Origin of the sequence: Enterobacter sp. BIDMC 26 (assembly GCF_000534435.1) — a bacterium.
Taxonomy (GTDB): Bacteria; Pseudomonadota; Gammaproteobacteria; order Enterobacterales; family Enterobacteriaceae; genus Enterobacter; species Enterobacter ludwigii.
Genome location: NZ_KI973182.1, coordinates 2,798,294 through 2,913,636 on the forward strand (window position 1 = coordinate 2,798,294; position 115,343 = coordinate 2,913,636).

Here is a 115,343-nt window from a genome sequence, read left to right on the forward strand (position 1 = left end):
AAACCGAGGTTTGTGCGAGCGTCTTCCGCCTTCGTTGCCCCGGTCCCGCCGTCAGCGATTGCAAGCGCACCGTTGCTCCCTTTCTGCGCCAGTTTACCGATGCCGGGGATGGTTACGGCGGTGCCGTTGATGGTCACGGTAATGCTCTGATTTGCTGATGTGGTAGCGAAGGTCTCCCACGCACCGATATTCTCGTCATACTCTTTGATGAGCTGAGACATCGCCTGTGCCAGGCCATCGACCGAGATATTGTCAGATACCAGAATGCCGTACTTCTGGCCGCTCAGCGCCGGGGAAGCAGCTGGCGTAACCGTCATCGATGTGGCGCTGTTCACGGATGAAATCTGGAACATCTGGACCGGGTTAGACATGACGATAATCGTCTGTCCAGCGCGAACCTGGCTGGCCGGTGCCGTCCAGTTTGTGCCAGTGCCGGTTGCGGTATTTCCGTTAATAGCGATAGTGCCAGTGTTATAAAGCATGAACTACCTCACGATAATAACGATCGTTTGAAACGATCAATCATGTAAAATTGATCGCTCATATCAATCTGACTATTTTTTAAACTCTAATAAAATGGATATTCCCGCATTTACAGGAATGTAGAAATGAAACGATTATTTGCTGCAGTATTTTTGCTGCTGGCTGGCTGTTCCAGTAAACACACAGACAACGCATTCAGAATGGATTATCCGGTTGACGCTGCCCGTTTATCATTGGGCGGTGATATTCACGTGAATATTGACTGCGCTACGCGAGAAATGACGGTTATTTCTGACAGCAGCAATGGAATATTTAGCCGCCATGTAAATAAGCGACTCAGTAATATTTGCTATAAAAAAACCGATAAACTGGATGTTGTTTATCGCTTCAACGCAGCAAAAGGCGTGAGACAAAACATGATTGCCACGCAGTATCCTCGCGTTCCCCCTGAGTCAAATACCGACAAACTGAGCAATGGGGATTCGTAATCCCCTACCCTGAAATGTCTGGCTCCAGCTGCGCTGGTTTTTTGAAATGAACCGCCCCTGCAGTTGTGAGCCAGTCCATTTGAGCACTATTCCTGAATACCCCGTAACGGTTCCATCATCGCTGAGATTCCCCGGGCAGTTATTTACCAGAATCCAGGGGTTAAAGCTCAGGCTCACCGAAAGCGTATTGTTCTGCAGGTCATAGTTCGCTGGCACATCAAAGAACCCAACAACACGGGGCATTTTCGATGCGGAAGCTGCGCTCCATATGAGATTCCCTCCGCTGTCAAACACGTCAAGATAACCGCTCTGCATTCCAATGTTACGTGCAGTCCGGATCATACTCCCCGCATTATCTTCAAGCAGGTCTGCGCCCGGCATACCGTACCTGTTTGCACTCAACTGCAGCCACCGCAATCTGCCGTCATTCCAGAATTGCTGCGGTGTAAAACCCAGAGTGCTGCCGTTACCAAACGGGCTATCAACCTGGTAATAACCCTTACTCTCAACAGCTCCGAGTGTCCTCTGGTCATAAAAAAGGGTGGACCTGTTTTGTGAGTCCACCAGCAGTTTTCCATCGCTGTTATAAACTTCGAATCCGCTCATTGAAAGTTATAAACCTCCACATTGAGTGTTATCGCAGGGCTTCCGGTTGTCGGCAAATAGTAAGCAGTAAAACCGCCGTTATAAGCGCGGCAGTGGTATTCATTGGCCGTGGCGCCAGTCGACACAATCGAAATAAATGAGCCGTCCTGTGTTATTCCGGCGAAAGAAACGTTTTTCGACGTCTCACCCGCGGCAAAAGTTACAGAGGTGCTTCCGATATACCGGATCGCATAATCGCTTAAATCAACCGCAACCCGCCCTGCACTATCCCAGCACTGTAAACCCTGTGGCATTACCATAACCCCATTCTGACGCGCAGCACGTTGTTGTTGTCGTAGATGCGAATGAGAGTGCTGGATATCAGCATCCTCCCTCCCCCGGCCACGCCGTTAATTTCGAACGTTCCTCCCTTATCAAGCTTCCACCCTGCAGAGCCAGCCACATAGTTATTCGACTGGATATAGTTGCCGATTTTGGCGTTCTCAATGGTGCCGTCCTGAATGAAGCTGGCGCGGATGAATGTCTGCCCGTTCTGGATCACGAATGGCAAAGCCACGCTGTTACCGGCTGCCGTGGTGACGGCGAAGCGATCAGCCAGGAAGATAACCTGCGACTGCATGCCGGATGGCGTATTCTCAACGCCGATCCCCATCCCCGCGGCGTAATACTGCCCGTTGCTGGAGGCGGCAACCTTGATGCTATACATCGCGCTGAGGTCGCCGTTTACGTTCGCTATCGCCTGAGCGTTAGTTGTGATGGCTGAGGTATGCCCGTTCACCGTCGCCGTTATGCCGTTTATCTGCGTGGCCGTGGCCTGCTGGTAATCAGAGAACGTCTGATTCAGGCTATTGATTGATGCCTTGTTGCCGTTGACGTCCGTCTGCAGGCTAAGCAGCGAGCGCGCCGTTGCCTCCCTGTCGTTGACAATCACCTCATCAATACGGTCCAGATTCGCGCTGTTGCCGGCGACCGATGCAGACAGGGTTTTACGCGCAGCCACCTGCGCCAGCCCGTTCTGGATAATGGCAATGGCTGAGTTCTTGACCCCGCCCGTCATGCCGTCCATAGACACACTGATGCTGTCGATTCGCTGGCCCAGCGCGGTATCAGCCGTCGCAACGGTCTGCTCAAGCTGACTGAGTGAAGACGAAACATTCCCGACCGTGCTGGAAAGCTCATTAACGCTGGTCTGAACCTTACCGACGTCCTGGGCATTTTTGGCGATGTCCTTCGCCTGCTGCTCCAGTTCGTCGTTGGCCTGTTTGATATCGTCAGCCATGCCAGCAATTTTTTCATTGCTGTCCACCGCGTTCTCGATCAGATCCTTGAACGTTTCCGACTCTTTCATATCCTCCAGAATGTCATTGGTTATTTCGCTGACATCTATCGAGGACGTGCCCATGACCCAGTCGGTCCAGTCCCCGGCGTTACCGATACGGTCAATCAGGCGCGCGCGGTACCACTGGCGAACGCCGGCCGGCATGGGGCCATGCTGATAATCTGCAGCCGGGTACGGCACCAGGACCAGCAGTTCAGGATTGGCGTAGTCGGCAGTTGTGGCGCGCTGAATCTCTGTATAGGCCGTGTCGCCAGAGCCATCCGGAAATTTCCAGGTCAGGTCGATATGCCAGACCACATCTTCGGTCGCCAGGAAGTTGAGCGGAGTACCCGGTTTTCCCGTTTTACCCGAAAGATAAGTTGTTTCACCGTATCCCCATGGTGACGACGTATCCTGCGCATTCAGCGCCCGGACGCGCACGTCATAGCTTCCCGAATAAATGCCCTGAACCGAGAAACCCTGCGCGCTGGTAACCGGAACGTTTATCCAGTCCCCGTTGTCCTTACGCCACTGGGCAACGTACCGGATTGCGCCCTCTACCTTATCCCATGACACGTCCAGGCTTGCTACCGTCAGGCCCTGTGAAACATGATCGCTCTCAGTCACCACGATATTCTTCGGCGCTGACAGGACGCTTATCGGCGTGACGGTGATCGGGGGCGACTCGACCCGAACGCCGTCGTCGATGTAACGGTATTTGTTTGGATCGTGCTGAACGGCCGTAATAGTGAAACCGCCTGTGCTGTCGTCGTTAGCCGCAATTGAAGTGACCCGGAAATACTGTATTGCGAGGTTATCACTGTCTATCGCCCAGACAGCACCCGCCACAGGTGCCTGACTAAATGCGGTGGCCACCGTCACCGTTTTTTTATCTGCGCTCACCGCGCTGATTGTGCGCGTCTGGGCTTTTCCGTCAGGCAGGTTAACCACCAGCCGGTCTTTCGCCGCGTAGTCTATTTCTCGATCCAGCGTAATCTGGCGGCCATTGACCGCCCTGATGCGTCCCCCGTTCTCCTTGCCGGAACGGAAAGGATCGGCGACACCGATAATTTCAGCAGGCAGCGGGATGTAGCCATCCAGCCCCACGCCAAATGATACGGTACCGTCTTTGGCATTGGAGAGTAGTACCCAGCGCCCGCGCCGGTGCGCTTCACTTTGCGAGGTGCAGCCGATTGCGGTCAGGGACGTCTGCCGGACGTCATAACGCTCTACAAGCGCCGAATCGTAGACCCCCTCAACGGTATCGCTGTAATGGTTCTGCGGATCGGACCAGGACACCAGGCAGGAGCTGTAGCGATTCTTGTATGAGCCGCCCGCATAAGTAAACAGCCCATCGATAACGTTTGAGGCGTTATAAACCCAGTCAACATCGTCCTGCGGGACGTCTGCCTGGACATAAATCTGATCGTTGCCCCAGAACGTTATGCCACGAAATACCGCGGCGAGATCGTTAAGTACCTGCCAGGCGTCCTCCTGGCTCTGAATGAAAACGTTGCAGGTGAAACGCGGTTCGGTGCCACCGGCACCGTCGGAAACCATTTCGTCGCAATACTGGGCTATTGAGTACAGCGCCCACTTATCCACCATGGACGCATCCACGCGCGTGCCCATGCCGTAAATTTCATCCAGAACCAGATCGTAAAATATCCAGGCGGGGTTATTGGACCAGGCCATTTTGAAACCGCCGGACCATGAGCCAGAATAGGTTCGGGTTATCGGATCATAGTTATCCGGAACCTTTATCAGCTTGCCCTTTATCTTACAGGTCACCTTCGGTGCGCTGCCGTTGAACTGGCTGCTGTCCACTTCGACATACAGTAGCGCCGTCAGAGGATAACGAAGCTTGCTGTCGATGACTTCCGCATACGAAAACACCTTGAAGGCGTTAACCAGTTTCGAATTTGATCCGCTGGCATCAGCCGTAATACGCCTGACCCTGACAGACCAGCCGGACGTGGATTTTGGCAGATCGATACGGTGGTCACGCTGATATTCCGTCGTGGTCTTTCCGTCAAACTTGCCGTTTACAACCGTTTTCCAGGCGCCGCCGTCCGTTGATAAATCGATCGCATACTCGGTAACCGTGCCCACCATATCGCCGTTATCTTTATAGAGATACTGGACCGGAAGGCTGAGCTTGATGCGGATGGCATCCAGGGAAAGGTTGGTAAACTGGCGTGTCCAGGGCGCGGTGGTGGTGACAGTTGTGCCCACCGCCAGCTCGTTATCGACCTGGGGCATCCCGGCAATATAGGTCTGGTCCTGTGTGCCCTTGCGGAACTCCCATTTCACGCCGCTGAAGTTGTATTCCCCACTGTCGTTTGCCAGCGGCGTATCGTTGAGAAAAATGTTCTGTGCGGTCAGGTCGCCCTGTATTTCCCCCTCAGAAACGGCAATGAGCATTTTTAATTTTGCGACCGACAGCAGATCGTCAGGCTGCTCAACCGGAGTATGCGCGCTACCCCCGCCCCCTTTGGCACCCTGCAGGATGGTTTCTTGTTCAAGAAGCTGCATTTTTTCACCCATAAAAAAAGGTGCCGAAGCACCTTTAAGTTAATGGCCGCTGGCCTACTGCTGATCGCTCGAGTACATACCGGCGCTGACTATCGCTCCCCCTGCCTCGATCAGACCGTAAGCCAGGGGGACAGGATGCCCCATAGCGACGGTATTGACCGGCGCCCCGAAGGCATAGTTAGGCGTGTTATCCGTGCTTGAGGATTTACCCGCGCCGAAAGATGGCTGGGGCGTGAGCATCTGGACAACGCCGCCCAGCATCATTGATACCCCGACCCCGGTCAAAATTGACGTGGCGCTGATGGCTGTTGCACTCATCGCCGCCCCCCAGGCTGCCATACTCGCACCGGCGGTAAAGAATGCAGCGACCAGCGCAACGGCACCGACAACTATCTGCAGGACGCCCGAGTTTTTGGCCCCCTCATAAACGGGCACGATCCGGTATACGCTTCCCCCGCGAGTCATATCGAACTCTTCCAGCCCGATATTGTTATCCCCGTTGAAAAAGGCGAAACGGATCCCCTTCATATGGGCTTCCGACATGTATTTTTTGAAGCCGGGAACCTGCGAACATACTGCCCTGAGCATTTCACGCAGATCGGCAACATCAAACTGAACGCGTGCCCCGAATTTTTTAGCCATCTTACCGTCGAGAATAAGCGTTTTAAGCATTCATGTTGTCCTTATGCCTGACCACCCGGACCGTTCTGTCGCGATAATATTTCCCATACGGCGTACGCGAAGAAAGGTGCCCGAACAAATGATGAAGAATGATGTTGTCACCCAGATATACAGCGGCGTGATTGGTCACCGATGCCTGCACACTCATCATGATGATGTCCCCGGGCTGCATAGCACCGGCGTCAATCTCAACGAACCCCTCACGCTCCCAGTTGTCATCGTAGAGCCGCTCTTTGCCGCTCTCCCACCATTCGTAAGGCACCGAATAGTTCCCGAGGCCAATACCATATTCACGCTGATAATATTCCCGGATCAGCGACCAGCAGTCCGCGTAACCCAGCAACCATTGCCGCCCGGCATAATCCCGGTCTTCACGCGGGGAAATCGTACAAAAATCACCGTCCGGCCAGGACATGATCCCCCACTCAATACCCGACCAGTCACACTGGATGCGGTCCAGCTCGGAGGGCACCAGCCGGACCACATCCGGATGGGAGTGAATGACCATAATGATTTCACCGAGCGCGCGGGCAGCAAGCTGGTCTTCCGGAGAGAGCGTGAATGTTTCCTCCGGTTTATCCGCGATGTTGCGACAGGGAATAAAGATTTGCTGCTGCCCTGACTGAACAATCAGGCCACAGGCTTCTTTGGGGTATTCACCAGCGACGTGCTGACGGATAGCATCCAGCAATTTTTCTCGCATTATCATTTCCCCTGCAGGTTGGCGGCCGGAAAGCCCCCGAATGGCAGCGGCGCGTCCGGACCGTGACGATCCTGACAGTCCTGACGGCGACCGCCACATACATCCTTCGACGGATCATCGGTAGGCGTGCCATCCTTGGTAAAATATTTCGTACCGTTGTAGTCGCATCCGGTTCCGCTTCGGTACCAGCCCCGCATACACCAGGTGCAGACAGGCGTAATCTGCCGGGTAGGCAGCTGAAGGCTCTGAATATCGAAGGGAGAGCACAGCTCAAAATCAACCTGTATCCTCGTCTCTGCGGTTTTGGCATTGACGAAAAAGAGTTGTACGCGCTCATCGGCCGGGCTGGCCCCCGGATTGCCGTCTTTCCAGTTGTCGGCATCGAGGTACTTAGAGAGCGTTGTGTGGATTTTTACTTTCGCCCGGACCATGTCGTCATACTCCAGGCATAGCGCCGTGACATAGTTCCCGACGTTCCCGACTGAGAGCGTGGGCGTCGGCTGGGACCCGGTACTTGATAACTCCATACCCTTCAGTTCATAAGGATGAGGATCGTACTGGTTGCCCTGCCAGATTATGGCGGGCAGGTTCTCAGCGGCGAAGGCTGCCCACCCCTCCTCCTGGATATTGTGCGCATGAAACCGCAGCACCTGATCCATACCGAATTCGGTGCCGTCGATCTCAATCAGCTGAATAACGCTGCCGGGCTCAAGCTGTTGTATATCTCCGGTAAAACTCATATTACCCCCATAAAAAAAGCCGCCCGGAGGCAGCTTTCAGTGTTTGTCGAGAAAATCAGGGCGCAAACGCCTGTTCAAAAGTGAAGGCCACCGTGGCTTTTTTCCCGGTAGGGAATGAAACGCTGAACGAATCGGCCTTCATTCTGAACAGCTTTTTTTCACCCCATGGCGTGGTCCACCAGAACGATTTAGTAACGTGAGACATCAGAAAAGCGCGCAGCGCAGCCGCCTCCTGTCTGGTGCCCGTCCAGTCCAGGTTCCACGTTTCCTGTTTGTCGTTGATCCCCATCCCCGCTATCTGTTTGTAGCCATCCCCGAACTGGGCCTGCAGCGTTCGGGTCGTTTCAGTGCCCTGCGCGGTTTTTCGCGTGCGCCAGGTAAACGTGTCTGTCACGGTGTCCTCCTCGAATAAAGCACGCCGCCTGCGGACATTTCTTTTTTCAGTCGCTCGGTGATTGTCTGTTGAACAATCGCCTGCAGCTGTTTCGCCGTCCCCGTGGCGTTCGCCTGATTTATGCTCCCGTCACTCCCCTGCTGGCTGATGTTCACAGGGGCATAAACACTGATCCCGCCCATGCCAGCCCCGGCTGCGCTCCCGCCGCCGACCAGACCACCCGAGGCATACCCGCGCATCAGGCGATAGAGATTCGCCACGCCGATGCGACTGGTTGACTCTTTGGTGAATACGAATTCCCCGCGGTGAACGATACCGGCTGGCTCGTACTTGCCGCCGTGCCCGGTAAAACCGCCCACGTCAAAACCCTGTGGCCGGTATGACGGGACCGCGAATGACTGCCCTGCAGAGGAGGCTTTCGCCCCGCCGCTCACCCAGCCCATTGCGCTCTGGATGGTGTAAGCCACCAGCAGCTGGTTGATAACGGACACAATCATTTTGAGGATCGAGCTGGTGAAGTCCCGGAAACTCGCCTTCCCGGTTGTTGTCAGGCTGGTAAGCTGGCCCGCCAGCCCGCTGAACGTTGCCTGCGAAATCTGCTGAACGGAGCTGAAAACGTTTGTCGCTGAATCCTGATATTCGGCCCAGCCCTGTTTCGCACCGGCCAGCCAGTTTGCGCGCAGGGCATCTTCAGCCTCGAACGTCGCCCTTTGCTCTTCCAGAACCTTTTGCTGCGCCTGAGGGTTATATGAATAGCTCTCGCTGAGACGTTGCAGGGTGGTTTGTCGCCCGGCCTCGCGGGTAGATAGCCCATCAGACTGAGCCTGTAAACCCGCCCTGGCGGCTTTTTGCTGCTGCTCAAACTTCACGGCCTGGTCGGTCAGCTGGTTGAGCTTTTGCTGCCTGGCAACCTTATCACCCAGGTCGGCCAGCTGCCGCTTGTACTCGAGCGTTTCTTCCTTGTGCGCAAGCAGGGATTTTTCCTGCGCCGTAAGCTGACGACGACCAGCCGCCTCCTGCAGAACGGCGAACTGATTTTCAGTCTGCCAGAGATCCTGCCGCTGTTTGCTTATGACGTCGTTTACGCTGGTATGCTGCTCGAGCGTTTTAAGCTGGGCCTGAAGGGTGAGAAGTTCAGCCTGCGCTTTTTCTTCAGCTTTGTCCCCGGCTGGCGTTGAATAGCTTTTGCCTTTCGGCGTTTTGGGATCCTTCCACTGCTTTTCAATCCCGGCGCGTGCTGCCGCTATGTCCTTTTCAGTCCACAACGTGGCGATGCCGTCTTTCGCATCCTGGCGGTTTTTAGCAATAAGCTGATTGAGTTTTTTCTCCGCAAGGGCACGTTTTTCTGCCGCCGTCGCCCCGGATTCAACCATCTGATTAAATTGCTGCTGGGTCCGGACGGCCTGTGTCTGCTGTTCCGTCCGCATTTTTTCCCTGGCAGCTGCCAGCCCTTCCTGGGCATATTGCTTATCGGCAAGATCGTAAGCCTGCTTCTTAAGCTCTACCTGCTGGCGCGCGTTTCTCAGCCTTTCCGCATCTGCCTTTTGCAGAACGTTGTTACCGGCATAGTCCGGATCAACCTTGAGATTGCCGGACAGTGCACGGTATTCTTTCTCAGCTGCCTGCCATTCAGCAAAAGAGTCCTGGCGCTTCATCGCGGTGTCAGGATTACGCCCTATGCCCAGCATCGCATCCCACGCGCCTGAGGCCGCATTCTTCACCCAGTTCCAGGCTTTTTCGAGGGAGCCAAGATTTTCCTCAACCGCCCCGGCCCGCTGAATGACCGCATCAGAATATGCGCGCATGGCAAGCTCTGATGCTTTCTGCGTATCTCCCATAGCCTGAGCAGAGGCAATCTGTTCATACTGCGTGGCCGTCAGAAAATGCAGCGAATCGTTGAGCGTTGTGACTGCATTAACCGGATCATCCTTCAGGCGTTTAAACTGGTTGATGGTTTCGTCGACGGCCTGCCCGGTGGCCTGCTGCAGCCTGGCAGCAACATTGCTCACCATGCTGACATCATTACCGCTAAACGCACCACTTCCGACAACCTGCGCCAGCACACCTGCAGCAGCATGCTGTGTAATGCCATTACCTGCCAGCGAGCGCGCCAGTGCCTGTAGCTGTCCGGACGTTTTCCCGGCGTAATTCCCGGTCAGGATCAGCTGCCTGTTAAATTCCTCGGACTCTTTGCTGCCGTCATACCAGGCTTTACCCAGCCCGTAAACCGCCGCGGCAATACCACCAACCATCCCGGCGATCCCAAGCCCGCGCAGCGACAGCAGCTGGTCTATCCATCCTGCCCGGTTCGCCAGCGTGATCCCGGAGCCGCGCAGCGCACCGAAGTTACCGCGCATGACCTCGCCAATAAGTATCCCCAGCTCCTGCCGGGCAGCAGCACTTTGCAGCCCCAGACCATGGGTGGCCACTTTGGCAGCTTCAAGCTTGCGGATATAGACCTCAGCCGCATCGCTTGCACCGACCTGCGCCGCCTTCATGCGCAGCAGCTCGGTACCGGAGAGTTTTTGCTCTGCGACCTGTTGCTTCAGCTGACTGAGGAATCGGGTACGTGCGGCGGCCGATTTTTCCTCCACGATCTGCAGCTCTTTTTGCCTGGCCGTGGTGCGGGAAATCAGGGCGAGATAATCCTGCTGGGTGATATTGCCCTGTGCCCTTGCCGCACGAAAGCGCGCCTGCACGTTCGCAAGCGACTGCGTTTCACCATTGAGCTGGCGAACGCCGTCAATCTGGCGGAAAAAGGATGCCGCCAGTTCATCCTGACGGCGGGCAAGCGCTGCGGCCTGTCCGTCATTTTCCCGCATACGCTGATTAAGCTCGGTCACGCGGCGGTGAGTTTCATCAACGGACTTTGAAACGTTCTGCCAGTCTTTGGTCAGCCCTTCCGTTGCGGCCGACTGGCGGGATTTCATATCTGCGGCAGCCGCCGCGCCAGCGTCGCCCACAGTTTTAAACGCAGCCGCCTGCCGCTCGGAAGCGCGCTGCATTCGCGTCTGGACTTTTTCAGAGTCCTCAGCCATCCCGGTGAGCTGGCCCTTTATGCGGGCAACCTGCTCACTAAACGTGGCGCTGTCGACGTCAAGGTTGATGACCAGATCGCTAATCTGCTGGGCCATATCGGATACCTCCTGTTATCCCCTCAGCTGCGGCCATCAGCGAATCATCATCCGGCTCTTCATCGCTGATGACGATACCGGAAGGAGAAAGCAGGCTGAAATGTGCGGGGGTAAGTTCCGGGTCGCGGAAGAAAAGAGTGGAGATGGAATAAAGCAGCTCTGAGAAATGCGCATCGAGCTGCGCGTCCTGAAAATAATGCTCCCGGTAGAACTGGTGCCAGTCGCCCAGCTCACTGGAAGTCATTCCAGCCAGCATGGCGCGCCAGTCGGGTCGCCCGAACTCGCGCGCCAGATTCAGGACAAACTTCAGCTCGCTGGCAAGGGCTTTTCCGCCGTAACGGGTTCTGCGCCTTCGGCCTCCGCTGAGGCATCCGGATCGGCAGAGTTGTCATCATCAACCGGAACGAGCATGCCGGAGAGCAGCTTTATTTCCATTTCTGCCTTACCGATCGCCTCCGGCGGCCAGCCGCTAAGCACCTGCTGATAAAGCGTCTCCACATCCGTGCCAGCCGGATCGTTATGCCACAAAGACATCGCGATCAAACGCGCACCGCAGCGAATATTTGAGCCAATCAGCCTGGCCGTCATTTCCTGATCGCTGATGCCGTCGCTGTCAGCACTGACGGCCCTTTCCTCTGCGGCCATAAACGTGAGGAACTCAATACGCTGAAGCGCCGACAGCTCGAAGATGGTCAGGGATTCTGTTTGCCAGGTGAACTTCTCTTTTTTCAGAAACATGCGTCCTTCCTTACGCTGCAGTTACGGTGACTTTGCAGACCGCAACGAAATTACCGTCGCTAGTCATTACAATAATGTCAGCGGTGCCTGCCGCCACGCCGGTGACGGTGATCGCGTTGCCGCTAACCGTGACCGTTGCTTTTGCCCCGTCGGAGGTTGCCACGCGGAACGAGGTATCAGAGGCGCTGGCAGGATTAACCGTCACATTGAGCGTTGTGGTTGCACCGACGGCCACGCTTGCCGTGGCTTTATCGAGCGTAACGCCGGTGACTGGGATATTCGGGCTCCCGCTTTCTTCAGCCAGCTCCGGCTTGCCGGTGTTGGTGATTTTCGCTGTGCGGGTAATAACCTCTTTTGCCGGAATGGCTTTACCCAGGCTGCTGCACCAGCCGCGGAAAACGTCGACGGTACCGTTGGGGTATTTGATTTTGTAATAGCGTACTGAGCCATCAATAAACCATGCGACCAGGTCTTTTTGCCCTTCTTCACCCGGCTTCCAGGCGAGGGTGAAAGAGGTGTCGCCAGCAGATTTTGCCCCCTGAGCGGTCGCGTTCCAGTCGGCGTCCTCGTCGTCGAGGTAGGTGTCGTCATACGATTCGGCGGTCATTTCGCCCGGCGTCAGCTCTTTAATTTTTGCCAGGCGGTTCCAGTCGATATCCGAGAGTGGGTTAGCGAAAGCGTTGCCCGTTCCGGTGTAAAGCCAGAGTGTTGTACCGGCACCTTTCACGGGGGCCAGTGGGTTTGGAGTAGGCATAAGTACCTCTTAAATTGAATAGGTGATTAAGTACGTGAAATCGACTGAACCCCAGGTGGCCATTTCATCATCCCGCTGATAGTCATAACCCTGCGGGGTGAACGTCTCAACCAGTTCGGTCAGAACTGGGATGAAGGCCATTGCCGGATACACTTTCTCTTCCATCCAGGAATCAAGCGCGCTGTCAGGGCTGGAGGCTTTAAGAAATACCTCGATGTGAACAACCGCCTGCCACGAATCTTCGTCAAGCGAATCGCCGGTGTACTCCGCGTCAGAAAGGTAAACAGCCACGGCAGGGAGATCCTGCTCTTCAAGAAAAACAGGGCGCCCATCAAACCAGGTGACCGTGTCGGTGATATCGGCTTTCAGTTTTGCCAGAATGGCTGCACGAATTGCGCTGTGTCTGTTCATCGCTTCAGGTGGATCCTCAGTTGGTTTTTCAGGGCTGCGGAAAGTTCTTTGGGCATATCGCTTTCAATAAGGCGCTTTGAAATAGCGGTGAATGCCACGGTGAGCGGTGTCTCAAGAGGAACTTTGACCACATCAATCGGATAACGGGCCTGACCTACGCGCCGCATGACCTGCCAGCGCCCGTTGGCAAGCTGTTGAATAAAAGCGTTACGAAAGGTATAGGGGCCGATTTTGAGGACGCTGCCCGCTCCGTTTCTGGCCCCTTTTTTACGCGAGAGCCGGACGCGCGCCGTGCCGAGCTTTATCGCAGGAAGATTACCGCGGTTGATTTTTATCGACGCGACCGGGCGATCGTGACGGGCCTTGCGCAGACGGGAACGCTGGCGGACCAGACGAACCGGAAGCCCCTTTTTCCGGTTATCATCAACTGTTGCTTCTTTCGCTACAGCTTTGCTCCCCTGGCTTATCGTTCTGCTGGCCACCCGGTTAAGTGCTTTTGCGGTTGCCTCAGGAACGATTAACCGGCTGAGGCTGTTCAGGTTCTGAATAGCCCTTTCCAGTCCTTTCACGGACATAGCGCCTCCTCATTCGAGATGGATGCGGGGTTTTCCGTTGAACATGTCATAGCGGGTAACGGTCAGGTTCTTACCGTCGTAGTCGACACTGTCGTTTCGGCGTGGCTGGTAAAGCTCAGAGAAAACCACCAGCGAAGTACCTGTTCCCGACAATGGCCCCATTTCCTCCAGCTGCTCGGCGGGAACAACGTCATAGCTGCTGCCATTGATGATCGCTGTCTTTCCCATCTTTTTTATGGTGGCCGCGTCCATGCGCGCCGCCATCCGGTCAAAGGGGTTAGGCATTGATCTTAACTTCAACGACGGTGGTGCTTGCCCCTGCCTCTTCCCAGGCGATACCTGCGGCAACGGCATCCGTTTCTTCGATCGTGACTTTGCCGTCCTTCAGATACACCTGCGCCCCGGCAGTAACTGCATCAGAGGGGACTTTTGGCAGGAGGAATACCCCTTCAGTAATGCAGTCCCCGGTATCGCCGACAGGAATATCAGTAATCGCCACAGCGATAAGTTTGCCAACCACAACCGGATCGCCGCTCTGAATGTCGGTTGTACCACTGTTTACCAGAGGGATCGTTTTCCCGTCCTGCGCATAGTTCTTAGCCATAAATTTCTCCATTCAGCCCCTTGCGGGGCTGGTTTCAGGTATAAAAAAAGCCCTTTCGGGCATCTGTTTGTCAGGGCTGTTTTTACTGACCAGTGGATTTGGTCATGCCGCGATAGTCCAGCGGTGCCACACCGGCATCGATACGTACCTTCGTGGCGATACCATCAGTGGTGAAGCCTTCCTGTTGATCGATGTAAGGGGTATCGACGCCGTTGAGATACGCAACCTCGATGGTGTCGGTGCCCTTCGCGGCAGCCAGATACCAGGCTTTCGCATCAGCCTCATCCAGACGTGGTTCTGCAATGACTTCTGCAAAGTTCTGGATAGGGTTAACGATCCCGGCATTGATATCTGCACCTTTAACACTGGCCGACTTGATAGTCTGATTCGCCAGGGTTTCCAGGCTGACGGGAACCAGCATGTAGGCCGGACGAATATTCAGGGTACGCTCCCCTTCTTTCTGCAGACGCATCAGCTTGCGCGATTCATCCAGGCTGGCCACGGAAATTGCGCCCGAACTCAGGTTCTTGTGATCGGCATGGAACAGCGCCTTGCCGTCGGAGAGTTTCGGGTTTTTGGTCAGGATGGCGTAGACCAGATCGCCAATCGTTGCTTTCGCCGCGCGCCCCATCTTCATCGGTACGTCAGTGAGCTGATTAAGATCGTCGTTGATGATCGCCTGGCGGGTTACAGAGAAGATTTCACCGTAAGTGGCAAGCGCGATGGTTTCGCCTTTGTCAGTGGTAGTGATGTACTTGTACTCCGCCCCTTCGCGAACCTGTCGCAGAGAAGGGAAACCACCCATACCGACACGATGCGCCGTTTTGAAGTCCGACAGCTGGCCTTTTTTGGTCCACTGCTCGAAGGTTTCCTGCGCCTCGTCCCAGCCCTGAATCAGCGCTTTGTTCGCAACATCGAGCAGAATGTTGCCAAAGTCAGAGGTGCTGTGGGTCAGCGCCAGGCCAACCATCTGCATCGGATTGTAGCTGGCCACACCGATGCCTTTTTCTGTCAGGGCCATACGCGCATACTCGCGCAGCGTCATACCGTTATAAACGTTATCCCGCTCCGGACCTTCGAACCCGGCACGCGCCATCAGTGCCTGGCGAATACCATCCGCGACGAAGTTACCGTTGCCCGCATGAATATGCGGCTGGGTGGTTTTATTGGATGGCGTGGCCGTTTTACCGAGTTCTGCCAGCAGCAAATCTTTCGCCTTTTCGACGGAACAATCAGGGTCGGCCACACACTGATTCTGCAGTTCCATATGTTTATTGCCGAACATGGCAAAAAGATCGCCGATAGCGTTAACGCGGGCTTTCTGCTCAGCCATTACCTGCGCGCGGATCGCATTTTCATCCGGTGCCGGGTCTGTTTTTGCCTGCGGTGCCGGAGACTGGGTAATAACCGGGTCACGCTGGGTAGTGTTGCGCGGCGGGGTGATCATGTTGCGAATGCTTTTTGGCATTTTTTCAAATTCCTCAATACGTTTTGAATGAATACAGGCCATAGCCTGAAGGGATGGTGTCACCTGGTCGGCAAAACCCAGTTCAAGGCACTCGCTGCCGTTCATCCAGGTTTCGTCCTCCAGCATTGCCGCAATTTCTTCTGTGGATTTTCCGGTTTTCTGCGCATAAGCCGGGATAAGCACGGATTCAACCTTGTCGAGCAGATCCGCATAGTCGCGCATATCGCTCGCGTCACCACCAGCAAACCCCCATGGCTTATGGATCATCATCATCGTGTTTTCAGGCATGATGACCGGATTGCCTACCATAGCGATCACCGACGCCATGGAAGCGGCCAGACCGTCGATATGAACGGTAATCGCCGCGCCGTGGTGCTTCAGCGCGTTATAGATAGCAATGCCGTCGAAGACATCACCACCGGGTGAGTTGATATAAAGGTTGATGTGGGTGACGTCCCCAAGTGCCCGGAGATCATTGACGAACTGTTTCGCCGTTACGCCCCAGTACCCGATTTCGTCATAAATAAAAATGTCGGCCTCGCTGTTATTGCTGGCCTGCATGCGGAACCACGAATTACTTTTTACGCTGGCTTTCGGACGGTGGCGCGCCCGGTTCTCTGGCTTCGGCACTGGTGCCTCCTTTATCATTGGCGGGGTCGGTGTCAAACACCAGGCCCTGTTCACGGTTCTCGTCAACCTCCGCTTTACGGCGTGACTTAACATCATCCGGGTTGCGACCGCTGGCACGTATCCAGTCGGATTCAGTAGCAGCACCGCCGCGGATCTGCGTTTTCCAGGCATTCGCTTCTTTAACGGGGTCAATCCACGGCATAACGGGCCCCGAATAAACCGCGTTATACAGCGAGTCCATATCGATGCCTCTCGGCAGCTTGATTTCTCCGGCAGCAATAGCCATCTTCAGCCAGGCCCGGTACATGGGCCGGGTCACTGAACCGATGAACCAGTCCTGAAGAATCAGATATCCGTCGGTTGACTCGACAAGCTCCTGCCGCTGGGCACTGTACGTGCCGTTGTAGTTTCTGGATGTGCTGGAAAAACTGAGGCGACTGCCGGCGGATACAGCACGCAGCTGTCCATTACGAAACGACTCGAGGTTAGGGTTCGGGCGATCGGATTTAATCATCCCGATTTCTTCCCCGGCCTGCAGCTCGTCATAGAGCATCCCGGGCTGAATCATCAGCTCGCGGTCATCGCTGCTGGAATCAGACTCGAAGCTCTGTCCGTCGCCTTTTTTGATATACATGCCGAGTGCAGCAGCAATTCTTGCTGCAGTCAGCTCAGAGTCCTCGTACTCTTTCAGCGCACTCAGCCGCATCAGGACACCTGACAAAAGAGACGTTCCACGGGTCTGGTGCAGGCGCCGGGTGAATTTGAGATGAAGCATGTTCTCTGCATCTATCTCTTTGGTATCGAACTGACGCCCGGACACCGGCAGGCTTTTATAGACCTGATATTTTTTAGGCCGCCCCCAGTTATCGACAAAAACACCCTGATTGAGCTGGGTGGCGGCATCGCTGTTCATTGGCACGAAGTCCGGCTCCAGCGCTTCCAGCCAGAACGGCACGCCAGCAACGGGCTGAAGACCATTTCCGGTACCGCGAACCAGCTGAGCAAATACCTCACCGTCCCGGAGCCACGTTCGCAGCATCAGCCGCTCAAGCATGGGGCGGGTAAACTGGGTTGTGACATCGGGTCTTACGGACCATTCGCCCCACTTTCTGCGGATATCAGTGGCCAGCTTTTTAGCGATCTTCCCGTTACTCAGCATCGGATGCGGTTCAACTATGATGCCCTTCGCACCCACCACCCTTTCTTCCAGCTTGTCGAAAACGCCGATCACCAGATCATGGTTGTTGTCCAACCAGCGCGCCTGCTGCCTCAGTGAAACCGCCCCCATCTGGCTGAGCTGATCGGCAGAGCGATTTTCTTTCTGGGCTTTGTGGGTACGCGTTTGCTTAACCGCCTCATACGCCTTAATTACCGCACGGGCACGCAGGCGTGAGGCTTTCCAGCCTGGCGAAAACACGCCAATCGCATCATCTAAAAAACTCATCCAAACCTCGCCAGCCTGTAGCCGGGTCGCCCGCGGCGTTTATTATTGAGCGTTGCCAGTCGGCGCTCCCATTCCTGACGGCCTTTTCTGATTTCCGACAGGTTTTCGAGCGTCATCTGCTGCCCGTTGAAAGTGATTGATTTACCCTCCAGAACAGACAGCTCGGCTGCGGCGTAGCGGTCGATCATGTTTTGAATATCTGCTGGATTCACACCCAACCTCCTGACGAAGACCACGGATTAGCCTGCTCGGTTACGGGCTTCTCGCGTTTTGGTTTTGATTTTGATTTCGGCGCAGGCGACGGGGATGGCATTTCGCCAGTTTCCGTCTGCGTGACCTCGATCCACGTTTCCCGCCGTGCCCACTCAGGAGCTGACGGCCATTTGATTTTTTCGTAACCACTAAGGATGGCGAGCGCGTCGGCATAAACGAGCAGGTCGAATGCTTCGTTTGCGCCCCGCCCGGGCTTACTCCACTTCCCTTCATTCGAGCGTTCCTCATACGTCAGTTCGTCATAGAACCAGCTGCCCAGCCAGGCGGGAAAATGCACATAGCCAGGGCCAGGTGAATCCCGCCACAGCGCATTATTCACCCGGTCTTTGAGGGCATCGGTCTGGAGAAGATAAAGAGGCACATCCCCCGTTGCCTGTGCGCGACGCGTTGATCTGCCTGTATTATCAGGAAATGTTCGCTGGATAAGTTTGCTACGCCTGACGCTGTCACCCTTGAAGAGATAGATACGCTTACCCAGCCCCTCGCGGCGACATCTTCGCCAGAACTTGTAGGCATTATCCGTCACGCCGTCCTCGCCCCCGGAGTCCACAGCCATCGACATAAGCCGCATGCCCTTTGACGGGTCAGACGCGAGCGGCCACGTTTTATCAAAGACGTCGGTGAGTAAAAGATCCCAGTCCTCCGGATAGCTCGCCGGGTCCACCTGAATGCTCTCCCCGTTGCCGTCGCAGCGCAGCGAATGCCGGATGTTGTAACGGTCAACTATCCAGCGCTCACCCATACTTCCATAACCCGTAATCTGCACAACAAAGCGCCTGTTGCGCCCGGCCTGTACGTCAACGGTCGCGGTGAGAAACTGCACGCCATCCGGTACCGAACGTTTAGGGACATCTTCGGCACGCTGCTCGAGCAATTCACTTTTGCGCTGCTCCATGCTGGCCCGCGGCAAATAGGGCCTGCCGAAATCGGTGTTGATAACCGTCTTCAGGGTTTCTTCACTGCGGGTGGATTCATATTCCTGCTCGGCGGTCAGGAATTTATAGATAAGCTGCGACCAGGTCTGGTAAGCCGCTGCCGGACCTTCCATCCAGAAGGAGGCAATACGGGAACGTCGGCCATCACCGCTTACCTGGCCTTTACTGTCGATACTCTGCCCGTCGCGGAGCCACACACATTTCATGTTAAGCGCACGCTTCATATCCGGTGTGATCCTGCCCTTACAGGCCGGGCACTGTAGAATCGCCGCTTCGCTGGCAAGCACAGGATCGTTGCTGTCGCGATACCCGGTCATATTGTCCATTTCCGGCTGGAAATATTCGCCGCAATGCGGGCACGGCCAGTAAAGACGGCGACGGTCGCCACGGTTATAGAGCGATAATATTCCGGTAGTTGGAGGTGCTTCATGGGGCGTGGAACGCCGCCATTTTGTGTCTCTGATATCCCTCCCGGGCGAGCTCTCAACCAGCGTCATCCCGGAGGACATGAATGTCGTGGTACGCTTCGATGCCAGTGAAAAAGCGTCGCCTTCTCCGTCGATATCTTCCGGAAAGCGGTCGTAATCCGTCAGCGCCACACTTTTATAGTCAGAGGACGACATGATGTTGACGGATGGCCAGCCCAGTTTCAGATAGTTACCGGCGCGGAAAGTACGATCGTAAACGTTATTATCGTTACGCCTTGGGCTCAGCCGGGTTTTCACTTCAGGGCTACAGCGAAAAGTTCGGTCCAGACGTTTTTTTGAATGCTCGCGCGCCTTTTCCTCTGATACCTGAATCACAAGCATATCTGCCGGATCGCAGACGATGTTATAGACAATCCAGCCGTCAATAAGTCCGATTGTTTTACCCGTTCGCGCCGGGCCAACAAACACCACTGCGTCATATTCACGCGATGCCAGGCAGTTCATTGGCTCAATAACATAGGGGGCCAGATCCGGATCCCATGGTACGGAGTTTCCCGCCCCCATAGGCACGCGCATATAATTACTGACCGCATCGGCCACCGGCATACGACGCGGGGCACGTAAAATACCGGAAACATCGCGGCGGATGCCCCTGGCGGATGCCCGCTTTGCCATCAGTCCTCCTCTGGCTCTTCCTCCTCTGTTTCAGCGTCCTGCACCCTCTCGGCCATCTGGTCACGCAGATCATCGATAACGCTTTGAACGCGCGAAACCGCAGCAGGCGTTAAAGCACAGTCGCGCTCGAGCACATCCGGGAGGGTTTCAAGTACCATGACGACGGCTTTCGCCATCAATGAGAATTCTCGCGCCACTTCATCAGCAGGTATTAACTGCCCCGTATCCTGTTCGAACTTCAGCCTCTCGTTCTCTGCTTTCCAGTGGGACAGCCTGTCAGAGGGGGGCATATCATCGATATTGGCCGAAACGGTAGGGATCATCAGTTCTGTCAGAATGTCAGTCACCAGATAAAGCTTTAATTTGCTGTTGCTGCCAGGCGCGGGTTCGACATTTTTCAGCCTCGCGGCAACCGTCTGACGGTGTACGCCGGTTATCCCTGCAAGCTGGTTGATATTGAGTTTTAAAGTGGCAATTTCCTGGTCCATGATGGTGAACACTTTTTGAACGATTCGACATCTTACGAAAATGGCCTCTAATTAAATCAAAGACCTGCGCACATGATGATGATGACCCTGGATCCGAAAAACTAGCCGTTTCCCGCGAGCGCGCCGCCCCGTGGCAGGTCAGCCCGCCGGGAGGACCCATCGAATCAAAATAAGATAGATACGTCTGTATCAACCAATGTCATTTTTCAAGTTAAGTAAACTCCATATAAGTCCTTTAATTTTCAATTCTTTGATCGCGCATCCATAAGATGTGAATTTATTCATTTACATGCTTTGGGTTCCGCATAACTATGGGATCGCCTCATCACTTATTAAGGAGATTTCAATGAGCTACACACAAGCTGAAAAGTTACAAATCCTTTTACTCTGTGATATCCATGAAGCACTTGGAATTAAAAACAGCTTTGATGCCGACTTGATCAGGGAGGCGGTATCAACTGATAACACATGGGCCTTAGAATGGAATGCTCCGTCATTGGCTACAGACGAAGACACCCCAGAAGACGTAAAATTTGTATGTGATGTCTTAGATATGTACGACTTCTTGGCATTTACGTACGAACAGTTAGATGATGCACAGAAGCGGCAATTACATGAAGAAGTCAGACATTTCGATGGCATTAATAGTGTGACCTTCCCAGGTTTTGATGGTAACAACGAGGGCAGATTAATGAGTATTGCTTATATGTTGAAGAAGATGGAGCGCTTCAATAAGCAAGATATAACCAAGAATGCTCACATGCCAACAATTGCTATTTATCGCAGAATGCTTGATGTTTTCCTTCCAGCACGTGCCGAAATGATGCCTGGTGTCGGTGTAAGTTATGAAGCTTTAAAAAATACTTTATTAGCGAGAGTTCATCCAGACTATCGATAATCCTTTAAGCTGTGTTTCATATGGCGCCTGCCTGACATCTGTTTTCCGTATGGGGATGTCTTCCATGACATCCCCTGTTTAGGGGAACATCATTAACGCTCTTGTTCTATCCGCCGTATACCCGCAAAATTATTGTTCCCTTTCTCAATTACGGCCAGCAGCGGCTTAATCCATAAAACAGCCTGACAGTAAGTTATTGCGCTGGCGGCAACGGTACGATCATCGGCTTCGTCAGGTCTGTCGGAATCGGTGTGCATGGCGCTGGCACGTAAACGGTACGCGTATTCGAGCAACCCACCAGCAATGTCAGCAGGAACAGGTAGATCACAGGTTTTTTCACGGCGGAGAATCTCCCGGTATTCGATTAGGGTTTCTTCGGTGCTGGTGTCAATCAGGGAGTTAAGCCTATTAGCATGTTCTGCAACCTGATTGAACCGATTAAAGTTGAAAGCCTGAGTGGCGATCACCTGCCCTTGCAAAGCGTTGTCACTTCGCAGAACATCGTTATCACTCTGTAGGCTTGATGCATCTGCGCAACTCTTAACAAGCGCTATTGACAGACCAGCTATAACGCCCATAGCGATAAGACCAAGATTAAATTTCACTGGTCCAGCCCCCAGCACGCCAGCGCGCTTTCCTGGTCCCGTCGCTCAACCTGGCCATAGCAGCCATACTTCTGGCCTTTGGTTAGACGACAATCACGGCCACCGTCTTTAATCCACCAGCGGATTGCCTCGCATGCACCGATGCGGTCACCTGCGTTGACGCGCTTATAGAAGGTCGATGGGAAGCATTTACCGGGGCCGATGTTATACGGGCAGAAGGATGCAATACCCACCTTCTGTGGCTCTGTCAGAGGCACTTTGATATTGCGATCAACCCAGGCTAATGCCTTATCGCGTTCAATAGCGTTAACCTTCCGGCATTGTTCCTCAGTGGCCGTCATGCCTTTAACAACACGCCTGCCATCGATAACGGTCACGCCGTGACATAATGACCAGACCCCACCTGGATCAACAACGGCCACCAGCGCATTGCCTTCTTTCTCGCTGATGAATTGGTCGAAAATGAGTGGAGCAGATGCCCCTGACGCGATTAGCGCCAGCACTGCTGCGCTGAGCTTTGCTTTGTTCGACATCATTCACCCCGCGCAGCTTTGCGGCGATCCGCTTTGATTTGGAAGTACAGACTCGTTAACCACGTCAGCAAACCAAACATGAGGCTACCGAGCACACCAATGGCCGCCCATTGAGATGGGGAGACTTTATCGAGAAGCTGAAGCAACCAGTATCCGGTCCCCCCTCCCGATGCGCCGTATGCAATACCCGTCGTGATTTTTTCCATTCGATACATGCTCTCACCTCGCTACGTTGCGGGTGTCCAGTTGAGGTAATAAAAAGGGCCGCGATAGCGACCCAAGCTTTTATTCCCCTGCCAGTTGCCTTACCTCACTTACCGTCTGGTTGAAACGTTCCTCTTCCAGTTCTACGCCGATAGCCTGGCGGCCCAGCTCAATGGCTGCTTTAACAGTTGATCCCGAGCCCATAAAGAAATCAGCTACCACATCGCCGGACCTGCTGCTGGCGTTGATGATTTGCCGCAACATATCAGCGGGCTTTTCGCACGGGTGTTTGCCTGGATAGAACTGGACGGGTTTATGTGTCCAGACGTCGGTATAGGGCACGGCTACTGTCACAGAGAAATGCCGCCGAAGAGATTTGTACTCTTCCAGCAGATCAAGGTATTTCCGGTTCAACGAATGCCATGTGGCCACCAGCTGGTGATGCGGTGCTTTGAGTTCAGAGGCGCGGTGCTTCTCAATGGCGATCTGAGTGAACAATTTCTGCAGCTTTTCGTAATCCTGCTCGTTCGGTAGTTGCCACTGACTGGCACCGAACCAGTGAGACACCATATTTTTCTTTCCGGTCGCGTCAGCTATTTGCCTGGACGTGACCCCCAGTTCGGCTCGTGCATCCCGAAAGTAGGTGATTAACGGAGCCATGACGTGCTGTTTGACCTCGTTGCTTTTCTCAGCAAATCCGTCGCTTTTCGGCTTATATGGCCCCTGATAATGCTCAGCGAAAAGGATGCGTTCCGTCGCGGGGAAGTAAGAGCGCAGGCTTTCTTTATTACACCCGTTCCAGCGCCCTGATGGCTTCGCCCAGATAATGTGGTTCATGACGTTGAAGCGTTCACGCATCATGATCTCAATATCGGATGCAAGTCGGTGGCCTGAAAACAAATACAGGCTGCCGGCAGGCTTAAGCACTCTCCAGAACTGGGCAAGACACATATCAAGCCAGCGAAGATAGTCGGCGTCACCGTTCCACTGATTATCCCAGCCGTTCGGCTTCACCTTAAAATAAGGCGGATCCGTAACAATAAGGTCGATGGTGTTATCTGGGAGGGTTGCGAGGTATTGCAGGCAGTCAGCGTTGATAAGCTCAACACTGTTTATATTTACAGTATTTTTCATAGATCCGTAAGCGTAACTCTGATAGGCTCACTATGCTTTTGCGCTAAAGCAGTGGGCCTTGGTTAGCTTGTGACCTGAAAGCATGAGCTAATGGCTGGTTGGGTGCGACAACACCCACCAGCCGCCCATTTCCACAAATAAATGCTCCCTCTCTGGAAGCGCTCAATTTCTAATTAGAACTTGCCGTATTTATAAAAATAAAGACCTGGCATAAAGAAAACATGCATCTAGACGATATATAAAGAGTATTCATAAGAAAATGGAGGTACTAGTTGTGTCATTTCAGAGTATCGCGCAAGTGCGCCAAGCTATAAGAAACATTGTCTGTTACATCGACCCGAATGAATCCAAGACTCATACACATAATATTGATTCATTTATTATTTATGATGCTTCTGGCGATGTGCTATACCGCTATATGAAAAATATGAAGTGCTTTTACGAAAATAGCCCAGCTTTTAAAGCCAAGAGAACACCAAGAGATGTCGCAGAGCTAACAATCTTCGATGCAGGAGCTCAACTCCAATGGAGTAGTGTCTTCCCTTAAGATTCCTTTAAAAACATCTAATAAAAAACCCGCTCATCGGCGGGTTATATACTTTTGGCAACATATCAAATTAGCTTCAAATATGGCTCATTTTGTTGCATTTTGCAAGCCCAATTGAGGGAGTTAGTGAAAGTTACCTCACATTTCCGCCACTTTCAGCTCTTGGTAATCTTCGAACCGTGTCAAAATTTCGCTTAGTGCCTGGCTGTCCATTTCAGCAAACGACGCTTTGAAAGCCGCCCAGTGGCCTGAATACACTCTAAGCCAGGTGGAACGCTCAACGCTGACCATGCGCGCCAGAGCTGCTCCAGCATACTCCTGATAGGTATCGTTATTACGCGAGGCAGCAACTTCTTGCGCCGCCAGCCAGACAAGCCCTATCAGTTTTTTAGTGACACGGCCCTGTATTTTTTTGCCGCTATGCTGACGCTGAAACTGCTCCCACACGTACTGGCACATTAACGTCTGGTACCGGAAGGTCAGGTCATACCCATAGCAGTACCTCACCCATGCCTGCAAATGCTCCCCCAGACCATTGACCGATCGACGCCATGCTGAACAAGCGAACTCCGTATCCTTAATAGGCGGTAAAGGTCGGCGACGGCTCCTTGTCTCAAGAACATAAAGCGGAGTGGCCAGAGTTTTTACAACCTTCGCTCCACAACCTTCACCACCCTCCATGACGATTTCAGGATGGTGCCGAGGGTATTTATTCTTATCTGCTGGTGGATGCTCACTGAACGCCTGCAGCTGTCCTTTTGTCGATCCTGATAAATCCGCCAGCGCGCGGCGCAGTTCAATCCGCGTATATTCCAGTTCTTGTAAATTCATTATGCTCAGCGCTCCATACAATTACGCTTTTGTTATTACGCCGATCGCCAGCGCTCGATTCATAAACCGGAATAGCAGCTCCAGCTGGGTACCGTGTTTTTTCTCGAACGCTGCAACATCAGCATGTAATTTGTCGTGACACTCTCTGCACAGAGGGATCACGAACAAATCGTGGGCTTTAGTGGCGGTACCGCTCATGCCGTTACCAATGACATGGTGTGGATCATCAGCTGGCCGCCGGCAACCTTCACAGGGCTGGGTTTTAACCCACCGGGTATAGTCCTCATTCACCCACCTGCGGTGTTTTGGGCGCAACATGAATGATTCAGGGGATTCAGGATCCGCATGCAGAGCCAGAACCTTTGGCTGTTCATTGGCCACTTCCTGATTTGCTCCATGCTTTAATTTCGCAGCCGTGACCGCAGGGGTGACCTTCTTCTGCAAAATGCTTTTTGCCGGGGGCATCGGCACAATGTCACTTTCTCGATATACGGATAAAAACGGCTCATCCGGTAATCGAAGCGCAAGCTGGGCCATCCTTTCCGTGATTGCATCAGCAATGCCTGAGTAAATGGCCCACCAGCACAATTCACCGAGTGATAGTTCACGCTCGTTGTTGTAGCCAAGCGAAGACAGGATGGAACTGATCAGCCAATTAATGAGATTACGCCGGGCCAGTTCTGCCAGCGCCGCGGTGGTTTGCTCGCGCAGCTGGTTATCGCAATGCCAACAGAGCAACATTGAGCCGGGGGGATGTCGCATCGATACCAGCTCATGATGGTGATAATCAGTGTGCGGGTACTGGCATTCCTTCACGTTACGCTCTAACCAGGATTCCAACGCGGTCAAACCGCCTGCTGCACGGATTACTCTCTCGTCGGTGAAGAATTCCTCGAGGGACTTATCTTCTGCCAGCGGCTGCCTGGCATCAGGGACGAGGCCCGACAGAAGCCCAGCCATGCTTTTTGGCTGAGGCTCCACCAGCACACGCCCCTGTTGAAACAGAGACATCAGTTCGCTGCCCGGCTTTAACACCACCAGCCCAAGGCGCGGAACAGTCTCGGCTGTAAACAGTCCTCTCACGCGGCATGCCCCTTAGCGATGTGTGCCGTCCACAGGCCGCCGATCCACTCTATGCCTTTGGGTGTAAAACGTGCCTGGCTAAAGGCGTAGTTTGTTTCGCTCGTGGTGCCAGTTTTCACTTCAAACCGCCCGGCAGCAATGTGCTGGTGCCGCGGTGTCAGCACTCCACTGAGCCGGTACAAAATGCCGCTCTCAATGAGGAACAAGCGGAAATCGGTCTCTTTGGCCTGCAACAGCTTTGCCACCTGGCGGAAAGACATTGAGCCTTTGGCAGTACAATACCGATCGACAAACTCAACTTTCGGCGCGGCAACGGCTAACTGCTGGGCAAGTTGTTCTTTCTGCTCGGCCAGATCCGCGGCGAGACGTAATGCCTCCGGCAATGTTTGCGGGACACTTACGGCCTGACTGTTCTCCAGCTCTTGCCAGCGATCGACAACAGCGGCGGTAAATTCTGGCGACAGCCTGGCGACGATCACCAGAGAATCACGTTTGTTGAACCAATACTCCTCGTAGGTTTGCCCGTTTTGCGGGTGTGTGTAGGGGGTGTGCGCCAACGGCGCGGTTAAAATACCAGCAGATGCAAGGCGCTCAGCTGAGCGCTTCACATCACCATGTTTACTCTGCACCAGCCTGGCAATTTCACGGCTGGACATTGTCACAACACCCTTTGCGGTTAACTGATTCATGCTTTTGCTCCATATCAGGCGGCTGCACCCGCCTTTTGATTTGCACATAATTCAGGAAGATTTGCCTTTACCAGCCCCACCAGAAAGTTATCAACGATAAATTCACGCATTTACGGTCCCCTGCATGCTGTTGAAGAGACCACCAGCGGTCGTGATAATTTCACTCGTCGGCATACGTTCGAGCCACAGCTGGTTGATATTGGCTTTCAGCTTGTTCTGTTGTGAAACAGGTAGAGCGTCAGCCCCTTCAATCTGGTTAAACACCAGCCCAACCTCAAGAGGCCAAACGCGCGATTCGTTTAACGCCTTGTCATTTGATTCCTGCGTCTCACGGACATGGGCGCGGATCCCCCGTATATTTGACCATTTGGCTTTATCCAGGCTTTCCATGATCGCGATGAATTCACTGTGGTTAATGCCGTATTCTTTCGCAGACTCAACGGCAACTGTGCGTAACCGCTCTGACATGTCTTGTTTCACGTCATCGTTATCAAAGGGCAATGTTTCCAGCCATGCATTAACACCCACCAGGATGCTCTCGCTGATCAGCTTTTTCGCTCTGTCGATCGCCAGCGGTGAAACATTGGTAAATTCAGGGTTTTCCAGAGAGTCGGCAGCCCAGGTATGACCAAACTTTGACTCGCTGAAGGTGTACTCATCTTTCTCGCCGAACGCCGCAACAACACAGGCCCAAGCCTCTACACCACTGGTTTCCAGAATGGCTTTTTGGGTTAATGGCAGTTCTGCCTCTGATTTCTCCGGCGCTACCTCAGCGTCCAGCTCCGGCGCCGCATCAGTTTGCGTTCTTCCCACTGCAAACTGGGCCAGCGACATCGAAGCACGGCCTTTGGCCTCCAGGTCGGTGCGGTTGATGTAACTGAAACGCTCTCCCCGCCATGTTTTGTCGAAGACCACGATAGCGCCAGCAAAAAACGCGCTGGTGGGCTGCTGCTTTTCGTCTTTCGGCACGAACCATGTAGGAAGATCGAAACCAATTCGGCCACGGATGAATGTGACGTGATCTGCCTCTTCCGGCCACCACGTCTCACTCGTCGCTGACTTTATGAGAAAAACGTACCGACCACCCTTTTCTCGCATTGCCATAGCGTGGTTGATGATGTGGGTCATTCCGGTAACCGCTTGCTTGTCGTGGTACTGAGAGCGGCTATAAGGCGGGTTGCCAAACCCGGCACCACCGAGTTCTGCCAGACGCTCTGACCAATCCTGTGTCAGGGCATTATCTTCAGCCGTGTACCATGCTGGGCACTTTGCGTTGCTGTCGTCGGCAAAAAGGTCCAACACCAGAGGGCCGAACATCGCATTGATACCCCAAAACAACAGATCCGGAGTGCGCCATTGATCGCCCACCTCTTTCAATTCGTGGGCTGGTCTTGAACGCAGTTCAGCCAGCGCGCGGCAGTATTTATTTTCATTCATCCTCTGAACCCCTCTGGAATCTTGGTATCAACCGGACCGAACTTCATCGGATCGTGTTTCTTTTCACTCCAGCTTTCACGCGGTGGACGCCCCTTCTTGTCCCAACGGATCCCGCTTTGCAGATAACCCTCAAACTTTTTCGGGCCAAATAGCGTTTCAGGGCGCATGTACTGGTACTGCACGTCATTGCCATTCCAGTGCTCATGCTTAAGGTCAATCACCAGCTGTAAGTCGCCAACGGTGTAACCTTCACGCAAACGAGCACGGATATTTTCCAGAGAAGTTTTTGATTTTTGGTATCGTGAGCCGCTAACCAGGTTCAGATGATTTAGAACCAGGATGGCGTTATCGGTGATCGTCACTTCAGGGTCTGGTTGCGGTGCAACCGGACAAGAAGGTTTTTTAACTGATGGATCAGTAGTTGTATTTACTGACGGATCCCCCCCAGATTCTGACGGGTGAAAACCGCCTTTTTTATCGTTTTTTGATGCCTCAGATTTTGACGCGTCGGTTTTTGAGGCATCAGATTTTGATGCGTCAGAATCTGACAGGTGAGAAAAGGCAGCAGCCTGTAATTTCGCAACATTGAGCTGGTAAACGTTCGATGCATTGCGGTTGCCTTTACGGCGCTGCTGGCGGGTTAACCACCCGTCTTTTTCCAGTTGTGATATGGCTGTGCGAACCGTGCTCTCACCGGCACCAATCTGGCGCGCGATGGTAGCGATGGAAGGCCAGCTAACCCCTTCATCACTGCTGAAGTCTGCCAGACGCGCCATGATGGCAACGCTTGACAGCTTCATGCCAGAAGCGGCACAAGCGTCCCAAACGTAACCCGTTAATTTAGTGCTCATGGTCGTCCTTTAACTCTGTAAACTTGCGCTTGAATTGTTCGAGCGGGCTGAAACATTCGTGGTTATAACCATCCCGCAGGTAGATAACTCGTTGAGTCTCTGGCTCCCACCGGATAACCCGAACGGGGATCCCTCTGTGGTCTTTGAACCTTCGGTTAACTTCGCGCATAAGCGTTTCGCCTTCCTGTAGTAAACCCCCACAATTGCGACCGCCCGACTGTGGTTACATGGCACCCAGCGGTTTGCTATTCTGCGTTCATACCGAAACAACGGAGCGCCCGGTACCGGGATCATCCTTAGTTGCGGCAAACGGTTAAAAGCCGTTAAACTGGTCATGCGGATTACTTCTCCATACAAGATTTGTCTGCCACGACGCCCGGAGCTGCACACTCGCGGGCGTCACCTTTTTCCGGCGCACAAAACACACGGAAAAGCAGCGTCAAATGTTCCTGCCACTTAGCCATCACCTGATAGCTGTTTTCTTCAATCTGGGCGCGTTCTTGAGCATCAATAACGCCGTCAGCGGTAGCTTTGCGAACGTATTGCGAATGCCTGCCGATCCACTCCACTGACTCCATAAGACGCTGGTTGATGTCACCGTTCTCTATTTCTTCAACGTCAGCCAATGGCACGAAAACACCGTTCGAGTGACGTGCAATAGCGTTCGCTATGTGGTTTGAACCACCAGCACGTTGAAGCACCATCGCCCAACCCAGCGGGAAGATCTGATCGCCATCGGTACGCAGCCGGTTAAACAGCGCATTCTCGGTCACACCCAACCATTCAGCTGCTTCGGAATACCCGCCAGGCAGTTCGGTTATCGTTTTTTTGATTGCGGCCACCAGCCAGGCTGGCTGCTTATCTACTTTCCATTCAGGTTCTATACCCACGGCTAGGTCCTCCCTTCTGTGGTTATTTCTGATCGTTAGACGATGTATTCTTGGCATAACGTTCTGGGTTGAATTCCAGTTCACCAGCAGTTCGATACGCAGCTTCAGCAGCTCGTCCTTTTGGGATTAAGCGTCCGGGGCGGTTACGCCACTGGTAAACAGCCTCACTGGTGATGCCAAAAAATTCGGCAACTTTCTCAGTGCTGCCGAAATGTTGTTCAATCTCGTCGGTTGTCATGAAGCCCCCTTAGCTAAGTTTGATTAGATATTAATAACCAATCTAACTTTGGTCAATAAAAACTAAGATTACTTAGTCTTTTTTAAATTTGGTGCTTTCATGGAAACAGTTGGTCAGCGCATTAAAGCCCTACGCAGGGTTACAAAAACCTCTCAAAAAGAACTGGGTAAGTTCTGCGGGGTTAGTGACGTAGCTGTGGGTTATTGGGAAAAGGATGTGAATATCCCAAACGGGGAATCGCTGGTTAAGCTGGCTAAATTCTTTAATACATCAATAGATTACATTCTTTACGGCACTGAATTTGAAGGTGCCCTCATAACTAAAATGAGGCGTGTGCCCGTGATTTCCTGGGTTCAAGCTGGGCAGTTTACGGAATGTAAAGCTGCTGATTTATTCAGTGATGTCGATAAATGGGTTGAAACATCACTTCGCATTGGGGATAGCGCGTTCGCTTTAGAGGTCAAAGGGGATTCAATGACCAATCCAAATGGCCTCCCAACAATCCCTGAAGGGGCAACCGTTATTGTTGATCCAGATGCCGAACCCCTTCATGGCAAGATTGTGGTTGCGCGTATTGATGGCACTAACGAAGCGACTGTTAAAAAACTTGTCATTGATGGCCCACAAAAATTTTTAGTGCCACTAAATCCTCGCTACCCCAACATCCCGATCAATGGTAACTGCCTCATTATTGGCGTTGTTAAAGGCGTTCAGTACGAACTCTAATCCCTTCCCGCTCTTCCTTTAAGCATCAAGCTAAGTTTAGTTTGATGTTTTCACTTGACCAATAAACTAAGTTAAGTTAGATTTTTTTCTGTCAACACCAAACCACCGCGCCTGATGTGGTTAAAAGCAGGCCAAAGCAATAAGACGTGATCCCTGCTCTGGCTGCTCACTTTCCCCTTGAGGGTGACAGCCAGCTTTTTAAGGACATAACAGGCGAGAGCATTGCTGATTATCGGACTGCGTGAGACGCGACTCGGTAAAGCAGATAACCAGTGCTCTCACCGTTGTGGTAATGCGGCTCTGCGCACGTGACGAGGCCAACAAGTTTTTATTTCAACTTTTGAAATGAATACGTTTCTTGAGGTGTAGCGTCGCCGGTTCTGGCCGGTCCGGCAGGTGGAGGCACCACCGCCACAACAAAATCATTGCTGTGTGTAGTCTTTGCCCATCACATCGGTGGGCACCTTTTTTACACAACAGACAAGGGCATCGCCGGGTGACGGGCTCATAACCCAATCCACCCGGGCGCGAGGGAAGTGGCCTGTCTACCCATAACAATCGCGCGGGTGCCCTTGTCTGTTGTGTATGGAGAAGTTCACTGGCGGTGGCAGCCGCCTCACTGAGGGTTAAACCATGAGTAATGACCGCATGACCGTAGTGCCCGATTTCCTGGGCGAACTGGATGCCGGCGTGTTCATGAACAAGATCGCGGCAGCTTTAAACACTACCGCGCTTGGCGTTCTGAACAACGGTACCAAAGGCAAAGTAGTCCTCACCTTTGATATTGAGCGTATGGGTAACTCCGTCGAAGAGAAGCGCGTCAAGATCAAGCACAAGCTGAACTACGTCACCCCAACCCCGCGCGGTAAAGCCTCCGAAGAAGACACCACCGAAACACCAATGTGGGTTAACAAAGGCGGCAAGCTGACCATCCTGCAGGAAGATCAGGGGCAGCTGTTCGGAATCAACGGCGGCGTTGACGGAAAGCTTAAAGCGGCACAGTGATCCGCAGCAGACAAATCACTGACATCCCTTTGACAACATATTAAGGAAATTTTATGTCCCAGATTTTAGACGGCAATGCACTGCAGCAGGTGAAAGACCTGGTTCTTTCCGGTTACCACCTGGAAGCAGCAAAAGTTACAGCATGCCCGACTGCCCTGCTTCCTGAAGGGGTTCACGTAGAAAGCCTTGAGCGTTTCGAGCTGGAGCGTTTTCGCTTCCGTGGCGTCATGACCACAACCAGTATTCCTGATTTTGTGCGTTACGCCGCGGGCTACGCCAACGAAGCCGAACCAGCGCGCTGCTTTATCGATGCTGACAACATGACCGCACGCTCTGTCTTCAACATCGGTTCGCTGGCTAACCCTGGCCATGCTGATAACGTCGCCTCAATCACCCTCAAAAAGACAGCACCATTCAGAGCCCTGCTCCAGGTGAACGGTGATCGTCTGGGCCAGAAAGAAATTGCTGAATGGTTGGAGGACTGGGCCGACTTCCTGACCGCATTTGATGCCGACGGGAATGTGTTGTCCATCGCGCAGGCAGCTGGTGCTGTTCGCCGCGTCAACATTAAACAAGTCTCAGAATCAGCTCATGAAGACGAAGATTTTGGCGGCAAAAAGTCCCTGATGCAGAGCGTTGAAGCCAGCAGTAAAGACGTCATGCCAGTGGCCTTTGAGTTCAAATGCGTGCCATATGAAGGCCTGGGCGAACGCCGCTTTAACCTGCGTAACAGCCTGCTTAAAAGCGGGGAACCGATGTTTGTACTCCGCATCGTTCAACTGGAAGCCCAGGAAGAAGCTATCGCCAACGAGTTCCGTGACCTGCTGATCGAGAAGTTCACCGACAAGCCGGTTGAAACCTTTATCGGTAACTTTAAAGCGTAATTTCTCTGCATTAAATCCCCGGCGCCGCGGGGATTTATTGAAGCGTAATTCCCTTTATTAATCGCCAATGGCGAGGGATTCGTACAACCAAAAACTGGCGCAGGTGCAGCTGCCAAATATGGAGAAGAAAATACGATGAGTTATATCCAGACACTTTCAGGTAAGAAATTCGATTACCTCAATTCAACCACTGACGACGTAGAGATCGAGGATATTGCGACAGCACTTTCCCACATCTGCCGCTTCAGTGGTCATCTGCCGGAATTTTACAGCGTGGCCCAGCACTCGGTACTGTGCAGCCAAATTGTGCCGTCAGAGTTTGCATTTGAAGCCCTGATGCATGACGCAGCTGAAGCCTATTGCCAGGACATCCCTGCCCCCCTGAAAGCATTGCTTCCAGATTACCGTCGCATTGAAGAGCGGGTAGAACAGGTGATCCGGGCCAAATTCAGCATCACCCCTGATATGTCAGCGGTAGTGAAATACGCCGATCTGGTGATGCTTGCCACGGAACGCCGCGATCTGGATATCGACGACGGCTCACTCTGGCCTTGCCTCGAAGGTATTCCAGCCAGCGACATTATCCAGATCGTTCCTCTTCGCCCAGGCCAGGCATATGGCCTGTTCATTAACCGTTTCAATGAGCTTACGGAATCACGCGCATGCCTCGCATGAAGATAAAAGAACTGGTAGCCGCAGCCCATGCTGCGGCGGGGAAACTGCCACCAGCAGATGCTGCCCTGATGCGTGAGGTGGCTACTCGCCTGGACGTAACATTTGCCGCCTTGACGGAATCGGTGGACCAGCGAATGAGCCTTGACGCCGAAATTAACCATCTTCGTCAGGAGTCCGTCCAATGACCACCAACAAATATGCGACTCTGCGCGACACAATCGCCAGAGCCAAACGCCACGACTGTCAGAAAGTCGTGATGCGTGTGACGTTAGCTGAAGAACTTCTCGGTCAGTTGTCAAAAGCAGAGGAGCGGATCGCGGAGCTGGAAGCAGTATTGGCATGTGATAGGTGCGGGACAATTTGTACTCGTCCTGACGGGGCTCATTATTGCCACGTCAGCGACAACGCCGACTCGCGCTACAGTAACCTCCCAGTGCATCAAAAGCCCAGAATCAACAATGGAGAAAGCAATTGAACGACTTAATGATTGACCTCGAATCAATGGGGAAAAAGCCTAACGCGCCGATCGTCTCAATTGGTGCTGTCTTTTTTAACCCTCAAACAGGTGAGTTTGGTCAAGAGTTCTATACAGCCGTCTCGCTTGAAAGCGCAATGGATCAAGGCGCGGTACCAGACGGAGATACTATTCTTTGGTGGCTCAAACAAAGCCCGGAAGCTCGCTCAGCTATTTGTGTTGATGATGCGCTGCCTATCACTGATGCACTGTCGGAACTGAGCCATTTCATTCACCGGCACGCAGATAATCCAAAATACATGAAGGTCTGGGGTAACGGTGCCACCTTTGACAATGTGATTCTGCGTGGAGCTTACGAACGCGCCGACCGCATTTGCCCTTGGGCCTTTTGGAACGATCACGATGTTCGCACTATTGTTACGCTCGGTCGCAGTGTCGGTTTCGATCCGAAGCGTGACATGCCTTTTATTGGCGATGTGCACAATGCCCTAGCTGATGCGCGACACCAGGCAAAATATGTGTCAGCAATTTGGCAGAAACTGATCCCTACCACCAGCGACAAATTTTAATTACTCGGGTGCAGCCGGGTTAATGGAGAAGTATATGCTGAGCCTCGATTGTGTTCCCATCTCAACTTATTGCAAAGAGACTGGCGAAACCCCTGATGCAATCAATAAGCGTGTACAGCGCGGTGTTTGGCGTGAAGGGGTGCAGGTGCTTAAAGTTGAAGGCGTTAAGGAGAGATGGATAGATCTTAGTGAGGTTGCAAAATGGGCACGAAAGAATCGCCTAAACTCCCACGCGGCGTAACCATCAGGAAACATCGTAATGGTGAAACCATCAATATTACCTTCACTTATAAAGGGGTTAAATGCCGTGAACCGCTTTCTAATTTGGAAGTAACCCCCAAAAATATCAAATACGCCGAGCGCACACTCGGCGAAATCTACAACAAGATCGAAAGGGGGACGTTTGTCTATGCGGAATACTTCCCCCGTTCAACCCGCTTGAAAATTTTCGGCAACGCTGCCGCAGGCAAAACGGTGAAGATGTACCTGGACGAGTATCTGGTGATTTGCGAAACGAGAAAGCTATCACCTTCGACAATTGGCGGGTATAAGAAATGCCGTAGCGCTTTGTCTGCACTTCATATGTTTCCAGCAAGTGAGTTAACCCCAGCAGCATTGAAGACATGGATCCAGAACCAGAAAACAACATTGAAGACCATCCGAAACCAACTTTCTTTCCTGCGTTCTGCATTGGACGAGGCAGTGACGGATGGTGTACTTCCGATTAACCCTGTGTCGCTGGTAACAGCCTCACGGTACCAAAGAGATAAATCAAATGCAGAAAGTAGTTATGTGGTAGATCCGTTATCACCAGTCGAAATTGATGCCTTGCTCGCTGCTACTGGGGACAAGCAATGGGAAAATCTTTTCCGATTCGCCATACAAACAGGCCTGCGTAGTTCTGAATTATGTGCTCTTCGCTGGAGTGATATCGACTTCGTTGGAAAGACCGCTCATGTTAAAAGTGCCAGTGTTGTTGGTGTGATCAAAGGGACCAAGACAAAAGCAGGTACAAGAAAAGTTGAACTGACAGATCAAGCAATGTTTGCTCTGATAAATCAAAAACCGTTCACCTTCATGAAAGACGCTACTGTCTTTGAAGACCCTAAGACGAACAAACCGTGGGCCAGTGCTGACGCGATTAGAAAAAAAGCTTGGGTGCCGACACTGCGTAAAGCAGGTATTAGGTACCGTAATCCATATCAAACAAGGCATACATTCGCAACTCGTCACATTAGCCAAGGAATAAACTTATTTTGGTTAGCGGGACAGATGGGGCACAAAGGACCAGAAATGCTTTTCCGCCACTATGGTTCATACTTGTCTGCTTATGATGGTCATACCGCTGTTGATTCAAATACGGCTTAGTGATATGGAAAGCGTGACTATCTCTGACTCTACTGGGGTTTTCACGCTTTTCTCAGTAGAAATTTAGCAACTTGAAATCACATAAAAAACATAAGGATACAAGGTATTGACTGTTAAGATGCAAATCCACTAACCTTACCTATGACTCTAGCATAGCTATGTATCTTAGGGAAAAATAATAATGATTCAGAAAAGAAATAAGAAACATATCCGCAATTTAATATTTAAAGCAAAAAAAACAATCAAGAACGCCTCTATCAGTTCCAATTGGAAAGCCGTTGAACTGAACAGAGAAAAGTTAAAGCTTATTAAATCAGGATTTAAAAAAAACATAATCAACAAGAGAAAGAGCAATAAACGTGTTCTTTTTACCGCGCCCCGCAATATAAATTATTATAAACGTTCTGATTACGAACTAACTAATAAATTCCTGAACGAAATCCGAGATTGTCTTTTATCAGACAGAAAAATCTTTATAGATTTTTCAGAGACTAAATTTATTAGTGCTGCTGCAATGCTATCATTCTTAGCTGAGATAGATGTATTGATTACAAAAAGTAAATTTGGTGCTAACGCAGTCAATTTTTCGCATCCTAAAGATGAAAAAATAGAAAGTATTTTAAGTCAAGTCGGGTTTTATGACATAGTACGAAAAACAAAACGTACCACGAAAGATTTTGATGACGTAAGCTTCTGGAAATATACATCAGGAATATGTTCAGAACCGATGCTCGCTAAAGAAATGATGATTGACATAAAAAAAGAAATTGAAAAATCCGCGTCTAGAAAATTATATCGTGGCTTTACTGAAGCAATGTCAAACTCTGTCGAGCATGCTTACATTGATGATACAGATCATGATGAAGAAGAAGGAACAGCTAAATGGTGGACGTTTGCAGGAATAAACAATAAAGAAATTGTCATTGTTATATGTGATAAAGGGGTAGGAATACCCAAAACTCTACCTAAGACTCAAGGATACAAAACATTAAAAGACTTAATCAGTTCACTTGGATTCTCTTTAACGAATGTAAGAGATTCGGCATTAATAAAAGCATCAACAATGTTACAAGAAACCAGGACGCTTCAAAAAAACAGAGGGAAAGGACTGAACGATATAAAATCTGTAATTGATTCTATTGGTTCAGGTTATATGGGTATTTTTTCTAATAAAGGAAGATACGTATATAATGGTAAAACAGGTAAAATTAAAGAAGTTTTGAGTGACCATAAAACCTCAGTTAATGGTACTATAATTGAATGGACCTTCCCATGTGAGATGGAGACTACTTCAGATGAACACAATCCGAGTTGCTGACAGATACCCATGCCCAGGCCCACGGTTCAAAAGGCTAGGGCCTGCTTCTGGCGAAGAGTTTCGCGAATGGGTAGTGAAGGAGCTTGAAAAATCGCCTAATTTGACCATCAATTTGGATGGCACGGAAGGTTATGGTTCCTCCTTCCTAGAAGAGTGTTTTGGCGGATTAATCCGAAAAGGTTATGATCCTAAAATTGTAAGGGCTATATCTTTTATTTCAAATGAAGAGCCTGAACTTATTGATGAAATTAATGAATATATAGAGGATGCAGTAGCCGAACAGGGAGGGTCTGATGATTAAACCATCTGTAAATAATTTAACATGCAGTTGGACAGATGATCCTTTTTGCAAAATAGGGACGCTCTTTCACGATGAAAACCAATATGTTACTTGGGTACTTGTATTAATTGGATGGGTAATTGCATTTGCAATAGCCCGTTACCAGATTTTCCAAGATAAAAATAAAACGAAAGATATTAATCATAATGAGTGGATCGGTGAGTTTCGCGAAAAATTAGAATCACTAGAGGATTTTGGTCTATATTTTTGGGCTGAAAAGAACACTAACAATGAGGCTCTAGCTTTCGCAAAAATGGTCAGGGAAATTAAAAGCCTAACTACTTTAGCAAAGGAAATAAAAAGCTGTGGGAGTATTCCATATCAGCCCAAATTGTTTAAGGATTTAAGGCAGGCTCTTACTGATGATAGCAATGTAAAAAACAGGCCATTGCCGCCAAACGACTTTCAGATTAGGAGAATACGTGAAACGTGTTCTTCCCTTCGGCAAGTTTACTCAAGAAAAAATTAATATGTACTCTGCATTATATCTGATTAGAATACGTATGGCGTACGCACGATTCATCATGTAAATAAAAACCATATATATCAACAATATATAACATTTCAGATGCGGGTTCAACTCCCGCCAGCTCCACCAAAATTCTCCATCGGTGATTACCAGAGTCATCCGATGAAGTCCTGAGAGCCCGCACGGCGCAAGCCCTGCGGGCTTTTTTGTGCGTTGAATTTGTCCCGCGAAGTCCGAAGAGAACTAATTAAATCCGAACTTAGTAGCAACAACAAGACGCGAATTCAGCTTCCATTTTGGGAGTTGAATTCACGTCCGATATAACTTGCTGTAATTCATATAGCCAAATGGCACGGCTATTTTTTAGCGTCACCTGACGACTTTGGAGCGTTAGACGAAGTACCCGTACTCTGTGCTGGGGTTGGCTGCATCTTGGGTATTGTTGCACCATGTTTTTCAGTGTTTGCTGACTGTGTTTTCACCATCTTAGGCATGATAGCGCCATCTCCAACAACCATGCGAATCGGATTACTCATTTTCTGGCTCATACATTTCCTTCTAACACATTGATATTACGAAGAAGTAGAATTCTTTTGAGAGCTATTACCGTTTTGAGGGACATTTTGACCAGTTGATGAAGAAGCCTGTTGCCCAGTAGAAGGGATAGCTTGCATAGCAGGAACATTAGCCCCATTGCCAACAAACACACGCTGCATTGTTGGGACGTTGTGTCCTTCCATGCTAATTCCAAGATTCAAACTAGTGTTGTCTTTATCACTCATAACTTAATTCCAGAGGTTTAGTGTTAATTATCACGGCTTCGTCGTCGTGGGGGCTGCTGGGGAGTTTGGTAAAACTACAGGATTAACCGGAGAGGGAGTGGGTGCTGGAACTTTTGGCATAGCAGGAATTGAAGCCCCCTTATCAATAGGAAGTTGTTGCATTCTCGGTACTACCTGCCCTTCATTAAGGTTGCTTACAACGCATTTTTTGGAATTATCAGTGTCCACTTGCGACCTCTTAGAAAAATTACTTAAACCGAATACAATCACCGAAATGATAGCCAATATGAAGAAACTACCTGAAAGCCAGTTCAACAGCGAAGTGAAATTCCCCCATCTGTTTTTTTCACTGAACGCATTTTGATCTCCATCAATATAATATCGTTCAGCTATAGACAACTGTTTGGTTAATGCCTTGTTACTAATGAGAAAACTAGCAATGGTTGATAGGATAGCAAGCCCAAAAAAAGTCCACGACAGATAAAGGGAAGCCACAAGTGTAGGCCCTTCCTTACTGACAATATCTTTTAGTAAGGTCAGCGATATAGCTAGCCCAGCTGAAGACAAAGTGAGAATATTTTTGTCATAATTGTCGGTATTTGATAGCTCACGCTTATCAATCTCCGCTTTGTAAACCGCGAAAATCGCAGTTGCTTGCTTTATTTCCTCGTCAGTCCTACTCAACTCATTCTCCCTAAGAAAGCCACATTCTGGAATAATGTGTGTATAAACGCTACATATATTGTCTCATAAAAACAAAGTGAAACAGAGCTTCAAGAGTCCATCACCAGTGATGTATTACTCAGTTCCTTTCACCTTAAACAACAGTAAGTTGCTTGCAATATAAATGATTAACTAACAGCGTTGGTATCATCTGTTAAAAGTGACTAGCCTCACATTTTGTAAAAGAAGAGGAGAGATACAACTGCAGCATCTTGAATGAAAAAGAAACCATACTCATATAAAGAGTACTGTTTTTAAACTATGAGGTTTTCATGCCTACCTGCCAAGCACCACACCGCTACGACACAATGTTTGCCGCCCTTCCAGAGGATCAGAGCTATCCATTCCGTCATAAATGTGCCGGATGTGCATACGAACTTGGATTTCAGGCAGGGGTATCAAACCAAGAGCCTAGCGCTGCTACGGCTATTGACTCCATCTTAAAAAGCCAAGCGGCTGAAGTTCGCCATAGAAGCCCAAGAGTAGCCTATTACCAAGGTTACACCGATGGTCTGAACGAGTATTACCTGCAAAACCCTCGTGGATAACCATCCACACTCTGTAACTTTCATTAATTTAGCAAGGAATCCTACATGATCACTTATGCTTCTGATTTTAATGAAATACCTAGTGCTTTAGCCAACAACCAAGAACTCCAAAGAAAAATGTTATCTCTTATTGCCAGTAAAAAGATTGCGGGCAAAGCGACCGAAGGAGCAGGCAGGGTAGAAGAGTTCAGAGCAATTTTATCTCAGCTCACAAATGGTGAATTGCGCTTAGACGAAGCAATTAGAGCCGTTGAAACTCGTATTCCACGTTATACATCAATCCATTCCGGGGATAACAGAGTCTTTGCTAGTGGCTGGGCAGAACGTTTAACCAGAACACAGTTTAGTCGGTTCTACAACCAAGCAGTATTAGAAATCGAGATAGCAAAGGGACACAACGAATGCTTTGTTCCCCCATCGTCGCAGGAGCAAGCATCATCACAGTGCTCACAAGTTCTTGCAGGACGTTCTCATGACGTCAGTCATCTACTCAAATTATTAGTTACCTCTTATGAGGATGGCAACTGGGACAAAACGCCTAAAATTCCTGATCATCCCCATTGCACCCACGTGATTAAGCCGATGTCTTGATTTTTGTATTGGGCATGTGACATAGTGGTGTGACATTGATTCCCGCTACATTGATCAAAGAATCAGACAGTTAGTATTTGGTGTCGCTTTCAGCCAGCTCCACCAAAATTCTCCATCGGTGATTACCAGAGTCATCCGATGAAGTCCTAAGAGCCCGCACGGCGCAAGCCCTGCGGGCTTTTTTGTATGCATGATCTGTCCTGCGGCGTCTGAATGTCCTGTCCCAGAATTAGCTACATCCTTCAAATAGCGAGTTTTATGTTCATTCTATTTAACCAGATATTTTTAACGGGCCAGTATATTTAAAGAATTCAATAACTGAGTATCTAATGTTTCTCTTACTGGAGTAGGAAGCCCATTTGCAACTCTATAATCTTTGATAGCAGCTCGTGTCGCTGGTCCCATACTTCCATCAATATTACCGTTATAAAAACCTTTATCCAGTAATGCAAACTGCACTCGCATGATTAAACGTTTACGCTTTTCAGTATCAGAAGTCAGCCCACTAGTTGCACGGGTAGTTCCATTCGTTCCAGCAGAGTTTGTAGTCGTAGAGGCATCCATGTCATTAGAGCGAAGCGAACGAACAGATGACGATGAGGAACTTGTCCCTGAACTTGAAGAGCCAGATGAGCTTGGTGAACTGTATGTTTTAGGATAATAAGGAGTGCTGCCACCATAGTACCCGCCACCTGATGAGGATCTGTGAGAACTATGACTCCGATGGGAGCTATGGCTGCGATGCCCTGCAATGTAGAATGGGACTTCCGTGTTAAGTGGTGCTATCACTAAATCATGCTCATTAAGAGTCATACCGGGCAAATCACTTGCTCCAGTAGAGGAATCACTTGCCCATACAGAATTATTGAGTGCCAAAAATCCCGGAAGCAGGGAAGCGAAATTAATTTTTTTCATAAAATTGGTCTCGGAGGTTGATGAAAACGGCCTTTTGACGAACTGAAATAACCAGCACAGGAAGACTTCTGAGTACATTCATCACATTCTTTGGGATAGTAATTTTTCCAGTCAGAAATTGACTGGGTAGCAAACCCTCTGGCTTTTTCAGGAAGATGGCACAATGGGTAATTGAAGATTGTTAGAGGGATGCCTGACCTTTGCGCAGTGTCTATGACAGAGAGGATTTTCTCACGATAGTTATCATGCTCGATAAAGATTGATGACCAGTTTTTTCGTGCCCACCCGATAGATTCCAACCCCATAAGGGAAATCTGATTGATGTTGGAGAACACACGGCCGACGAACTCTACGATGTCATCCAGTTCTGTATAGTTAGCCAGTGTCGGAATAACTCTAAGTTCGATATTAATCCCTGAGTTTCCTGCATTGATTAACCCCTTGACTGTTTCATTAAATGCGCCATCACTCCCTACCAGATGATCATGCACAAGTGGTCTTGATGAGTAGAGCGGGATACCAAAGGTGATTTTGATCTTTTTGCTTCGCTTTGCCATTTCCTGAGTAAAGTTGGTATCAGCAAATTTGCGTCCGTTTGTTAAAACATGCAAAGCAGTATCTGGTGAATTCTCGATGATAAAATCAATGAAGTGAAGGAAATCATCTCCATACAGCAAAGGTTCACCACCGCTGACCCCAACAACTCCATTCAAACCAAATGAAGCTATAGCAAGAGCTGATTGGGTAAGAAGCCAATCATCATTTGATTTTTTTGGTGGCTGCGAACAAAACAGACACAAGTTATTGCAACGTTCCGTTACTAAGACAGTATTATGATTGGCTCTTCGGGACAGAATAACGCGTATCATATTGCCATTGTTGATTATCCCAATATCTCCATCTTCAATTGACTCAAATAATTCAGTGCTAATAACAGAGTAATCAAAGCATGGTAGAATGACATCATTATTGCTTTCAGCAACTACCAGCAAATTGGGCAAAAAGAATAAAGGGTTCACTGGTTTTTGTTTGCATAACCGATAGAACCCCGCGGGCACAGTCTCTTTTGAAGCAAAATGAAAGATATCGTTCCTGATAACCTCAGACATATGCCCATCCTTTTAGCATCTCAGCCTTCGGACCACCTTCTGAGATGCAGTTCATCAGATACCTGAACATCCCCTTGTGATACTGACAAAACGTTGAACGACTCCTATCACCGACAGGCTCACCCTGTACACTTATGTTCTGGCATGGATCTGCACCGCAAAATGGTTGATATGCACATGTATCACAACCTGGTAGAGCAAAATTGAACGATGAACTTAATACTGCGTTATAGTAAGGACTCTTAGAAAATTGTAGCGTCTTAACCTCACCCGCACTGAACTCCGTTTCAGGATTCACCTTCTGCAACATACGGCTCTCATCGCTACCATATACTCGACCGTCATAATTGAAAAGAATACTGTTAAGCACAACCCCACTTGGCGACTTTAAATCTGCGTAACCACTAAAGCCGGGATTGAAGATCCTTTTCAGATGAATGGAGGCCGAATGTTCCACAACCCTTATCCCTTCATTATTGATCTTAAGGATTTCATCTATCAACGAGGCATAGAAACTGAAGTATTCATCCATAGAAAAGGTGAACGATGCTTTTTGTGCAAACCCATAGGGACTAACAGGTCGGATAAACATGTCCTTGAGGCCAAGAGACAAGTGAGCATGGACAATCGATTCAGGATGCCTGATAAGATCTTTAGTAACTGTGGTAACCGTTGCAACTCGCCCAGCGCCTAAAGACCGTTTAATAGCCTCTACTCCTGACACTGTTCTACTGTACGCAAGCCCATGACCAAGAATTCGATTACTGTTGTGAACAACTTCCTCACCATCAAGCGAAGTAGAGAACGTTATGTTCCTATCTCTCGACCATTCAAGCATATCCTCATTCAAGACAGACAGGCTTGATGCTATCACCATCTCAAAATCGATACCTCCCAGCGTTTCAGCACATTGCTCATAGATAGACTGAATTAAATCGAACCGCAAGAGTGGCTCTCCACCCTGTATCTCTATCTTGTATGGTGGTGTCGATAGTTTTTTGATAGTAGAAATGATATCAGGGATGAGATCGGGATCTAGATCATAACCAGAGGCATTCACTGAAGCTCTACTGACCTGACAATACTTGCAGGTATGGTCGCAACGTAGTGTGGGCACAATCATGAAAATTGGCCTGATAGCCAGTTCATTCATCAATCGTTTTGCAAAAGCAGAACTTAAAGCATAGGGCGTTATAGCCGATGAGCTTTCGTTGGTTATGAATAGCTTGCTTTCGAGTGCGTTTGATTGTTCCGCATTGATTTGCTCATCAGAAAGATCAAGCAACTCTTGCTCATCAATGAAATGATGAAAACCAGCGAGGTTGCTTATAAACACCTGTCCATTAGGCAATCTGTCAAAATTGAATGGCATCAATTCCATTACGAAAGCCTTTCATCGACACTGCGAAGCACTTTATGGACAATAGAATCTCTCAACGCCCCTGTTTTATGCTGTAGTTTTTCTCGCAAAGCGTAATCATTCAGCAGCCTCTCGAATTCATAGAGGCATTCGGGACTATCGTTTTCAAAAGAGATTTTCCAGGAGGATATATCTTCACAAAACTTCCACTGAGTAAGCGAAGTCATCCAGTACAGGGTATTGCGTATAACCCATTCAGAATAAACATCTTTTTTTAATATCCTTTCGCACATTGCCATTGCCTCACAAAACTAATAATCACAATCAGCAACCACTGTAAAGCGGATTTTTCCTATAGAAATGAGGATACACCATTTAATTAATATGTTACAGGATGTTTGCATCTGAATGGCGACTCTGACAAATGATGTTGCTTATCCTATGATAATCAATAATGTTTTCTGATTATCATATGCCGCTTGAACCGGTTAAATTTTAAGCGCCCAATATACCATCAAAACGTATGGGCTTAAAAGATCTGCTGGTGGTTCATGATATGAAATCTATTACTTCAATAATTCTTAATGAGAAAGAATTTCCTCATGACGTGATGAAGCTGCACTAGCGCACGTCGATACTAACTAAGCCAGGAGAGCTTACAATCACTCTCAATACCTTGAGCATCTATACGTCGTACCCACTGTTGCAATTTCTGTTTACGAAATTTATACCGCTGAGAATAAGGTCTCAGAATCGGGGCGGCAAATAGCGATAAACGCCGCAGGCTGCGTAATGGCGGGATTGATGTGTGGGCCAGATGCACCTGTTTGTGTACTTATTGGTGGTTTTGTCAGCGGTGCTCTTGCAGTATGGGAAATGGGGAGTGTGTGGAATTGATTATGCAACAGGTTAATTCAATATCTCTGGTAAAGGGTCAGGAAGCGACAGATTTATCCCAGGCGCAGCCTAACGTAGTGATCAATGGCAATAGCACAGACATTATTGTACCAGGGCAAATACTGGAAGCAGCTGTTCAGGTTAATGATCATCGCTATATCTTTTTTTAACGGATGACATTATTTTCGAGGAGTCACTGACAATTGCTGTTATCGATGTTAAGGATGGCGTTAAAGAAATCGTCCGTTTGGGTAACGAGTATTCGATGGGGAGTTTTGAAGTATTATCCGTTACAGTAGATAGTATCAATTTCAGATTCATTGGTAATTTTCTCTGGACAGTCAACACCGTCGACTCCCCGCGCTTAAGGCTTCCTTTTGGTTCAGACCCCAAGGTGTAAAACGAGAGGCTGGCCTGAAAAAATACATGGCGATTTCAGCCACTCCTGCGCCAGAGAAAGTTCGTTGATGCGACTTTCTGCCAAGCGCAACGTCAGTACGTTAACATTGTAAAGGCAACGATAAGACCTCTTATTATGTAGCTCGTAAGGCTACATTCTGCACGCGTCCATTCACACACTTTATTTATCCAGGCATAAGTCTGGAAAAACTCAGTAAATCAACATCCTTAACAGAATCTACAGTTCCGGAATTACACCACCCGCGTATACTGCATTCACGCCACCGAAAAACACCTCAACGCAAAAGGATTCGCACCCATGACAGCGTCCTCAAACCGCATCGCAAGCCAGGCTATCGTGGCTCTCACGTTATTGCTCAGCGGTTGCGTTTACCATGATTATCCCTCCCCTCGTATTGAGGGCACATTGAATAACGCAGGGAAACCGCTGCCCCGGGTAACCGTTTCGTTAGTGGAATTCGACCGACACATTGCCACGACACAAACGGATAATAACGGGTATTTTTCTTTCGTACCGCAGGGAGACTGGCATGTTTTTATACCCGTCGGACCGCAAGATCGCCTGAGTAGCTGGACACTGACAACAATCGACCCTCAGGGACAAAAACGCGATATTTACACATCCCAACGCTTTGGCGGGCCTTTTTCAGGCTATTCCAGGAGCGACAGCGTGAAACTGTTCTGCGAACTCTCCCCAACAAGCGGCGAGAGTCAAAATATATTTTGCGAAGCTCAGTGAGTTAATTAACTTTACTCATGGCCAAAAGCCACCAGTAATATGTATATACATGCCCCAGGTACACGGCATTGAACCTGAAAATAATTAATTCCTCTGCGTAACTAAATACGCTTCACGGTATAACGCCAAAATAACATTACAGTTTTTTCCTAAAGCCACGCCGCTTCGTCTGTGCCATGCTGAATCACGCTCATAACCGATAACGTTAAATGAGGATATTATGAAAAAAACAATTATCGCATTATCTGCCGTTCTGCTGGCTTCCCCAGTATTTGCTGCGACCACACATGCAACTGACGATACCGTCGCTGCGGCGAAGGCAAACGCCAACGACGCGAAGCAAAAACTGCACGAAGAGCAGAATAAAGGCGAAGAGCTGAAGCTGAAACAGAAGCATGCTGCAGAGGGTAAAACCGAAAACTTAAGCAGCAAGGTCAGCGAAGATTCCCAGAAAGCCTGGCATAAAACCAAAGAAGGCACCGAGAAAGGGTGGGATGCCACCAAAGAAGGTGCTGAGAAAGGCTGGAATAAAACCAAAGAAGGTGCCAGCGAGCTGGAAAAGAAAGTCACTGAGTAATCCCTTCGAAAGGCCGCAGACGCGGCCTTTTTTATTCCCTCCTGCCCTGCTCCCTGCAGACTAAACTTGTCTCAGGGGGACTCCATCATGAACAGCGAACACACCGCACCTGAAACCCAGGGCGTTACCGTTGAATTACTCTCCGTCATCGATCTGGGGCCGGAAATAGCGGGCATGGCCGGTCGCCAGCTTCGCATGCGCAGGGTCACTCTCGCTCCCGGCGCGGTCTTTGGTCCGGTGCATAATCATATCGACAGACCGGGCACCGTGTTTATCCTTGAAGGTACCATCACCGATCATCGTCACGGTATTGCGACTGATTACGGTCCCGGTGTCGGCTGGCCGGAAGATCACAACACGGTCCACTGGCTGGAAAACCGGGGTCCGGTAACCGCCGTCGAGATCTCGGTGGATATTATTAAGACGTCCTGACGCCTAAAAGCCGAATAGATCCCCGGGGTTGCGCGTTAACGCCTTGCCACCCCTAAAGAGATCCTGAGATGCTGCGACGCCTGGTTATTCTGTTCGTGTTGCTCTGTCCGCTGGCGCAGGCCGCCCCGCAGAGCTATACCATTGATACTGAAAACACCGCCATACGGTTATCCTGGCACGCCTTCGGGGGGATCCTCTCCTGGGCCAGATTCAGTGGCGTCACGGGTTCCGTAACGCTTAACCCGGATAAGGATATCGATGACCATATTCATGTCACCCTTCCCGTGGCTACCCTGGTTGCCTCAAACAGCCTGCTCACCTGGCAACTGAAAAGCGACATGTTTTTTGAAGCTGAACGTTATCCTGTTATCGAATTTATCAGCTCACGCGTGGTCGCTCAGGGTTCAGGAACGTTCAGGGTGTTCGGAACATTGACCGTACGCGACATTGCCCGCCCGGTCATTCTGGACGCCGTCGTGAAAGATCCGCACGCGCCGGTCCTCATGCTGGATGCGACAACGACCATTTCGCGCGCGGCTTTCGGCATGGATAAATTTGCGCTGGTCGTTGATGACAGGATTGCCATCACCATTGCGATTCAGGCTAACGGCATCCCGTCATCCTGAAATCAGGCTTTGCAGCTGCTCTGCACTGCCCCGCAACTGTGGGAGCGGGTTGCGGCCGATCAACACAAACTGATATCCCGCTTTCTGCCACCACACCAGGTTCATGTCGTGCCGCTGTTCCTGTTGAGCGGCTGTCGTTGTCTGCTCTGTCGGGGAGATACACAGCGCCATTGGGCCATAGTCGGCATTTATCCAGGCTATTTGCGCGATAGAGGTGGTTTCATAGCGCAGCATGCGGACCATTTTAAGCTCTGCTCCATGGAGGATAAGCTGTGACGCCTGAAGTTGCAGGCCGATATCCTGCGCTGCCCGTTCCAGCCCACGCTGCAGAACATGCGGCGCGTTGTCCATATCCAGCAATGTCTCGACGCTGTAAAGCGACATGTATTGCGCTTCGAGGTCACGAATATGGGCGTTTTCATCAGAAGGTGCGAAAGCGGGTCGCAACCCATATCCCACGCCGGAACCGACCACCAGGAAACTGACCGACGCGGCAATGAGTGCGCGCCGGCTTACGCCAGCCGGGGTAGCGGGCTTCGGATCGGGCAGTTCCGCCAGCCGGGCCTGCATTTTCTCCAGAGGAGCATCATCCAGCATAGCGGCAAACGCGCCGGGGTAATCCGCATTACTTTTCATTAACTCGGCGGTCCGCCCGGAGAGGCGCTCGTCACGTCTCAACTGTTCTTCAAATTTTTGCGCGTCGGCATGACACATCTCGCCATCTATCCATGCCACGATAGCCTCATCGTTATAGGGCGCTGTAAAACGGTGCGCGTTCAAGAGCGTTTCTCCTTAACCGGGGGCAAGGCATCGGCAGACGCTGCCAGCGTTGCCCGTGCCGTCGCCAGTCGGCTCATTACGGTACCGATCGGCACCGCCAGGGTGTTCGCGGCTTCCTGATAGGTAAAGCCTTCGACATACACCAAAAAAACCGTGTTGCGCTGGGCTTCCGGGAGCGCGTTGACGCGCTGCATCACCTTCAGGTAATGCAGGTGCGTCTCATCCTGTTCACGGGTATCCGGTGCCAGAAGCTCGTCGCTGGCGACAAACCCCTGCCCCTGACGAACATGGCGTGCCCGAAGCTCAGAGATCCAGATGGAGTGCAATATCGCGAACAGCCACCTGTCGATACGCGTACCGGGCATGTACTGACTGCTTTTTTCAAGCGCGCGGACGCAGGTGGACTGAACCAGCTCTTCGGCGACATCCCTGTTTCGCGACAACACCAGCCCATAACGCCAGAGACGTGAGAGGTGTGCGGCTAACTGTTGGCGAACCTCACGGGTAGCGATGTGTTTTCCCTCCACGAGAAAATCAGGATTCCGGATGTCCGTTAATGGCAGCCTGCAGGTCACGGTACTCTTCACAGGACTGGCCGCAAATACCGGCAATCACTTTCAGTTGCTCTTTGGCCAGATCCGGACGTCCCTTGACCATCCACGCCTCGCCCAGGTATTCACGGGCTTTGGCATAATCCGGGGCGATAGCCAGCGCACGCTGGTAGTAACCGATACCTTCATCCGTACGACCCAGTTTGCGGGTGGCATACCCGCGATAGTTCCATGCTTCAGCCGTGTTGTTATTTTTTAACGAATCAAGAAGGTTCAGCGCCGCCTGGTACTCGCCTTTTTTAGCAAGGTGATAGGCATAGTTGGTTTTGTCCTGATCGCTAAGGCTGCTGCTCTTATCGGGCACACATTTCTGAGTTGCACTGTCATACACCTGTCCGGACGGACAGTCGGGAGTTTTACTCTCGGTACTATTATCGCCCATCGCCAGCGCGAGAGGAGACAACAGGGAAAAAATCAGCACCGGGATCAAACGCACAGAGGTCGTGTTCATAAAAGGCTCCAGGGTGAATGGGAATGACGTCAGTAAACGCGTGAGCGGTGCATTTTATTCATTCCCGGGCCCCTCTTTTTTTTCTCAGAATCATGTTGACGTCGTATCCCCATTAAATGTTGAGCGGGATATTTTATCTTTACTCCCTGTTAGTTATTATTTTTCTCTCAGTAGCAGAATCCCGGCACCGCACAAGAATATATTTTTAATTAATTACCAACATAATATATGTTATATCAAAAACGTTACCCTAACTTAAACGCACATTAAGCCGGCATAAACAATAGCGTTTAACGCCATCCTATAAAAAGTCCCCTGCTAAATATTTATTCATGGCAAATGATAAAACACCGCAATTTACAAACAAATAAAAATACAATAAATACAACAAGTTATCTTTTTTAAATTATAATAGCCAGCTATGAATTAATGCCCCCTTCAACGCTTCACACAGTGTTTACAGATGCTTAATTTGCACATTCAGACTTTTCTGGCTATATCATTTTTATATCGTCAAAACCAATACCTCTATTAATTACAGGGTTTTATACAACACAAAAATACAAATAAACGACATTCTCTCTCATGAGTAATTAGATTCGCTATGATGTTGCCACTCTGGATTATGGCGGGCATCGTTCGCTCTAAAAAAAATAACGGTGAGTGCTGCGTAAATAACAGCAACTCCGCCGGGGGCGTGCTTTACCTTCCGCAGAGATGGCGCATCTTGCACGCCGTTCACGACAACTCTGCTGGAGTAATACCTAAATGAGCCAAATCTCTGTTATATCGAAACTCACTGGCGTGGAAACTACCACGGAAGGCACACAGGTTACGCTGAGCCATTCCTCTATCGTTGAGCTTCATGTAGAGCGAGCCGATGTCTCCCACTTCGCCCGCAGTGGTAACGATCTGGTGGTCACGCTGCACTCTGGCGAGGTCATTACCCTGAAGAATTTCTACGTCACCGACGCGGAGGGGGTGAGTCAGCTCGTCCTGGAAGAGAGTGACGGTGCGCTGTGGTGGATTGAAGATCCTACCGGGGCTGCTACCTACGAATCTATCGCCTCCACGGACGTATTACTGGCGGCCTCAGGCGGTGATACCGGTGGCGCAGCCATCTGGCCATGGGTACTCGGTGGTCTTGCTGTCGCAGGCGGGATCGCTGTCGCGGCAAGCAGCGGCGGCGGAGGGGGTGGCGACGATGATGATGACAATACGAACCCCGGCACGCCGGGCAATCCTTCCGATCCGGATACCACACCGCCAAATGCGCCTTCCAGTCTTCAGTTTTCTTCGGATGGTAAAACTGTCACAGGTACTGCCGAACCCGGCAGTACGATTACGCTGAAAGACATGAACGGGAATGTGATCGGTACAGGTCAAACCGGTAGCGACGGCACATTTACCGTATCTCTCGGGACGCCACTGACCAATGGTGAGCAAATTACCGCCACAGCTACGGATGCTGCCGGGAATACCAGCCAGGGCACGAATGTAATCGCACCGGACACCACCGCGCCTGATGCAGCGGCCATCACCAGCATAACAGATGATATTGACCCGCAGACGGGGGCAATCAGTAACGGCGGTAGCACCAACGATCAGCGTCCACAGCTTACCGGCACTGCCGAAGCGGGCTCCACCGTGACGATTTATGACGGTGGTATCGCGATTGGGAGTGCGGTCGTGGCCAGCAATGGCACCTGGACCTTCACACCGTCAGTAAACCTCAGTGAAAGCACCCACCAGATTACCGTGCAGGCAACCGACGCCGCCGGTAACTCCGGTCCAGTCTCACCGGTATTCACCCTCACGGTCGACATTACCCCGCCGGATGCACCAAGTACGATTGTGCTAACCGACGACACGGGCCAAATTAGAGGAACCATTACCTCGGGCGTGCCCACCGATGCTTCCCTGCCGGTCCTGGCAGGGACTGGCGAGCCTGGTGGAACTATCACCATCTACGACAATGGCGTGGCGATTGGGACCACGACGGTGCAGCCCAACGGCACCTGGAGTGTCACACCAGACAATCCGCTCCCGGAAGGGACACACTCGATAACCGTCAGTGAAACCGATGCTGCAGGAAACCAGAGCACAACATCGCAACCTATCACCTTCACTGTGGACACTACGCCGCCGCTTACTCCTGAAAACGTGGTTGTCTCGGCTGATGGCACCACCATCAGCGGCAACGCAGAGCCCGGGAGCACAGTAACCATCCGTGAAGGTGGCGTCTTCATTGGTGATACTGTGGCTGATGGCCAGGGCAATTTTACCCTGCCGCTGAACCCGCCGAAGATCAATGGCGAAAACCTAACCGCAGAAGCCACCGACACGGCAGGCAACACGGGTCCGACAGCACCCGTTGTTGCACCGGATATTACCCCACCGCAGGCCCCGGTCATTGTTTCAGTGGTTGATGACGTCCTTGCCACCACCGGACCAGTCGAGCAGAGTGGACTGACTAACGACCGGTCCCCAACGTTAAACGGAACGGGCGAACCCGGCTCGACCATCACCATTTCCAGCGACAGCGATATTATCGGGACGGTGGTCGTTCCGTCTTCCGGCCAGTGGAGTTTTACACCGCCTTCTCCGCTGTTAGATGGAACCCATGTGCTAACGGCAATTGCGGCGGACGCCGCGGGTAATCAGAGCGGGCCATCAAACACCTGGACAATCAACGTTGACGGCACGGCACCAACAGCTCCGGTGATATTACAAGTCGAGGACGATGTTTCCGGAAGCACTGGTACGATCGGTAACAATGAGACCACTAATGACGCATCCCCGACGCTCAGCGGGACTGCCGAAGCAAATGCGACGATCACCCTCCGCATGGACGGCGTTGATATTGGTACCACCGTTGCCGATAGCGGCGGTGCGTGGATCTTTACCCCTTCCACACCGCTTAGCGAGGGGCAGCATGCCCTGACCGCAGTCGCAACCGACGTGGCAGGCAACATCAGTGGGATTTCCAACACCTGGGGCATTACGATTGACAGCGTGGCACCTGCCGCCCCGCTCATTACCCAGGTGGTGGATGATGTCCCGGAGGGCCTCGGTACACTCTCCCCTAACGGCAGCACTAACGACACTACCCCGACACTCAACGGTACGGCTGAGCCGGGCTCGACGGTCACCATCCGCCTGGATGGCGCCGATCTTGTCACGATCCCGGTCGACGGCAGCGGCACGTGGTCCTATACCCCCACCGTGCCGCTTGGCGAGGGTCCTCATACCTTTACCGTCGTCGCGACCGACGCGGCGGGTAACACCAGCCTGCCGTCAAACGACTTCACCTTTATCGTCGATACCACCGCGCCAGTGGCTTCAACTATCGCCACCGTCACCGATGACGTTGGCGGCGTTCAGGGACCGCTCAGTAGCGGTGATACCACGGATGACACCCAGCCGCTGCTGCAGGGCTCCGCGCCTGCAGACACGATTATCACCGTCTATGACGGTACGACCCTGCTCGGCACCGCCACCCTCGACGGCAGCGGCGGCTGGCAATTTACGCCAACGACCCCGCTCACCGACGGCACGCATTCGCTGACGGTTCACGCCACGGATGCCGCCGGAAATACCACCATCTCCAGCCCGTTTGAATTAACGATAGATACCATTGCGCCAGCCACACCGGATATTCCGGACATCACCGTGAATCCTGACGGCGGTGCAACGCAAACGCCATTGAATCCGGGTGAAACCACGCGTGACACCACGCCAACCCTGAGCGGTACCGGCACGGTCGGCGATACCGTGACGATCTACAACGGCGGTGTCAAAATAGGTGACGCCGTAGTGGACGGCTCCGGCAACTGGTCCTGGACACCGACAACCCCACTGCCCAACGGTACCTATGACATCACCCTGACCGTCACCAACGTGGACGGCACGGGCAACGAAAGCGCCCCGTCCCAGCCGGTGACCATCACCATTGACACCGCCCCGCCAGCTACGCCAGCAGCACCGGTGATTACGGACAGCGTCAGCCAAATAACCGGACCGGTTGCCGACGGGGAAACCACGAACGATCCGCGTCCGGTCCTGAGTGGCACCGGCACAGCGAACGATGTGGTTATTATTTATGACAGCATTAATGGTCAGCCTGCTACCGAAGTGGGTCGCGTCACCGTAGACAGCAACGGCAACTGGAGCTGGCGCCCTGACGCCAGCATTGATGAGGGAAGCCACGAATTTACCGCCACCGCCACCGACGAAGCCGGTAACGTTTCGGCGGCGTCACCGGGGATCACTATTACCGTTGATACCGTGGCACCTGATACGCCTGTCATTAGCGCCGTTGGCGGTAAGCCAGACGGTGGTGTTACCACGGATACTACCCCCGGTGTGGGCGGTACCGGCCCTGCGGGCGAAACGGTCATCGTTTATAACAATGGCGTTGAACTAGGACGCGTCGAAATCGGCAGCAATGGCGAGTGGTCTCTCGATCTTCCGACCCAGACTGATGGCCCACTCAACATCACCGTTGCGGCAGTCGATGCTGCGGGTAACGTCAGCGGCCTCAGCCCGGTCTTCACCGTCACCGTTGATACCACTGCGCCAGAAATCCCGCTGATTAATACGGTGTCTGACAGCCAGCTCACAAGCAATGTGCTTTATACCCGTGATGGCACGCCGACCCTCACGGGCACCGGCGAACCGGGTACCACCGTTATCGTCTCCGTAGACGGTACAGCATCCACGGTGCCGGTAACGGTACAGCCGGACGGCAACTGGAGCTGGACCGCCGACAGCACGCTGGCGGAAGGCCCGCATACCTTTACCGTCTCCGCGGTCGATCCGGCTGGCAATACGTCCGGTAGCTCTGCACCGCTTAGCGTTAACGTCGATACTCTGGATCCGGCCGCTCCCGCGGTTACTGGCATAGCCGCTCAAGGTACTCCATTGACCGGCACCGCCGAAGCGGGGGCTACCATCACTGTAACCGATAACAATGGTAATGTTCTCGGGACAGGCGTAGCCACCGGTGGCGCCTTCTCCATCGCGCTCAGCCCAGCCCAAACGGATGGCGCTGTGCTGACGGTGACCGCGACCGATGCCGCGGGCAACCTCAGTCCTGAGGCATCCTACACCGTCACCGGTACGCTGCCGAATCTTCCGGATGTGCCCATCATTACGGCGATTAACGACGATGAAACGCCTGTCACCGGCGACGTGAAAGACAAAACCACCAACGACATTACCCCGACACTCGTGGGTACGGCCGAAGCGGGCAGCATTATCACCATCTACCAGGACGGCATCGCGGTTCCGCTGATCAACGTGATTGCTGATGCGGACGGTAACTGGAGCTATACCCCACTGATTGCGCTGGGTGAAGGGCTGCACACCTTTGAAGTGACCGCGACAGTCGGGCTCTCGACCAGCGGCCGCTCGCCGGTTGCAACCGTCACCGTTGACCTCACTGCACCGGACACGCCGACCATTGGCTCAGTGATTGATGATGTCGGCCCTGGCACTGGTCAACTCACCAACGGGCAGACCACCAACGACAACCAGCCTACCCTTACCGGCTCCGGCACGGTGGGCGATACCATCTCCGTTTACAGCAACGGAACCCTGCTGGGTACCGCACTGGTCGGCAATACGGGGACCTGGGTCTTCACACCGCCCGCGCTGGCGGAGGGCAATAACGTTCTGACCATCCGCGAGACCGACCCCGCGGGCAATGAAAGTGGTCTGTCGACAGGCTTCACCATCGTCGTTGATACGGTTTCCACCACGCCAGCGATCACCAACGTAACGGATAATGTGGGCAATGCTGCCACCACGATTGTGAGCGGCGATCCGACTAATGACGCGACGCCAACCCTTTCGGGGACGGCGGAAGCGAACAGCGTGGTGAAAATTTTCGACGGCGGTACCCAGATTGCCGTGGTCACGGCTGACGGCACCGGTGCCTGGACGTTCACCCCTGACACCGCGCTCGGCGAAGGGCCTCACGCCTTCACCGTTACCGCCACCGACCCACAGGGCAACGTCAGCCAGGTGTCTAACGGCTGGAACGTCGTGGTTGACCTGACGGCGCCAACGGTTCCAACGCTGGATACGGTTAACGACAATGCCCCTGGCGGCGTGACCGGCAATTTCACCAGCGGGCAAGTCACCAACGACACCACCCCGACGATCGGCGGCACCGGACAACCGGGCAGTACAATCCATATCATGAATAACGGTACGCAAATTGGCCTTGCGACCGTCGACGGAAGTGGTAACTGGACCTTTACCCCGAGCACGCCGCTGGGCGACGGCAACTATCTCCTTCGCGCCTACGCTACCGATGCGACAGGCAATGCGTCAGCAAACTCGTCGGTCTTTGCCTTTACCGTGGATGCAGCAGGCCCTGCTGCGCCACTGGTCAGCAGTGTGATTGACGACGTCGGCCCGGTCACCGGTACGCTCACCACCGGCAACAGCACCAACGACGCGCGTCCGGCCTTCAACGGTACGGGCGAAGTGGGTGCCACAGTGCATATCATTGTGGATGGCAACGAGATTGGCACCGCGGTGGTTAATGCCCAGGGGAACTGGACCTACACGCCTGACATCGCCCTGAGTGACGGGCCTCATGCCATCACCTTCAATGCCACCGATGCGGCTGGCAACACCGGCAGCACGACGGCACCGTTTAACCTGACAGTGGATACGGCACCACCGGCGGCACCGGCCATCACGACCGCGGGAGACAACGCAGGCAGCGTACAGACGCCGCTGACTTCCGGGCAAAGTACCGACGACACCACGCCAACGTTGACGGGCACCGCGGCAGCCAACGCCACGGTGACCATCTATGAGAACGGACAGCCGGTCGGCACCGCGCTGGCGGACGGCACCGGAGCATGGAGCTTTACGCCGTCATCAGCGCTGAACAATGGCAGTCATACCTGGACCGCGACCGCGACCGACGCGGCGGGGAACGTCAGCCCGGCGTCGCCTGGCTTTACGCTGATTGTTGATACCAGTGCACCTAATGCGCCGGTTATCAGCCAGGCCGTTGACGATGCGGGCAGCATCACCGGCCCGCTCAGTTCAGGACAGACGACCGACGACACCGTGCCACGGCTTGTCGGGACCAGTGAGCCGTTTGCGACTGTGAATATCTACGAAGGCACAACGCTTGTCGGAACGGGCACCGCGGATGCCAGTGGCAACTGGAGTATCTTGCTCACGACCACCTTAGCCACGGGCGCGCACAGCTTCACGGCGCAGGCCACGGATGCAGCGGGTAATACCAGCGTTTCGTCAGCGGCCTTTAGCCTGACTATCGACACGACGCCGCCAGCCCTGCCGGTACTGAGCAGCATTGTGGATGATGTGGGCAATGCGGCTACGCCGATTGCCAATGGCGGATTGACTAACGACGCGCAGCCTACCCTCACGGGTACGGCGGAAGCGGGTGCCACGGTGAAAATTTTCGATAACGGCGTCCAGATTGGTAGCGCGATCGCGACCGGCGGGGCATGGAGCTTTACCCCTTCTCCGGCGCTGAGCAACGGGTCGCACAGCCTGACGTTTACCGCCACCGATGCGGTGGGCAATACCAGCGCATCCACCACCCCCTATGTGATCAACGTGGATGCCATAGCGCCAATCGCCCCGGTTATCGGCTCGGTTGTCGATGATGTCGGTAGCGTCACTGGGCCAGTTATCGGCACCACCCCGACCAACGACACACGTCCAACGCTGAACGGAACCGCCGAAGCCAATGCGACAGTGCGTATCTATGACGGGGTAACGCTTGTCGGCACGTTAACCGCCGATGCCAGCGGCAACTGGACCCTGCCACAAACCAGCACCATACTGACGGAAGGCACGCATAACTTCACCGCTACGGCCACCGATGCGGCGGGCAACATCAGCGCGGCTTCAACCGTGACGACGATTATTGTTGATACTGCCGCCCCCACGGCACCAACCGGTACCTTTAACGCTGACGGTAGCGTATTGACTGGTAACGCGGAAGCAGGCAGCACCGTTGCTATTCGCCTTGCAGATGGCTCCACGGTGACCGCCACGGCGGACAGCAACGGCACGTACAGTTACACCTTTACGAACAAACAGACCGAAGGCCAGACGCTGCAGATCACCGCCACTGACGTCGCGGGCAATACCTCACAGCCTGGCTCCGTACTTGCGCCGGTCGTTCCGCTCTCCGCCAGCAATAACGTCGAAGAGCTGAACCTCAGCACCACGGCCACCGTCACCAACAGCCAGTACAGTGATTACGGTTTCCTGCTGGTGGGTGCCGTAGGCAACGTTCTCACGTTGTTGGGTAATGATACTGCCCAGGTGAACTTCACGGTGGGCAGCGGTGGCAGCGCGGATATTGTGGTGAACGCCAACGCCACGGGCGCGGTACTCTCTCTGCTCAACACCCTTGAACTTGTGGTTCAACATAACGTCAACGGTGTCTGGACCACCGTGGTGGATACCGGACAACCGCAGTTTGCCGATCTGCTGACCCTCGGGGCCACCGGCGTATCGCTGAACCTGACCGGGTTGGCTGATGGCGATTACCGGGTGCTGAGCTACAACACCAACCTGCTGGCGACCGGCTCCTACACCAGCCTCGATGTGGCGGTGAAAGAAACCAGCGCCGGTACCGTGACGGGCGACACCAGCCTGAACGGTAACGTAATTCTCGACGCCGACCCGACCGCGGGCAGCGACAACGCCCCGGCAGGCACCACGGTCTCTGCTGTCACCAACGCGCTGGGTGTCACTACCAGCGTGAACGCCGACGGCACGGTTGTTCAGGGCCAGTACGGTACGCTGACCATTAACCGCGATGGCAGCTACACCTACAACCTGACCGACACCAGCGCAGCGGTCATAGGTCGCACAGAGAGTTTCACCTACACCATCACCCATAACGGCGTCAGCGCGTCGGCGAACCTTGTGCTGTCGCTGGGTGAAGGCACTCTCGTCAACGGTATTGTGGCGGTAGATGACACGGCCTCGCTGACCTTTGACACGACCGTGAGTGAAATTAATAACGGCACCTCGTCGCAAGGCGGCTTTACCCTGGTGGGTATTAATCTCGGCAACACGCTGGGGCTGAACCTGCTGGACGACATGACCAACCCCATTATCTATAACGTGGAGGAAGGCACTACCCGCACCATGACCATACAGGCTTCCGTGGGCGGAGTGGCGCTGGCGTCGGTATTCGACCTGTATGTCTACAAGTTCAATAACGCGACGCAGACCTTCGAGCAGATGCGCGTCGAACCGGGCTGGCTGCGTGCGCCGTTGCTGGGCGGTACCTCGTCTCAGCTGACGCTGAACCTGCCTGCCGGGGAGTACCTCTTCCTGCTGAATACGGCTGCAGGGATCACCGCCCTGACCGCCTACACGCTGAACGTGCTGGAAGATCATGTCTACAGCGTATCGAGCATTGGCGAGACCACCACCGGAGATGTGCTGGACAACGATGTCGCAACCGGCGCGGTGGTATCAGAAGTAAACGGCGTGGCGGTGAACAGCAGCGGCCTGACCGACATTCAGGGGGAATACGGCACGCTGAGCATCAATGCGTCCGGACAGTACACCTACACCCTAAAAACCGGTGTGGGTGCGGACCATATCAGCACGCCGGATACGTTTGTCTATACCATCACCGCGCCAGACGGGACAAAGGATACGGCATCGCTCAACATCACCCCAACCGCGCAAGCGATGGATGCGGTCAACGATGTCAGTACCGTGATGGACGTCACCTCGGTGCATCACACGACAACCTACTCGGATACCACCGTCGGGACGGCCAGTTGGACAACCGCGCTGCTGTCATCAACCCAGGGCAGCGGGAGCGGAACCTTCGTGGTGGATCCGAACACCGCGCTGCATAACGCGTCGCTGCACTTTAACGTGGCATCGCTGCTGGCTCTGGGCGGCCTGACGGTGAACTGGTCAATTAGTGATGGCACAGGCGTTATCCGTAGTGGTTCCTTCAGTGGTGGCTCTTTGCTGGGCGGTAATATCGACGTTCCGCTGACCGGGCTGGATCTGAATGCCGGAACTTATACGCTGAGCTATACCGGCAGCGTACCGGGGCTGAGTGTGGGGAATATTACGATCACCCCAAGCGTGAACGGCACCACCTACTCGCTGAGTGATTTCGACGTCACCGGCAGCCACAGCGTGAACGGCAATATCTTTGACGGCACCGACTCTGGCGGCGTGTTGGATCAGTTGCACTCGGTGGATACCCGCCTCAGCGTGACCGGCTACGACGGCGTGACCACCACGCTGGATCCGTACACCGGCAGCGCAACGGTCAACGTCGTCGGCCATTACGGCACGCTGGCAATTGCTGCGGACGGCCACTACACCTACACCCTCAACACCGGGGTGTCGCTCTCAACCATCACCTCGAAGGAGACCTTCAACTACACCCTGACCGATGCCGACGGGAAAACAGACAGTGCCACGCTGACCATCAATATGGCGCCGCAGTTCATCAGCTCGGAACATAACGACGTCATTACCGGCACCGCCTACGGCGACACCCTGATTTACCAGGTGCTGAACGCCACCGCAGGCAACGCCACCGCGGGCAACGTCAGCAGCACTGCCGGCGATCACTGGACCAACTTCTCGCTCACGCAGGGGGACAAAATCGATATCGGCGATCTGCTGGTGGGCTGGAACGGGAGCAGCTCAACGCTCGGTAATTATCTGCATGTTACTAATAGTAATGGCAATACCGTGATCTCCATCGACCGTGATGGTTCAGGGAGCACCTACACTAATACGACGCTCGTGACGCTGGATAACGTCCAGACCACCTACGACGAGTTAGTGAACCAGCAACACATCGTTACCTGATAGCACCTGCACAAATGACCCGGGCGCACAGCGCCCGGGCATAAACAATAAAGCAGTACATTTTTATTAGGGATAAGACATGGGAATGAAGATGCCTTACTGGTGGCTCTCGTGCTGCCTGATATCTGTGCCCGCCCTCTCCGCGACGCCGGCGGCGATGATCAATACCGGACAACTCCGTGAAACGCAGGAACTCCCCTCTCTGAATGGCCGCGTGGCACCTGTCGTCGGCAAGGCTGCCCCCGGCACGCTGCAGCTTGGCGAAGCCGTCAACCGCGCCGTCACCTGGCACCCGGCCATCAGTGAAGCCGTGGGGAAACTCTACCAACAAAGCGAAGAGGTGGACGTCGCCAAATCGAAATACTATCCGCAAATTAATGCCGGCATGGATAACGGTTATACCCACGACGGCGACGATAATGGCTTTACTCCGTCGCTGGTGCTCTCCCTCTCACAAATGCTGTACGACTTTGGCAAGGTGGCAAGCCAGGTGCGTGCGGAAAATGCCGGCGTCGCCCAGCAGCAGGCCAACGTGCTGGTCAGCATCGACACCATCGCTCACGATACCGCCATCGCGATGGTGCAGGTGCAAACCTGGCAGCAAATGGTCGACACCGCCAAAGAGCAGCTTGAGGCGCTCTCTTCGATTGGTACCCTCACCCGCCAGCGTAATGACGAAGGGGCCACCTCACTCTCTGACGTAGTGCAGACCGATGCACGTATCGAAGGCGCGCGCGCCCAGCTGATGCAGTACCAGGCCAGCCTCGACAGCGCCCGTGCCACGTTGATGAGCTTCCTTGGCTGGAACACCCTCAACACGATCAGCAACGATTTTCCACAAAAGCTGGCCCGCAGCTGCGACATTGCCGAGCCGGACGATCGTCTGGTCCCGGCAGTATTAGCCGCCTGGGCGCAGGCTAACGTCGCCCAGGCCAATCTCGACTACGCCGACGCCCAGATGACACCGACCGTCTCGCTGGAGCCGGAGGTGCGCCACTACCTGAACGAACGCTATGCGGGTAACGAAACGCGGGATCGCACCCAATACTCTGCATGGGTGAAAGTGCAGATGCCGCTCTATCAGGGCGGCGGCCTCACCGCCCGGCGTAACGCCGCAGGCCACGCGGTAGAAGCCGCACAGTCCACCATTCAGCGTACCCGCCTCGAGGTACGCCAGAAACTGCTGGAGTCGCGCAGCCAGGTATTAAGCCTGCTGAGCACGCTGCAGATTCAGGGCCGTCAGGAGGCGCTCAGCGCCCGCACCCGTGAACTCTATCAGCAGCAATATCTCGATCTGGGTTCGCGCCCGCTGCTCGATGTGCTTAACGCCGAGCAGGAGGTCTATCAGGCGCGTTTTACCCAGCAGCAGACCCTCGGACAGTTGCACCAGCTGCAGCTCAACTGCCTCTATAACACCGGGCAATTGCGTCACGCGTTCGATCTTGATAACCGCACCATCCAGACCGTGGAGATCCAGCCATGAAGCAACGCGATATCCCGCAAGGTGAGACCATGACGGATGAGGCCCTGGCGCAGTGGGCGCAGGCCTTTGGTTTTGTCGCCACGCGCTACCGCGTCGCCTGCTCCCCCGGTGCGCTGCTCGCGGGCGCGCCGTGGCTAAAAGGCAAACCGATGGTGCCTGCACTGACTCAGCTGGCCCGTGAAGCAGGGCTGTCGTTTCAGCTGCTGACGGCGGATCAGCAGGCGATCAACAGCTGGCGTCTGCCGGTCGTGGCGGCAATGAACGACGGCAGGATCGGCGTGATCGAACATTTCGATGGCGACGATACGCTGGAGGTCAGCTTTTTCGACGATCAGACCTACACCAACCGGCTTTCGATGACCGCCATGCTGCCCGCCATCCGCCACGTCATTGCCCTGCGCCCACTGGCCGCGCTGAAAGACAGCCGCGTGGATGCCTATATTTCGAAATACCGTCCGGACTGGCTTTACCGGCTGGTAATGCGCGACTTGCGCCCCTACAGCTGGGTGATGCTCGCCGCGCTGTTCATTAACGTCCTGTCCCTGTCGGGGATTGTCTTTTCCATGCAGGTGTATGACCGGGTGATCCCCGCGCAGTCCTACCCGACGCTGTATGTCCTGACTATCGGCGTGCTGATCGCCACCCTGTTTGGCTTTGTGCTGCGCGTGGCACGCGGGCACATTATGGATCTGCTGGGCAAACGCTCCGATCTGCGCGTATCGGATCGGGTCTTCGGTCACGCCCTGCGGCTGCGCAACAGCGCCATCCCTCGCTCGACCGGCAGCTTTATCTCCCAGCTACGCGAGCTGGAGCAGATCCGCGAGATGGTCACCTCCTCCACCATCTCCACAATTGTCGATCTGCCCTTCTTTTTCCTGTTCGTGGTGGTGCTGGCAATCATCGCTCCCCAACTGGCGTGGATCGCACCGGTCGCCGCGGTGATCATGGTCCTGCCCGGTCTGCTGCTGCAGAAAAAGCTGGCAGAGCTCGCGAAGCAGTCGGCGCACGAATCCACCCTGCGCAACGCCGTGCTGGTGGAGAGCGTGCAGGGGCTGGAGGACATAAAGCTGATGCAGGCGGAAAACCGCTTTTTGCAGCAGTGGAACAGCTACATCCAGATCACCGCTGAATCTGGCCTGCGCACCCGTGAACTGACCCAGAATCTGATCAGCTGGGGAATGACGATTCAGAGCCTGGTCTATGCCGGGGTGATCGTGGTCGGTGCGCCGATGGTGATCGACGGCACGCTGACGACCGGTTCGGTGGTCGCCGCCTCGATGCTGGCCTCGCGCATGATCGCTCCGATGGCTACCCTGTGCGGCGTGCTGGCGCGCTGGCAGCAGGTCAAAGCGGCGAAAGAGGGACTGGACAGCATTATGCAGCTCCCCACAGAAAACCAGCGTGAGGAGACGCCGATCCGCCAGGATGTACTGCGCGGTCACTATCTTTTCGAGCAGGCGCAGTTCCGCTATCACCCGGAAGATCCGCGCATGGCCCTGCGCATTAACCGTCTGGAGATTAAGCCAGGCGAAAAAGTGGCGATCCTCGGGCGTAACGGCGCCGGAAAATCGACCCTGCTGCAGGCGATGGCGGGCGGAATGGATCTCGCCGGCGGTGAATTGCGGCTCGATAACTTCAGCCTCCCGCACCTCGATGTCGCCGATGTCCGGCGTAACGTCGGCTTTATGACCCAGAACGCCCGGCTCTTTTACGGCACCCTGCGCGAAAACATCACCCTCGGCATGCCGCGCGCCACCGATGAGGAGATTTTAGAGGTGCTGGAGTTAACCGGCGCTGCGGGCTTTGTGCAGAAACTGCCGAAGGGTCTGGACTACCCGATTATGGAGAACGGCGTGGGGTTATCCGGCGGCCAGCGGCAATCCATTCTGCTGGCGCGCATGCTGCTTCGCGACCCCAATATTGTGCTGATGGATGAACCGACTGCGTCGCTCGATGAGCATACCGAGCGGGAATTTATCCAGCGTCTGAGCGCCTGGCTTGGCAACCGCACCCTGATTGTCGCCACGCATCGCGTGCCGGTGCTGGAACTGGTGGAGCGCGTCGTGGTGCTCAAAGAGGGAATGCTGGTGATGGACGCGCCGAAAGCACAGGCACTGAACAACAGCCGCATGCAACAACAGCAGCAGCAGGCAGCAACCGGACGGGAGTGGAAAAATGAAAATCAGTCAGCGTGACGTCGCCGCAATGGACGACCTGGACAATGCGCTCGACTCCGAAAGCGGCTACACCGGTGCTCGGCGGATTGTTATCTTCTCTTTACTGATGTTCGTGGTACTCGGCGTCTGGGCGTGGTTTGGCGTGCTGGATGAAGTCTCAACCGGCACGGGCAAAGTGATCCCCAGTTCGCGCGAGCAGGTTTTACAGTCGCTCGACGGGGGGATCCTCACCGAGCTGAACGTCCATGAGGGTGACCAGGTGCAGGCCGGACAAGTGCTGGCGCGGCTCGATCCCACGCGTTCAGAATCTAACGTTGGTGAAAGCGCGGCGCGCTACCGTGCCTCGCTGGCCTCCAGCGTGCGACTGTACGCCGAGGTAAACGATCTGCCGCTGAAATTTCCCCCTTCGCTGGCGAAGTGGACCGATCTGACCGCCGCCGAAACCCGGCTCTATAACTCACGCCGTGCGCAGCTGGAAGATACCCAGCGGGAGCTGCGTGCGGCATTGGATCTTGCGAATAAGGAGCTGGCGATCACTCAGCGTCTGGTGAAAACCGGCGCCGCCAGCCACGTGGAGGTACTGCGCCTGCAGCGGCAGAAAAGCGATCTGGAGCTGAAACTCACCGACGTGCGATCCCAGTATTATGTGCAGGCCCGCGAGGCGTTATCCAAGGCCAACGCTGAAGTGGATATGGTCTCGGCGATCCTCAAAGGCCGCGAGGATTCAGTGACCCGCTTAACGGTGAAATCTCCGGTGCGCGGGATCGTGAAAAACATCAAAGTCACCACCATCGGTGGCGTCATCCCGCCTAACGGCGAGCTGATGGAGATTGTGCCGGTGGACGATCACCTGCTGATCGAAACCCGCCTCTCCCCGCGCGATATCGCCTTTATCCACCCGAATCAGGAAGCGCTGGTAAAAATCACCGCCTACGATTACGCCATTTATGGCGGGCTGCACGGTGTGGTTGAAACCATTTCGCCGGACACCATTCAGGACGAAGCCAAGCCGGAGGTGTTCTATTACCGGGTATTTATCCGCACCAGCCAGGATTACCTGGTGAATAAAGCAGGCCGGCACTTCTCAATCGTGCCGGGGATGATTGCGACGGTGGACATTAAAACCGGTGAGAAAACGGTACTGGATTACATGATCAAGCCGTTCAACCGGGCGAAAGAGGCGCTGCGAGAGCGCTAATCACTGGCGGTTTGTTTCTCCGGCCCTCTGCCTGTGGAAGAGGGCCGGAGTCATGGCATCCATAGCCCGCAACAATACCGCTTAAGCCAGCGGCGAAAGTCTGACCTCGTTTACCTTTTCCCTTTCCGCCTTCTGTTAAAATAGCCCAAACTCATTTTTCAGGAAGAAACCATGCGTCAACGAACTATTGTCTGCCCCATCATTCAGAACGACGGGGCGTATCTGCTGTGCAAAATGGCCGATGACCGCGGCGTATTTCCCGGCCAGTGGGCATTATCGGGCGGCGGGATGGAGGCGGGAGAAACCATGGAGCAGGCGCTGCGTCGTGAAATTCGCGAAGAGCTGGGCGACGCGCTGGAGATCACGGAGGTCAAACCCTGGGCGTTTCGCGATGACATTCGGGTGAAAACCTATGCCGATGGCACCACGGAGGAGATTTATATGATTTACCTGATTTTCGACTGCATCAGCGCAAATCGGCAGGTAACGTTTAACGACGAGTTTCAGGAAGTTGCCTGGGTCCGCCCGGAAGCACTTAAAGCACTGGATCTGAACGAAGCCACGCGCATTACCTTCGCACAGAAGGGGCTTCTTTAAGCGCCCACTGCCCGGGCGTTTTGCCGGTAAAGGCCCTGAAAACCTCAATAAACGCGCTGATACTGTTGTAGCCGCACGACAGCGCGATCCAGCCAACCGGTTTACCTGCTGCCAGCCACTCCATTGCCCGCATTACGCGGGCAAGTTGCCGCCAGTTAACAACGTTCATTCCCGTTTCCGCGCTAAACCGACGGTGGAATGTCCGCACGCTCATTCCCGCAAGGGAGGCATAGTGCTCAACCGTCTGGTTGTCGTCCACACGTAGCATCAGATGGCTGGCTACCTTCTTTAATCGGGGATCGGCTGGCATGGGCAGCAGATAGCGCACCAGACGGCCCCGCGCCAGTTCATCCAGCAGCAGGGTGAGCTTTCGCGGATCGTACCCGCTTCCTTCAGCGTTTAAACGTGAAAACAGCGCGCTGGTGAGCTCGTCGGGTTCGAAAAGCGTCGTTTCACCGGGCAGTGCTTCACACCCTGCGGGATCCAGATAGATCGCATGACCGTCAATCGCACTTCCGGAAAAGGCAGCATGCTCCTGACCGGGCGGGATCCAGCCGATATGTTGCGCCGGTACAACCGAACGCCCAGACGCTGTTTCGACAACCAGCAGACCCGTCGTAATCCGCCAGAGCTGACCGGCCTGATGGCTGTGCCACGGCGTATGGTATCCACCTGAATGCAAAAGTGTCTCGAAGCTGACCATGTTATTTGGCCGAAAATCGTTATTCATTGGCTTATTACAGAAACTACGTCTCTGTCTGTCAAGGATAATGGCGGCTCAACGCAACGAGGAGTCACCATGAACATCATCACCCGCCTGATTACCCAGTCTGACAATGCTATTTTGCGTGAGGAAATGTCCCGTTTACTGACCGGCCTGTTTAAAGGCGAGATTGATCCGAAAGACGTTTTTTCGCCAGAGTATCAGCAGATCACGGACGGTCACTCTCTTGATTATTCTGGCTTTATTCAGCACCTGGAGCACGTGCGTTCGCAGATCCGCGATATCGCCTTCCGCGTGGAACAGATAGGGTGTCATGACACACTGCTGGCTGACCGGCATATCGTGACCGTCACGTATCCCGAAGGCCATCAGGCTGAAATAGAGGTTTATATGTTTGCCACGCTATGCGCAGGAAAAATCTGCCGGATCCACGAAGTCACGCGAGTAGCTAACGGTGAAGCTTCTGCTCGCGCGCTGGCCCATGCAACGGGCTAACGTTACTCAGCCGGTTGCGGTGCGCCGCTGAGATACACACTCACATAGCGCGTAAACTTCCCGATAAACACCCCGGCAAATACTCCGCCGGAGACTATCGCCAGCGCGCTCATGGCGGGCTGTTGCAACGTCTGGGGAGAGAGGGCGTTCATCACCCCCAGCACGTATTTTACCCCAAATGCCAGCATCATAAACGGCAGTGCCGTGTAGTCCGGCTGGCGATAAAGGGTGCGCGGCGCGTCGGTGCGGGTGATGACCGTCTGCTTAATCAGCACATACCCCAGCGCCGCGCCCGCCACAATCCCCGCAACCCAAAGGGCCACCGTCGCGAGAGTAAGATCGCGATAGACCACCAGATCGTAGATATCCCAGATAAGAAAGATGGCAGGAATGATGGCCAGCCTTTCCAGCGTCACGGTGGCAGGCTTACGGGCATTGAGGCCGCGTGAGATAAGAAAGATAAACAGAACCCACACCCAGACGGGGGTGTGCGTGAGGATACCGATCAGAAATTCAAACATGGGATTCACCATGAACGCTTGCGGCGCTGGCCGCACTGCACAAGTAATGCGCATAACAGCACAGGTGCCATTATGCGCAGGTCTGTTACAGCGATTTTTTCAGGCGACGAACCGCCTCTTTCAGCTCTTCATCGGTTGGCGTGACAAACGACATGCGCAGCGTCGTATGGTCTGGCTCATTGCAAAAGAAGAACTCACCCGGCACAAAAACCACGCCGTTGCTTAACGTTTTTTCCAGCCAGCGCGTGGTGTTGATGCCATTGTTCATTTTGGCCCACAGGAACATTCCGCCCTTCGGCTTATGGAACGACATGACATCACCCAGTTCCGCCTCCAGTTCATTTGCAAAGGTCTGGTATTTCTGGCGGTATGCTTCACGGATCATTTTAATCTGATCGGCCAGACGACCGGTTTTCAGGTACTCATAGGTCATCAGCTGTGACAGCGTGCTGGTGTGCAGATCGGTGGTTTGCTTGAGATTAACCACCGCGCGTTTCAGCCACTCCGGTACCAGCACCCAGCCCACACGAGTGCCCGGGGCGAGGATTTTGGAGAAGGTCGAGGTATAGACGACGTTCTCTTCATTGCCGATATCTTTGGCATGGGCAATTAACGGGCGGAACACTTCATCGGTATAATTAATTTCACTGTACGGATCGTCTTCGATAATAACGAAGTCATAGCGCTTCGATAATTCCACCAGCTGTTTACGACGCACCTCAGAAAGCGTTACCCCACCCGGGTTACCAAATGTCGGAACAATATAAACCGCCTTGATGGTTTTATTCGCCACCAGTGCTTCAAGTTCATCCACTTTCATTCCGTCGCCATCGGTGCCCACGGATTCAAATTTGGCCTGTGCCAGACCAAATACCTGCAGTGCCGCGAGATACGTTGGACGTTCGACGACGACGGTATCGCCCGGGTTAATTAACGCCCGCGCCAGCACGTCGAGAGATTGTTGCGAACCGGACGTAATGACCACGTCATCGGCCTTGCAGGAGATCCCGCGGCCTTCACAGATGAGCTTAATTTCTTCACGCAGCCCCGGGATGCCTTCGGTCAGACCGTACTGAAAAGCTTCACCAAAATGCTGTGATAATACGGCATCAGCGGCAATTTTCAGGCCTTCATGATCGAACAGTGCAGGGTTAGGAATACCGCCACCCAGCGAAATCACCCCGGCCATTTTGCTATGTTTTAATAATTCACGGATGGCAGATGATTGCAGGCCCTGTGCGCTGCTGGCGAGTTTATTCACAGACATTCTTTGCTTACCTTCTTTTTTATAATGTGCCTAATCTTAGTAGCATAAGTCTGCGGCTTTGATAATTACTTTTCTTCAACTGCATGGCCGAAATATTCCGCGCCCTGCAGAATATGCGCGACAAATTGCGTGAGCTTGGGTAGCGGACGTAAATCCTGGCGCCACAGCAAATGTACCGGTCGTGGCGCAGGCGTGTAGTTCTCCAGCACCTGCACCAGCCTGCCGCTCGCCAGCTCTTCCGCCACCAGCACTTCGGGTTGCAGTAATAATCCCGCCCCCGCTCTCGCCGCCATCCGTAGCCCATAGCCATCGTTGCAGCGCAGAATGGCATCGCGCTTCCAGCGCATCTCGCCTTCAACCCCCGGCAGCCGCCATTCGTTACGCGCGGTCCACACCGTGTGTGACAGGCAGAGATGATCCGCCAGATCGGCAGGCGTTCGCGGCGTGCCGTAACGCGCCAGATACGCCGGGGCCGCGCAGATCACCATTCGGTACGGGCAGAGGTATTTCGCCACCAGATCGTCGTTATGAATGTCACCGATGCGAATGGCCAGATCGACCCCTTCATCCACCAGATCCACCATCCGGTTGGTCAGATCCAGCTCCACGCGCACGTCCGGGTAGCGCTGCAAAAAGGTCGCCGTGAGGGGGGCTATCACACAACCGCCAAACGAGGTGGGCGCCGTGACCCGCAAGGTCCCGGCTGGGGCGGCACGCAGTCGCTCAACCGCGCTTTCGGCGATAGAGACCTGCTCCAGCACCCGCTTCGCCTCGTCGAAATAGACCCGCCCGGCGTCCGTCAGGCTTTGACGCCGCGTATTTCGCTCCAGCAGCCGGGTGCCGAGCTGAGACTCCAGCAACGCAATGTACTTCCCCACCATCACCGCCGACATCTCCAGCCGGCCTGCCGCGCCGGTAAAACTGCCGCTCTCAACGACAGCAATGAAGGTCTCCATGCTGCGAAGCTTATCCATATTCAAAACCCCTGGTTAGCAATCCTCTAACTTTAGCCCAGTTTATCTGAGTTTTGATTTATTAAAGAATGAAGGCTCACAACCTAAGGAGTCAGCTATGAAAATCGTGATTATTGGTGCCAGCGGTACGGTCGGTCGTGCGGTAACAGAAGAGCTGAGCCGTCGCCACGACGTGATCCGCGTGGGTCGCACGCAGGGCGACTACCAGGTGGATATCACCTCTCAGGCAAGCGTCCAGGCATTGTTTGAAAACATCGGTGCGGTGGATGCGATTGTCTCTGCCAGTGGCGGCCTGCACTTCGGCCCGCTCGCGACCATGAAAGACAGCGATTTCAACCAGGGCTTGCAGGATAAGCTGCTGGGACAGGTTCGTCTGGCGTTGACCGGCCAGCATTATCTCAACGAAGGCGGCTCCATCACCCTGATAAGCGGGATCGTGGCGCATGAGCCTATCGCTCAGGGGGTGAATGCCACCACGGTGAACGCCGCCCTGGAAGGGTTTGTCCGCGCCGCGGCCTGTGAACTGCCGCGCGGGATCCGCATCAACCTGATTAGCCCGACGGTGCTTACCGAATCAGCGGAAGCGTACGAAGGCTTCTTCCCGGGCTTTGAAAGTGTTCCCGCCGCAACGGTGGCGCAGGCCTATCGTCGCAGCGTGGAAGGAGTGCAGAATGGACGGGTGTATAAAGTGGGTTACTGAGCCTTAGCGGCAGAAATCAGGACCAGCATCGGACGTTCCGCCTCTTCGGCCAGCGCGGGCCAGGCATCAATTTGTGCCTGCGTTGGTCCCCATTCGTTCACTTCCGTTATTGTCAGCCCCGCCTTAATAAGCGCATTGAGCGTGGTACCGAGCGTACGGTGGTATTTGATCACCCCGTCTGCCAGCCAGTTGCTGACGCGCTCGCCCTCATCCTGATAGCGATTAACGCCCCAGAAACGCTCGCCGTTGTCGTCGGTCAGCCAGCCCTGACGTGTGGCGCAGGTATAAATCGGATGTTCCATTGAAAAGACGAAGCTGCCGCCGGGTTTAAGCGCCCGCCGGATTTTCTCAAACAGGGAATCCAGCGCCGGCAGGTAGTGCAGCGCCAGTGAACTGTAGATCAAATCAACGCTGTTCTCAGGTAACGCCAGAGATGCCAGATCGCTGCGCTGATAGTGAATTTGCGTGTCATCCGTCAGTTCAGCCGCCCGGGCGAGCATCTTTTCGGAGAGATCAACGCCGGTCACTTCTGCCGCCCCCAGCGCGCGTGCAGCGCGACAGAACCAGCCGTAACCGCAGCCAAGATCGATAACTGACTTGCCGGATAACGGTGGCAGCATGCTTTTCAGCGCAGGCCATTCCGGTGCGCCGTCCAGACCCTGCACCGAACGCGGTAGCCGGGCATAGCCTTCAAAAAACGCCGGGTTGTCGTAGATGTTTTGTGCCATGACGGACTCCTTTATCGCAACAGAGGCGAGGGTAAAACACCCCTCGCCCGTTGACAACATACCCGTCTGAAAATCAGAGCCTGCGCCGGATCTTCTCCACCATGGCGGCAGTTGAAATCCCGTAACGCGCGTGAAGGGTCGGTAGCGCACCCGCATCAAGGAAAGCATCCGGCAACGCAACGGTGTCAAAGTCGACGTTAACGCGATGGCGCATCAACAGCGACGCCACGGCTTCACAAAGCCCGCCAACGCTACTGTGGTTTTCAGCCACAATAACCAGACGTCCAGGTTTCGCGGCTTGCGCCAGAATGGTTGCTTCATCCAGGGGCTTAATCGTGGGCGAGTGAAGTACCGCCACGCTGACATTATCCTTGCGCAACTGCTTTGCCGCCTCCAGTGCGCGCATGGTCATCAGCCCTGAGGCGATAATCAGCACATCACTGCCTTCTTCCAGCAGCGCGGCTTTGCCTATTTCAAACCGGTAATTGTACTGATCCAGCACCACCGGAACCTTACCGCGTAACAAACGCATATAAACCGGCCCTTCGTGGCTGGCAATGGCAGGCACCGCCTGTTCGGTGTCAATCGCATCGCAAGGATCGATAATGGTCATGCCCGGAATGCCGCGCATGATCGCAATATCTTCCGTTGCCTGATGGCTTGGCCCGTAGCCGGTGGTCAACCCCGGCAGCGCGGCGCAAATCTTGACGTTGAGGTGTTCCTCAGCAATGACCTGATGAATAAAATCGTAGGCACGGCGGGTGGCGAACACGGCATAGGTGGTGGCAAAGGGAATAAAGCCCTCTTTGGCCATCCCACCTGCCGCCCCCATTAACAGCTGTTCCGCCATTCCCATCTGGAAGAAACGTTCAGGGTATGCCTGGGCAAAGATATGCAGGTCGGTATATTTCGACAAATCTGCCGTCATGCCGACAATGTTCTGACGCTGAGCCGCCAGTTTCACCAGCGCGTGGCCAAACGGCGCGGCCCGGGTTTCCTGCCCTTCCTCTGCAATCGAGGCAATCATGGCGGAGGTGGTTAAACGCGGTTTATTTTCGACGGGCTGGCTCATTACAGGACTCCTTCTGGTTTATTTGCATCGAGCACGGCGAGCGCCTGTTGCCACTCATCGGCATCCACGCGAATAAAATGGTTCTTGTCACGCTGCTCGAGGAAAGGCACGCCCTTGCCCATCAGCGTGTCGCATAAGATGACGCGCGGCTGTTGTTCGGGATAGCGTCTGGCATTATCAAACGCCGACACCAGCGCGGGGATATCGTTACCGTTAACGCGTTGTACATACCAGCCAAAGGAGGTCCACTTATCTTCCAGCGGCTCAAAACCGAGGATGTTATGTGAATTACCGTCCGCCTGTTGCCGGTTAATGTCCACCAGCACAATCAGGTTCGAGAGCCCATGATGCGCGGCTGACATGGCGGCTTCCCAGGTTGAACCTTCGTCCAGCTCACCGTCAGACATGGAGTTAATTACCCACGCCGTGCTCTGTTTGTGCTTCAGCCCCAGCGCCATTCCCACACCAATGCTGAGTCCCTGCCCCAGAGAACCGCCGGAGATCTCCATGCCGGGTGTATACGTTGCCATGCCGGACATCGGCAGGCGGCTGTCATCCGAGCCGTAGGTTTCAAGTTCCTCTTCAGGAACGATCCCCGCCTCGATCAGCGCCGCATAATACGCAATGGCGTAATGTCCGTGGGAGAGCAGGAAGCGGTCGCGGCCTTCCCACTCCGGCTCCTGAGCCCTGAAGGTCATACCGTGCGCAAACGCAGTTGCCAGCACGTCGGCATAGCCCAGCGCCTGACCGATATAGCCCTGACCTTGTACTTCGCCCATTCGCAGCGCGTAGCGGCGAATGCGCCACGCGGCCGCGGCAACCTGTTGAACTGTCGTATTCGTCATTCTCGTCTCCCCTTAATGGATCAGCATGCCGCCGTTCACGTCGAGCGTGATACCGGTGGAATAAGAAGAGAGATCGCTGCCCAGGAACAGCGCGGCACGGGCAACATCCTGTGCATCACCAAGACGGTTGAGCGGAATACCCGCCAGAATGGTGGTTTTCATCTCATCGCTCAGCTTGCCAGCGGTGATGTCCGTCTGGATAAGCCCCGGGGTGATGCAGTTCACGCGCACGTTATCCGGCCCAAGCTCACGGGCCATGGCTTTGGCCAGCCCCAGCACGCCAGCTTTTGCAGCGCTGTAGTGCGGGCCGCCAAAAATACCGCCGCCGCGCTGTGCCGAAACTGAAGAGATACAGACAATGCTGCCGGACTTCTGCGCGCGCAGAGTGGGAATCACCGCCTGGGACATCAGCAGCGTACCGCGCAGGCTGACATCCAGTACGGCATCGTAATTGTCGCGCTTAATATCCATCAGTTTGAGCGGCTGGGTTATCCCGGCGTTATTCACCAGAATGTCGATGCGCCCATATTGACCCAGAACCTGCTCAATGGCTGCGTTCACCTGCAACTCGTTGCTGACGTTTGCCGCAAGCCCCAGATGCCCTTCACCCAGACATGCAGCCGCACGCTGGCTGGCCTCGGTATCTAAATCAATAATGACCACTTTCGCGCCCTGCTCGGCATATAATTTTGCCGTGGCGAAACCCAAACCGCGCACAGAAGCCGCGCCGGTAATCACGGCGACTTTATCTTTCAGAAGCATATATTTACTCCAGTATTGTAAGAGAGGTTTTATTTATTACTTCGGTTCTTCCAGCAAGATAATCATGACTAATCCAATTGCTGCGCAAATACCGAAATAAATAAAGACAGAATTAAAGCTTCCAGTTTTATCCAGCAGATAACCTGCCAGCATCGGCGAAACAAATCCGCCGAGATTACCGCCGCTATTAATAATTGATGCGGCGATGGGATACGTTTTGCTGTCCGCGACGGCCATTCCATAAGCGGTGAAGGCGGGCCAGCCTATATTCAGACAGAGACCAACAAAAAAGAGGCCGACACAAACCGCAACGGTGCTTTGCGGGATATTCAGCATGATGACCATCATCAGTACGGTGCTGATGGCTGTAAACATCATGGTCGGTTTACGCCTGCGCCCGAGCCATTTATCGGAGACATAGCCGCCAAAAATCGCGCCGATAAAACCGCCGATACACGGCATACTCGCGACGAGGCCCATGCTCATGAACGTAAAGCCTTTTTCTTTCACCAGATAAAGCGGTATCCAGGTCAACAGGCCATACAGCACGCTGACCATCATGAAGTAGGCCACACAGTCACCGAGAATATTTTTCGATGTGAACAGACCTTTTACCGTGCTGATGGGCGACAGATCCCGTACGCGAATCAGACGGTCAAGGCGGGAGAAGCCGGGGGAAATCACGATATTTTCCCGTCTGGCATCCGGTGTCGCCTGACCTGCGGTAATGGTCTCCAGTTCGGCCTTTGACACGAAAGGGCTCTCGGAAGGCCGGGTACGTACCAGTAAATACCACAGGACAGCAATGACCAGCCCCGGAATAGCAAAAGAGAAAAAGACCCAGCGCCAGCCCCAGGTCATGGCAATCCACACTGCCAGCGGCGGCACCAGGATGGGGGCAAACATGGTGGCAGCAATATAGACGCCGGTCGCTGTGGCCTTCTCTTTTGGTGGAAACCAGTTATTGATCGTTGATGCCAACCCCACCGGGCATGGCCCCTCGGTTAACCCCAGCCCCAGGCGGATAAACTTCAGGCCCAGCACTGAGGTCGCAGTCCCCATCAACCAGGTAAACGCCGAGAAGCCAAATATCGACAGCGCCACCATCCCGCGAATGCCCTTTTTGGCGATAAAAAAGCCCGCCGGTATTTGGCTCAGGGCGTATCCCAAAAAGAACATACTGGCGATCGCACCGGCTTCGAAATTATTGATATGAAACTCGTCGATGATAAAAGGAAGTACAGCACCAATATTTGTTCGGTCGGCATAGTTAATGGCATACACAATAAAAATTAATGCCAGCACAACGAAACGGTAATTGGTTTTCTTTGTCGCTATGTAGGGGGCAACTTGTTCTATACGAGACATGTTTTACCTCATTATTCGAACAACGTGAGTCGTTTTATTTATGCGTTCAACGTCAATATATCGGCTATCGAACGAAACACCACTCAATAAAACTCATTTATTGCTGAGATAAATTTGATACGCGATGCAGGTCATAAAAATAAAATGTAACTCTCATCAATATTCATCGATAAAACACTGTGAACAGGATCATGTTTAATCCATTCAGCCGGGTAAAAATTGCTGACGCGATGCCGCAATGTTATGTTTTTTAAAATTGTCTCGTTTAAAAGGAGTGGGCCATGCCCGCGCAGGATCGCCAGACCCTCCCCATACCCTCGCTGCGAAATATTCAGTCCTTTATCGCCGTGGCCAACTCTCTCAGTATCCATCTGGCAGCCGAACAGCTTAACGTCACCGCGTCAGCCGTCAGTCATCAGATCGCCTCGCTGGAATCCTGGATGGGGAAGAAGTTATTTATCCGCAGCGGCAAAGGCGTGACCCTGACACCGACGGGGGAAAAATATCTGCGCGACGTCTCCGCAGCGATGAGCGCCATCGGCCGTGCAACCGAACAGGTGATGAAAGAGGCTGATAATCCGGTATTGCGCGTTCACTCTTCACCAACGTTTGGCCTGACGTGGTTGTTGCGCCGGCTCGGCAAATTTCGCAGTGAATACCCGGATATTACGGTCAATCTTTCCTGCTCCTATGAGAACCTGCAGTTTGCACGCGATAACATCGATATTGATATTCGCCACGGCATCCCGGACTGGGACGCTTACAGGGTCATGACCATTAAAAACGATGCGCTGGTGGTGCTGGCGTCACCGGCATATCTGCGTGCACATCCCGTCAACACGCCGCAGGACCTGCTTTCACAGGCGCTTATCTCGTCGACCAGCACTCTCGTCAACTGGGAAAAATGGTTTGCCTGGCACAATATCGACCGCCCCTGGCTCAACTTCAGCCTGAGTTTTGATCGTTCTTACATGAGCTTTGAAGCCGCGCGCATGGGGCTGGGATTTATTCTGGAAAGCAAGATGATGGCCACCGATCACCTGAACGATGGCTCCCTGGTGCAGGTGCTACCAGATGAAACGGGGATCGCCATTAATGCGCATCATCTGGTGATGCCGCACATGAACGAGCGCACCTGGAAGATCCAGCAGTTTGTTGAGTGGATTGATCGCGAGCTGCGTCTGTCGGGGTATCACCTGTAGCAATACCCCGACGTGGCGTCAGGAGACGGTGCCCCACACAAGATTGCCCTTATGGAAGGTCGCGGTGCGCGGTGAAATCCGCGCCACGGCCTCGGCGGAACAGGAAGCGTCCACCAGCACAAAGCTGGCATCGTCCTGCGCTTTTGGCCACACGCGCTCGCCTTTGTCGTTCAACGGCAGCACATCACCGGTGGCGATACCCAGCGCACGGGAGAGCGTCTGTTCATTCGGGCGAATATAGAGCTGGGCGTAAAGATTGGCTTTTTCCAGCATATCGCCCAGCCCATACGGCGACCAGTGGTCAATGACGCTGTCGGTGCCGGTCATGACGAACACCCCCTTGTCACGGAGTTGCTTCAGCGGCATATGCAGGGTGCCAATCGGCACCGTAGAGGCAATGGTCACCTGCTGCGCCGCCATGCGGGTGGCGATTTCATCGACCTGCTGCTCGTTGAGCGTGGCCAACGCGAAGGCGTGGCTGATGGTCAGTTTCCCCTTCAGCGCGGGCGTTTTCTCCACGGTCTCTACCATGTAGTTCACCGCCGCGACGCCTGCCGGGCTGGTTTCATGCAGGTGGATGTCCACCCCTTTGTCATAATCCAGCGCAATCTGGAACATCGTGTCGAGGGATTTTTCCATCGCACCGTCCACGTTAGTCGGATCCAGACCGCCCACGTAGTGTGCGCCAGCCTGCATGGCCTCGCGCATCAGCGTTTCGGAGTGCGACAACAGCAAGCCGTGCTGCGGGAAGGCGACAATTTCACAGTCAAACCCCGGCTTGCGGCGCGCTAAGACGGCCTGGAGATTTTCCAGATTCTTCAGGCCGGATGTCGGCTCAATATTGCAGTGGCTGCGGGCGAGGGTGGAGCCTTTCGACTGGATCAGATCGATAAGCTTTTCCGCACGCTCCTGCGTGTAGGGCTGTAACTCTGGCAGCAATTTTTGTTCAAGACGGATCATGTCCTGAATGGTCGTGCCCGCCGGGCGGTTAAGGGAATGCCAGGGACCGCCGTAAAAGGTTTTATCCAGGTGGATATGCATGTCGCGCATCGCCGGCAGCATCAGCTTACTGCCTGCATCATAGTGTGGCAGTGTGGCATCGCCATGGCTTTTGTTATCACGCAGGGCGACAATTTTGCCGTCATTAATTTCGAGTGTTTTCAGTTCGGTGCGGGTGCTTGTCGCCACGCCGCCGTCAACGTTGAACCCGGCCTCCAGCAGCACGTTATCCAGGTAGTAGTGTCTGGCGGTAATGTTCATCGGTTTGCCTGTCTCACAACGTGGTTTCGCGGTCTCTGCAGCATACGCGACGGAGCCGGTGGTGCCAAACAGGGCGCAGGCGGTAACCATTTTGCCGCTCTGGCTAATAAACTCGCGTCGGCTTTTATTCTCACTCATCTTCTCTTCCTTTTACTTACGCATTCACAATGTGGGTACCGGTCTCACCGCGCAGCGCCGCAGGCAGGCAGTCCGGCGAGGTGATGACCACGCGCTTGCCGCCGTCGTTCAGAAACGCCAGCGAGGCGACGATCTTCGGCAGCATGCTGCCCGCCGGGAAGTGCCCCTCCGCCACGTAGCGTTTCATCTGCGCCACATTCACCGTATCCAGCGCCTGCTGGTCCGGCTTACCAAAGTTGATGCACACTTTCTCCACCCCGGTGGTGATCACCAGCACGTCGGCATGGATCTCGCGGGCCAGCAGCGCGGTCGAGAGATCTTTATCAATCACCGCATCGACGCTCTGGTAATCTCCCTGCACTGTGCGCACCACCGGAATACCACCACCGCCCGCCCCGATCACCACAAAGCCTTTTTGCGTCAGGGTCTTGATAGCCTCCGCTTCAACGATACGCAGCGGCTGCGGCGAGGCCACCACCCGGCGATAACCGCGCCCGGCGTCTTCAACAAAATGCCAGTCAGGATGGGCGTGCTGGAGCGCATCACGCTGCGTCTCACTGAAAAAAGCGCCGATAGGTTTGGTGGGATGGGCGAAACCCGGATCGTGTTTATCCACTTCCACCTGCGTGACGACCGTGACCGCTTTTTGCTCGCCGTGGGCGGCCATGCGGTTATTGAGCGCCTGCTGGATCAGATAGCCGATACCGCCCTGGGTATCCGCCACGCAGTTTGCCAGCGGCGTGAGGGGTAGCCCTTCCCGCTCGTGAGCAATTTCAGCGCGGCGCAGATCCAGCCCCACCTGGGGGCCGTTGCCGTGAGTGAGTACGATGTCATAGTCAGACGCCAGCATCTCCAGCACTGACTCTGCAACCAATTTCACGGCCTGTGACTGGTGTTCAATGGACTGACTGGCGTTATCTTTGATAATGCTGTTGCCGCCAATGGCGACGACCATGAGCTCTTTCATAGTGTTTCCTTTGAAATGGTGCGGGGTGAGGACATCAGCCATTATCAGGACTCCGAAACCGGCGCTGCCGCGCTCACCGCGTCGCGGCTATCAAGAAAATGTTTCACCACAAACATGCCCCCCATCATCAGGTAGGCCGTGACAAACATCAGCGAACTGCCTTCGGCAAAGCCAACCGCTGGCGCGTGGATCACGCCGAACAGCGCCAGCAACGCCCCAACGGCGGCGGCCACGGCTCCGCGCAGCGGTTTGTTGATGATGGCGAAGATAGCGATGCAGCCCCACAGCATGCTGGCGAGCGGTGCGCCGTTACCCAGATGCACCAGTCCCTGGTAGTAGATACCTTTGCTGTGCAGCACGTCGGTGCCAATTTTCGCCGCACTGGTCCCCGCCGCGCCCATCACGCTGTTCATCATGGTCAGCGCCCAGTTGGCGATCCACGGGAACAGGCAGATGAAGATCACGGGAACCTCCACTTTGGGCGTTTCCCTTACTACCTGGTTGGCGGTCACCACCCCGATAAACACCAGAATCGGCACGATGGCGGTCATCGGTATGATGGCGAGCATAAACGCCCCCAGCCCGAACAGCGGCACGATAAACATGGTCACACCGGAGGCCAGCGTGTAGCCAATGCTGGCCCCCATCGCTTTCCAGCCCGCGTGGCCGACGTAAACCGTCACCGGGAACGGGTTACCCATCAGACACCCGAGCATGGAGGCCAGCCCGTTTGCCAGCATCACCTTGCGGGTCGGGTACTCATCCCCCGCCGCGTGGGCGCTTTCGATGTTTTCCAGGTCAAAAATGTAGTTCGCCAGACCCAGCGGGACGGCAGAGGCCAGGTACGGTAATGCGTGTGGCAGTCCCTGCATAAAGCTGTCGACATGCACTTCCGGCGGGTTAAAGCCAAACGACGACATTGAGGCTTTGATGGCCTCCGGGCTTTGCAGACCGGAGATCCACGCCAGCGCGGTACCGGCAATCAGCAAGAGCAGGCCGGTCGGGATTTTGGCGAAGATCGGCTTTTTACCAAACCAGTTAATAAAGATCAGCAGCAGCACGATGAACGACACGGTAGGTGCCTCAAACGCCTGCAGCATCGGGTTCATCGCCAGCAGCAGCAGGCCCAGCCCGGACAGGCAAGACAGCAGGACGGTACGCGGGATCATCTTGCGGATGGTTTCCCCCAGGAACGAACCGCCCGCCAGAATCATCGCCTCCACGAAGCACCACACCAGACCAATCTGGATAGCGAAATCCGCATCACCGGTTTGCTGGTAGACCGGCATCAGCACCAGAAAGGTCACGGTGAAAATTGACGGCGCGCTTGGGCCAGACGGCAGCGCGGTGACATCCGTACGCCCGGTCTGGCGCGCCATCTGCAGGCCAAACCACGCGTAGCAGACACTCGCGACCAGCACCGCCAGCCCGAAGGCTGGCGCAATGCGTCCATAAACAATCTCCTTCGGGATGCCGACGACAAAAATGAGCAGCCCCATCATGGTCAGCAAATTGGTTAGGTTGTTGGTCATCAACCCGAAATACGCCGCCCAGTCACCTCTTTTCCACTCCAGTTTCATGTTTTTCATGGATGCATGCCTTATAAAAAGTAGCGATCGCGGAAGGTCAACAGCGCCTTTTCAAAACAGCTAAACGGTGGGTGAACGATGCCCGCCCCAATCATGCCAATACCTGCGTCTTTGTGGGCAATGGCGGTGTTAATGACCGGCAGAATGCCGCTGCCCGCGACTTTTGTGATGTCGATGGCGGTTGGAATGCCCATAAACGAGAGCAGCGGAATGGTGACGTTCGGGTTTTCACCGAGGGTGATCTCGCGCATCTGACGGGAGAAATCGATGGCTTCATCCACCGTGCCACCCACCAGTGCCACGATCGCCGGGGCTGTGGCCATCGCAAAACCACCGATACCGTAGGTTTCGGTAATGGCGCTGTCGCCAATATCCAGCCCGGAGTCTTCCGGCCTGTAGCCCGCGAACATGGGCCCTATCACCTGCTGCGCCGGGCCGGTGAACCACTGCCCCGGCAGCCCGGAGATGCGCAGGCCGAACTCGTAGCCGTTACGCGCCATGGTGGTGACCACGGTGCTGTACTCAATACCGTGTGCGGCATCCATGGCGGCTTTACACATCGCCATCCACGTCGGGCCGGAGAAGTAATCGCTGCTGGCGACGAACTCAAACACCTCACGCTGCTGTGCCACCGGATACCCGGCCTGAATCAGCCCGGGCGTCAACGCCTGGATTAGCAGCGTGGTGCCGGCGTTGTTGCGGTTATGACACTCGTCGCCCATGTGCAGCGCCTGGGCCAGCATCAGGCGCAGGTCGATTTCACCAATGATTTTCATGGCATCGCGCAGCATCGGGCCGAGCACGTCACGCATCCAGTTCAGGCGGTCAATAACGCTCTGGTCGTTGGCGCCCATGCGCAGGATCTTCGCCATCTGCTCGCTAAGGTTAGTGAACGCACGGTTGCCGTAGGTTTTGTTCTCAACGATGTGCATAAACATCGATGCCGAAGTGACGCCCGCCATTGAGCCTACGCAGTCGTGCTCGTGGCAGGGCGAGAAGGTGATCGCCCCTGACGCCGCCACGCGCTCCGCGTCGTCGATATCGCGTGCCAGCCCTTCAAACACCAGCGCCCCGGTCACGGCCCCTTTCATTGCACCACACATGTTTTCCCAGCTGACGGGCGGACCGGCGTGCAGAATGGTGGTGCGGGTCATGCCCGGCACAACGTTGATCGCCTGGTCGTAGCCCACCAGCACCGGATGGGACTGGATAATGCGCTCAAGGGCAATCTTATTGGCGGCGGCGATTTTGTCAGCCAGTGGCGCAAGGGCCAGCTGATCCAGCGCCTCTACTACCTGCAAGTTCCCCTGCCCCGGCGGCGTCCAGTCGAGCTGGGTCACGGGGATATGCTGCTTTTTGAGATCCGCACTGAACAGCGCGATACCGACGTTAATCACGTTCAACGGCTGGTTAAATAAGGTCGCCATCAGGCAGTCTCCCCTTTAAAGACAAATTCACGTGCCAGTAATCCGGTGTTGGTGCTGCTGCTCGCCCAGATCACCCCTGCCTCGGTCAGAAGCTGACACTGCTGTGCCAAAGACGGTGAGTCCTGGTCGGTTCCGAGCACATAGCCGAGAATTTCCAGCGGACGGTTATCGGCTTTCGCCGTCGCCTGCGCCTCTTTTATGGCATCAAGCATCACGCCGACCGGATCCTCGTGCGCGCCAAAGCCCAGTACAAAGTCCATCACGATCACGCCCACCTCGGGGTCACGCGCCTCCTGCAACAGGCGGCTGATGCGGTTGGTCGGGTCGATCATCGGGTGCGGTTTGCCGTGGGTGAAATCGTCATCGCCAAAATCAAGGAAGGTGTGGGCTTTACTGACGTTGATATCGTCCAGCCGTTTTGCCGGATCGGGTTGAATGTTGCTGTAGACGTCGTCGAACTTTTCCAGCGCGGCGAACATGGCCTCATCGCACAGGGTGCCGCCGCAGAACAGGCCGCGGATGTATTTCTGCTGGGGTGTCAGCCGGGCACGCACCTCTTCGATCAGTGGCCAGTTCAGCGGATGCAGGTCGAGAGACTCTTTTTTCACCCCCGTTAACAGCACGGCCTTCAGCGCCGCCTCTTTGGTGCTACGGGCGAACTGCAGGTTGCCTTCATCAGCCGGCGGCTGATGACGACCGAGGAAACAGACCACCACCGGTTTGCGGCAGGTGCGGGCGCGGGCCAGCACTTTTTCTGCCACCGACGGCGCAGGCGGTTTAGAGATGAGGGTAATCACCTGGGTGGCGTCGTCAGCGTCCAGCATCGCGATGGCATCCAGCATCATCAGGCCACCTATCTTTTCGCTCAGATCGCGCCCGCCGGTGCCAATCAGCTGCGACACGCCGCCGCCGAATTCATGGATCCGCACGCTCAGCTCCTGGCTGCCGGTCCCGGACGCCCCGATAATACCGATCGGTCCGCGGCGCACCGCATTGGCGAAGCACAGCCCGGTACCGTTGATAATGGCCGTGCCGCAGTCCGGCCCCATCATCAGCAGCCCTTTCTGGTGTGCCAGCTGCTTCAGCGCCAGCTCGTCATCAAGGCTGACGTTGTCGGAGAAGAGCATGACGTTGAGATCGTTTTCCAGCGCCTGACGTGCTTCGCGGGCGGCAAACGTGCCGTTTACCGAAATCACCGCCAGATTGCTCTCAGGACGATGGGTTTTCGCACTGGCAAGGGTGGCATAACGCGCTTCATGGCTCCCGCCGCTCTCCTTGCGGGTGAAAAGCGCTTCGATGGCTGCCAGCGTTTCGTCATTCGCCGCCTCGCCTTTAATCACGATCATTAAGTCGCCGTTTTTGGCATCCGCTAATTCCGGCGTTAATAGCCCGAGATTTTTTAATACGCCTTTGTTCATTTCTGTCGCCATAGCCACAAAAGCCTGCTCAACGCCCGGCAATTTATTGGCCTTGGTGGAAACCGACATCAATGACACCGAGTCAAAATAAGTATTCTTTTTTATGACGATTTTGGTGGGCATTATTTTCTCCTGAATGAGGATAAAAGGGGGCCGCCGTCGTGCAATAGGCACGTCGGTAAAATACGGTCTGATGAGCGACCAGCCGGAAAAGGCTGGCCGAAGGAATTACGCGCCTGCGGCCAGCAGCAGGTCTGCTATCTGGTGGTAGCCTTTTTCCCGCGCCAGTTCGAGCGGGGTTTTGCCGTATTTATCGGTCATGTGCGGATTTGCGCCGTTATCCAGTAACAACTTTACAATTTCCTGCTGTTTCGCGCCGCCATCGTTGAGGACAATCGCTTCCAGCAGCGGCGTCCAGCCCACGAAGTTGGTGTGGTTGACGTTAATATCGGTTTTCTCCAGCAGCTCGCGCACAATCTCAACGTGCCCTTTCTCGCTGGCAGGCGTAATGCCGACGCCACCGAAGCGGGTCAGGCGATCAAGATCCGGGTTGGCGGGTAAGACTATCCGCAGCAGGGTTAAATCATTTGTCAGGCAGCTAATCAGGAAGGGGTTAAAACAGGTCTGATCCTGTTGATCAATATCTGCTCCGGCGGCAATTAAAAATGCCACGCAGTCATAATGCTTTTTCAGACTGGCAATAATAACGGCCGTTCTTTTCTGGCGTTGAGTGGCATTAATATCGACACCTTTTTCAAGGCAGGCTTTTAGCCCGTCAATATTGCCCTGCTCTGCCGCCAGCAAAAATTCAGTAACGAGTTCGTTCGCAGACATATTCAGACTCCCCATGATGTATTGCTCATGACCTGAGAATAGCAACAGCTTGGTGAGAAAAGAATCCGCTTAAAAATCATTCATCGACAGTCAATTCATTATTGAGTTAAATTCAACAATTCAGCCAAAATGTGCAGCCGTGCAATGTTTTACTTATGTTTTAGCGCTTTTATTCGCCTCAGACAGCATTCTGCTTATGCCTGATGAAGCCTGACATGACGCGGCTCGGCGCGAATAATCAGAACTGTGACCGCCGTCATATGCGTTGTAACAGCGCTGTTAAAATATGTTCAAAACTGATGGCTAACAGGAGCCGTAATATGAATTCCATATTTACTGAAGAGAACCTGCTGGCCTTCACCACGGCGGCACGCTTTGGCAGCTTCAGCAAAGCCGCCACCGAGCTTGGCGTAACCACCTCTGCCATCAGTTACACCATCAAGCGAATGGAGACCGGGCTGGATGTGGTGCTGTTTGTACGCAATACGCGCAGCATTGAGCTGACCGAGTCGGGGTTTTACTTTTACCGTAAAGCGACCGACCTGCTGAATGATTTTCATGCCATTAAGCGCGGGATAGACACCATTTCGCAGGGCATTGAGGCGCGGGTCCGCATCTGCATCAATCAGCTTTTGTACACCCCACGCCATACGGCGCGGCTGTTGCAGGTGCTGAAAAAACAGTTTCCTACCTGCCAGATCACCGTCACGACCGAGGTCTACAACGGCGTCTGGGACTCCATCATCAACAACCAGGCCAATATCGCGATTGGCGCACCGGATACGCTGCTCGACGGCGGCGGCATTGATTACACCGAGATCGGTGCCATCCGTTGGGTATTCGCCATCGCGCCGGAACACCCGCTGGCCTTCGTGCCGGAGCCGATAGCCGAAAGCCAGCTGCGTCTGTACCCCAACATCATGGTGGAAGACACGGCGCACACTATAAACAAGAAGGTCGGCTGGCTGCTGCACGGCCAGGAGGCGATTCTGGTGCCCGACTTCAACACCAAATGCCAGTGTCAGATCCTTGGGGACGGGATTGGTTTTTTACCGGAATATATGGCCCGCGAGGCGGTGGAGGACGGGCTGCTGGTCACGCGGCGAATTAATAATCCGCGTCAGGATTCACGCATGCTGCTTGCCACGCAGCATGCGGCGACCGGCCAGGTCACGCGCTGGATCAAACAGCAGTTTGGTCCACAGGGCGTGCTGACCGGGATATACAGCGATCTACTGTGGCGCGCTTAGTTTTTGCTTTGCACCCAAAACGCGTGAATAAGACCAGGGATGTAGCCCAGTAAGGTCAGAACGATGTTAATGATAAACGCCCAGCCAAACCCTTTGCCGAGCAGCACGCCCAGCGGGGGCAGGATAATAGTAAAGACAATACGCCAAAAACCCATAACGACTCCGTGCAAGCTAACCAATTGAAAATACAAAAGAGAACATCCTCTAAGCGTAGCCAGTTTAACGGCCTGCGCCATCTCTTTATCGCCCTTTTACCCTCTTTTACGCTTTTGACACTGGCTTAATCCTCCCCATTAGTTTAGAGTTTACTTAATTAAGTAAAGACTAAACTAATATGACTGAACTCGAACAACTTCAGGCCAGCGCCGGACAGGCCGCAGCCCTGTTAAAAGCGATGAGCAATCCGCGTCGGTTGCTGATCCTCTGCATGCTGTGCGGTACACCGGGTACCAGCGCGGGCGATCTGGCGCGGGCGACGGGGCTTAGCCCATCCGCCACGTCACAACATCTGGCGCGTATGCGTGAAGAGGGGCTTATCGACAGCACCCGTGAAGCGCAGCGCATTCTGTATTTCATTAAAAACGATGCGGTGCATCAGCTTATCAGCACCCTGAAAAGCCTCTATTGCCCGTAAGGAGCCACCATGTCACTACCGCTCATTTCACCCCAGCAGGCCAATGCGCTCGTTTCTGAAGGTGCAAAACTGATCGATATTCGCGATCCCGACGAATATGCTCGCGAGCATATTCCCGCCGCCCGGTCCGTGCCGCTGGACACCTTACCCGGCGGGCTTGAGACGCACGCGGGCGAAACGGTGATTTTTCACTGCCAGTCTGGCGCCCGGACATCCTCGAACGCAGCCCGCCTTGCTCAGGCTGCCACGCCTGCTCTGGCTGCCACGCCTGCTCAGGCATTTATCGTTGAAGGCGGAATTCAGGGGTGGAAGCAGGCCGGGTTGATCACGCAGGAAGACACGTCACAGCCGCTGCCGTTGATGCGTCAGGTGCAAATTGCCGCCGGGCTGCTCACCCTGTGCGGGGTCGTGCTGGGCTTTACGCTCTCCAGCGGCTTTTTCCTGCTGAGCGGCTTTGTGGGGGCCGGGCTGCTGTTTGCCGGGCTGACCGGGTTTTGCGGAATGGCGAGACTGCTGAAAGTGATGCCCTGGAACCGGCGTACCTCGTAAGCAGTAATCGGTGAAATACGCTGTACCCGGCATCAGACGTGGGCTAAGGTGAAGATCATTGAAACGATGAGGAGGTAGTATGTTTTCTGTCGGTGATTATGTGCAACCGCGTAAAGGCGGCCCAAAACTGAAAGTACTCGAAGTGAACGGCGATAGCGTTGTGGCGGTTCAGGCCAGCAATGAGCAAGGCGAGAAATTTACCCTGAAGGCCGCAGACCTGGCCCTGTATACCGAAGAGGGTGATTTCGGCGTCTGCTAAACAGGCAACCGGGCGGTGTCTTCCGCCCGGCTCATGGATTAAATCAGAAAATCATCCAGTGATTTACCGTTTGCCAGTGCATTGGCAATAGGCTTTGGCGTACGCCCCTGACCGGTCCATGTTTTCTCTTCACCGTTGAGATCAATAAAGCGATATTTCGCTTCACGCGGTTTACGTTTTTTCGCTGGCTTACCGGCCTGCGCCATATCTGAACCGAGGAGATCGGACGGTGAAATACCATCAGCTTTCATCAGTTCCAGCAGGGCATTAATTTTTCCCTGCTGCTCAGCGCGTTGTTGCTCTAATTCCGCCAGCTCACTCCGTTTCTCTTCAGCAACGACCCTGACTTTTTCCAGCATTTCTTCAAGAACGTCCAGGGATAATTCACGCGCCATCGCACGCAGAGTTCGGATATTATTAAGATTCTGTAACGTCAAAGACATATATTTGAAAACCTTTTCTTTAGGGTAAATCGAAAAATCGACAAGAGAATAATTCATTTCGCCTGGAATATCTACCCGCGGGCACGTCTTGCTAAAAATGTAAATGTTTTAAAATATCGCGTTTAATAATATCGGCGGATAACTGTCGATACCGCCGGATTCAATCTTTATCTCAGTATAAACGGTTAGATTTAATCCAAATCAAAGCATGCCGCACTGTCGTCGTTCGGGCAGAACGTTCGCTTCGGCACGCTCAAGATCAACAGATTGATTTACATACAAAAACTGACGGCAGGGACAGATTATAACGAACCGAACAAAAAACACGCAATTTTAGAGAACTTTGTGGACAAAACGCGACTAAATAAAAATTAATAACTAGTTGTTAGTTCAAAGGCAGAGATATACGCTATACATGACTGACAAAGCAACCTAAAGCACTAACCGCTGAGGGAAAATCGTTTCTATTGTGTTCTTCTCAAGGAGTTCAGACATGTTCTCACCGCAATCTCGCCTGCGCCATGCGGTAGCGGATACCTTCGCGATGGTTGTTTACTGTTCCGTCGTGAACATGCTGATCGAAATTTTCCTCTCCGGAATGTCCTTTGAGCAGTCACTTTCTTCTCGTCTGGTGGCAATTCCGGTCAACATTATTATTGCGTGGCCTTACGGATTATACCGCGATGCGGTCATGCGCTTTGCGCGTCGTATTAGCCCGTCAGGGTGGGTGAAAAACCTCGCCGACGTTCTGACATACGTGACGTTCCAGTCGCCGGTTTACGTGGCTATTCTGCTGACAGTGGGCGCAGACTGGCATCAAATCGTCGCTGCGGTCAGTTCAAATATCGTGATTTCAATGTTGATGGGTGCGGTGTATGGCTATTTTCTCGACTACTGTCGCCGCCTGTTTAAGGTCAGCCAGTACAGCCAGGCCAAAGCATGATGTGAGGCGACTGGCGAATGCCAGTCGCAGATTTACTGTACGTCGCCAAACAGTCCCTTCAAAAACCGCTCCAGCGCCATACGCGAACTGAAGCCATGCGGAATACCATAATGTTCATGCGTTTCACCACCTAAATACAGTGGGAATTGCTGATAATGATCGCAGGTTTTAATATCCGAGGCAGGCTCAGCAAATGACAAACTTCTGTCTTTCAGCGTCGGGTGAATAATGAGAGCAGTACGTCCCATTCTTGCTTCACGATTAACGTAAACATAATTCTCGCCACGGCGATATCCATACGCTTTTGATGTCACCTCATCCATGGTGAATCCCTCTTTTTCAAGAACGCGCGCCACCTCATCAGGTCGTAAATACATATCTTTTCCTCGTTATCTTTTCCTGCCCGGCAACCTTACAGTATTCAGCATTAGCAGGGCTTTCAGAATATTCCATAAACTGCCAGATAACGCGTGACGCGCTTCAGATATTAAATTTCTGGACTAAACTAAACGGGAACGCAAAATTACGGAGGATCGTATGTTTAACAGACCGAACCGAAACGATATTAACGACGACACGCAGGATATTCGTAACGATGTCAGCCAATTAGCGGACTCGCTGGAAGAAGTGCTGAAATCCTGGGGTTCCGGTGCGAAGGACGAAGCGGATGCCGCAAAACGTAAGGCTCAGTCTTTGCTACGTGAAACCCGCGCCCGCATGAATGGGCGTTCGCGCACCACGCAGGCTGCCTGCGATGCCATCAGCTGCGCCAATACCTTCGTTCGCGAAAAACCCCTCTGTACGCTTGGTACGGTAGCCGCGGTGGGTATCTTCGTGGGGGCGCTGCTTAGCCTGCGCAAATAGTCGTCTCAGCCTGTCCGTATCCGCCCCGGTCGCGTCAGCCCCGGGGCTTTTCTTTGCCTGCGCGCCTGAAAAAGCCGTACAGCCCGCCCTGCCCCGCTGTGCTCATCATCGGGGCCATATTAATCTGAAATTCCCATATCTTGTATGGTTGAATCTTACGACAACTACATCTAGTATTCCCTTTAGCAAGATACACACAACCTGACGCGATGATTCGCGCCGCTCTCTCATTTTAAATGGAAATACGAATCATGAGCATTATTATTTACACTCGTAACGATTGTGTTCAGTGCCACGCGACAAAACGTGCAATGGAAAGCCGTGGAGTGGCCTTTGAGATGGTGAACATAGACCTGCAGCCCGAAGCTGCCGATACCCTGCGGGCACAAGGTTTTCGCCAGCTGCCGGTCGTCGTCGCCGGGGAGACCAGCTGGTCCGGCTTTCGCCCCGACATGATTAACCGCCTCGCCGCCCAGGCCGCCAGGGCATGAGTGGGCTGGTCTACTTCTCCAGCAGCTCGGAAAACACGCTCCGCTTTATTGAGCGCGTCGGGCTGCCTGCGATACGTATCCCGCTTAATGAGCGGGAACGGATCCGGATAGACGACCCCTACATTCTGGTGGTCCCGAGCTATGGTGGAGGTGGCACCGCGGGGGCCGTGCCTCGCCAGGTGATCCGCTTTCTCAACGATCCCCACAACCGACAGCTTATTCGCGGCGTTATCGCGGCGGGCAATCGCAATTTCGGCGATGCCTTTGGCCGTGCCGGGGATGTCATTTCTCAAAAATGCGGCGTGCCGTATCTCTATCGTTTTGAACTGATGGGGACACAGCAGGACGTAGAGAACGTGCGTAAAGGAGTGAACGAATTTTGGCAACGACAACCGCAGAACGTGTAATTCAGGCGATACCGGATTACCACGCATTAAACGCGATGCTGAACCTCTATGACCGTGAGGGGCACATTCAGTTTGGCAAAGATCATGAGGCGGTGGAGGCGTTTATTGCCACCCACGTCCGCCCCAACAGCATGACCTTTACAAGCCAGAATGAACGTCTCGATTATCTGGTCAAGGAAGGCTATTACGAAGAGCGCGTGCTGGCCCGGTACGATCGTGCCTTTGTGGAGACGCTGTTCGGGCAGGCCCATAGCCGCGGTTTTCGTTTCCAGACGTTTCTTGGCGCATGGAAGTTTTACACCAGCTATACCCTGAAAACGTTCGACGGCAAACGCTATCTTGAAAGCTTCGAGGACCGCGTGGTGATGGTTGCCCTGACGCTCGCGCAGGGCGATGAAACGCTGGCAGAACGCCTGATGGATGAGATGCTCTCCGGCCGTTTCCAGCCCGCCACACCGACCTTTCTCAATTGCGGAAAAGCCCAACGCGGCGAGCTGGTCTCCTGCTTCCTGCTGCGCATCGAAGACAATATGGAGTCGATTGGTCGCGCGGTGAATTCGGCGCTGCAGCTCTCTAAACGCGGCGGCGGTGTGGCGTTTCTGCTGTCGAACCTGCGTGAAGCCGGTGCGCCAATTAAGCGCATCGAAAACCAGTCCTCCGGCGTGATTCCGGTCATGAAAATGCTGGAAGATGCTTTCTCGTATGCCAATCAGCTGGGGGCACGTCAGGGCGCGGGGGCGGTCTATCTGCACGCGCACCATCCGGATATTTTGCACTTCCTGGATACCAAACGTGAAAACGCCGATGAAAAAATCCGCATTAAGACCCTGTCGCTTGGGGTGGTGATTCCGGATATCACCTTTGCGCTCGCCAAAGAAAATGCCGAGATGGCGCTCTTCTCGCCATACGACATTGAGCGTATTTACGGGAAAGCGTTTGGTGATGTGGCGATAAGCGCCCTGTATCACGATCTGGTGGCCGACGATCGCATTCGTAAGAAGTACATTAACGCCCGCGATTTCTTCCAGACGCTGGCCGAAATTCAGTTTGAGTCCGGCTATCCGTACATCATGTATGAAGATACGGTCAACCGTGCGAACCCGATTGGCGGGCGAATCAATATGAGCAACCTCTGCTCCGAGATATTGCAGGTGAACAGCGCATCCACGTATGACGAAAACCTGGACTACGCCGACATCGGCAAAGATATCTCCTGTAACCTCGGGTCGCTGAATATTGCCCACACCATGGATTCCCCCGATTTTGGCCGCACGGTGGAGACCGCCATTCGTGGGCTGACCGCGGTATCGGACATGAGCCACATCCGCAGCGTGCCGTCGATTGAAGCCGGTAATGCCGCCTCGCACGCCATCGGCCTTGGGCAGATGAACCTGCACGGCTATCTGGCGCGGGAAGGTATCGTCTACGGTAGCCCGGAAGGACTGGATTTCACCAACCTCTATTTTTACACCATTACCTGGCATGCGCTGCATACCTCTATGATGCTGGCGCGCGAGCGTAACCAGCGCTTTGCGGGCTTTGAACAGTCGCGTTACGCCAGCGGTGAGTACTTCAGGCCATATCTGGAAGGAAACTGGCAGCCGAAAACCGACAAAGTGCGCCAGCTGTTTGCCGATGCCGGGGTTCTCCTGCCCACCCGCGAGATGTGGCAGCAGCTGCGGGACGATGTGATGCGTTACGGCATCTATAACCAGAACCTGCAGGCCGTACCGCCAACCGGATCAATCTCTTACATTAACCACGCCACGTCGAGTATCCACCCGATTGTGTCGAAGATTGAGATCCGCAAGGAAGGTAAGACCGGGCGCGTTTACTACCCTGCCCCGTTTATGACCAACGACAATCTGGCCCTGTATCAGGACGCGTATGAGATTGGCCCTGAGAAAATTATTGATACCTACGCCGAGGCGACAAAACACGTGGATCAGGGGCTGTCGCTGACGCTCTTCTTCCCGGACACCGCCACCACGCGCGACATCAACCGGGCGCAGATTTACGCCTGGAAGAGAGGGATCAAAACCCTCTACTACATTCGCCTGCGCCAGCGTGCGCTGGAAGGCACCGAAATTGAAGGCTGCGTGTCCTGCGCGCTGTAAGGAGAAAGGATGAAACTGTCACGCGTGAGTGCCGTTAACTGGAATAAAATTCAGGATGATAAAGACCTGGAGGTGTGGAACCGCCTGACCAGCAACTTCTGGCTGCCGGAAAAAGTCCCGCTTTCAAACGATATTCCGGCCTGGCAAACCCTCAGCCACGCCGAACAGCAGCTGACGATCCGTGTGTTCACCGGTCTGACGCTGCTGGACACCATTCAAAATACCGTCGGTGCCCCTGCGCTGATGGCCGACGCGCTGACGCCTCACGAAGAGGCGGTGATGTCGAACATCAGCTTTATGGAGGCGGTCCATGCCCGCTCCTACAGCTCGATTTTTTCGACGCTGTGCCAGACCAAAGATGTAGACGCGGCGTACTCCTGGAGCGAAGAAAGCGAGTCATTGCAGCGAAAGGCCAGCCTGGTGCTGGAGTATTATCAGGCCGACGAACCGCTGAAGAAAAAAATTGCCAGCGTGTTTCTCGAATCCTTCCTGTTCTATTCGGGCTTCTGGTTACCGATGTACTGGTCGAGCCGCGGCAAGCTGACCAACACCGCCGATTTAATTCGCCTCATCATTCGTGATGAAGCCGTACACGGGTACTACATCGGCTATAAATATCAGAAAGGACTGGAGAACGTCAGCGAAGATAAGCGCGAAGCGTTAAAAGGTTTTGCCCTCGATTTGCTGATGGATTTGTACGAGAACGAACTGAGTTATACCGAAGAATTGTACGCCGGTACCGGTTGGGAGGAGGAGGTAAAAGCGTTTCTTTGCTACAACGCCAATAAAGCGCTGATGAATCTCGGCTACGAAGCGCTTTTCCCACCGGAAATGGCCGACGTGAACCCGGCGATCCTGGCGGCACTGTCACCCAATGCCGATGAAAACCACGATTTCTTCTCCGGGTCTGGTTCGTCGTATGTGATGGGCAAAGCGGTGGAGACCGAAGATGAGGACTGGGATTTTTAATGAGCGGGTTAACGTTCATTAATTTAATATAAATCTAACAATTTCCTCCCTAATATTTCACGGGCAACTACACTGTAATTCCCCGTTCATATTCGCCTGAATCACTCCGATTCAGGCGAAATTTCGCTGTGCAAAAGCAAAAAATTCAGAAAAATTCAAACCACGCTCAGCCCTTTACTCATGGGAAATTCAGCCGTTTCGCTTACGGCAAAATTCCTGTCATAAGCAAACCCAGGGTTGTCTCAGATTCTCAGTATGTTAGGGTAATGCCAGTTAACTATTTACCATGGTAATGATATCGACATAAACAAATAACAGGACACTCTCTATTGCATGGCAATTAAATTAGAAGTGAAAAATCTTTATAAAGTATTTGGCGAGCATCCTCAGCGCGCATTCAAATATATTGAGAAAGGCCTTTCAAAAGAGCAAATTCTGGAAAAAACCGGGCTGTCGCTTGGCGTTAAAGACGCCAGTCTGGCCATTGAAGAAGGCGAGATTTTTGTCATCATGGGGTTATCCGGTTCGGGTAAATCCACTATGGTTCGCCTTCTCAATCGCCTGATTGAACCCACCCGTGGACAGGTGCTGATTGATGGCGTTGATATCGCCAGAATATCAGAGGCTGAACTTCGCGAGGTGCGCAGAAAGAAGATTGCAATGGTGTTCCAGTCATTTGCGCTGATGCCGCATATGACGGTGCTGGATAATGCCGCCTTTGGCATGGAATTAGCGGGCGTTACCGCTAATGAACGTCAGGAAAAAGCGCTGGATGCATTACGTCAGGTGGGCCTCGAGAATTATGCGCATGCCTACCCGGATGAGCTTTCCGGCGGGATGCGCCAGCGTGTCGGATTAGCCCGCGCATTAGCCATTAACCCAGACATTTTATTAATGGATGAAGCCTTCTCGGCACTCGATCCATTAATTCGCACCGAGATGCAGGATGAGCTGGTAAAATTACAGGCTAAACATCAACGTACCATTGTTTTTATTTCCCACGATCTTGATGAAGCCATGCGTATTGGTGACCGTATTGCCATTATGCAAAATGGTGAAGTGGTGCAGGTCGGCACGCCGGATGAAATTCTGAATAATCCGGCCAATGATTATGTGCGCACCTTCTTCCGCGGCGTGGATATTAGTCAGGTCTTTAGTGCGAAAGATATCGCCCGTCGTTCACCGAACGGTCTTATCCGCAAAACACCGGGCTTTGGTCCGCGCTCTGCACTGAAACTGTTGCAGGATGAAGATCGGGAATACGGTTATCTGATCGAACGCGGTAATAAATTTGTAGGCATTGTTTCCATCGACTCCCTGAAAACCGCACTCAGCGAAAATCAGGGCATTGATGCGGCGGTTATCGACTCCCCGCTTGCCGTGGACGCCGAAACGCCGCTCAGCGAGCTGCTCTCTCACGTTGGTCAGGCCCCGTGTGCCGTACCGGTAGTCAGTGAGGAACAACAGTACGTCGGCATCATCTCAAAACGCATGTTGCTGCAGGCTTTAGATCGCGAGGGGACAAACAATGGCTGATCAATCTAACCCGTGGGGAACCACCGAGGCGGCGGACAGCGATGCTCAATCTGCCGATGCGTGGGGGTCTTCCACGCCTGCGCCAACCGATGGCGGCACGGCGGACTGGCTCAACAGTGCACCGGCCCCTGCGCCAGAGCACTTCAATATTATGGATCCGTTTCATAAGACGCTGATCCCGCTGGATAGCTGGGTCACGGAGGGGATCGACTGGGTAGTGACTCACTTCCGTCCGGTCTTCCAGGGGATCCGCGTACCGGTGGATTACATCCTGAACGGTTTCCAGCAGCTGATGCTCGGCATGCCCGCGCCGGTCGCTATTGTGCTCTTCTCCCTGATTGCCTGGCAGTTTGGCAGCGCTGGCATGGGTGTCGCCACGCTGATCTCACTGATTGCCATCGGCGCGATTGGCGCCTGGTCACAGGCAATGATCACCTTAGCGCTGGTGCTCACCGCACTGCTCTTCTGCGTCGCTATCGGCCTGCCGATGGGGATCTGGCTGGCGCGCAGTCCGCGGGCGGCGAAGATTATTCGTCCGCTGCTGGATGCGATGCAGACCACCCCCGCGTTTGTCTACCTGGTGCCGATCGTGATGCTGTTTGGTATCGGCAACGTGCCGGGCGTCGTGGTGACCATTATCTTCGCCCTGCCGCCGGTCATTCGTCTGACGATGCTCGGGATTAACCAGGTACCGGCCGATCTTATCGAGGCGTCGCGTTCATTTGGTGCCAGCCCGCGCCAGATGCTGTTTAAAGTTCAGCTTCCACTGGCGATGCCAACCATCATGGCGGGTGTCAACCAGACGCTGATGCTGGCCCTCTCCATGGTGGTGATTGCCTCAATGATCGCCGTCGGCGGACTGGGTCAGATGGTGCTGCGCGGCATTGGTCGTCTTGATATGGGACTGGCCACCGTGGGCGGCGTCGGCATTGTGATCCTCGCCATTATCCTTGACCGCCTGACGCAGGCTGTCGGTCGTGATTCACGCAGTCGCGGCAACCGTCGCTGGTATAGCACCGGCCCTGTCGGGTTAATCACCCGCCCATTCAGAAAATAAGGAACAACGATGCGACATCGCGTACTTTTTGCCACAGCGTTTGCCACCCTTGTCTCCACCAGCACGTTTGCTGCAGACCTGCCGGGCAAAGGCATTACCGTGCAACCGGTGCAGAGCACCATTTCAGAAGAGACCTTCCAGACGCTGTTAGTCAGCCGCGCGCTGGAAAAACTGGGCTATACGGTCAACACCCCAAGTGAAGTGGATTACAACGTGGGCTACACCTCGATTGCCTCCGGTGACGCCACCTTTACCGCCGTCAACTGGCAGCCGCTGCACGACGATATGTATGCCGCTGCCGGCGGGGATAAGAAATTCTACCGCGAAGGCACCTTCGTGACCGGTGCGGCCCAGGGGTATCTGATCGACAAGAAAACAGCCGACCAGTACCACATCACCAATATCGAGCAGCTGAAAGATCCGAAGATTGCCAAACTGTTCGACACCAACGGTGACGGCAAAGCTGACATGATGGGCTGCTCGCCGGGCTGGGGCTGTGAGGCGGTGATTAATCACCAGAACAAAGCCTTTGACCTGGCGAAAACGGTCGACGTCAGCCACGGTAACTACTCGGCGATGATGGCCGACACCATTGCCCGCTTCAAAGAGGGTAAACCGGTCATCTATTACACCTGGACACCGTACTGGGTGAGCGACGTGCTGAAGCCGGGGAAAGACGTGGTGTGGCTGCAGGTGCCCTTCTCTTCCCTGCCGGGCGAGCAGAAAGATATCGACACCAAACTGCCAAACGGCATGAACTATGGCTTCCCGGTCAACACGATGCATATCGTTGCTAACAAAGCCTGGGCTGAGAAAAACCCGGCGGCAGCGAAGCTGTTCTCGGTGATGAAACTGCCTCTGGCGGACATCAACGCCCAGAACGCAATGATGCACGCGGGGAAATCGTCCGAAGCTGACATCAAAGGCCACGTGGATGGCTGGATCAAAGCCCACCAGCAGCAGTTTGATGGCTGGGTAAAAGAAGCGATGGACGCGCAGAAGTCATAAGAGCCCTTCAGACCTGCCCTCTCCCCACGGGAGAGGGTGAACTCCCCTAAACCGCACAATCCAGCACGTAACAATCCCACCACATTCACAATCATTCGCTATTATGGTTCACGGAAAAATAATCACTTAACTCACGATTCCTGAACCTGATGACTAAAACAACTCAAGGGCTTAGCCCGGCACTCATCCTTTTAATGTCCGTGGCAACGGGTCTGGCAGTCGCCAGTAACTACTACGCGCAGCCACTGCTCGATACCATCGCCCGCGCGTTTAACCTTTCTGCCAGCTCAGCTGGCTTTATTGTCACCGCCGCGCAGCTTGGCTATGCCGCCGGGCTGCTTTTCCTCGTGCCGCTGGGCGATATGTTTGAGCGTCGGATGCTGATTGTCTCCATGACCCTGCTGGCCGCAGGCGGGATGCTGATCACCGCCAGCAGCCACTCGTTAACGATGATGATTATCGGCACCGCGTTAACGGGTCTGTTTTCCGTCGTGGCGCAGATTCTGGTTCCGCTCGCCGCCACTCTCGCCTCACCAGAAAAGCGCGGCAAGGTGGTGGGAACAATCATGAGCGGCCTGCTGCTGGGGATTTTGCTGGCGCGGACCGTCGCCGGGCTGCTGGCGAGTCTTGGTGGCTGGCGTACCGTGTATTGGGTGGCGAGCGTACTGATGGCCGTGATGGCGCTTGCTCTGTGGCGCGGGCTGCCAAAGGTGAAGCAGGAAAATCACCTTAATTATCCGCAGCTTCTCGCCTCCGTTTTCAGCCTCTTCACACACGATAAACTGCTGCGTACGCGTGCGTTGCTGGGCTGTTTGACCTTCGCCAACTTCAGCATCTTATGGACCTCAATGGCGTTTCTGCTGGCCGCACCGCCGTTCAATTATTCCGAAGCGGTGATTGGTCTGTTTGGTCTGGCGGGCGCTGCGGGAGCCCTGGGCGCGCGTCCGGCGGGCGGACTGGCGGATAAAGGCAAATCCCATCTGACGACCTCTGCCGGGCTGGTTCTGCTCCTGCTCTCCTGGGCAGCCATCTGGTATGGCCATACCTCTGTACTGGCGCTGATCGTCGGTATTCTGGTACTCGACCTCACCGTACAGGGCGTGCATATCACTAACCAGACCGTCATCTACCGCGTGAAGCCAGAGGCGCGTAACCGCCTCACGGCCGGATACATGACCAGCTATTTTATTGGCGGCGCAGCGGGTTCGTTAATTTCAGCCTCGGCGTGGCAGCATGCCGGTTGGTCAGGCGTGTGTGGGATAGGGGCAATCGTCGCCGCGCTGAATCTGCTAGTATGGTGGCGTGGGTACCATCGCCAGGACGTAATTAACTAAGTTTTACATTGCTTTGGGCCTCTTAGGGTGTAAAGGGGCCCTGCAGTCTGTTAATGTAAACGTAATCATTTATCCCAGAAATTTTAATGTGGGTGACATATTTTCTACCGGCATGAATAGTTCAGACCCCCGTCCTCACATCCTCTCTTCCGCGGGTTCACTCCCAACGCTCTCTGTGCTCACCGGGTCACGGACTTACCCGGCGCTTTCTGATGGTGACATAAGTTTGGCGGATATAACCGCACAAATAATTCATTTACATTATTTGTCACTATCGTTACTATATCGGCTGTAATTAATGAGGTTATGCCCAAATGGATAGTTCGTTTACGCCCATTGAACAAATGCTTAAATTCCGCGCCAGTCGTCATGAGGACTTCCCGTATCAGGAGATCCTGCTGACCCGCCTGTGCATGCACATGCAGGGTAAGCTACTGGAAAATCGTAATAAAATGCTGAAAGCTCAAGGGATTAACGAGACGTTGTTTATGGCGTTAATTACGCTGGAGTCTCAGGAAAATCACAGCATTCAGCCGTCAGAGCTGAGCTGCGCGCTGGGTTCATCCCGTACTAATGCCACCCGTATTGCCGATGAACTGGAAAAACGCGGCTGGATTGAACGCCGTGAAAGCGATAACGATCGCCGCTGCCTGCATCTGCAGCTGACCGACAAAGGTCACCAATTCCTGCGTGAGGTGCTGCCACCTCAGCATAATTGCCTGCATCAACTGTGGTCTGCCCTCAGCACCACCGAGCGCGACCAGCTTGAGCACATTACTCGCAAGCTGCTGACCCGTCTGGACCAGATGGATGAAGACGGCGCTGTTCTAGAGGCGCTGCGCTAACGCGACAACACGCTCAACAATCCCAGACTCATAAGAAAACCGACAGGCCAGCACGTCACACTGCTGGCCTTTCTGACAACAGCTCGGCTCAGCCGATGTGAAAATAAGAAGATCGTGGAGAACAACAATGAGCGCAAATGCGGAGAGCACTACCCCGCAGCAACCGGTCAATAAAAAGGGCAAACGCAAAAGCGCCCTTATTGTACTGACATTGCTCTTTATTATTATTGCCGTGGCATATGGGATCTATTGGTTTTTAGTATTGCGTCATGCTGAAGAGACAGACGATGCATACGTGGCAGGGAACCAGGTACAAATTATGGCGCAGGTATCGGGCAGCGTGACGAAAGTCTGGGCTGATAACACCGATTTTGTGCAAAAAGGGGATGTATTGGTCACGCTCGATCCGACCGACGCCCAACAGGCTTTTGAAAAAGCCCAGACCGCGCTGGCCTCCAGCGTCCGTCAGACCCGCCAGCTGATGATCAACAGCAAGCAGCTGCAGGCCAACATCGACGTGCAGAAAACCGCACTGGCGCAGGCGCAGAGCGACCTGAACCGTCGCGTTCCCCTCGGCACTGCCAACCTGATTGGCCGTGAAGAGCTGCAGCACGCGCGTGATGCCGTTGCCAGCGCACAGGCGCAGCTGGACGTGGCGATTCAACAGTACAATGCCAACCAGGCGATGGTGCTGGGCACCAGCCTGGAAAACCAGCCTGCCGTGCAACAGGCTGCCACCGACGTGCGCAACGCGTGGCTTGCCCTGCAGCGTACTAAAATTGTCAGCCCGATGACCGGCTACGTCTCTCGTCGTTCCGTCCAGCCTGGCGCCCAAATTAGCCCAACCACGCCGCTGATGGCGGTCGTTCCGGCAGACAACCTGTGGGTTGATGCGAACTTTAAAGAGACGCAGCTTGCCCATATGCGTATCGGCCAGACCGCGACGGTGATCAGCGATATTTACGGTGATGACGTGAAGTACACCGGGAAAGTGGTCGGCCTGGATATGGGGACCGGCAGTGCCTTCTCCCTGTTGCCAGCGCAAAACGCCACCGGGAACTGGATCAAAGTGGTTCAGCGCTTGCCTGTACGTATCGAACTGGATGCAAAACAGCTGGCGGACCATCCGCTGCGTATTGGCCTCTCTACGCTGGTAACGGTTGATACCGCCAACCGCGATGGTCAGATCCTGGCAAGTCAGGTGCGCAGCACCCCGGCTTATGAAAGTAACGCCCGTGAAATTAGCCTCGATCCGGTCAATAAACTGATCGATGACATCGTGAAGGCAAACGCCGGTTAATCCGAAGGTGAGCGTTATGCAACAGCAAAAGCCGCAAAAACCGCTGGAGGGGGCGCAACTGGTTATCATGACCATTGCGCTGTCGCTGGCGACATTCATGCAGGTGCTGGACTCTACCATCGCAAACGTGGCGATCCCAACCATCGCCGGTAACCTTGGCTCGTCACTGAGCCAGGGGACCTGGGTCATTACCTCGTTTGGGGTGGCAAACGCCATCTCCATCCCTATCACCGGCTGGCTGGCGAAGCGCGTCGGTGAAGTAAAGCTGTTCCTGTGGTCAACGGTATTGTTCGTGCTCGCCTCCTGGGCGTGCGGCATGTCCAACAGCCTGACGATGCTGATCATCTTCCGCGTCATTCAGGGGATTGTGGCCGGGCCGCTGATTCCGCTGTCGCAGAGTTTGCTGCTGAACAACTATCCGCCCGCTAAGCGCTCTATCGCGCTGGCGCTGTGGTCAATGACGGTGATTGTCGCACCGATTTGCGGGCCTATCCTCGGCGGCTATATCAGCGACAACTACCACTGGGGCTGGATCTTCTTCATCAACGTGCCAATTGGTGCGCTGGTGGTGATGCTGACCCTGCAAACGCTGCGCGGTCGCGAAACCCGAACAGAGCAGCGGCGAATTGACGCCATTGGTCTGGCGCTGCTGGTGGTCGGGATCGGTAGCCTGCAGGTGATGCTCGATCAGGGTAAAGAGCTGGACTGGTTTAACTCGACAGAGATTATCATCCTGACCGTTGTGGCGGTGATATCGCTGAGCTTCCTGATCGTCTGGGAGCTGACGGACGATAACCCAATCGTCGATCTCTCGCTGTTTAAGTCGCGAAACTTCACCATCGGCTGCCTGTGTATCAGCCTGGCCTACATGCTCTACTTCGGCGCAATCGTTCTGCTGCCGCAGCTGTTGCAGGAGGTATATGGCTACACCGCAACCTGGGCAGGTTTGGCTTCTGCGCCAGTGGGGTTAATTCCGGTCCTGCTGTCGCCGATTATCGGCCGCTTCGCTCACAAGCTCGACATGCGCAGGCTGGTGACCTTCAGCTTTATTATGTACGCGGTGTGCTTCTACTGGCGCGCGTATACGTTCGAGCCGGGCATGGACTTTGGCGCGTCCGCGTGGCCGCAGTTCATTCAGGGCTTCGCCGTGGCGTGCTTCTTTATGCCGCTGACGACCATTACGCTTTCCGGCTTGCCGCCTGAGCGCATGGCGGCGGCATCAAGCCTGTCGAACTTTACGCGTACGCTGGCAGGCTCCATCGGGACGTCGATCACCACGACCCTTTGGACCAACCGCGAGTCGATGCACCATGCGCAATTGACCGAAGCGGTGAACCCGTTCAACCCTAACTCGCAGCAGATGTACAGTCAGCTTCAGGGAATGGGAATGACGGAGCAGCAGGCGTCCGGCTGGATCGCCCAGCAGATCACCAACCAGGGCCTGATTATCTCGGCAAACGAGATATTCTGGATATCGGCGGGGATCTTTATCATCCTGCTGGGACTGGTATGGTTTGCCCGACCACCGTTTGGCGCCGGAGGCGGTGGCGGCGGTGCGCACTAACGTGCGGTGTCCAGATCGCGACAGCGATTGTCAGTAACGATAAAGCAGCGCTCCTGAAATCGATTCACGATAGTGAAAAGACAACAGGAGCGCACCATGCTGAAAACACCTTCCGACAAATACCAACCTCAACCTGCTATTTCCCTGCCCGATCGCCGCTGGCCTGAGCAACGCCTCACGCAGGCGCCGCGCTGGCTTTCCACCGATTTACGCGACGGTAATCAGGCCCTTGCCGAGCCGATGGACAGCAACCGCAAACTGCAGTTCTGGGCGTTGTTACTGCGTTGCGGATTCAAAGAAATCGAAGTCGCTTTCCCCTCTGCCTCACAGACGGACTTCAATTTTGTGCGTCAGTTGATCGACGAAAACCGCATTCCGGATGACGTCACCATTCAGGTATTAACCCAGGCGCGAGAAGACCTTATCCTTCGTACCTTTGCGTCGCTGCGCGGGGCGAAGCAGGCCACCGTACACCTGTATAACGCCACCGCCCCGCTGTTCCGCCGCCTGGTGTTCGGCATGGAGAAAGCGCAAATCGTTGAGCTGGCGACCCGTTCCACGCGTCTTATCCGCACGCTGTGCGAAGAGAATCCCGCCACCCGCTGGCAATACGAATACTCTCCGGAAACTTTCTGCTTTACCGAGCCGGACTTTGCGCTGGAGATTTGCGAAGCCGTGGCAGACATCTGGCAGCCGTGCGCCGAACGCCCGATGGTGATCAACTTACCGGCCACCGTTGAGGTCAGTACACCGAATGTGTATGCCGATCAGATTGAGTATTTCTGCCGTCATTTCAGCCGCCGCAGCGATGTCTGCATCAGCGTCCATCCGCATAACGACCGCGGCACCGGTGTCGCCAGCGCGGAGCTGGCCCTGATGGCCGGTGCAGACCGTGTCGAAGGGTGTCTGTTTGGTAACGGGGAACGAACCGGTAACGTCTGCCTGGTCACGCTGGCGATGAACCTCTACAGCCAGGGGATTAGCCCGAATCTGGACTTTAGCGACATGAATCACGTGGTGGAGGTGGTAGAAACCTGCAACCAGCTGCCGGTGCATCCACGCCATCCGTGGGCAGGACGGCTGGCGTATACCGCATTTTCTGGTTCACACCAGGATGCCATCAAGAAAGGCTTTGATGCCCGCAAGCCTGACGAACGCTGGGAGATGCCCTATCTGCCGGTTGACCCACAGGATATTGGTTGCACCTACGAAGCGGTGATCCGGGTTAACAGCCAGTCAGGAAAAAGCGGCAGCGCGTGGCTTATTGAACAAAACCATGGTCTGAAATTACCCCGCGCCCTGCAGCAGGACTTTAGCCAGCACGTACAGCAGGAAACCGACCAGCACGGTAAAGAGATGACGCAGCATGCGCTGTGGCAACTGTTCCGCACCCGTTATGGGCTGGTAGAGACGCCGGGCTTTGCCCTGCACGCTTACCGTAGCGACAGCCAGCAGGACGGGCAGTTACATCTGACGGCAAGCGTCACGACGCAGGGCGGGATGCGCCAGCTGGAGGGGCAAGGCAACGGGCTGTTATCCGCGGCGGCCAATGGTATAAGCCGCTGGGTCACGACCCCGTTTGTGATTAAGGACTATCACGAACATACGCTTGGGGAGCGCAGCGACAGCCGCTCGGTGGCGTATATCCGCTGTCTGTTTCAGGATGGTAGCAGCCGCTGGGGCGTCGGCATTGACAGCGACGTGGCCCGCGCGTCTCTTCAGGCCCTGTTCAATGCTGTCAGCTAGCTGTCTTTGAAATAATCGCTGGGTGATATCCCCATCACCCGGCGAAACATCGCCGTAAAGGCACTGTGGCTGCCGTAGCCCAGATCCAGCGCCACACGTAGCACTGGCTGACCTTGTCCCAGGCGCAGCAGCGCTTCCAGCAGGCGCGCCCTTCTTAGCCACTCACCGTAGCTTAACCCCGTCTGCTGCTTGAAATGGCGGTTCATCGTACGTTCACTCATACCAAGCGTGTTTGCGGCCTGCATGCTGCCCCAGCTTTCCCCTGGCAACCGCCGGATCTGCTGGCAAAGGGTACGCAACGGCTCGCTTTCCGGCTCAGGCAGGTGAAACGGCAGCACCCGCATCGTGCGGATTTCATCCAGAATGAGCTCATATACGCGCTCATCACGACTGCCTGGCGAGTAGGACGCCTCAAGCGTCAGCGAGGTGAGGATAAGTTCGCGTAACAGACCGGAGATCTGGACTATCTGACAGGTTGCCGGAAGATCGGCTCGCGCCAGGGGATCGATAAACAGCGTGCGCGCCGCAACGTTACCGGTAATACGCAAAGAGTGCGGAGTGCCCGCGGGCAGCCAGACGCCGCGTCCGGGCGGCACCACCCAACAACCTGATGCGGTATCGACTCTCACCACCCCACTCAGGGTGTGCAGCAATTGCGCGCAGTCGTGCTGATGCCACGGCTCGCTGTCGCCATGAAGGTAATCATGGGCATAAGGAACAAGTGGGCGATGGGTAAAGGAGAAGGTTGAGGTTGTGGTCATGAGGTTAAACACCCCTCACCCTACCCTCTCCCTGAGGGAGAGGGAAAAGGTGCACTAGATGTGCAGTTCCTGCAGTTTTTCTTTTGGCAGCGCCAGCTCTTCGTTGCTGTTTACGCGAACGTCACGCTCGATGATATGACGCGCGATCTCCTGGGCTTCTTCCAGAGAGTGCATCTGGTAAGTTCCGCACTGATATACGTTCAGCTCAGGGATCTGGTTCTGCTCTTTCACCTTCAGCACATCTTCCATTGCCGCTTTCCAGGCATCCGCGACGCGTTTCTCTTCAGGCTGACCAATCAGGCTCATGTAGAAGCCGGTACGGCAACCCATCGGAGAGATATCGATGATCTCAACGCCATTACCGTTCAGGTGGTCGCGCATAAACCCGGCAAACAGGTGCTCCAGGGTGTGAATGCCTTTCTCTGGCATCACTTCTTTGTTAGGCACGCAGAAACGCAGATCGAATACGGTGATCGTGTCGCCGTGCGGGGTGTGCATGGTCTTCGCCACACGTACTGCAGGTGCTTCCATACGGGTATGGTCGACAGTAAAGCTATCTAATAACGGCATACGTCACCTCCGATAGTGATTTTTTTTAAAATAAACTGAACTCTTCTACAAAATGCACGTCTGAGTATATGAAAGACGCGCATTTGTTATCATCATCCCTGAATTCAGAGATGTATATTTTGGCCACAGCGATGTGGCCTTTTTCTTTTCTGTTAAGCCTGTTTCGCCAGAAACGCCTCAAACGACTCCGTATCCGCCGCTTCAACCTCTTTCTGACGCACGACAGAGGCGTCTCGTTCTGCCACAAAATCGGCTTCACTCAGAATCTCTAACGGCTCCTGCTTCAGCATCTCGCGGTATTCCGCAGAGAGCGAACGCCCGGTGCCGCCAATACCCTGATCAATCATAGAACGCAGAATACGCGCTGAGAACGTCAGTTCCGGGTTATCAAACGATTCAACCAGCTGGTCGCACACGTTCTGATAGGCTTCCCCACCGTCAATGCTGTCCATGGTCCGGGCAACACGCTTCAGGTCGCGGAACAGATCCTTACCCACTTTCGTCAGCGGGAACTGCGCTGTTTCGCAGCCAATACCCAGCGTCAGACCCGGCTTGCGCCCTTCCAGAATCACGCGGTTCCAGTTGGTACGGGTACAGAGCAGTTCCTCTGAACTCATTTCCGGCGCATCCGCCAGTACGCACCAGACCATAAACAGATCCAGGAAGCGAACCTGCTGCTCATCAACGCCGATGGGTGAGAACGGGTTGATATCCAGCGAGCGCACTTCTATGTATTCAATCCCGCCGCGCTGCAGTGCATCCGACGGGGTTTCACCGCTGCGCGTAACGCGCTTCGGACGAATAGGCGCGTACAGTTCATTTTCAATCTGCAGCACATTGCTGTTGATCTGCAGGCGCTTACCGTCTTTTTCGAGGCCGATTTTCTCGTACTCTTCCGACGGCGTTTTGATCGCCCGCTTCAATCCTGCCACATATTCGTGCAATTCGTTAAACGTAATACCGAGATTGCTTTGCGACTTATTGGTATAACCCAGATCGCTAAGACGCAGGGAGGTGGCGTACGGGAGATAGTACATTCCACACTCTGTCTTCTCGAACGGCAGCGTGGTCGGTTTCCCCTGCAGGAATGACGAGCATATCGCAGGCGATGCCCCAAACAGATACGGAATGACCCAGCCAAAACGATAGTAGTTGCGGATCAGGCGGAAATAACCCGCGGAGATCGCGTCTTTATCCGTTTCGCCGCACTTCGCCTGCCAGAACGCCATGGGTAAAGAGAAATTGTAATGCACGCCAGAGATGGTCTGCATCAACGCACCGTAGCGGTTTTTCAGCCCCTCACGATAGAGCGTTTTCAGCTGACCGATATTTGACGTGCCGTATTGCGCCAGTTCAATCTCCTGGCCTTGTTCGATATAGCACGGCATGCTGAGCGGCCACATACGCTCATCACCCAGATTGCGGGCAGTGTAGCGATGGATGTCGCGCAGAATCGTTAGCATATGATCAATATCACCATCCACTGGCGTGATGAATTCCAGCAGCGCTTCAGCGAAATCGGTTGTGATCCATTTATGTGTCAGCGCCGAGCCTAACGCCTTCGGGTGACCCGTTGTCGCTAAGCTACCGTCCGCGTTAACGCGCAGCGTTTCACGCTCAAGACCACGCTGAATACCCTTCAGTGCCTGAGGGTGATTTTCCAGCCAGGCCAGCGCCTGAGATACGTCCGGGATCAAATTGACCTCCCGCCTGTCAAAGTATTGTTACTCAGCATAATTGTAATGGTTGACGATTGAAGGTCGCGTATTCATTCCACCAATTAGTGCCACCACGTCATACCCTGTAGTGTTGCCCATGCCACGAGAACATAGCGCAACGCCTTGCCAAGGCACAAAAAAAAGAGCACTGGCCCCCAGGAGATGCGCATCCATCCCGCCAGCAGGCACAGTAAATCACCTATTACAGGCATCCAGCTTAATAACAGCGTGGCAGCGCCATAGCGTTTTAGCCAGCCGACTGCCTTTTCCTGCCAGCGCGATTTTTCACGCAGCGGAAAGAAACGCCCAAGAATAACGTTAGTCAGCCCTCCAAAGCTATTACCCATTGTTGCTATTAACACGAGCAACCAGGGCTGACTCACGCCAGACAACAGCATCGCCACCAGCACCACTTCCGAATTTCCCGGCAAGAGCGTGGCGCTTAAAAAACTGCTGGCGAATAATGATAAAAGTGACAGCGCGTCACTCACAGTAAGCGGACGTCCACAACATCCATCCCGGCATCCCGCGCGGCCTGAATACCAAAATCAGCATCTTCGAACACAACACATTTCACCGCAGGCACACCCATCAGTTCTGCACAACGCAGGAAGGTGTCCGGTGCGGGCTTGTGATTTTGAACATGATCGGCGGCAACCACCGCAGAGAAATAATGGCGCAGGCCAAGATGGGTGAGCAGCGCTTCCGCAATAGCGCTTTCACTGCCCGTGCCAACGGACATAGGACGACGCCCGTGCCATGCTTTTACGACGTCAATTAACGGTAACGGACGCACGGTATCTAAAAGCATCGCTTTTACCGCATCGGTTTTTTCACGGGCCAGAAGGTGCGGGTCGAGATCGGCATGATTACGTTCAATCACGGCCTGCGCTATACGCCAGGTTGGGGCTCCGTTGAGGGCGATCATCGCCTGAAGATCGAAACGCATACCGTAACGAGCAAGGACATCAGTCCAGGCTTGACGATGCGTGGGTTCGGTATCCAGGAGAGTGCCATCCATATCGAAGATCAAACCGTCATACTGTGCGTACATCGTGCTCTCGCTAAACGATTAACAAAGCATTACTTTATCGTAAACGGTGGTTTTTGTCGCTCAAAGAGAAATGATTGCTGACGGAACGTCGAAGGAATAACCAGGGAGAAAGAGAGTGGTACAGAAAAGAAGATGGTGCATCCGGGAGGATTACTCGGCTGCGCCTCGCCCTTCGGGCCGTTGCAAAGCAACGTTATCTTCCCTGGTGCTTGCGGCTAACCCGCAGACCTTGAAACAACAGCCTTGCTATTATCTCGGAGAAGATGGTGCATCCGGGAGGATTCGAACCTCCGACCGCTCGGTTCGTAGCCGAGTACTCTATCCAGCTGAGCTACGGATGCATCGGGATTTACTATTGTACTACTCGATATTCATATCACTTCGAAAGCAATATGAAGTAATAGATGGTGCATCCGGGAGGATTCGAACCTCCGACCGCTCGGTTCGTAGCCGAGTACTCTATCCAGCTGAGCTACGGATGCATCGGGATTTACTATTGTACTACTCGATATTCATATCACTTCGAAAGCAATATGAAGTAATAGATGGTGCATCCGGGAGGATTCGAACCTCCGACCGCTCGGTTCGTAGCCGAGTACTCTATCCAGCTGAGCTACGGATGCATCAGGGTACTGCTTTCAGAAATAGTAAATGGTGCATCCGGGAGGATTACTCGGCTGCGCCTCGCCCTTCGGGCCGTTGCTAAAGCAACGTTATCCTCCCTGGTGCTTGCGGCTAACCCGCAGACCTTGAAACAACAGCTTTGCTGTTATCTCGGAGAAGATGGTGCATCCGGGAGGATTCGAACCTCCGACCGCTCGGTTCGTAGCCGAGTACTCTATCCAGCTGAGCTACGGATGCATCGGGATTTACTATTGTACTACTCGATATTCATATCACTTCGAAAGCAATATGAAGTAATAGATGGTGCATCCGGGAGGATTCGAACCTCCGACCGCTCGGTTCGTAGCCGAGTACTCTATCCAGCTGAGCTACGGATGCAAAATGGCGGTGAGGCGGGGATTCGAACCCCGGATGCAGCTTTTGACCGCATACTCCCTTAGCAGGGGAGCGCCTTCAGCCTCTCGGCCACCTCACCACACAACGCCTCTTTCGAGTGCTTCGAGTAACTCGTTAAGAGCTTCTCGTCGCTGCGTGGCGCATATATTACTTTCTGGGACTTATAAGTCAAACAATTTTCCAAAAGCTTTTATCGTTTGCACAAATCACACGCAATTCGCATGCAAAAGCTGCAAAGAGGGTGTTTTATAAGCGGATTTTGCAGGCATCTTCTCAGAAAACTGATGACAGAATAGTGATGTTGAGGCGAGTTAAGGGTAAGAGAGTGGTTAAAAACAGAGCGATTGAAATTAAACGGTAACTTTAAGCAGGAAAAATGGCGGGAGAGGTTGCGTCTCGCCCGACAGCGAGACGCGACAATATCAGTAACTGGACTGCTGGGATTTTTCAGCCTGGATACGCTGGTAGATCTCTTCACGGTGGACAGATACTTCTTTAGGAGCGTTTACACCAATACGTACCTGGTTACCCTTTACCCCTAAAACTGTCACGGTGACCTCATCCCCAATCATGAGGGTCTCACCAACTCGACGAGTCAGAATCAGCATTCTTTGCTCCTTGAAAGATTAAAAGAGTCGGGTCTCTTGTATCCCGGCATTATCCATCATATAACGCCAAAAAGTAAGCGATGACAAACACGTAAAGTGTAAGCAGTCACGGCATCACATTCTGTTAAACGTAAGTTTAGCCGATATACACAAACTCAACCTGACTTTATCGTTATCGATAGCGCAGTGAACAAGACGCCATAACGTTACCGCTATGGCGTCTGCTTGTGCTTTGTAGTTATTACAGTTTCGCGCTCACCCAGCTTTCAACACTGGCCAATGCCGCAGGAAGTGCCGCCGCATCCGTACCACCGGCTTGCGCCATGTCCGGACGACCGCCACCCTTACCACCCACCTGCTGGGCGACCATACCAATCAGTTCCCCTGCTTTTACGCGGTCGGTCACATCCTTAGAGACGCCCGCAATCAGAGAAACCTTACCTTCTGCCACTGTCGCCAGCACGATAACTGTGGAACCGAGCTGGTTCTTCAGATCGTCGACCATAGTACGCAGCATCTTAGGCTCAACGCCTGCCAGATCGCTGACCAGCAGTTTGACACCCTTAATGTCTACAGCTTTGCTGGAGAGGTTTGCACTCTCCTGCGCCGCAGCCTGCTCTTTCAGCTGCTGCAGCTCTTTTTCCAGCTGACGCGTACGATCCAGCGCAACGCGCACTTTCTCGCCCAGGTTCTGGCTATCACCTTTCAACAACTGCGCGATGTCGTGCAGCTGATCGCTCTGCGCATGCAGGCTGGCAATCGCGCCTTCACCGGTTACCGCTTCAATACGACGCACGCCCGCCGCCGTTCCTGATTCGGAAACAATGCGGAACAGACCAATGTCGCCGGTACGGGAGGCATGCGTCCCGCCGCAGAGCTCAGTCGAGAAGTCGCCCATGCTCAGCACGCGAACGCGGTCGTCGTATTTCTCGCCGAACAGTGCCATCGCGCCTTTCTTCTTCGCCGCCTCGAGATCCATGATATGGGTTTCGATAGGCAGGTTACGACGGATCTGCGCATTCACCAGATCTTCCACCGCGCGGATTTCTGACGGCTTCATCGCTTCAAAATGAGAGAAGTCGAAGCGCAGCACTTTATCGTTAACCAGAGAACCTTTCTGTGCAACGTGCGTTCCCAGAACTTCACGCAGGGCAGCGTGCATCAGGTGCGTAGCTGAGTGGTTCAGACGAATGCGCGCACGACGAGCTTCATCAACGTTCGCCTGGACACCCTCGCCCACTTTCAGAGAACCGGCAGTCAGTTTGCCCTGATGGCCAATCGCCTGACCGTATTTCTGGGTGTCGCTTACGCTGAAGCTGAAACCGTTGCCTTTCAGTTCGCCTTTATCGCCAACCTGGCCGCCGGATTCCGCGTAGAACGGCGTTTTGTCCAGAATGACAACCGCATCCTGACCCGCGTTGATGCTGTCTACGGCTTTACCGTCAACAAACAGGGCGGTCACTTTGCCAGTCAGTTCCAGATTTTCGTAGCCTTTGAATTCTGATGCGCCATCAACGCGGATCATCGCGTTGTAGTCAGCACCAAAACCGCTGGACTCGCGCGCACGGCGGCGCTGCTCTTCCATTGCGGCTTCAAAGCCTGCTTCGTCCACTTTGATGTTGCGCTCACGGCAAACGTCCGCCGTCAGGTCAACCGGGAAACCGTAGGTGTCGTACAGGCGGAAAGCGGTTTCGCCGTCCAGCGTATCGCCCTGAAGTTTCGCCAGCTCTTCATCCAGCAGCGCCAGTCCGCGCTCCAGAGTACGAGCAAACTGCTCTTCTTCCGTTTTCAGAACCTGCTCAACCTGCGCCTGCTGACGTTTCAGCTCATCACCGGCTGCGCCCATCACGCCAATCAGTGGCCCAACGAGTTTATAGAAGAAGGTGTCCTTCGCGCCCAGCATGTTGCCGTGACGGATAGCACGACGAATGATACGACGCAGCACATAGCCACGGTTTTCATTCGACGGGATCACGCCGTCGGCAATCAGGAACGCGCAGGAACGGATATGGTCTGCAATAACGCGCAGCGATTTGTTGTTCAGATCGGTTGCCCCCGTCACTTGCGCAACGGCTTTAATCAGGGTGCTGAACAGGTCAATTTCGTAGTTGGAGTTAACGTGCTGCAGAACAGCCGCGATACGCTCCAGACCCATACCGGTATCAACGGACGGTTTCGGCAGCGGCTCCATCGTACCGTCAGCCTGACGGTTGAACTGCATGAAGACGATGTTCCAGATCTCAATGTAACGATCGCCGTCTTCTTCCGGGCTGCCTGGAGGACCACCCCAGATGTGGTCGCCGTGATCGTAGAAGATCTCGGTGCACGGACCGCAAGGACCGGTATCGCCCATCTGCCAGAAGTTGTCAGACGCATAAGGTGCGCCTTTGTTATCACCGATGCGAATAATACGCTCGCGCGGGATACCAACCTCTTTTTCCCAGATTTCGTAGGCTTCGTCATCGGTTTCATAGACGGTAACCCACAGACGATCTTTCGGCAGGTTGAACCAGTTTTCACCGGTCAGCAGTTCCCACGCATATTGAATGGCATCGTGTTTGAAATAGTCGCCGAAGCTGAAGTTACCCAGCATTTCGAAGAACGTGTGGTGACGCGCGGTGTAACCGACGTTTTCCAGGTCGTTGTGTTTACCGCCCGCACGCACGCAACGCTGTGAGGTTGTGGCGCGGGAATAATTACGTTTGTCGAGACCAAGGAACACATCCTTGAACTGGTTCATCCCGGCGTTGGTAAACAGCAGAGTCGGATCGTTGTTCGGTACCAGGGAGCTGCTGGCAACTACCTGATGTCCCTTACTATGGAAAAAATCGAGAAACGCCTGACGGATCTCAGCGGTGCTCTTGCTCATAATTATCCTGAAATCAAGCTAACGAAATGTCGTAGCAAGCCTGTATCGGTAAAACGTTGGACAGACCAGCTACTGGAAAAAGTGGGAATAAGATAAGTTTTCTTTAGTGGGAAGTAAAATCCCGCATGCGTTCAATCCGCAAAATTACGCCAGATATCCTGAATATCTTCCATCAGAAAGCCGCGGTAGAGCAAAAAGCGCTGGATTTTAACTTTTTCTGAAAATTCACGTGGCAAGGGTTCGCCGTACTTGCGAATGGCCTGTTCTTTTGCCAGCGCGCACCAGTCTGTGTCGCATTCGCGCATGGCCTTTTCAATGGTTTCACGGGCGACCCCTTTCTGGTTCAGCTCCTGGCGGATACGCGCGGGGCCATATCCTTTGCGGCCACGGCTGGCAAGAAACCGGGAAGCGAAACGCTCGTCATCCAGATAGCGGTGCTCATAGCACCAGGCAATGACGCGGTCGTAATCTTCCGCGGTCGCATCAATCTCTTCCGGCCCGTTTTTACTCATGACGGGGGCCGACAGTTTTCGCCGCAACTCCTGTTCGCTGTGGTCACGGACGGCAAGAATGCGCACCGCACGGTCCAGTAAGCGTGCATAGGCAGGGCGGCGTGAAGTCGATTCACTCATAAAAAACCTGCTGATTCAGAAATGCAAAAAGGGCCGCATTAGCAGCCCTTCATCTTTAAACGAGAGAATTAGAAATCTTCGTTGGTTTCTTCAGCACCCGCGTTATCCACCACGAAATCAGGCGTACCGTCCTGGTTGTTCAGCAGAAGCTCACGCACTTTCTTCTCAATTTCTTTCGCCGCAGCCGGGTTCTCTTTCAGCCAGGAGATTGCATTTGCTTTACCCTGACCAATCTTGTCGCCGTTGTAGCTGTACCATGCGCCCGCTTTTTCAATCAGCTTCTCTTTCACGCCCAGGTCAACCAGTTCGCCGTAGAAGTTGATACCTTCACCGTAGAGGATCTGGAATTCAGCTTGTTTGAACGGCGCTGCGATTTTGTTCTTCACAACCTTCACGCGGGTTTCGCTACCCACTACGTTTTCACCCTCTTTCACCGCGCCGATACGGCGGATATCCAGACGGACAGAAGCGTAGAATTTCAGCGCGTTACCACCGGTAGTGGTTTCCGGGTTACCGAACATCACACCAATTTTCATACGGATCTGGTTGATGAAGATCAGCAGCGTGTTGGACTGCTTCAAGTTACCGGCCAGCTTACGCATTGCCTGGCTCATCATACGTGCCGCGAGGCCCATGTGAGAGTCACCAATTTCGCCTTCGATTTCAGCTTTTGGCGTCAGAGCGGCAACGGAGTCGACCACGATAACGTCAACCGCACCGGAACGGGCCAGCGCGTCACAAATTTCCAGCGCCTGCTCACCGGTGTCCGGCTGAGAACACAGCAGGTTGTCAATATCAACGCCCAGCTTACGAGCATAAACAGGGTCCAGCGCGTGCTCGGCATCGATAAACGCACAGGTTTTACCTTCACGCTGTGCCGCAGCGATAACCTGCAGCGTCAGGGTTGTTTTACCTGAGGACTCGGGCCCGTAGATTTCTACGATACGGCCCATTGGCAGGCCGCCAGCGCCCAGCGCGATATCCAGAGAAAGCGAACCGGTGGAGATAGTTTCCACATCCATGGAACGGTCTTCACCCAGGCGCATGATGGAGCCTTTACCGAATTGCTTTTCGATCTGGCCCAGTGCTGCCGCCAACGCTTTCTGTTTGTTTTCGTCGATAGCCATTATTACTCCTGTCATGCCGGGAGAAGCGACTGTGCTTCACCGTGGATTTCTGTTCTGTTGGTGCAATTATACTGTATGGTCATACAGTATCAAGTATTTTGTAGAAATTGTTGCCAGAGCGTTTTTAATGCATAAACGGTTGCCTGACGACGCACGCTTTCGCGATCGCCGCTAAAGCACTCCCGGCGGGTGATCCCTTCACCTCTGGCGGTAGCAAAACCAAACCAGACGGTGCCGACAGGCTTCACGTCACTGCCCCCGTCCGGGCCCGCGATGCCGCTAATCGATATTGCATAATCCGCGCGCGCCTCTTTGAGCGCACCAATAGCCATCTCAATCACCACCGGCTCGCTGACCGCGCCATGCTGTTCGAGCGTAGATTCCCGCACGCCGATCATTTGCGCTTTAGCTTCATTACTGTAGGTCACAAAACCACGTTCAAACCAGGCGGAACTGCCGGCAATATCGGTAATCGCTTTCGCCACCCAGCCGCCGGTGCAGGACTCCGCGGTGGTGAGTGTCGCCCCGCGTTGCTTAAGCGCCAGCCCTACCACTTCGCTAAGCTGCATCAATTCATGGTCAGTCATTCTCGCTCCAGGCCTTAGAAAAACATGCAGCACAAGATAGCACTTTCTCGTCAGATATGGGGATGCGCTGCAGGATTTACGAGGGGGCTTCAGAAAAAAGCCGATGCGAGCGCACCGGCGGTGGCGAGGATTATTTCATGCTGTCAGCGAGGGTATCCACATTGTGGCGGAACGCCTTAACGTAGGTCTCTGCCACGCCCCCTTTTGCCGAGAGCGCTTCCGGGTAAAGCTCGCCTCCCGGCTGCGCGCCGGTGGCTGTAGCAATCTGTTTAACCAGCCGCGGGTCGAGCTGGTTTTCCATAAACCAGGTTTTCACGCCGTCCGCTTTAATCTGATTAATGATCTCAGCGACCTGTGCCGCGCTGGCCTCGCTCTCTGATGACAACCCCTGGGGCGCCATAAACGTCACCCCGTAGGCGCGGCTGAAATAGCCGAACGCGTCATGGCTGGTCAGCACTTTACGTTTCACCAGCGGGATCTGGCTAAAACGCGTTTTGGCCCAGCTATCCAGCTGCTTAAGCTGCGCGATGTACGGTTTTCCGGTCGCTTCCAGCGCGGTTTTATCTTCTGGGTCGACTTTCACCAGCCCGTTGAGAATATTTTGCGCGTACAGCGCCCCGTTCGCCGCGCT

Annotated in this window: 116 protein-coding genes, 6 tRNA genes and 2 pseudogenes (1 of these 124 cut by a window edge); 47 read left to right on the forward strand and 77 right to left on the reverse strand. The window is 53.8% G+C overall.

The genetic code is table 11. The features are described 5' to 3' along the window. A pseudogene (locus L462_RS25330) lies at positions 1–482 on the reverse strand (tail fiber protein); the annotation flags it as partial. A 126-nt stretch (positions 483–608) separates the two neighbouring features. On the opposite strand from L462_RS25330, the gene L462_RS10270 reads away from it, so the two are divergent. Beyond that, positions 609–971 (forward strand): putative periplasmic lipoprotein, encoded by a 363-nt coding sequence (locus L462_RS10270; protein ID WP_032678751.1) that lies wholly within the window; start codon positions 609–611, stop codon positions 969–971. Here L462_RS10270 and L462_RS10265 read toward each other — a convergent pair. The 20 genes and pseudogenes from L462_RS10265 to L462_RS10170 all read right to left on the reverse strand — a co-directional run bounded on the left by L462_RS10265 (position 936) and on the right by L462_RS10170 (position 20,505). Further along, positions 936–1,577 (reverse strand): hypothetical protein, encoded by a 642-nt coding sequence (locus tag L462_RS10265; RefSeq protein ID WP_032678752.1) that lies wholly within the window; start codon positions 1,575–1,577, stop codon positions 936–938. The genes L462_RS10270 and L462_RS10265 overlap by 36 nt on opposite strands. After that, positions 1,574–1,876, reverse strand: a complete 303-nt coding sequence (locus L462_RS10260) for a hypothetical protein (protein WP_032678753.1) — start codon at positions 1,874–1,876, stop codon at positions 1,574–1,576. Before L462_RS10260 ends, L462_RS10265 begins: the two co-directional genes overlap by 4 nt. Continuing rightward, complete coding sequence (locus L462_RS10255; protein ID WP_032678754.1) at positions 1,870–5,442, reverse strand: TipJ family phage tail tip protein; 3,573 nt, start codon at positions 5,440–5,442, stop codon at positions 1,870–1,872. Before L462_RS10255 ends, L462_RS10260 begins: the two co-directional genes overlap by 7 nt. Positions 5,443–5,484: 42 nt before the next feature. After that, the gene (locus L462_RS10250; protein ID WP_020690728.1) at positions 5,485–6,102 is read right to left on the reverse strand and encodes a tail assembly protein; all 618 of its coding nucleotides are present in this window, start codon (positions 6,100–6,102) and stop codon (positions 5,485–5,487) included. Continuing rightward, complete coding sequence (locus tag L462_RS10245) at positions 6,095–6,814, reverse strand: C40 family peptidase (protein ID WP_032678755.1); 720 nt, start codon at positions 6,812–6,814, stop codon at positions 6,095–6,097. The genes L462_RS10250 and L462_RS10245 overlap by 8 nt, the downstream gene beginning before the upstream one ends. A 2-nt stretch (positions 6,815–6,816) precedes the next feature. Beyond that, positions 6,817–7,554, reverse strand: coding sequence for a phage minor tail protein L (locus L462_RS10240; RefSeq protein ID WP_032678756.1), 738 nt, complete (start codon positions 7,552–7,554; stop codon positions 6,817–6,819). Between the two features lie 55 nt (positions 7,555–7,609). After that, positions 7,610–7,948, reverse strand: coding sequence for a phage tail protein (locus tag L462_RS10235; RefSeq protein ID WP_032678758.1), 339 nt, complete (start codon positions 7,946–7,948; stop codon positions 7,610–7,612). Then, positions 7,945–11,082 carry a phage tail tape measure protein gene (locus L462_RS10230; protein ID WP_032678759.1) on the reverse strand — a complete coding sequence of 1,046 codons (3,138 nt, stop codon included), beginning with the start codon at positions 11,080–11,082 and terminating at the stop codon, positions 7,945–7,947. Before L462_RS10230 ends, L462_RS10235 begins: the two co-directional genes overlap by 4 nt. Then, positions 11,075–11,392, reverse strand: a pseudogene (locus L462_RS10225) (phage tail assembly protein T); the annotation flags it as partial. The gene L462_RS10230 and the pseudogene L462_RS10225, both read right to left, overlap by 8 nt. After that, entirely contained in the window at positions 11,389–11,820 is a 432-nt protein-coding gene (gene gpG / locus L462_RS10220) for a phage tail assembly chaperone G (RefSeq protein WP_032678762.1), read from the reverse strand. The gene gpG and the pseudogene L462_RS10225, both read right to left, overlap by 4 nt. A gap of 10 nt (positions 11,821–11,830) precedes the next feature. After that, complete coding sequence (locus L462_RS10215; RefSeq protein WP_032678763.1) at positions 11,831–12,574, reverse strand: phage tail protein; 744 nt, start codon at positions 12,572–12,574, stop codon at positions 11,831–11,833. A gap of 9 nt (positions 12,575–12,583) precedes the next feature. Further along, complete coding sequence (locus tag L462_RS10210; RefSeq protein WP_032678764.1) at positions 12,584–12,985, reverse strand: phage minor tail U family protein; 402 nt, start codon at positions 12,983–12,985, stop codon at positions 12,584–12,586. After that, on the reverse strand, positions 12,982–13,560 hold the full coding sequence (locus L462_RS10205; RefSeq protein ID WP_020884618.1) for a phage tail protein: 579 nt from the start codon (positions 13,558–13,560) through the stop codon (positions 12,982–12,984). Before L462_RS10205 ends, L462_RS10210 begins: the two co-directional genes overlap by 4 nt. 9 nt (positions 13,561–13,569) lie before the next feature. After that, a complete protein-coding gene (locus L462_RS10200) occupies positions 13,570–13,812 on the reverse strand; it encodes a DNA breaking-rejoining protein (RefSeq protein WP_230852446.1) in 243 nt (80 codons plus the stop codon). Positions 13,813–13,837: 25 nt separating this feature from the next. Then, a complete protein-coding gene (locus L462_RS10195; RefSeq protein ID WP_032679727.1) occupies positions 13,838–14,164 on the reverse strand; it encodes a DUF2190 family protein in 327 nt (108 codons plus the stop codon). A gap of 82 nt (positions 14,165–14,246) precedes the next feature. Next, positions 14,247–16,262, reverse strand: coding sequence for a ClpP-like prohead protease/major capsid protein fusion protein (locus L462_RS10190; RefSeq protein ID WP_032678765.1), 2,016 nt, complete (start codon positions 16,260–16,262; stop codon positions 14,247–14,249). After that, positions 16,207–17,706, reverse strand: coding sequence for a phage portal protein (locus L462_RS10185; RefSeq protein WP_032678766.1), 1,500 nt, complete (start codon positions 17,704–17,706; stop codon positions 16,207–16,209). Before L462_RS10185 ends, L462_RS10190 begins: the two co-directional genes overlap by 56 nt. Beyond that, positions 17,703–17,918, reverse strand: a complete 216-nt coding sequence (locus tag L462_RS10180) for a hypothetical protein (RefSeq protein ID WP_001704123.1) — start codon at positions 17,916–17,918, stop codon at positions 17,703–17,705. The genes L462_RS10185 and L462_RS10180 overlap by 4 nt, the downstream gene beginning before the upstream one ends. Then, positions 17,915–20,017 (reverse strand): phage terminase large subunit family protein, encoded by a 2,103-nt coding sequence (locus L462_RS10175; RefSeq protein ID WP_032678767.1) that lies wholly within the window; start codon positions 20,015–20,017, stop codon positions 17,915–17,917. Before L462_RS10175 ends, L462_RS10180 begins: the two co-directional genes overlap by 4 nt. Beyond that, a complete protein-coding gene (locus L462_RS10170) occupies positions 20,017–20,505 on the reverse strand; it encodes a DUF1441 family protein (protein WP_032677922.1) in 489 nt (162 codons plus the stop codon). The genes L462_RS10175 and L462_RS10170 overlap by 1 nt, the downstream gene beginning before the upstream one ends. 346 nt (positions 20,506–20,851) lie before the next feature. Between L462_RS10170 and L462_RS10165 the strand changes: the two genes are divergently transcribed. Then, on the forward strand, positions 20,852–21,403 hold the full coding sequence (locus tag L462_RS10165; protein ID WP_032678768.1) for a YfbU family protein: 552 nt from the start codon (positions 20,852–20,854) through the stop codon (positions 21,401–21,403). A gap of 92 nt (positions 21,404–21,495) precedes the next feature. Here L462_RS10165 and L462_RS10160 read toward each other — a convergent pair whose 3' ends face one another. The 4 genes from L462_RS10160 to L462_RS10145 all read right to left on the reverse strand — a co-directional run bounded on the left by L462_RS10160 (position 21,496) and on the right by L462_RS10145 (position 23,879). Further along, complete coding sequence (locus L462_RS10160; RefSeq protein ID WP_032678769.1) at positions 21,496–22,008, reverse strand: hypothetical protein; 513 nt, start codon at positions 22,006–22,008, stop codon at positions 21,496–21,498. Next, a complete protein-coding gene (locus tag L462_RS10155; RefSeq protein WP_032678770.1) occupies positions 22,005–22,541 on the reverse strand; it encodes a lysozyme in 537 nt (178 codons plus the stop codon). Before L462_RS10155 ends, L462_RS10160 begins: the two co-directional genes overlap by 4 nt. Then, the gene (locus tag L462_RS10150; protein WP_000286102.1) at positions 22,541–22,756 is read right to left on the reverse strand and encodes a class II holin family protein; all 216 of its coding nucleotides are present in this window, start codon (positions 22,754–22,756) and stop codon (positions 22,541–22,543) included. The genes L462_RS10155 and L462_RS10150 overlap by 1 nt, the downstream gene beginning before the upstream one ends. Positions 22,757–22,826: 70 nt before the next feature. Then, a complete protein-coding gene (locus L462_RS10145) occupies positions 22,827–23,879 on the reverse strand; it encodes a DNA-methyltransferase (protein ID WP_032678771.1) in 1,053 nt (350 codons plus the stop codon). A gap of 274 nt (positions 23,880–24,153) precedes the next feature. Here L462_RS10145 and L462_RS0123615 point away from each other — a divergent pair, with 274 nt between their 5' ends. Next, complete coding sequence (locus tag L462_RS0123615; protein ID WP_155964434.1) at positions 24,154–24,426, forward strand: hypothetical protein; 273 nt, start codon at positions 24,154–24,156, stop codon at positions 24,424–24,426. Positions 24,427–24,564: 138 nt separating this feature from the next. On the opposite strand, the gene L462_RS10140 is transcribed toward L462_RS0123615, so the two are convergent. The 8 genes from L462_RS10140 to L462_RS10110 form a co-directional block, all read right to left on the reverse strand. Further along, on the reverse strand, positions 24,565–25,257 hold the full coding sequence (locus tag L462_RS10140; RefSeq protein WP_032678773.1) for a bacteriophage antitermination protein Q: 693 nt from the start codon (positions 25,255–25,257) through the stop codon (positions 24,565–24,567). Between the two features lie 21 nt (positions 25,258–25,278). Continuing rightward, entirely contained in the window at positions 25,279–26,340 is a 1,062-nt protein-coding gene (locus L462_RS10135) for a DUF968 domain-containing protein (protein ID WP_032678774.1), read from the reverse strand. Further along, positions 26,337–27,029 carry a phage antirepressor KilAC domain-containing protein gene (locus tag L462_RS10130; protein WP_032678775.1) on the reverse strand — a complete coding sequence of 231 codons (693 nt, stop codon included), beginning with the start codon at positions 27,027–27,029 and terminating at the stop codon, positions 26,337–26,339. The genes L462_RS10135 and L462_RS10130 overlap by 4 nt, the downstream gene beginning before the upstream one ends. 102 nt (positions 27,030–27,131) lie before the next feature. Then, entirely contained in the window at positions 27,132–28,466 is a 1,335-nt protein-coding gene (locus L462_RS10125; protein ID WP_032678776.1) for a phage N-6-adenine-methyltransferase, read from the reverse strand. After that, positions 28,463–29,317 carry a conserved phage C-terminal domain-containing protein gene (locus tag L462_RS10120; RefSeq protein WP_032678777.1) on the reverse strand — a complete coding sequence of 285 codons (855 nt, stop codon included), beginning with the start codon at positions 29,315–29,317 and terminating at the stop codon, positions 28,463–28,465. Before L462_RS10120 ends, L462_RS10125 begins: the two co-directional genes overlap by 4 nt. Continuing rightward, positions 29,307–29,486, reverse strand: a complete 180-nt coding sequence (locus tag L462_RS0123620; RefSeq protein WP_020690687.1) for a DUF4222 domain-containing protein — start codon at positions 29,484–29,486, stop codon at positions 29,307–29,309. Before L462_RS0123620 ends, L462_RS10120 begins: the two co-directional genes overlap by 11 nt. Positions 29,487–29,658: 172 nt before the next feature. After that, on the reverse strand, positions 29,659–30,207 hold the full coding sequence (locus tag L462_RS10115; protein ID WP_032678779.1) for a YmfL family putative regulatory protein: 549 nt from the start codon (positions 30,205–30,207) through the stop codon (positions 29,659–29,661). Positions 30,208–30,229: 22 nt separating this feature from the next. Beyond that, entirely contained in the window at positions 30,230–30,445 is a 216-nt protein-coding gene (locus L462_RS10110; protein ID WP_032678781.1) for a Cro/CI family transcriptional regulator, read from the reverse strand. 99 nt (positions 30,446–30,544) lie between these two features. Here L462_RS10110 and L462_RS10105 point away from each other — a divergent pair, with 99 nt between their 5' ends. From L462_RS10105 to L462_RS10055, 12 genes are all read left to right on the forward strand, one after another. Then, a complete protein-coding gene (locus L462_RS10105) occupies positions 30,545–31,171 on the forward strand; it encodes a LexA family protein (protein ID WP_032678782.1) in 627 nt (208 codons plus the stop codon). A gap of 633 nt (positions 31,172–31,804) precedes the next feature. Continuing rightward, the gene (locus L462_RS10100; protein WP_016247397.1) at positions 31,805–32,176 is read left to right on the forward strand and encodes a hypothetical protein; all 372 of its coding nucleotides are present in this window, start codon (positions 31,805–31,807) and stop codon (positions 32,174–32,176) included. A 53-nt stretch (positions 32,177–32,229) separates the two neighbouring features. Next, positions 32,230–33,060 carry a YfdQ family protein gene (locus tag L462_RS10095; protein ID WP_032678783.1) on the forward strand — a complete coding sequence of 277 codons (831 nt, stop codon included), beginning with the start codon at positions 32,230–32,232 and terminating at the stop codon, positions 33,058–33,060. Between the two features lie 135 nt (positions 33,061–33,195). After that, on the forward strand, positions 33,196–33,735 hold the full coding sequence (locus tag L462_RS10090; RefSeq protein ID WP_032678784.1) for a hypothetical protein: 540 nt from the start codon (positions 33,196–33,198) through the stop codon (positions 33,733–33,735). Then, a complete protein-coding gene (locus tag L462_RS10085; RefSeq protein WP_032678785.1) occupies positions 33,723–33,920 on the forward strand; it encodes a hypothetical protein in 198 nt (65 codons plus the stop codon). Before L462_RS10090 ends, L462_RS10085 begins: the two co-directional genes overlap by 13 nt. Further along, complete coding sequence (locus tag L462_RS10080) at positions 33,917–34,210, forward strand: hypothetical protein (protein WP_032678786.1); 294 nt, start codon at positions 33,917–33,919, stop codon at positions 34,208–34,210. The genes L462_RS10085 and L462_RS10080 overlap by 4 nt, the downstream gene beginning before the upstream one ends. Continuing rightward, positions 34,207–34,779 carry a 3'-5' exonuclease gene (locus L462_RS10075; protein ID WP_032678787.1) on the forward strand — a complete coding sequence of 191 codons (573 nt, stop codon included), beginning with the start codon at positions 34,207–34,209 and terminating at the stop codon, positions 34,777–34,779. Before L462_RS10080 ends, L462_RS10075 begins: the two co-directional genes overlap by 4 nt. A gap of 34 nt (positions 34,780–34,813) precedes the next feature. Beyond that, positions 34,814–35,020, forward strand: a complete 207-nt coding sequence (locus L462_RS25575) for an excisionase (protein WP_071882644.1) — start codon at positions 34,814–34,816, stop codon at positions 35,018–35,020. Next, the gene (locus L462_RS10070; protein WP_032678788.1) at positions 34,981–36,147 is read left to right on the forward strand and encodes a site-specific integrase; all 1,167 of its coding nucleotides are present in this window, start codon (positions 34,981–34,983) and stop codon (positions 36,145–36,147) included. The genes L462_RS25575 and L462_RS10070 overlap by 40 nt, the downstream gene beginning before the upstream one ends. A gap of 181 nt (positions 36,148–36,328) precedes the next feature. Beyond that, the gene (locus tag L462_RS10065) at positions 36,329–37,465 is read left to right on the forward strand and encodes a hypothetical protein (RefSeq protein ID WP_050595751.1); all 1,137 of its coding nucleotides are present in this window, start codon (positions 36,329–36,331) and stop codon (positions 37,463–37,465) included. Further along, positions 37,443–37,766 (forward strand): STAS-like domain-containing protein, encoded by a 324-nt coding sequence (locus tag L462_RS10060; protein ID WP_032678791.1) that lies wholly within the window; start codon positions 37,443–37,445, stop codon positions 37,764–37,766. The genes L462_RS10065 and L462_RS10060 overlap by 23 nt, the downstream gene beginning before the upstream one ends. After that, the gene (locus L462_RS10055; protein ID WP_032678792.1) at positions 37,759–38,274 is read left to right on the forward strand and encodes a hypothetical protein; all 516 of its coding nucleotides are present in this window, start codon (positions 37,759–37,761) and stop codon (positions 38,272–38,274) included. The genes L462_RS10060 and L462_RS10055 overlap by 8 nt, the downstream gene beginning before the upstream one ends. Positions 38,275–38,846: 572 nt before the next feature. Here the strand turns inward: L462_RS10055 and L462_RS25160 are convergent. Together L462_RS25160 and L462_RS10045 are read right to left on the reverse strand one after the other, a co-directional pair. After that, positions 38,847–39,056 (reverse strand): hypothetical protein, encoded by a 210-nt coding sequence (locus tag L462_RS25160; protein ID WP_126488083.1) that lies wholly within the window; start codon positions 39,054–39,056, stop codon positions 38,847–38,849. Positions 39,057–39,086: 30 nt separating this feature from the next. Then, a complete protein-coding gene (locus L462_RS10045; RefSeq protein ID WP_032678795.1) occupies positions 39,087–39,740 on the reverse strand; it encodes a 6TM ABC transporter family protein in 654 nt (217 codons plus the stop codon). Positions 39,741–40,372: 632 nt separating this feature from the next. Between L462_RS10045 and L462_RS10040 the strand changes: the two genes are divergently transcribed. After that, positions 40,373–40,918: a hypothetical protein gene (locus L462_RS10040; RefSeq protein ID WP_032678797.1), complete on the forward strand. Its 546-nt coding sequence runs from the start codon at positions 40,373–40,375 to the stop codon at positions 40,916–40,918. Positions 40,919–41,203: 285 nt separating this feature from the next. Here the strand turns inward: L462_RS10040 and hxsA are convergent, their stop codons facing one another. Genes hxsA through hxsD form a run of 4 tightly spaced genes read right to left on the reverse strand, consistent with a single transcriptional unit; the run spans position 41,204 to position 44,595 of the window. Then, positions 41,204–41,833 carry a His-Xaa-Ser repeat protein HxsA gene (gene hxsA / locus L462_RS24470; RefSeq protein ID WP_072031457.1) on the reverse strand — a complete coding sequence of 210 codons (630 nt, stop codon included), beginning with the start codon at positions 41,831–41,833 and terminating at the stop codon, positions 41,204–41,206. Beyond that, positions 41,830–42,942 carry a His-Xaa-Ser system radical SAM maturase HxsC gene (gene hxsC / locus L462_RS10035; protein ID WP_032678798.1) on the reverse strand — a complete coding sequence of 371 codons (1,113 nt, stop codon included), beginning with the start codon at positions 42,940–42,942 and terminating at the stop codon, positions 41,830–41,832. Before hxsC ends, hxsA begins: the two co-directional genes overlap by 4 nt. Further along, the gene (gene hxsB, locus L462_RS10030) at positions 42,935–44,323 is read right to left on the reverse strand and encodes a His-Xaa-Ser system radical SAM maturase HxsB (protein ID WP_032678800.1); all 1,389 of its coding nucleotides are present in this window, start codon (positions 44,321–44,323) and stop codon (positions 42,935–42,937) included. Before hxsB ends, hxsC begins: the two co-directional genes overlap by 8 nt. Next, entirely contained in the window at positions 44,323–44,595 is a 273-nt protein-coding gene (gene hxsD, locus L462_RS10025; protein ID WP_032678801.1) for a His-Xaa-Ser system protein HxsD, read from the reverse strand. Before hxsD ends, hxsB begins: the two co-directional genes overlap by 1 nt. A gap of 606 nt (positions 44,596–45,201) precedes the next feature. On the opposite strand from hxsD, the gene L462_RS25580 reads away from it, so the two are divergent. The 5 genes from L462_RS25580 to L462_RS10005 all read left to right on the forward strand — a co-directional run bounded on the left by L462_RS25580 (position 45,202) and on the right by L462_RS10005 (position 47,993). Continuing rightward, positions 45,202–45,369: a hypothetical protein gene (locus L462_RS25580; RefSeq protein ID WP_226777971.1), complete on the forward strand. Its 168-nt coding sequence runs from the start codon at positions 45,202–45,204 to the stop codon at positions 45,367–45,369. 548 nt (positions 45,370–45,917) lie between these two features. After that, positions 45,918–46,358: a transthyretin-like family protein gene (locus L462_RS10020; RefSeq protein WP_032678803.1), complete on the forward strand. Its 441-nt coding sequence runs from the start codon at positions 45,918–45,920 to the stop codon at positions 46,356–46,358. A 220-nt stretch (positions 46,359–46,578) separates the two neighbouring features. After that, on the forward strand, positions 46,579–46,935 hold the full coding sequence (locus tag L462_RS10015) for a hypothetical protein (protein WP_020883896.1): 357 nt from the start codon (positions 46,579–46,581) through the stop codon (positions 46,933–46,935). An 87-nt stretch (positions 46,936–47,022) separates the two neighbouring features. Further along, positions 47,023–47,367, forward strand: a complete 345-nt coding sequence (locus L462_RS10010; RefSeq protein ID WP_032678804.1) for a cupin domain-containing protein — start codon at positions 47,023–47,025, stop codon at positions 47,365–47,367. Positions 47,368–47,435: 68 nt separating this feature from the next. Beyond that, positions 47,436–47,993: a YceI family protein gene (locus L462_RS10005; protein ID WP_032678805.1), complete on the forward strand. Its 558-nt coding sequence runs from the start codon at positions 47,436–47,438 to the stop codon at positions 47,991–47,993. Here L462_RS10005 and L462_RS10000 read toward each other — a convergent pair. Genes L462_RS10000 through L462_RS09990 form a run of 3 tightly spaced genes read right to left on the reverse strand, consistent with a single transcriptional unit; the run spans position 47,985 to position 49,835 of the window. Beyond that, the gene (locus tag L462_RS10000) at positions 47,985–48,773 is read right to left on the reverse strand and encodes an anti-sigma factor family protein (protein ID WP_032678806.1); all 789 of its coding nucleotides are present in this window, start codon (positions 48,771–48,773) and stop codon (positions 47,985–47,987) included. The genes L462_RS10005 and L462_RS10000 overlap by 9 nt on opposite strands. Further along, complete coding sequence (locus tag L462_RS09995; RefSeq protein WP_080346980.1) at positions 48,770–49,300, reverse strand: sigma-70 family RNA polymerase sigma factor; 531 nt, start codon at positions 49,298–49,300, stop codon at positions 48,770–48,772. The genes L462_RS10000 and L462_RS09995 overlap by 4 nt, the downstream gene beginning before the upstream one ends. 7 nt (positions 49,301–49,307) lie before the next feature. After that, on the reverse strand, positions 49,308–49,835 hold the full coding sequence (locus tag L462_RS09990) for a tetratricopeptide repeat protein (RefSeq protein ID WP_032678808.1): 528 nt from the start codon (positions 49,833–49,835) through the stop codon (positions 49,308–49,310). Positions 49,836–50,603: 768 nt separating this feature from the next. Here L462_RS09990 and L462_RS09985 point away from each other — a divergent pair. From L462_RS09985 to nudI, 5 genes are all read left to right on the forward strand, one after another. After that, the gene (locus tag L462_RS09985) at positions 50,604–60,704 is read left to right on the forward strand and encodes a BapA/Bap/LapF family large adhesin (protein WP_032678809.1); all 10,101 of its coding nucleotides are present in this window, start codon (positions 50,604–50,606) and stop codon (positions 60,702–60,704) included. Positions 60,705–60,783: 79 nt separating this feature from the next. Then, the gene (locus L462_RS09980) at positions 60,784–62,187 is read left to right on the forward strand and encodes a TolC family outer membrane protein (protein ID WP_032678810.1); all 1,404 of its coding nucleotides are present in this window, start codon (positions 60,784–60,786) and stop codon (positions 62,185–62,187) included. Further along, a complete protein-coding gene (locus tag L462_RS09975; RefSeq protein ID WP_032678811.1) occupies positions 62,184–64,382 on the forward strand; it encodes a type I secretion system permease/ATPase in 2,199 nt (732 codons plus the stop codon). The genes L462_RS09980 and L462_RS09975 overlap by 4 nt, the downstream gene beginning before the upstream one ends. Before the next feature lie 10 nt (positions 64,383–64,392). Next, the gene (locus tag L462_RS09970) at positions 64,393–65,562 is read left to right on the forward strand and encodes a putative HlyD family type I secretion protein (protein WP_086462978.1); all 1,170 of its coding nucleotides are present in this window, start codon (positions 64,393–64,395) and stop codon (positions 65,560–65,562) included. A 171-nt stretch (positions 65,563–65,733) separates the two neighbouring features. Then, on the forward strand, positions 65,734–66,159 hold the full coding sequence (gene nudI, locus L462_RS09965) for a nucleoside triphosphatase NudI (protein WP_032678812.1): 426 nt from the start codon (positions 65,734–65,736) through the stop codon (positions 66,157–66,159). Here nudI and L462_RS09960 read toward each other — a convergent pair. Next, complete coding sequence (locus tag L462_RS09960) at positions 66,131–66,889, reverse strand: AraC family transcriptional regulator (protein WP_254067932.1); 759 nt, start codon at positions 66,887–66,889, stop codon at positions 66,131–66,133. The two genes, nudI and L462_RS09960, sit on opposite strands and share 29 nt — an antisense overlap. Before the next feature lie 69 nt (positions 66,890–66,958). On the opposite strand from L462_RS09960, the gene L462_RS09955 reads away from it, so the two are divergent. Then, a complete protein-coding gene (locus L462_RS09955; protein WP_020883886.1) occupies positions 66,959–67,378 on the forward strand; it encodes a hypothetical protein in 420 nt (139 codons plus the stop codon). Positions 67,379–67,380: 2 nt separating this feature from the next. On the opposite strand, the gene L462_RS09950 is transcribed toward L462_RS09955, so the two are convergent. The 3 genes from L462_RS09950 to L462_RS09940 form a co-directional block, all read right to left on the reverse strand. Then, positions 67,381–67,899 carry a DUF6622 family protein gene (locus tag L462_RS09950; RefSeq protein WP_032678813.1) on the reverse strand — a complete coding sequence of 173 codons (519 nt, stop codon included), beginning with the start codon at positions 67,897–67,899 and terminating at the stop codon, positions 67,381–67,383. 85 nt (positions 67,900–67,984) lie between these two features. Then, positions 67,985–69,166 (reverse strand): aminotransferase-like domain-containing protein, encoded by a 1,182-nt coding sequence (locus L462_RS09945; RefSeq protein ID WP_032678814.1) that lies wholly within the window; start codon positions 69,164–69,166, stop codon positions 67,985–67,987. Between the two features lie 65 nt (positions 69,167–69,231). Next, positions 69,232–70,140 carry a LysR family transcriptional regulator gene (locus tag L462_RS09940; protein WP_032678815.1) on the reverse strand — a complete coding sequence of 303 codons (909 nt, stop codon included), beginning with the start codon at positions 70,138–70,140 and terminating at the stop codon, positions 69,232–69,234. 97 nt (positions 70,141–70,237) lie between these two features. Here L462_RS09940 and L462_RS09935 point away from each other — a divergent pair, with 97 nt between their 5' ends. Further along, positions 70,238–70,840 (forward strand): short chain dehydrogenase, encoded by a 603-nt coding sequence (locus L462_RS09935; protein WP_025203409.1) that lies wholly within the window; start codon positions 70,238–70,240, stop codon positions 70,838–70,840. Here the strand turns inward: L462_RS09935 and L462_RS09930 are convergent. The 5 genes from L462_RS09930 to L462_RS09910 form a co-directional block, all read right to left on the reverse strand. Next, positions 70,834–71,568: a class I SAM-dependent methyltransferase gene (locus L462_RS09930; protein WP_032678816.1), complete on the reverse strand. Its 735-nt coding sequence runs from the start codon at positions 71,566–71,568 to the stop codon at positions 70,834–70,836. The genes L462_RS09935 and L462_RS09930 overlap by 7 nt on opposite strands. Positions 71,569–71,641: 73 nt before the next feature. Next, entirely contained in the window at positions 71,642–72,640 is a 999-nt protein-coding gene (locus L462_RS09925; protein ID WP_020883880.1) for a transketolase family protein, read from the reverse strand. Next, positions 72,640–73,485, reverse strand: coding sequence for a transketolase (locus L462_RS09920; RefSeq protein WP_020883879.1), 846 nt, complete (start codon positions 73,483–73,485; stop codon positions 72,640–72,642). Before L462_RS09920 ends, L462_RS09925 begins: the two co-directional genes overlap by 1 nt. 12 nt (positions 73,486–73,497) lie before the next feature. Beyond that, positions 73,498–74,247 (reverse strand): SDR family NAD(P)-dependent oxidoreductase, encoded by a 750-nt coding sequence (locus tag L462_RS09915; protein ID WP_032678818.1) that lies wholly within the window; start codon positions 74,245–74,247, stop codon positions 73,498–73,500. A gap of 36 nt (positions 74,248–74,283) precedes the next feature. After that, entirely contained in the window at positions 74,284–75,615 is a 1,332-nt protein-coding gene (locus L462_RS09910; protein ID WP_032678819.1) for an MFS transporter, read from the reverse strand. A gap of 281 nt (positions 75,616–75,896) precedes the next feature. Between L462_RS09910 and L462_RS09905 the strand changes: the two genes are divergently transcribed. Further along, positions 75,897–76,817: a LysR substrate-binding domain-containing protein gene (locus L462_RS09905; protein WP_020883878.1), complete on the forward strand. Its 921-nt coding sequence runs from the start codon at positions 75,897–75,899 to the stop codon at positions 76,815–76,817. Between the two features lie 18 nt (positions 76,818–76,835). Here the strand turns inward: L462_RS09905 and L462_RS09900 are convergent, their stop codons facing one another. The 6 genes from L462_RS09900 to L462_RS09875 form a co-directional block, all read right to left on the reverse strand. After that, entirely contained in the window at positions 76,836–78,215 is a 1,380-nt protein-coding gene (locus L462_RS09900) for an amidohydrolase family protein (RefSeq protein ID WP_032678820.1), read from the reverse strand. A gap of 16 nt (positions 78,216–78,231) precedes the next feature. Continuing rightward, positions 78,232–79,182, reverse strand: a complete 951-nt coding sequence (locus L462_RS09895; RefSeq protein WP_032678821.1) for a carbamate kinase family protein — start codon at positions 79,180–79,182, stop codon at positions 78,232–78,234. A gap of 44 nt (positions 79,183–79,226) precedes the next feature. Continuing rightward, on the reverse strand, positions 79,227–80,771 hold the full coding sequence (locus L462_RS09890) for a hypothetical protein (RefSeq protein ID WP_032678822.1): 1,545 nt from the start codon (positions 80,769–80,771) through the stop codon (positions 79,227–79,229). A gap of 11 nt (positions 80,772–80,782) precedes the next feature. After that, positions 80,783–82,198, reverse strand: a complete 1,416-nt coding sequence (locus L462_RS09885; RefSeq protein ID WP_032678823.1) for a YlbE family protein — start codon at positions 82,196–82,198, stop codon at positions 80,783–80,785. Next, complete coding sequence (gene fdrA / locus L462_RS09880; protein WP_032678824.1) at positions 82,198–83,739, reverse strand: acyl-CoA synthetase FdrA; 1,542 nt, start codon at positions 83,737–83,739, stop codon at positions 82,198–82,200. The genes L462_RS09885 and fdrA overlap by 1 nt, the downstream gene beginning before the upstream one ends. Positions 83,740–83,844: 105 nt before the next feature. Beyond that, positions 83,845–84,450, reverse strand: a complete 606-nt coding sequence (locus tag L462_RS09875) for an ankyrin repeat domain-containing protein (protein WP_020883872.1) — start codon at positions 84,448–84,450, stop codon at positions 83,845–83,847. 320 nt (positions 84,451–84,770) lie between these two features. Between L462_RS09875 and L462_RS09870 the strand changes: the two genes are divergently transcribed. Beyond that, complete coding sequence (locus tag L462_RS09870) at positions 84,771–85,700, forward strand: LysR substrate-binding domain-containing protein (RefSeq protein ID WP_020883871.1); 930 nt, start codon at positions 84,771–84,773, stop codon at positions 85,698–85,700. On the opposite strand, the gene L462_RS09865 is transcribed toward L462_RS09870, so the two are convergent. Further along, positions 85,697–85,855: a YqaE/Pmp3 family membrane protein gene (locus tag L462_RS09865; protein WP_032678825.1), complete on the reverse strand. Its 159-nt coding sequence runs from the start codon at positions 85,853–85,855 to the stop codon at positions 85,697–85,699. The genes L462_RS09870 and L462_RS09865 overlap by 4 nt on opposite strands. A gap of 179 nt (positions 85,856–86,034) precedes the next feature. Here L462_RS09865 and L462_RS09860 point away from each other — a divergent pair, with 179 nt between their 5' ends. From L462_RS09860 to L462_RS09850, 3 genes are all read left to right on the forward strand, one after another. Then, positions 86,035–86,334 (forward strand): ArsR/SmtB family transcription factor, encoded by a 300-nt coding sequence (locus L462_RS09860; protein WP_020883869.1) that lies wholly within the window; start codon positions 86,035–86,037, stop codon positions 86,332–86,334. A gap of 9 nt (positions 86,335–86,343) precedes the next feature. Continuing rightward, positions 86,344–86,883 carry a rhodanese family protein gene (locus L462_RS09855; protein WP_032678826.1) on the forward strand — a complete coding sequence of 180 codons (540 nt, stop codon included), beginning with the start codon at positions 86,344–86,346 and terminating at the stop codon, positions 86,881–86,883. Positions 86,884–86,962: 79 nt separating this feature from the next. Further along, positions 86,963–87,142, forward strand: a complete 180-nt coding sequence (locus tag L462_RS09850) for a YodC family protein (protein ID WP_014171310.1) — start codon at positions 86,963–86,965, stop codon at positions 87,140–87,142. A gap of 38 nt (positions 87,143–87,180) precedes the next feature. Here the strand turns inward: L462_RS09850 and stpA are convergent, their stop codons facing one another. Further along, complete coding sequence (gene stpA, locus L462_RS09845; RefSeq protein ID WP_032679729.1) at positions 87,181–87,585, reverse strand: DNA-binding protein StpA; 405 nt, start codon at positions 87,583–87,585, stop codon at positions 87,181–87,183. A 493-nt stretch (positions 87,586–88,078) separates the two neighbouring features. Here stpA and alaE point away from each other — a divergent pair, with 493 nt between their 5' ends. Continuing rightward, on the forward strand, positions 88,079–88,528 hold the full coding sequence (gene alaE / locus L462_RS09840; protein ID WP_032678827.1) for an L-alanine exporter AlaE: 450 nt from the start codon (positions 88,079–88,081) through the stop codon (positions 88,526–88,528). A gap of 32 nt (positions 88,529–88,560) precedes the next feature. Here alaE and L462_RS09835 read toward each other — a convergent pair whose 3' ends face one another. Next, entirely contained in the window at positions 88,561–88,905 is a 345-nt protein-coding gene (locus tag L462_RS09835) for a DUF2002 family protein (protein ID WP_006811693.1), read from the reverse strand. Between the two features lie 160 nt (positions 88,906–89,065). Here L462_RS09835 and L462_RS09830 point away from each other — a divergent pair, with 160 nt between their 5' ends. The 13 genes from L462_RS09830 to leuA all read left to right on the forward strand — a co-directional run bounded on the left by L462_RS09830 (position 89,066) and on the right by leuA (position 103,766). Continuing rightward, the gene (locus L462_RS09830) at positions 89,066–89,392 is read left to right on the forward strand and encodes an ElaB/YgaM/YqjD family protein (protein ID WP_014171314.1); all 327 of its coding nucleotides are present in this window, start codon (positions 89,066–89,068) and stop codon (positions 89,390–89,392) included. 251 nt (positions 89,393–89,643) lie between these two features. Further along, the gene (nrdH, locus tag L462_RS09825; protein ID WP_020883865.1) at positions 89,644–89,883 is read left to right on the forward strand and encodes a glutaredoxin-like protein NrdH; all 240 of its coding nucleotides are present in this window, start codon (positions 89,644–89,646) and stop codon (positions 89,881–89,883) included. Next, positions 89,880–90,290: a class Ib ribonucleoside-diphosphate reductase assembly flavoprotein NrdI gene (nrdI, locus tag L462_RS09820; RefSeq protein WP_032678828.1), complete on the forward strand. Its 411-nt coding sequence runs from the start codon at positions 89,880–89,882 to the stop codon at positions 90,288–90,290. Before nrdH ends, nrdI begins: the two co-directional genes overlap by 4 nt. Beyond that, the gene (gene nrdE / locus L462_RS09815; RefSeq protein ID WP_032678829.1) at positions 90,263–92,407 is read left to right on the forward strand and encodes a class 1b ribonucleoside-diphosphate reductase subunit alpha; all 2,145 of its coding nucleotides are present in this window, start codon (positions 90,263–90,265) and stop codon (positions 92,405–92,407) included. The genes nrdI and nrdE overlap by 28 nt, the downstream gene beginning before the upstream one ends. Positions 92,408–92,416: 9 nt before the next feature. Further along, positions 92,417–93,376, forward strand: a complete 960-nt coding sequence (gene nrdF, locus L462_RS09810; protein ID WP_032678830.1) for a class 1b ribonucleoside-diphosphate reductase subunit beta — start codon at positions 92,417–92,419, stop codon at positions 93,374–93,376. A gap of 333 nt (positions 93,377–93,709) precedes the next feature. Continuing rightward, on the forward strand, positions 93,710–94,912 hold the full coding sequence (gene proV / locus L462_RS09805; protein WP_020883862.1) for a glycine betaine/L-proline ABC transporter ATP-binding protein ProV: 1,203 nt from the start codon (positions 93,710–93,712) through the stop codon (positions 94,910–94,912). Next, on the forward strand, positions 94,905–95,969 hold the full coding sequence (gene proW / locus L462_RS09800; RefSeq protein WP_032678831.1) for a glycine betaine/L-proline ABC transporter permease ProW: 1,065 nt from the start codon (positions 94,905–94,907) through the stop codon (positions 95,967–95,969). The genes proV and proW overlap by 8 nt, the downstream gene beginning before the upstream one ends. Before the next feature lie 9 nt (positions 95,970–95,978). Continuing rightward, positions 95,979–96,977, forward strand: coding sequence for a glycine betaine/L-proline ABC transporter substrate-binding protein ProX (proX, locus tag L462_RS09795; RefSeq protein ID WP_014171321.1), 999 nt, complete (start codon positions 95,979–95,981; stop codon positions 96,975–96,977). A gap of 149 nt (positions 96,978–97,126) precedes the next feature. Further along, positions 97,127–98,311, forward strand: coding sequence for an MFS transporter (locus tag L462_RS09790; protein ID WP_014171322.1), 1,185 nt, complete (start codon positions 97,127–97,129; stop codon positions 98,309–98,311). Positions 98,312–98,625: 314 nt separating this feature from the next. After that, positions 98,626–99,156: a multidrug efflux transporter EmrAB transcriptional repressor EmrR gene (gene emrR, locus L462_RS09785; RefSeq protein ID WP_014171323.1), complete on the forward strand. Its 531-nt coding sequence runs from the start codon at positions 98,626–98,628 to the stop codon at positions 99,154–99,156. A 127-nt stretch (positions 99,157–99,283) separates the two neighbouring features. After that, entirely contained in the window at positions 99,284–100,456 is a 1,173-nt protein-coding gene (gene emrA, locus L462_RS09780; RefSeq protein ID WP_020883861.1) for a multidrug efflux MFS transporter periplasmic adaptor subunit EmrA, read from the forward strand. Between the two features lie 16 nt (positions 100,457–100,472). Next, a complete protein-coding gene (emrB, locus tag L462_RS09775; RefSeq protein WP_020883860.1) occupies positions 100,473–102,020 on the forward strand; it encodes a multidrug efflux MFS transporter permease subunit EmrB in 1,548 nt (515 codons plus the stop codon). 96 nt (positions 102,021–102,116) lie between these two features. Further along, positions 102,117–103,766: a 2-isopropylmalate synthase gene (leuA, locus tag L462_RS09770; protein ID WP_020883859.1), complete on the forward strand. Its 1,650-nt coding sequence runs from the start codon at positions 102,117–102,119 to the stop codon at positions 103,764–103,766. On the opposite strand, the gene L462_RS09765 is transcribed toward leuA, so the two are convergent. The 17 genes from L462_RS09765 to L462_RS09685 form a co-directional block, all read right to left on the reverse strand. After that, positions 103,763–104,527, reverse strand: coding sequence for an AraC family transcriptional regulator (locus L462_RS09765; RefSeq protein WP_032678832.1), 765 nt, complete (start codon positions 104,525–104,527; stop codon positions 103,763–103,765). The two genes, leuA and L462_RS09765, sit on opposite strands and share 4 nt — an antisense overlap. Before the next feature lie 54 nt (positions 104,528–104,581). Then, complete coding sequence (luxS, locus tag L462_RS09760) at positions 104,582–105,097, reverse strand: S-ribosylhomocysteine lyase (RefSeq protein WP_008499539.1); 516 nt, start codon at positions 105,095–105,097, stop codon at positions 104,582–104,584. A gap of 152 nt (positions 105,098–105,249) precedes the next feature. After that, positions 105,250–106,794 (reverse strand): glutamate--cysteine ligase, encoded by a 1,545-nt coding sequence (gene gshA, locus L462_RS09755; RefSeq protein WP_014171329.1) that lies wholly within the window; start codon positions 106,792–106,794, stop codon positions 105,250–105,252. Positions 106,795–106,877: 83 nt separating this feature from the next. Further along, a complete protein-coding gene (locus tag L462_RS09750; protein ID WP_032678833.1) occupies positions 106,878–107,306 on the reverse strand; it encodes a YqaA family protein in 429 nt (142 codons plus the stop codon). Next, positions 107,303–107,869: a fructose-1-phosphate/6-phosphogluconate phosphatase gene (yqaB, locus tag L462_RS09745; protein WP_014171331.1), complete on the reverse strand. Its 567-nt coding sequence runs from the start codon at positions 107,867–107,869 to the stop codon at positions 107,303–107,305. The genes L462_RS09750 and yqaB overlap by 4 nt, the downstream gene beginning before the upstream one ends. A 264-nt stretch (positions 107,870–108,133) precedes the next feature. Further along, positions 108,134–108,210 (reverse strand) — tRNA-Arg (locus L462_RS09740). 64 nt (positions 108,211–108,274) lie between these two features. Then, a tRNA-Arg gene (locus L462_RS09735) sits at positions 108,275–108,351 on the reverse strand. Between the two features lie 64 nt (positions 108,352–108,415). After that, positions 108,416–108,492: transfer RNA gene (locus L462_RS09730), tRNA-Arg, on the reverse strand. Between the two features lie 161 nt (positions 108,493–108,653). Further along, positions 108,654–108,730 (reverse strand) — tRNA-Arg (locus tag L462_RS09725). Between the two features lie 64 nt (positions 108,731–108,794). Continuing rightward, positions 108,795–108,871, reverse strand: a tRNA-Arg gene (locus L462_RS09720). Between the two features lie 4 nt (positions 108,872–108,875). Continuing rightward, positions 108,876–108,968 (reverse strand) — tRNA-Ser (locus L462_RS09715). A gap of 343 nt (positions 108,969–109,311) precedes the next feature. Then, the gene (gene csrA / locus L462_RS09710; protein WP_000906486.1) at positions 109,312–109,497 is read right to left on the reverse strand and encodes a carbon storage regulator CsrA; all 186 of its coding nucleotides are present in this window, start codon (positions 109,495–109,497) and stop codon (positions 109,312–109,314) included. A gap of 241 nt (positions 109,498–109,738) precedes the next feature. Further along, positions 109,739–112,366, reverse strand: coding sequence for an alanine--tRNA ligase (gene alaS, locus L462_RS09705; protein WP_025203392.1), 2,628 nt, complete (start codon positions 112,364–112,366; stop codon positions 109,739–109,741). A gap of 131 nt (positions 112,367–112,497) precedes the next feature. Further along, positions 112,498–112,998 carry a recombination regulator RecX gene (gene recX / locus L462_RS09700; RefSeq protein ID WP_014171334.1) on the reverse strand — a complete coding sequence of 167 codons (501 nt, stop codon included), beginning with the start codon at positions 112,996–112,998 and terminating at the stop codon, positions 112,498–112,500. Between the two features lie 68 nt (positions 112,999–113,066). Next, positions 113,067–114,125, reverse strand: a complete 1,059-nt coding sequence (gene recA / locus L462_RS09695; protein WP_020883855.1) for a recombinase RecA — start codon at positions 114,123–114,125, stop codon at positions 113,067–113,069. A gap of 89 nt (positions 114,126–114,214) precedes the next feature. Continuing rightward, positions 114,215–114,712 carry a nicotinamide-nucleotide amidase gene (gene pncC, locus L462_RS09690; protein ID WP_020883854.1) on the reverse strand — a complete coding sequence of 166 codons (498 nt, stop codon included), beginning with the start codon at positions 114,710–114,712 and terminating at the stop codon, positions 114,215–114,217. 130 nt (positions 114,713–114,842) lie between these two features. Then, positions 114,843–115,343, reverse strand: the 3' portion of a protein-coding gene (locus L462_RS09685) for a metal ABC transporter substrate-binding protein (protein ID WP_032678834.1). It continues 378 nt past the right edge of the window; the window shows 501 of its 879 coding nt (coding positions 379–879); its start codon lies off the right edge, out of view; it ends in the stop codon at positions 114,843–114,845.

Bases quoted from the DNA above. Each gene is read 5' to 3' on its own strand.
- L462_RS10270 (WP_032678751.1), top strand. From the start codon at position 609: ATGAAACGATTATTTGCTGCAGTATTTTTGCTGCTGGCTGGCTGTTCC.
- L462_RS10265 (WP_032678752.1), bottom strand. From the start codon at position 1,577: ATGAGCGGATTCGAAGTTTATAACAGCGATGGAAAACTGCTGGTGGAC.
- L462_RS10260 (WP_032678753.1), bottom strand. From the start codon at position 1,876: ATGGTAATGCCACAGGGTTTACAGTGCTGGGATAGTGCAGGGCGGGTT.
- L462_RS10255 (WP_032678754.1), bottom strand. From the start codon at position 5,442: ATGGGTGAAAAAATGCAGCTTCTTGAACAAGAAACCATCCTGCAGGGT.
- L462_RS10250 (WP_020690728.1), bottom strand. From the start codon at position 6,102: ATGCTTAAAACGCTTATTCTCGACGGTAAGATGGCTAAAAAATTCGGG.
- L462_RS10245 (WP_032678755.1), bottom strand. From the start codon at position 6,814: ATGCGAGAAAAATTGCTGGATGCTATCCGTCAGCACGTCGCTGGTGAA.
- L462_RS10240 (WP_032678756.1), bottom strand. From the start codon at position 7,554: ATGAGTTTTACCGGAGATATACAACAGCTTGAGCCCGGCAGCGTTATT.
- L462_RS10230 (WP_032678759.1), bottom strand. From the start codon at position 11,082: ATGGCCCAGCAGATTAGCGATCTGGTCATCAACCTTGACGTCGACAGC.
- gpG (WP_032678762.1), bottom strand. From the start codon at position 11,820: ATGTTTCTGAAAAAAGAGAAGTTCACCTGGCAAACAGAATCCCTGACC.
- L462_RS10215 (WP_032678763.1), bottom strand. From the start codon at position 12,574: ATGCCTACTCCAAACCCACTGGCCCCCGTGAAAGGTGCCGGTACAACA.
- L462_RS10210 (WP_032678764.1), bottom strand. From the start codon at position 12,985: ATGAACAGACACAGCGCAATTCGTGCAGCCATTCTGGCAAAACTGAAA.
- L462_RS10205 (WP_020884618.1), bottom strand. From the start codon at position 13,560: ATGTCCGTGAAAGGACTGGAAAGGGCTATTCAGAACCTGAACAGCCTC.
- L462_RS10200 (WP_230852446.1), bottom strand. From the start codon at position 13,812: ATGGACGCGGCCACCATAAAAAAGATGGGAAAGACAGCGATCATCAAT.
- L462_RS10195 (WP_032679727.1), bottom strand. From the start codon at position 14,164: ATGGCTAAGAACTATGCGCAGGACGGGAAAACGATCCCTCTGGTAAAC.
- L462_RS10185 (WP_032678766.1), bottom strand. From the start codon at position 17,706: ATGAGTTTTTTAGATGATGCGATTGGCGTGTTTTCGCCAGGCTGGAAA.
- L462_RS10175 (WP_032678767.1), bottom strand. From the start codon at position 20,017: ATGGCAAAGCGGGCATCCGCCAGGGGCATCCGCCGCGATGTTTCCGGT.
- L462_RS10170 (WP_032677922.1), bottom strand. From the start codon at position 20,505: ATGGACCAGGAAATTGCCACTTTAAAACTCAATATCAACCAGCTTGCA.
- L462_RS10165 (WP_032678768.1), top strand. From the start codon at position 20,852: ATGAGCTACACACAAGCTGAAAAGTTACAAATCCTTTTACTCTGTGAT.
- L462_RS10155 (WP_032678770.1), bottom strand. From the start codon at position 22,541: ATGTCGAACAAAGCAAAGCTCAGCGCAGCAGTGCTGGCGCTAATCGCG.
- L462_RS10150 (WP_000286102.1), bottom strand. From the start codon at position 22,756: ATGTATCGAATGGAAAAAATCACGACGGGTATTGCATACGGCGCATCG.
- L462_RS10145 (WP_032678771.1), bottom strand. From the start codon at position 23,879: ATGAAAAATACTGTAAATATAAACAGTGTTGAGCTTATCAACGCTGAC.
- L462_RS10140 (WP_032678773.1), bottom strand. From the start codon at position 25,257: ATGAATTTACAAGAACTGGAATATACGCGGATTGAACTGCGCCGCGCG.
- L462_RS10130 (WP_032678775.1), bottom strand. From the start codon at position 27,029: ATGAATCAGTTAACCGCAAAGGGTGTTGTGACAATGTCCAGCCGTGAA.
- L462_RS10125 (WP_032678776.1), bottom strand. From the start codon at position 28,466: ATGAATGAAAATAAATACTGCCGCGCGCTGGCTGAACTGCGTTCAAGA.
- L462_RS10120 (WP_032678777.1), bottom strand. From the start codon at position 29,317: ATGAGCACTAAATTAACGGGTTACGTTTGGGACGCTTGTGCCGCTTCT.
- L462_RS0123620 (WP_020690687.1), bottom strand. From the start codon at position 29,486: ATGCGCGAAGTTAACCGAAGGTTCAAAGACCACAGAGGGATCCCCGTT.
- L462_RS10110 (WP_032678781.1), bottom strand. From the start codon at position 30,445: ATGACAACCGACGAGATTGAACAACATTTCGGCAGCACTGAGAAAGTT.
- L462_RS10105 (WP_032678782.1), top strand. From the start codon at position 30,545: ATGGAAACAGTTGGTCAGCGCATTAAAGCCCTACGCAGGGTTACAAAA.
- L462_RS10100 (WP_016247397.1), top strand. From the start codon at position 31,805: ATGAGTAATGACCGCATGACCGTAGTGCCCGATTTCCTGGGCGAACTG.
- L462_RS10095 (WP_032678783.1), top strand. From the start codon at position 32,230: ATGTCCCAGATTTTAGACGGCAATGCACTGCAGCAGGTGAAAGACCTG.
- L462_RS10090 (WP_032678784.1), top strand. From the start codon at position 33,196: ATGAGTTATATCCAGACACTTTCAGGTAAGAAATTCGATTACCTCAAT.
- L462_RS10085 (WP_032678785.1), top strand. From the start codon at position 33,723: ATGCCTCGCATGAAGATAAAAGAACTGGTAGCCGCAGCCCATGCTGCG.
- L462_RS10080 (WP_032678786.1), top strand. From the start codon at position 33,917: ATGACCACCAACAAATATGCGACTCTGCGCGACACAATCGCCAGAGCC.
- L462_RS25575 (WP_071882644.1), top strand. From the start codon at position 34,814: ATGCTGAGCCTCGATTGTGTTCCCATCTCAACTTATTGCAAAGAGACT.
- L462_RS10070 (WP_032678788.1), top strand. From the start codon at position 34,981: ATGGGCACGAAAGAATCGCCTAAACTCCCACGCGGCGTAACCATCAGG.
- L462_RS10065 (WP_050595751.1), top strand. From the start codon at position 36,329: ATGATTCAGAAAAGAAATAAGAAACATATCCGCAATTTAATATTTAAA.
- L462_RS10060 (WP_032678791.1), top strand. From the start codon at position 37,443: ATGAACACAATCCGAGTTGCTGACAGATACCCATGCCCAGGCCCACGG.
- L462_RS10055 (WP_032678792.1), top strand. From the start codon at position 37,759: ATGATTAAACCATCTGTAAATAATTTAACATGCAGTTGGACAGATGAT.
- L462_RS25160 (WP_126488083.1), bottom strand. From the start codon at position 39,056: ATGAGTGATAAAGACAACACTAGTTTGAATCTTGGAATTAGCATGGAA.
- L462_RS10040 (WP_032678797.1), top strand. From the start codon at position 40,373: ATGATCACTTATGCTTCTGATTTTAATGAAATACCTAGTGCTTTAGCC.
- hxsA (WP_072031457.1), bottom strand. From the start codon at position 41,833: ATGAAAAAAATTAATTTCGCTTCCCTGCTTCCGGGATTTTTGGCACTC.
- hxsC (WP_032678798.1), bottom strand. From the start codon at position 42,942: ATGTCTGAGGTTATCAGGAACGATATCTTTCATTTTGCTTCAAAAGAG.
- hxsB (WP_032678800.1), bottom strand. From the start codon at position 44,323: ATGGAATTGATGCCATTCAATTTTGACAGATTGCCTAATGGACAGGTG.
- hxsD (WP_032678801.1), bottom strand. From the start codon at position 44,595: ATGTGCGAAAGGATATTAAAAAAAGATGTTTATTCTGAATGGGTTATA.
- L462_RS25580 (WP_226777971.1), top strand. From the start codon at position 45,202: ATGCAACAGGTTAATTCAATATCTCTGGTAAAGGGTCAGGAAGCGACA.
- L462_RS10020 (WP_032678803.1), top strand. From the start codon at position 45,918: ATGACAGCGTCCTCAAACCGCATCGCAAGCCAGGCTATCGTGGCTCTC.
- L462_RS10015 (WP_020883896.1), top strand. From the start codon at position 46,579: ATGAAAAAAACAATTATCGCATTATCTGCCGTTCTGCTGGCTTCCCCA.
- L462_RS10010 (WP_032678804.1), top strand. From the start codon at position 47,023: ATGAACAGCGAACACACCGCACCTGAAACCCAGGGCGTTACCGTTGAA.
- L462_RS10005 (WP_032678805.1), top strand. From the start codon at position 47,436: ATGCTGCGACGCCTGGTTATTCTGTTCGTGTTGCTCTGTCCGCTGGCG.
- L462_RS09990 (WP_032678808.1), bottom strand. From the start codon at position 49,835: ATGAACACGACCTCTGTGCGTTTGATCCCGGTGCTGATTTTTTCCCTG.
- L462_RS09985 (WP_032678809.1), top strand. From the start codon at position 50,604: ATGAGCCAAATCTCTGTTATATCGAAACTCACTGGCGTGGAAACTACC.
- L462_RS09980 (WP_032678810.1), top strand. From the start codon at position 60,784: ATGGGAATGAAGATGCCTTACTGGTGGCTCTCGTGCTGCCTGATATCT.
- L462_RS09975 (WP_032678811.1), top strand. From the start codon at position 62,184: ATGAAGCAACGCGATATCCCGCAAGGTGAGACCATGACGGATGAGGCC.
- L462_RS09970 (WP_086462978.1), top strand. From the start codon at position 64,393: ATGGACGACCTGGACAATGCGCTCGACTCCGAAAGCGGCTACACCGGT.
- nudI (WP_032678812.1), top strand. From the start codon at position 65,734: ATGCGTCAACGAACTATTGTCTGCCCCATCATTCAGAACGACGGGGCG.
- L462_RS09960 (WP_254067932.1), bottom strand. From the start codon at position 66,889: ATGAATAACGATTTTCGGCCAAATAACATGGTCAGCTTCGAGACACTT.
- L462_RS09955 (WP_020883886.1), top strand. From the start codon at position 66,959: ATGAACATCATCACCCGCCTGATTACCCAGTCTGACAATGCTATTTTG.
- L462_RS09950 (WP_032678813.1), bottom strand. From the start codon at position 67,899: ATGTTTGAATTTCTGATCGGTATCCTCACGCACACCCCCGTCTGGGTG.
- L462_RS09945 (WP_032678814.1), bottom strand. From the start codon at position 69,166: ATGTCTGTGAATAAACTCGCCAGCAGCGCACAGGGCCTGCAATCATCT.
- L462_RS09940 (WP_032678815.1), bottom strand. From the start codon at position 70,140: ATGGATAAGCTTCGCAGCATGGAGACCTTCATTGCTGTCGTTGAGAGC.
- L462_RS09935 (WP_025203409.1), top strand. From the start codon at position 70,238: ATGAAAATCGTGATTATTGGTGCCAGCGGTACGGTCGGTCGTGCGGTA.
- L462_RS09930 (WP_032678816.1), bottom strand. From the start codon at position 71,568: ATGGCACAAAACATCTACGACAACCCGGCGTTTTTTGAAGGCTATGCC.
- L462_RS09925 (WP_020883880.1), bottom strand. From the start codon at position 72,640: ATGAGCCAGCCCGTCGAAAATAAACCGCGTTTAACCACCTCCGCCATG.
- L462_RS09920 (WP_020883879.1), bottom strand. From the start codon at position 73,485: ATGACGAATACGACAGTTCAACAGGTTGCCGCGGCCGCGTGGCGCATT.
- L462_RS09915 (WP_032678818.1), bottom strand. From the start codon at position 74,247: ATGCTTCTGAAAGATAAAGTCGCCGTGATTACCGGCGCGGCTTCTGTG.
- L462_RS09910 (WP_032678819.1), bottom strand. From the start codon at position 75,615: ATGTCTCGTATAGAACAAGTTGCCCCCTACATAGCGACAAAGAAAACC.
- L462_RS09905 (WP_020883878.1), top strand. From the start codon at position 75,897: ATGCCCGCGCAGGATCGCCAGACCCTCCCCATACCCTCGCTGCGAAAT.
- L462_RS09900 (WP_032678820.1), bottom strand. From the start codon at position 78,215: ATGAGTGAGAATAAAAGCCGACGCGAGTTTATTAGCCAGAGCGGCAAA.
- L462_RS09895 (WP_032678821.1), bottom strand. From the start codon at position 79,182: ATGAAAGAGCTCATGGTCGTCGCCATTGGCGGCAACAGCATTATCAAA.
- L462_RS09890 (WP_032678822.1), bottom strand. From the start codon at position 80,771: ATGAAAAACATGAAACTGGAGTGGAAAAGAGGTGACTGGGCGGCGTAT.
- L462_RS09885 (WP_032678823.1), bottom strand. From the start codon at position 82,198: ATGGCGACCTTATTTAACCAGCCGTTGAACGTGATTAACGTCGGTATC.
- fdrA (WP_032678824.1), bottom strand. From the start codon at position 83,739: ATGCCCACCAAAATCGTCATAAAAAAGAATACTTATTTTGACTCGGTG.
- L462_RS09875 (WP_020883872.1), bottom strand. From the start codon at position 84,450: ATGTCTGCGAACGAACTCGTTACTGAATTTTTGCTGGCGGCAGAGCAG.
- L462_RS09870 (WP_020883871.1), top strand. From the start codon at position 84,771: ATGAATTCCATATTTACTGAAGAGAACCTGCTGGCCTTCACCACGGCG.
- L462_RS09865 (WP_032678825.1), bottom strand. From the start codon at position 85,855: ATGGGTTTTTGGCGTATTGTCTTTACTATTATCCTGCCCCCGCTGGGC.
- L462_RS09860 (WP_020883869.1), top strand. From the start codon at position 86,035: ATGACTGAACTCGAACAACTTCAGGCCAGCGCCGGACAGGCCGCAGCC.
- L462_RS09855 (WP_032678826.1), top strand. From the start codon at position 86,344: ATGTCACTACCGCTCATTTCACCCCAGCAGGCCAATGCGCTCGTTTCT.
- L462_RS09850 (WP_014171310.1), top strand. From the start codon at position 86,963: ATGTTTTCTGTCGGTGATTATGTGCAACCGCGTAAAGGCGGCCCAAAA.
- stpA (WP_032679729.1), bottom strand. From the start codon at position 87,585: ATGTCTTTGACGTTACAGAATCTTAATAATATCCGAACTCTGCGTGCG.
- alaE (WP_032678827.1), top strand. From the start codon at position 88,079: ATGTTCTCACCGCAATCTCGCCTGCGCCATGCGGTAGCGGATACCTTC.
- L462_RS09835 (WP_006811693.1), bottom strand. From the start codon at position 88,905: ATGTATTTACGACCTGATGAGGTGGCGCGCGTTCTTGAAAAAGAGGGA.
- L462_RS09830 (WP_014171314.1), top strand. From the start codon at position 89,066: ATGTTTAACAGACCGAACCGAAACGATATTAACGACGACACGCAGGAT.
- nrdH (WP_020883865.1), top strand. From the start codon at position 89,644: ATGAGCATTATTATTTACACTCGTAACGATTGTGTTCAGTGCCACGCG.
- nrdI (WP_032678828.1), top strand. From the start codon at position 89,880: ATGAGTGGGCTGGTCTACTTCTCCAGCAGCTCGGAAAACACGCTCCGC.
- nrdF (WP_032678830.1), top strand. From the start codon at position 92,417: ATGAAACTGTCACGCGTGAGTGCCGTTAACTGGAATAAAATTCAGGAT.
- proV (WP_020883862.1), top strand. From the start codon at position 93,710: ATGGCAATTAAATTAGAAGTGAAAAATCTTTATAAAGTATTTGGCGAG.
- proW (WP_032678831.1), top strand. From the start codon at position 94,905: ATGGCTGATCAATCTAACCCGTGGGGAACCACCGAGGCGGCGGACAGC.
- proX (WP_014171321.1), top strand. From the start codon at position 95,979: ATGCGACATCGCGTACTTTTTGCCACAGCGTTTGCCACCCTTGTCTCC.
- L462_RS09790 (WP_014171322.1), top strand. From the start codon at position 97,127: ATGACTAAAACAACTCAAGGGCTTAGCCCGGCACTCATCCTTTTAATG.
- emrR (WP_014171323.1), top strand. From the start codon at position 98,626: ATGGATAGTTCGTTTACGCCCATTGAACAAATGCTTAAATTCCGCGCC.
- emrA (WP_020883861.1), top strand. From the start codon at position 99,284: ATGAGCGCAAATGCGGAGAGCACTACCCCGCAGCAACCGGTCAATAAA.
- emrB (WP_020883860.1), top strand. From the start codon at position 100,473: ATGCAACAGCAAAAGCCGCAAAAACCGCTGGAGGGGGCGCAACTGGTT.
- leuA (WP_020883859.1), top strand. From the start codon at position 102,117: ATGCTGAAAACACCTTCCGACAAATACCAACCTCAACCTGCTATTTCC.
- L462_RS09765 (WP_032678832.1), bottom strand. From the start codon at position 104,527: ATGACCACAACCTCAACCTTCTCCTTTACCCATCGCCCACTTGTTCCT.
- luxS (WP_008499539.1), bottom strand. From the start codon at position 105,097: ATGCCGTTATTAGATAGCTTTACTGTCGACCATACCCGTATGGAAGCA.
- yqaB (WP_014171331.1), bottom strand. From the start codon at position 107,869: ATGTACGCACAGTATGACGGTTTGATCTTCGATATGGATGGCACTCTC.
- csrA (WP_000906486.1), bottom strand. From the start codon at position 109,497: ATGCTGATTCTGACTCGTCGAGTTGGTGAGACCCTCATGATTGGGGAT.
- alaS (WP_025203392.1), bottom strand. From the start codon at position 112,366: ATGAGCAAGAGCACCGCTGAGATCCGTCAGGCGTTTCTCGATTTTTTC.
- recX (WP_014171334.1), bottom strand. From the start codon at position 112,998: ATGAGTGAATCGACTTCACGCCGCCCTGCCTATGCACGCTTACTGGAC.
- recA (WP_020883855.1), bottom strand. From the start codon at position 114,125: ATGGCTATCGACGAAAACAAACAGAAAGCGTTGGCGGCAGCACTGGGC.
- pncC (WP_020883854.1), bottom strand. From the start codon at position 114,712: ATGACTGACCATGAATTGATGCAGCTTAGCGAAGTGGTAGGGCTGGCG.